Genomic DNA, 111928 nt, shown 5'->3' with positions numbered 1-111928 from the left:
TGGCGCTGGATGCCGCGGGCCTGAAGCGCATCCGCGAGGCGTTCGTCGATTCGACCAAGCGCGCCGCGCGGCTCGGCATCGACGCCATCGAGGTGCACGGCGCGCACGGCTATCTCTTGCATCAATTCCTGTCGCCGATCTCCAACAAGCGCACCGACAACTATGGCGGCAGCCTCGAGAACCGCATGCGCTTTCCGCTTGAAGTGTTCGACGCGGTGCGTGCAGCATTCCCGGCTGATAAGCCCGTCGGCATGCGGGTGTCGTCGACCGATTGGGTCGAAGGCGGCTGGGATCTGGCACAGACCATCGAATTCGCGGACGCGCTGAAGGCGCGCGGCGTCGACTGGATCGATGCCTCCTCCGGCGGCGTCTCGCCGCTGCAGAAGATCCCGCTCGGCCCCGGCTATCAGGTGCAGTTCGCAGATGCCATCAAGCGCGAGACCGGCCTGCCCACCATCGCCGTCGGCCTCATCACCGAAGCCAGGCAGGCCGAGGAGATCGTCGCGTCCGGCAAGGCCGACATGGTCGCGCTCGCTCGCGGCATGCTCTACGACCCGCGCTGGGCCTGGCACGCCGCCGCCGAGCTCGGCGGCGAGGTCGAAGCCCCGCCGCAATATTGGCGCTCGCAGCCCTCGACGCAGAAGGCGCTGTTCGGCAAGACCACATTCGGCGCGCGGTGACAGCGCGTGTAGCGCGATGGCGGGGTCCGCTGTCGTCCCGGATCTCCGCTCGCTTGTCCGGGACGACTGCCGAGTGTGTTGCGCTCGCTGTCACTCCCTCACGCATCCGTAAAACTCCTCGCCTTCCACCCACCGCAAAACTGGCCTAACCTCTCCGCACTCAACGCCTCGCGGAGGCTGGCCATGCGTTTTCGCTTTCGTAAAACCGCCCATGTGTTCGAGCGCGTCGGTCTTGCCATGGCGGGGGCCGCGTGCGGATTGTTCGTTGGCGCCTATGTGGGCTCGGCGATCTCCACCCTCACCACGCAGGGCTTCCTGCTGCTGATGATGCTGCTTGGCGGCATCGGCTTCTATCTCGGCATCGACACGCCGCAGATGCCTTTCGACGATGCGCACAGCCAGATCGACGCCGCCGAGCTCATGAGCGCCGCCGGCACGCTCTGCGCCACGCTCACGGCCTTCGCCTCGGTCGCCGTGATCGTGCTCCGGCTCGATCCGCACATGGCCTGGACCTGGCTCGTCCTCGTCGGCTGGATCGCCGGCGTTGCCATGCAGATCGTCGCCGGCGCCAAGGCCAGGCTGCGGAAATAGCTCGCTCTTGTGAGGCGCCCGCCCGAAGCGGGCATCGCGATGGATGGCCGCGGGGAAAGGCTCTCAAATTCGAGAGCCCGGTCCTTCACGGCAGGACCCGGCCTGCCTCGACTTCCTTGCAGGGCGCCATCTCCCTCCCTGTCAACCCGTCATCCGGTCAGGGCGTCGTCCGAAGCATTGCACGCGAATCGGACTTGAAGAGTTCATCTTTGCTGCCCATCTTGTGGCGCCCGCAGGTAGAAGTGTACCCTGCACCTTCCGCGGCTTTGATGCGAGGACCTGGGGATGAGCGGACCGGACGGAAGCAGGCAGTTGATCCAAAAGCACGATTTCGTTCAGGTCAGCGCAATCGCCGGGCTTCTCGCCGCAGCGTTCGCCCTGTCCGGCTGCGACAAGCCGGCATCACAGGCTGCGGCTCCGGCACCGCCGTCGGTGACGGTCGCCCAGCCGGTCAAGCGCACCGTCACCGATTGGGACGAGTTCACCGGCCGCTTCGAGGCGGTGGAGGAGGTCCAGGTGCGGCCGCGGGTCGGCGGCTTCGTCAACTCGGTCGAATTCCAGGACGGCGCCATCGTGCGTCAGGGTGACCTGCTCTACGTGATCGACCCGCGCCCGTTCGAGGCGGTAGCCACTCAGGCGGAGGGCCAGCTCTCCGACGCGCGCGCCAGGGTGGAGCTCGCCAAGCGCGAGCTCGACCGCGGTCTCAGCCTGGTGCAGACCAGCGCGGTCTCCGAACAGGTCGTGGATCAGCGCCGCCAGGCCCTGCAGGCGGCGCATGCCGCCGAGATGCAGGCCGAAGGCGCGCTGAAGGCTGCCAAGCTCAACATCGAGTTCACGCATGTGGCAGCGCCCTTGACCGGCCGCGTCAGCCGCCATCTCGTCAGCCCCGGCAATCTCGTGCAGGGCAGCGACACCGGCACCTCGACGCTGCTGACCTCGATCGTCGCGCTCGATCCGATCTACATCTATTTCGACATGGATGAGGCGACCTTCATCAAATACAGCAAATTGTGGTTCGAGGGACGGCGGCCAAGCTCGCGCGATACGGCAAACCCGGTGCAAGTGACTCTCGCCGGCGAGACCAAGCCGTCGCACGAGGGCACCGTCAATTTCCTCGACAATCGACTGGATGTCTCGACCGGCACGCTGCGCAGCCGCGCGGTGGTCAAGAACACGGATCTGTCGATCCTGCCCGGCCAGTTCGGCCGCGTCCGCCTGATCGGCAGCGCGCCTTACGAGGCGCTGCTGATTCCGGACGCTGCGATCGCGACCGACCAGTCCCGCAAGATCGTCTTCGTGGTCAAGCCTGACGACACGGTCGAGGCACGCCCCGTGGTGCTCGGCCCGCTCGACGACGGCCTGCGTGTGATCCGTGAGGGCCTGAAGGCCGACGACCGCGTCATCGTCAGCGGCATCCAGCGCGCCCGCGTCGGCGCCAAAGTCGCCCCCCAGACCGCGCAAGCCCCGGCCGGTGGCAAGCCATGAATCTTGGCCGTCTCTCCATCAACCAGCCCATCCTGGCGATGGTGCTGTCGATCGTGCTCCTGATCGTCGGCGCGCTCGCCTACACGACGCTGCCGGTGTCCGAATATCCGCAGGTGGTGCCGCCGACCGTTGTCGTCACCACGCAATATCCCGGCGCCTCCGCGCAGACCGTGTCCGACACGGTCGCAGCTCCGATCGAGCAGGAGATCAACGGCGTCGAGGACATGCTGTATCTCTACAGCCAGGCGACGTCGAACGGCCAGCTCACCATCACCGTCACCTTCAAGCTCGGCACCGACCTCGACAAGGCCCAGGTGCTGGTGCAGAACCGCGTCGCCATCGCGCAGCCGCGCCTGCCCGAGGAAGTGCAGCGCAACGGCGTCACCACGCGCAAGAACTCGCCCGACATCCTGATGGTCGTGTTCATGTTGTCGCCCGACGACACGTTCGACCAGCTGTACATCTCCAACTACGCGCTGCTCCAGGTTCGCGACCAGCTGTTGCGCCTCGACGGCGTCGGCGACATCCAGATCTTCGGTGCGCGCGACTATTCGATGCGGCTGTGGCTCGACCCCGACCGCACCGCCAATCTTGGCCTGACCTCGGCCGAGGTGCTGGCGGCGATCCGCGCCCAGAACGTTCAGATCGCCGGCGGCCAGATCGCGGAGCCGCCGATCACCGACCGCGCCTTTCAGCCGAACCTCACCTTCACCGGGCGATTGAAGGACCAGAAGCAGTTCGAGGACATCCTGATCAAGGCCGGCTCCGACGGCCGGGTCGTGCGATTGCGCGACGTGGCGCGCATCGAGCTCGGTGCCTTGTCCTACAGCACCAACAGCTTCCTGCTGCGAAAATCCGCCGTCGCCATGCTGGTGACGCAGCGGCCGGGCTCGAACGCGCTTGCGACCGCGAAGAACATCTCGGATACCATGACGCGGCTCAAGGAGAGCTTCCCGAGGGGGCTCGACTACAACATCGGCTACAACCCGACCGAGTTCATCGCCCAGTCCGTCCACGAGCTGATCAAGACCATCTACGAGGCCATGCTGCTCGTGGTCATCGTGGTGCTGGTGTTCCTGCAGGGATGGCGGCCGGCGATCATTCCGATCATCGCGATTCCGGTGTCGCTGGTCGGCACCTTCGCGGTGATGGCGGCGCTGGGCTTCTCCATCAACAATCTCACGCTGTTCGGCCTCGTTCTCGCCGTCGGCATCGTGGTCGATGACGCCATCGTCGTGGTCGAGAATGTGGAGCGGCATCTCGAACATGGCCTCAGTCGTCGCGATGCGGCGCTGAAGACGATGGAGGAGGTCGGCGGCGCGCTGGTCTCGATCGCCCTCGTGCTATGCGCGGTGTTCGTGCCGACCGCCTTCCTCGGCGGCATCTCCGGGCAATTCTTCCAGCAATTCGCCGTGACCATTGCGGTCGCGACCGCGATCTCCTGCTTCTGCTCGCTGACGCTGTCGCCCGCGCTGGCCTCGCAGATCCTCACGCCGCACGCAGAGAAGCGGCCGCCGGCCGCCTGGAATGTCATTGCGCGTGGCTGGAACGCGTTCACAGGCGTGTTCAATCGCGTGTTCGATCGGCTGGCGCATGGCTATGCGAGCCTCGCCAACTTCGCCATCAGGCACTCGGTCGTCATGCTCCTGATCTACGTCGTGCTGATCGGCAGCGCCGGCTGGCTGATCGCGACCACGCCGCAGGGCTTCATTCCGGCGCAGGATCGCGGCTATGTCATCATATCGGTGCAATTGCCGGGGGCGGCGTCGCTGGCGCGCACCACCGAGATCGTGCGCGAGATCGAGCGGATCTCGCTGGATACGCCGGGCATCGTCCGCGTCGCCGCCTTCGCCGGATTCTCCGGCGCCACCCGCACGCAGGCCGGCAATGCCGCGGCGCTATTCCCGGTATTCGACGAGCCGGAGGCGCGGCTGAAGAAGGGCCTGTCCGCCACCGCCATCACGGCCGAGCTGCGCAAGCGGCTGTCCGCGATCCAGGGCGCCTTCATCATCGTGATTCCGCCGCCGGCCGTGCCCGGCATCGGCACCGGCGGCGGCTTTGCCATCCGCATCCAGGATCGCCAGGGCCGCGGGCCTGAAATGCTCGCAGCCGCCACCGACGAGCTCGTCGCCGCCGCGCGCAAATCGCCCTCGCTGCTCGCCCCCGCGGTGTTCTCGCCGTTCACGGCCAACACGCCGCAGCTCTTCGTCGACATCGACCGCACCAAGGCACAGAAGCTGGGCGTGCCGATCTCCAACATCAACGACACGATCCAGACCTATTTCGGATCGACCTATGTCAACGACTTCAACCTGTTCGGCCGCACCTACCACGTCACCGCGCAGGCCGACTTCCCGTTCCGAAAGGAGCCGAGCGACCTTGCGCGCCTGCGCACGCGCAATGCGTCCGGCGACATGGTGATGCTCGGCAGCGTGGTCGAGTTCAAGGACGTCTCGGGACCGGACCGCGTCGCGCGCTACAATCTCTATGCGGCGTCCGAGCTCCAGGGCGAGCCGGCGCCGGGCACCAGCTCGACCACCGCGCTCAACGCCATCAAGCAGCTCGCGGACGACACCTTGCCGAGCGGTTTCACCTTCGAATGGACCGACCTGTCCTATCAGCAGGTCACGGGCGGCAATGCCGGTCTCTACGTGTTCCCGATCTGCGTGCTGTTCGTCTATCTCGTGCTCGCCGCGCAATATGGCAGCTGGACGCTGCCGTTCGCGGTGATCCTGATCGTGCCGATGTGCCTGCTCGCCGCCACCATCGGCGTGCGCATCATGGGCCAGGACGTCAACATCCTCACCCAGATCGGCTTCGTCGTGCTGGTGGGACTGGCGGCGAAGAACGCGATCCTGATCGTCGAGTTCGCACGCGACATCGAGAACGAAGGCAAGCCGCGGCTGGAGGCCGTCATCGACGCCTGCCGCCTGCGCTTGCGGCCGATCCTGATGACCTCGTTCGCCTTCATCCTCGGCGTGCTGCCGCTGGTGATCTCGACCGGCTCAGGCTCGGAGATGCGCCAGGCGGTTGGCGTCGCCGTGTTCTTCGGCATGATCGGCGTCACCCTGTTCGGCCTCCTGTTCACGCCGATCTTCTACGTCGTGGTGCGGAACCTGGCGGAAGGGCGGCGCGACAAGAAGCCGGAGGCGGTGGCCTGAGGTCTGTGAGGTTGGGCGCGCAGAGTCCCATACTAACGATCAATATGAAACGGGTGGGCGCACGCGGGGTTCTTCACTACTATCCGCGCGATTTCACAGAAGAATGCTAGGAGTCAAACATATGAAATCAGCACTTTTGGCCGCAGCGGCCTCGGCTCTCTTGATTGCGGTTCCCGCCTCCGCGCAAGGCGTCAAGATCGGCATCCTCAACGACCAGTCCGGCGTCTATGCCGATTACGGCGGCAAATGGTCGGTTGAAGCGGCCAGGATGGCGATCGAGGATTTCGGCGGCGAGGTGCTGGGCCAGAAGATCGAGCTCGTCACTGCCGACCACCAGAACAAGCCTGACCTCGCGAGTTCGATCGCGCGGCGCTGGTACGACGTCGAGAACGTCGACATGATCACGGAGCTGACGACCTCCTCGGTCGCGCTCGCGATCCACGAGCTCTCCAAGGAAAAGAAGAAGATCGACATCGTCGTCGGCGCCGCGACCTCGCGCCTCACTGGCGATGCCTGCCAGCCCTACGGCTTCCACTGGGCCTACGACACCCGCGCGCTCGGCGTCGGCACCGGCGGCGCGCTGACCAAGGCCGGTGGCGACACCTGGTTCTTCCTCACCGCGGACTACGCCTTCGGCTATGCGCTGGAGAAGGACACCAGCGAGATCGTCACCGCCAATGGCGGCAAGGTGCTCGGCTCGGTGCGCGTGCCGCTCAATTCGTCGGACTTCTCCTCCTTCCTGCTGCAGGCGCAGAGCTCGAAGGCGAAGATCGTCGGCCTCGCCAATGCCGGCCTCGACACCACCAACTCGATCAAGCAGGCGTCCGAGTTCGGTATCGTCGCAAGTGGCCAGAAGCTCGCGGGCCTCTTGATGACACTCGCCGAAGTCAACGGCCTCGGTCTGCAGGCCGCGCAAGGCCTGGTGCTGACCGAAGGCTATTACTGGGATCTCAACGACAAGACGCGCAATCTCGGCGAGCGCTTCCTCAAGCGCACCGGCCGGATGCCGAGCATGATCCACGCCGGCACCTATTCGGCGACGCTGAGCTATCTGAAGGCCGTCAAGGCTGCCGGGACCAAGGATCCGGATGCCGTCGCCAAGAAGCTGAAGGAGCTGCCGGTCGACGACGACTTCGCGCAGGGCGGCAAGGTGCTCGAGAACGGCCGCATGGTCCACGACATGTATCTGTTCGAGGTCAAGAAGCCCTCGGAGTCGAAGAAGCCCTGGGACTATTACAAGCTGCTCGCCACCGTCCCCGGCGACAAGGCCTTCTTCACCGCCAAGGAAAGCGGCTGTCCGCTGACGAAGTGACGCTCTCGTGTCCCGGACGCGCCGCAGCTTGAAACGCTGCTGCGCAGAGCCGGGACCCACCCTCTCCGGGCGTGCAGGCCTGACTGGGTCCCGGTTCAGCGGCGCAGCGTTGCACGCTGCACCGCGCCCGGGACACGTGCGCGCTTCACTTCACCAACCGCACCACCACCGCCCCCAGCGCCCCGACCCACAGCGCCATGGCGGCGAGCGCCTGGATCGCAAAGCCGGTGCCGCGCTTGGCCACGGCTTGCGAATAACCGGCGAAATAGACGATCCGGCCGATGATCCAGATCGCGCCGATCCCCGCCGCGATAGCGTCGCTGATATAGATCGCGAACAGCCAAAGGGCTGGCAGGACGATCGGCATCCATTCCAGCGTGTTCATCTGGATGCGGAAGGCCCGTTCGAAATCCGGATGGCCCGTCATCGCAGGCACCTTGACGCCGGTCCTGGTGCGCGAGCGCGAGACGTTGATGGAGGTGAAGAAATAAAACGCGATCGCCAGCAGCGTGACGAGAGCGGTGAAATGGTACATCGCAAATCCCCCAAAGCGTTTTCGAGCGAAGTGGATACCAGTTCGCGTAAAGAAAACGCGTCAAAATGGAATCCAGGCAGATTGCGCTTCAATAGCCGGTCAGCTCGAGATAGCCAACGCCGTCATGCGTGCCGGCAAAGCTGATCGGGCCTTCCCAGTACGAGAAGCCGGTCCCCATCCAGGCGTTCGGATTGAGCGGCTTGCAGAGAATCGAGAACGATCGCGACGGAATCGCGATCTGCCATTCTACCGGCAGCTTGCGTCCCGCGACGTCCGCCGTCGCGTGCGGCGTCATCTGGATGTCGCCGCCTGCGATCATCTGCGTCTCGCCGGCTGCGCTGATCCAATTGCCGAACGGATAGTCTTTGCCGTCCTTCTGCCGCAGCCGGTACAGCATCAGCTTGTCGCCGGATGACAGATGCAGCGACAACCAGTCCCAGCCGGTCTGGTCGGCATCGAGCGGCTGACTGCTCCATTCCCGGTCCATCCAGGCCTGGCCCGAGACGCCGATCGGCTTCTCGTCCATGCTGAGCGTGCCGCGAGCGCGGTAGAACGGCTGGCTGTAATAATAGGACGCCTGACCACGCTCCGACTTGCGGCTGTAGCCGCGATCGCCCTGCAAGACGACCGGACGATCGGCGTCCAGCGTCAGTGTGTAGCTGAAATCGGTGCCGGACGCCTTCAGCGTCAGCGGCGCCAAGATGCGGTCGTCGGTGCGCTCGACGCCCTTCATCTCCCAATCGTCGATCCAGGCGGCAAACGGCTTTGCGGTGACGCCGGCTTGCCCGACGCCACCGCGTGAAAACGTCTCAGAGAAGCGGTGGGTGTCGGCACGCGTCACCGCCGCATGCGCCATCCACACCTGTTGATTGGCCCAGCCTTCGCCTTGCGGGCCCGGCTGTGCCGCCTGTCGGAACAGCGTCCATTGCAGGCCGCAAGGAGCGCCGCGCGCGTCGACGAGGTTTGCCGTGAGATACCACCACTCGATCCGAAACTCCGGATGCGGTCCGTGATCTCCGGGAAAGGTGAACGCCCTTCCCGGCGTTACCTTTGCAAACCCATCGGCGGTCTCGCCGAGCCCGGCATAGCCTTGCGCACTCGCACGACGTGCCAGCGCGAGGGCGGCGATGCCGGCCGCAAAGCCGCGCCGCGATATCTTGTCAGCGCTCATTGGCAAACACCTTGACGAGGTTCGCCGGCTGCATCCGCGCCAGCCGCAGCATCGGCAGCAGCGCCGCCAGCAGCGAGGCGAACAGCGCCACCGCGACCAGCTCCACCAGCTGCAACGTGAAGACGTGGAACGGCAGCCGCCAGCCGAATGCTTTCACGTTCACGATGGCAATCAGGCACCACGCTACAAGAAGACCGAGCGGCACGGCCAGCAGTGCCGTGAACAGCGCCACCGAGAGCGCCTTGGTCAGCTCGATCGCGGCAAGGTGCGGCCGCGTCAGGCCGATCGCCCACAGCGGCGCAAGCTGCGGCAGCCGGGAATTGGCCAGGGTCAGCAAGCTCGTGAGCAAGGCGATGCCGGCGACACCGAGCGTGAAGGCGTTCAGCGCCGAGGTCACCGCGAAGGTGCGGTTGAAGATGCGGATCGATTCCCTCTTCACCGTCGCCTGGTCGGCAACGCTGCGGTCGTCGAGCCCGAACTGCTTCTGCAAGGCCGCGATCAGGCCGGGGATATTTTCTCTCGCGACGATCAGGCCGATCCGGGTCTGGGGCGTCTGCGGAAACTGCCGGATCAGTGCGGCGACGTTGACCGTGAGCTGACCCTTGGGGTTGCCGTAATCGGCATAGATGCCGACGATATCGAGCTCCCAGCTCCCGCCCGGCGCCGGCACCTCGACGACGTCGCCAATCCGCACATTCAGCCGACGGCTCAATTGCTCGCTGATGAAGGCGGCATTGCCCGGCACCAGCCGGGTCCAGGCGCGCGGCGCGGTCCCGAGCAGCGGCCAGCGCTCGCGATAGAGCGCGTGATCGGGCAGGCCGAGCAGCTCGACCGGTTGGCCCTGGATTTGCGCCTCGGCGCGTCCGCCCGAGAGGATCGCCCGAACATCGCTGCGATCCTTCAGCCAGTTCCGGATCGCGACGCCTTGCGCATTGTCGGAGGCGCTGACGTAGACGTCGGCGGCGAGTCGCCCGTTGAGCCAGCCGAGGAAGGTCCGGCTGAAGGTCTCGACCATGGTCGAGACCCCGACATTGACGGCGAGCGCCAGCAGCAGCGCCATCAGCGCCAGCGACAATCCGGAAAGCTGCTGCCGGCTGTCCGCCCAGAACCACAGCGCGAGCGGGCCCCGCGCGAGGCGCTGACCTGCGAGCAGGATGATGTCGAGCAAGGCGGGCAGGATCAGTGCCGCGCCGAACATCAGGGCGGCCAGCACGCCGAAGCCTGCGATCAGCGATTGTCCGTACTGCAGCAGCAGCAGCGCAACGAGGAACACGGCGCAGGCCGCACAGCTCTGCAGGATCAGCCAGCGGCGTTGCCGCTGCTGCCAGGCGCCCGGCTGTGCGGTTGCCAGCACCGGCATCCTGATCGCCTTGATCAGGCTGGTCGCCGCCGCCACGAGCGCGCCTGCAACGCTGATGCCGATGCCGGCCAGCCACCATTCGCCTTGCAAGCTGAGCTGCCCAGGAATCTGCGCGCCATAGAGCCCGCGCAGCGAGGCCGCGACGTCGGGCAGCAGGGCGGCTGCGATGACATAGCCGCAAGCGAGCCCGATCAGCCCTGCGACCAGTGCCAGGGCAACCAGCTCGATCACCAGCACTGTGTTGACCAGCCGCGCCGAGGCGCCACACGCGCGCAAGGTGCGCAGCATCGGCAGCCGCTGCTCGAAGGCAAGGCCCACGGCCGAATTGACGATGAACAGGCCGACGAAGAACGACAGCAGGCCGAAGGCGGTGAGGTTGAGATGAAAGCTGTCGGTGAGACGCTCCAGCTCCGTCTCCGCGTTCGGCTCTATCAGCTGCAACTGCTCGCCGACGACGCTCGCGAGCGGTGCGGGCTTGCCCTTCGGCTTGCCGAGTAGCAGCCGCGAGACCTGATCGGGCTTGCTCAGCAGCCGCTGTGCCACGCCGATATCGACCACGAGCACACCGGGCGCGAGCTGCGGCTGGACGCGCAGCGGCGGCAGCTTTGCGCCGCTGCTGATCGCCGGGGCCGCGCCTTCCGTTACTTCCAAGTCCCTCAGCGTCTCCCGGGCAGCCAATGCCTGGCCGGGCGGAGCAACGAAGCTGCCGAGATCCGCGGCCCCCAGGCGCGGCGCATTGCCGACGTCGACCGGCAGCGTGACCGGCTCGATGCCGAGCAGCCGCACCGAATGCCCGCCCACCTGGACGCGTCCCTCCAGCACCGGCGACACCGGCCAGCCGGCGCGGCGGAGCTTTACGAACAGCTCTTGCGGGAAAGTCGCAGCATTGGGAGCGACCAGCATCGCCGTGCGCACGCCGCCGAACGTCGCCGCGGCGCGGTCATAGGCATTGCGGGCCTGCTGGTTGATGGCCTGCACCCCGCTCCACAGCGCCGTGGCGGCGATCAAGCCGATGAGCAGCGTCGCGAACTGCATCTTGTGGCGCCGCCAATGGCTGAGCAGCACGGCGAGAACCCAGAGCGCGCGCCTCATGAAATGCGCCCCGCATGCAAGGTGAGATGACGGTCGAGCGTGGCGGCCAGATGCAGGCTGTGCGTCACCATCAGGAATCCGCAGCCGGTGCGCGCGACGAGATCGCGCGTCAGCGCCAGCACGTCCTCGGCGGTGGCCTCGTCCAGATTGCCGGTCGGCTCGTCCGCCAGCAGCAGCGAGGGTTTTGTCGCCAGCGCCCGGCCAATCGCGACCCGCTGCTGCTGGCCGCCCGATATTTGCTCTGGATAACGCTTGAGCAGGCTGCTTAAACCGAGCCGCTCGACAAGCTCCTTGCTCCAGGCCGCATCATGCCGTCCGGCGATCCGCGCCTGAAAGGCGAGATTGTCCGCGACGGAAAGGCTCGGGATCAGGTTGAACTGCTGAAAAACCAGGCCGATGCGATCGCGCCGCAAGCTGGCCCGTCCCGCATCCGAGAGCTTGGTGACCTCGGTGTCGCCCAGCCGGATCGAGCCGCCATCGGCGGCGTCGAGCCCGGCAATCAGGTGCAGCAGCGTGCTCTTGCCGCTGCCGGATTCACCGGTCAGCGCAACGCGCTCGCCGGCCTTAAGGTCAAGGTCGACGCCGCGCAGAACGTGGACGGGTTCGCCGGCCGAGGAGAAGGTCTTTGAGAGGTTTCGGATGCTCAGCACGGGCCTGCCACTTTTCTTCCACCTCTCCCATAGGGAGAGGTCGCGCCGAAGGCGCGGGTGAGGGGTTACGGTCTCTCAAGAGGCCCGAGACCCCTCACCCGATTTGCTGCGCAAATCGACCTCTCCCCGGCGGGGAGAGGTGAGGATGCTGCGTAGCACACCTGATGCGGAAATGCCGGGGTTGCGTTGGCCCTGAAGCCGCTGTTAGCTTCCAAGACGGCCAAATCAAAAAGTGCCGAAAAGGACATGCGGGGAGAATGATGAGCGCTCAGGGAACGCCGAACGTGACGGCTGGGACGACTACAACGCCGAGGGGCGCCTGGACCATTACATTTCTCCTCTTTCTCTTCATGGTGGTGAACTTCGCCGACAAGATCGTCGTCGGTCTCGCCGGCGTGCCGATCATGACCGAGATGAAGCTCAGCGCCGAGCAGTTCGGCCTGCTCGGGTCCTCGTTCTTCTTCCTGTTCTCGATCTCGGCCATCGTGGTCGGCTTCATCGTCAACAAGGTGCCGACGCGCTGGGTGTTGTTGACGCTGGCGGTGATCTGGGCGGTGTCGCAGTTCCCGATGGTCGGCACGGTCTCCTTCACCACGCTCTTGATCTGCCGCATCGTGCTGGGCGCCGGCGAAGGGCCGGCCTTCTCGGTCGCCGCGCACGCCATCTACAAATGGTTCCCCGACGAGAAGCGCACGCTGCCGACCGCGATCCTGTCGCAGGGGTCGGCCTTCGGCGTCATCCTGGCGGTACCGGCGCTGAACTGGATCATCGTCAACCATTCCTGGCACTACGCCTTCGGCGCGCTCGGGGTCGTCGGCCTGATCTGGGTCGCAGCCTGGCTCGCGCTCGGCAAGGAAGGCCCGCTGGAGGATACCGAGGTCCTGGCTGCCACGGAGCCGAAGATTCCGTACGTGCAACTGCTGACCTCGCGCACCTTCCTCGGCTGCGTGATCGCGACCTTCGGCGCCTATTGGGCGCTGTCGCTCGGCCTCACCTGGTTCACGCCCTTCATCGTCAAGGGGCTCGGCTTCTCGCAGAGCCAGGCCGGCTTCATCTCGATCCTGCCCTGGGTGTTCGGCGCCACCATCGTCCTGCTCACCGGCTGGATCTCGCAGGTGATGATGGCCCGCGGCTCCACCACGCGCGTCTCGCGCGGCGTGCTCGGCTCGGTGCCGCTCATCATCGGCGGCCTGATCCTCGCCACGATGGCCCATGTCGACGGCGCCGGCCTGCAGATCGCGGCGCTGGTTGTCGGCTCCGGTCTCTGCGGCGCGATCTACGTGGTCTGTCCGCCGATGCTTGGCGAGTTCACTCCGGCCTCGCAGCGCGGCGCGGTGATCGCGATCTACGGCGCGCTCTATACGCTCTCGGGCATCATCGCGCCCAGCGTCATGGGCGCCGTGATCCAGCGCTCCGGCAGCATGCTCGACGGCTATCTGACCGGCTTCGCCATCAACGCGGTGGTCATGATTGGCTCCGGCATCATCGGCCTGCTGCTGCTGTGGCCGAACACGGAGAAGGCCAGGCTGATGCGTGGTGCGGCGGCGCAGGGCGCGGCGCTGAAGGGCGCGGTGTCGCCGACGTAAGGCGGCCTCTTCTTACCCTCTCCTGGAGGGGGAGGGTCGATCGCGCGAAGCGCGAGCGGGGTGGGGTGATCTCTCCACAGGCACACTGTTGGAGGTGGAGAGACCGTCACCCCACCCCGTCTCACATTTCGCTGCGCTCAATGTGAGCCGACCCTCCCCCTCCAGGGGAGGGTAAGTGGCAATGCCGCGCTAGCTTGCCAAACGCGCCGCGGACGACGAACCAGATTGCGGTGTCACCACGTCCGAGGTGATCGTCGCCTCGTAGCCGTCTCCTTGTGGTTATGAGTCCCGACAATTGAATTTGTGTCGATCCTGACGGCTCAATTTGCTTTCGCCGGCCGCCGTTCCGTGAACGGCGACAGCGCCACCGTCGCCAGCATGAAGATCACGGACGCGCCGAACACCCAATGCGGCGCGCTCTGGTCCATGATCCAGCCGAACAGCAGCGGTGAGACGATGCCGCCGAGGTTGAAGCCGGTGGAGACGATGCCGAAGGCGCGCCCCGCGGCACCGGCCGGCGCGGCATTGCGCACCAGCATGTCCCGCGACGGCGCGATCACGCCGGAGAGGAAGCCTGCGGTCGCCATCGTCGCCGTGAGGGCCCAGCCCGGCAGCGTCACCAGCGCGATCAGCAGCACGATGGCCGCATTCGCGGCGAAGCAGGCCGCCGCGACATAGCCGTGACGCTCGGTGCGGTCGGCGAGGAAGCCGCCGGCGAGCACGCCCGCGGCGCTTGCGGCGAGGAACGCGGTCAATGCGACATTGGCGATCGAATAGGACGTGCCGTAGCCGCTCATCAGCGCCACCACGCCGAAATTGTTGATGCCGGCGACCGACAGGCTGAGCAGCATGAACAGCGCGGTCAGCGTGATCAGCGCCGGCGTGATCACCGCCTGCTTCGGCGCGCTTGCGCTGCCCGGCTTCTTCTTGTGCGCGCCGGCCTCGGGGATGCCCATGGTGACCAGCAGCACGGCCACCAGAATGGCGATCGCGCCGGAGGCGATCAGCGCGCCGACGCCGCCCCACACCGTGACCAGCGCGGCCACGATCGCCGGCGTCACCGCGCCGCCGAGATAGCCGGCGAATGTGTGGACCGAGAAGGCGCGGCCCATCCGCGCCTCGTCCATGTGCTCGGCCAGGATCGCGTAATCGGCGGGATGATAGACGCTGTTGGCGAGCCCGAGCAGCACGGCGCAGGCGATCAGCGCGGCGTAGCTGAGGTGCAGGCCGAGCAGGATCAGGGCGCAGCCGCCGAGCGTCAGCCCGATCAGCAGGATTTTGCGCGCGCCAAAATGGTCGACGAGATAGCCGGTCGGCGCCTGCGTCAGGCCGGAGACGACGGCGAGCGTGGTCAGCGAGAAGCCGAGCTCGACATAGCCGACGCCGAGCTTCTCCTTCAGGAACGGAAACAGCATCGGCAGGACCAGCAGATGAAAATGGCTGACCCAATGCGCGATCGAGATCCCGGTCAGCGTGCGCAGCGCGCTGTCCGCCTTGCCTTGCTGCGGTGCGGCGAGAACGTCGACCATTGCAGTTCCGTTTCACTCCCGATGGACGGCAAACTATCGGGGCAGGCGGTTATTTGTCCATGAACGCAGGCGCATGGCAGGTAGTGCGGGCGGGACGCACCGTTCGTGAGGCGAACTCACACCCTCACAACGGCTCGTCGTCCGGGCCATAGCGATCGCGTTTTGGCGTCGCGATGTCGCCGTCTTCGTAATCGTCGTCGTCAATGTCGCGCGGCGGTGGTGGTTTTTTCGCCTTTTCGTCCGCAGTTTTCGGCGGCGCGTTCGGTTTGGCGGTCTTGGCCATGACTATCCCGGGATGGTGATGCTGCATCCGTCTAATCGGAATATATGGCCCCGTCCTGATCTTGCTCAAGCTTGGCGACGAGGTCGTCAGCGCACCACCGGCCCGCCCGCCTTCTTCCAGGCATCGATGCCGCCGGCGATATGCGCGGTGTTGAGGAGCCCCGCCTCCTTTGCAGCCGCAACGGCCATCGCCGAGCGTTCGCCGAAGGCGCAGAAGAACACCACGCGGCGGCCGCTAGCGGCCACGACCTCACGCAGCATGCCGCCTGGCTTGAGGCTCTCCTCGACGGAAGGATAGGGCGTGTGCAGCGCGCCTTCGAGCATGCCGTGCTTCATCCGCTCGTTGGTCTCGCGCAGATCCACCAGCAGGATGTCGGGCCGGCCGAGGCTGCGGATCGCCTCGGTCGCGCTGAGCGCGCGGCCCTCTTTCTCGAGCTCCTCCTGATGCAGGCCGACATGCATGTTGGCGGGCACCGCGACGTCCATCATCTTAGGATTCGGCAGCTTCAGGTTGGCCATCAGCTCGATATATTCGTCGACCGAGCGCACCTGGAGCCGCGGATTGAAGCGTTTCTCCTCGCCGATGGTGGAGACGGTGTCGCCCTTGTAGTCATGCGCCGGAAACACCATGGTCTCGTCCGGCAGCTTCAAGAGGCGGTTGAAGATCGAATCGTATTGCGCGCGCGCCGAGCCGTTCTGGAAATCGGTGCGGCCGGTGCCGCGGATCAGCAGCGTGTCGCCGGTGAAGACGCGGTCGCCCATCAGATAGGAATAGGAATCGTCGGTGTGGCCCGGCGTGTACATCACGTCGAGCGACAGGCCTTCGATCGTCACCTTGTCGCCGTCGGCCACCCGCATGGCGACCACGTCGGCCTTGGTCTGATCGCCCATCACGGTCATGCAATGGGTGCGGTCGCGCAGCTCGCCGAGGCCGGTGACGTGGTCGGCATGCAGATGCGTGTCGACCGCCTTGACCAGCTTGAGGTCGAGCTCGCGCAGCAATTGGCAATAGCGATCGACCTTCTCCAGCACGGGATCGAGGATCAGCGCCTCACCGCCGGCGCGGCTGGCGAGGACGTAGCTGTAGGTGCCCGAAACGCTGTCGAAGAGCTGGCGGAAGATCATGGCAGGACCCGGCTTGGAACTGGCTTCCAAGATTCTACTACAGTACGGGTCAGAAAGAGAAGTAATTCACTGCATGAACAACGAAATTTAGAAGATTCCTATTGCGGCCAATATGATCGCGGACAAGAGCTGCGGCCGCATCATCCCTGCCCTGCAATGCCAGGATTGCCGTCGACGCCTTTCAGCGTGACGCCGGAGCCGAGCCGTTCGGGCATCATCCGGCCCGAGCGCAGATATTTGCCGACGACGTCCCACACCGGCGCGCCCGGCTGGCCGTTGACCGAGGCCCAGCCCGCGACCTTGTAGCGGTGGCTGGCGCTGAGCGACTTGCCGTTGCCGAGCTTCAGCTCCGAGATGCGGCTGCCGATCGCAGCGTCCGGCGTGCAGGTGTAGCTGAGCCCGCCGGCGCGCACCATGTCGCCGCCCTGCTGGTAGTAGGGATCGGCGTTGAAGAGATTGTCGCAGACGTCCTCGAGCAGGTCCTTGATCTCTGCCCCCGTCATCTCCTGAACATAGGTCTCGGGATAGGTGATCGCGGTTTCCGCCAGCAGATCCTCCATGGTCATCGCCTGGCCGGACAGCGCGGTGACGCCCCAGCGGAAGCCCGGCGACAGAGCGATCTCGGCATTGAGCTCGGTGCGCAGCGCGGTGCAGATCAATTCGTCCATGGGCCCGGAGAAATTGCCGCGGCGATAGAGCAGCCGGTCGGGCGTCGCGATCTTTTCCGACCAGTCGGCTACGTGCGGCGCACGGACCCGGCCGATCAGCTCGGCCATCGCCGGATCGGGCCTCAGCAGCTCCGAATAGACCGGCAGCAAACGATACCTGACATCGCTGACCTTGCCGCCGTCGAGCGCGAGATCGAGCACAGCCAGAAATTTCCCGTTGGAGCCGGCATTGGTGACGAGCGTCGTGCCACCTGCGTTCTTCACTGGCATAGGCTGCGGCACGGCATCATGGGTGTGGCCGCCGAGAATGACGTCGATGCCGGTGACCCGGCTCGCGAGCTTGAGGTCCACGTCCATGCCATTGTGCGACAGCAGCACGACGGCATCGACCTTGTCGGTGCCGCGCAAGACGTCGACATGCTTCTGCAGCTCCTCCTCGCGGATGCCGAAGCTCCAGTCCGGTGTGAACCGTTTGGGATGGGCGATCGGCGTGTAGGGAAAGGCCTGGCCGACGATCGCGACGCGGCGCCCGCCGAGCTCCTTGATGATGGAAGGCTTGAACACGCGTCCAATGGCCTTGTCGAAGGCGGGCGCGTCGTTGAACGCGGCCTCCTCGGTCAGGAACACGTTCTGCGCCAGGAACTCGCCCTTGAAGCGCTCGAGATTGTCGCGCAGCGCCTGCTCGCCATAGGTGAATTCCCAATGCCCGGTCATCGCCTCGATGCCGAGCAGATTGGCAACCTCGACCATGTCGCGGCCCTGCATGACGTTGGCAAGCCCGGTGCCCTGCCAGAGATCGCCACCGTCGACGAGAAGTGAGCGCCTCTCGCCGACATCGGCGCGCAGGCGATCGACCAGCGTCTTCAGATGGGCAAAGCCCCCGAGCTTGCCGAAGCGGCCTGCGGACTTTTCGAACTCGAGGCAGGTGAAGGCATAGGCATCGGCGCTGTCGGGCCGAATGCCGAACCGTTCCAGGAAGGCGCGCCCGACCAGATGCGGCGGCCGTCCCGCCATCTCGCCGATGCCGATATTGACGCTGGGCTCGCGGAAATAGACCGGATTGAGCTGCGCATGCGTATCGGTGATGTGCAGGATCCGCGCATTGCCGAACCGTTCGAGGTCGTAGATGCTGGCAGCCTCGGTGCCGCGGGCCAGGCGCGGCAGGGTGAGCGTTGCAGCGGCAAGGCCTGCACGTTTCAGGAAATCGCGGCGGCGGATCGCCATCCAGGAATTCTCCGCGCCTCTCGTATGGACTTCGTTCACCGCGCGGCAGTCTAGCGGATTTCCATCGCCTTCCAGGCTTCTTTTTCGGAACTAGCCTGGAAGATCGACGCCTTCGCCAGTGCTTCGGCCTCCCTGGCCGCGGCCACCGCACGGTCGAAATCGCCGCCGTCGGCAGCCTTCTTCGCGGCCGCCAGCGCAGATAGGGTCACCGTCCACTGGTTGCGCATGCCGGCCGCCTCCTTGGAGGCGGCTTCGGCGGCGGCATAGGCCGCCTTGTAGTCCGCCTCATTCGCCGCGCGCGCGGATGGCGCAAGGCTCAAGGCGAGCAGCATGGCCAAGCCAAGTGACCGCTTCATGGCCGTGCTCCCGGCCCCGAGATCGGCAGGCCGTTGGCGACGTAGGACAGAAAATATTCGACGTCACGATATTCATCCGACTGCGGCTCCAGCGGAACCGCGCGGGTCTGGCTGTTGCAGGTGACGAAGCGGCGGCTGGTCGTGCCCATGCCGCTCCATTCCGAGCGGTAGATCGGCATCGCGTTGAGGATGCCGAGCGCCGGGGCAAGGGTCTCGGCGCGGATGCGTTCGCCCGGGCTCTGCACATGGCAGCTCGCGCAGGAGAAGTTCATCTGGCCGCGGCGGGTGTAGAAATAGCGCTTGCCGTTCTCGTATGCCGCGAGCGCGCGGGGATCATCGGGGATCTTGATGTCCATCGGCTTGCCGCGCGAGGTGTAGGCCATGTAGGCGGTGAGCGAGGCCATCTCGTCCTTGACGTAGGAATAGGGCGCTTCGCCATTGGCCTCGCGGCAGCGGTTGAGCGCGAGCTCCAGCGTGACGACCTTGCCTTCGCCGCTGTCGAAGTACGGATAGTTCTGGCGGATGCCGATGCCGCCGTTCGGGAAGCAGTCGGCGTAGGTCTTGCCGTTCTTGAACGGCGTCGAGAGCATCTCCTTGCCGGCATCGAGCGCGAACTCGTAAGGCGGGAATTCCTCCTTCTCCTGCCATTGCCGCTTCATGTCCTCGTTCATGGAATACGGACCGTTGACGAAATCCTCGTGCTTCACGTTCGGAAATTTCTGGAAGAAGAAGTTCTGGAACGCCTTGGCATCGGCAACGGGGTCCACCTTGTCGGCGGCGGTCACGCGCGGCGCGGCGAGCGCAAACGCGACGAGCGCGGCGCCGAGCGAGCCAAGCAGGAGATGGATGCGGACCTTCATCACGCGATCTTCGCGATGGTCGTGTCCGAGCCACCCTTGTTGTCGGTCCAGGAGATCTTGAGCTCGTCACCCTTCTTGGCCCCCTTGAAGCTGAACTTGACGTAAGGGTCCTTGGAAACGGCGGTGCCCCAATCGGCGACGAACACGTCCTTGCCGTTACATTCGAACTTCAGCTGCCGGATGAAATGCGCCGGGATCAACTCGCCCTTGGAATCCTTGACGAGGCCGGTGTCCATGGGGTGCTGGATCAGCGCCTGCACCTCGGTGATGTCGCCGCTCGATGTTGCGCGCACGCGAATGCTGGATGCCATGTCGAACTGCCTCGCTTAGCCGCCGCAACCGCCGACGGTGACCTTGACCTCCTTGGTCGCGCTGTAGAGCTTGCCGTCGGCCTCCACGATCGCGGTCAATTTGGTGGTCCTGGCCATCTTCAGCCGGTTGGCGACGGCAGGGATCGTGCCATCGGGAATCCTGTAGCTGGCGGCCAGCGCGCTCGGGTTCTCCGCCACGAAGAACGAGATCGAGCTGACCTTCTCCAGCGTCGTCGTCACCGAGATCGGCACGACGCCGCCGTTCTCGGCGATCTCCGGCGCATCCAGCTTGACCTTGTCCGACGGCTCGGCGGTCTTGCCGTAGAGCGCCTTGATCGCGTCCGCCTCGCTCTTCTGCCTGAAGGCCTCTTCCGGATATTTGTCGTTCGCTGCGGCGCGCGCGGGCGCGGCTGCGAATGGCAGATTGCCGAGGCCGAGCAGCGCCACGGAGGCTGCGCCCCGAAGGATCAGGCGCCGCGTCGGATGAGGCCTCCAATGAGGCTTGGGGGTCGTGGTCATCTCAAGTCTCCTGGGGGCCGCCCGCGGTTACAGGGTCTGCAGGAAATCAACGATCGCGTCGATCTCCTGTTCGGTCAAAATCCGGTTCCGGCCGAACGGCGGCATCATGGTTTGCGGATTGCGCTTGGTCTCGTCGAAGATGATCGCGGTCAGTTCGTTGCGATCAGGGTATTTTGACTTGATGTCCTTCAGTTCCGGTCCGATCGTTCCCGGCAGGTCGCCGCCTTTGATGACATGGCAGGTGAGGCAATTGCCCTTGCCGCGGTCGAAAGCGAGCTTCTGGCCCTCCGTCACGGTGGATTGCGCCCCCGCCGGGGCCATGGCCGCGCCGGCGAGGAGGGCCAGGGCAACGAGCAAAGCGGGCTTGCGAGGAAAGGCGGTCAAGGCATCGTTCCGGAACGTTATCTCGATGATCTCATTTGCGGAATTGTTCAAAAGCACAAAGGGCATCGCCTGACAATCAAGACTATGCACGCGGCAAAATGGGGTTAATATCCTCCGCATTGCAACCGACAAGATAGTTCGTTCATTCGGATGGGCGCGGACTAGCAAATTATTCTCGGACGTTTGGCCTTCAGGCCTTGTTTTCTGGATCGCATTTTTGGGGACGTCACTTGGCTGAATATGTCGTCGAATTTGGCAGGGATGGCGGACGGGTCGAGCCGGATGGCCGGCTCGACGCGCCGGCCTTCCATCGCAATCACGAATCGATCTGGGCCGCGCTGGCAAAGCATCTCGCGGATGCGACCGGCAACGTCGTGGAACTCGGCAGTGGAACCGGGCAGCACGTGGTGCATTTCGCCCGCCACACACCCAGCCTGATCTGGTGGCCGAGCGATCTCAACCAGCGCCACCTCAAGAGCATCGAGGCCTGGCGCGTGCATGCGGCCCTGCCGAACATCCGCCCACCCCTGCGCATCGATCTCACCGATCCTGACTGGTGCCCGGAAATGAAGAGCGGGCAGGTGCCGACCAGCCTCGCGGCCGTGTTCTGCGCCAATGTCATTCACATCGCGCCCTGGGCCGTGGCCGAAGGCCTGTTCGCCGGCGCCGGCCGTTATCTGCGCCGCGACGGCAAGCTGTTCCTCTACGGCCCCTTCAAGCGCGACGGCAAGCACACTGCGCTCAGCAACGCGGTGTTCGACACCTCCTTGCGCGAAGGCAACCCCGATTGGGGCGTGCGCGACGTCGTCGACGTCGAGAAGCTGGCGAAGGCGGCGGGCCTCGGTCTCCTCGATACGATCGAGATGCCCGCGAACAATCTGACGCTGGTGTTTGCGCGATAGCTACGCCGGAGGTGCGCTCCCTCTCCCGCTTGCGCTTGCGCGAGAGGTGCACCGCCCGCTGGGCTCGCGTTGGTCAGATCAAGAGGCCGTCACGCCTTCATCCTGCCACCCGATTTTCTCCTTCAAGAACCGATAACCCAGCACCTCGAAACCCGCGCGCTCCTTGTTGTCCTTGCCGTAGCCATGGCCGCCGGCTTCCGGCTCGTAGAACCAGGCCTCATAGCCCATCGCCTGCAGCTTTGCCGCCATCTTGCGGGCATGGCCGGGATGGACGCGGTCATCGCGCCGCGTCGTCGCGATCAGGATCGGCGGATAAGGCTGCCCCGGCTTTGCATTGTGATAGGCGGAGTAGGTCTTCAGCCACTCCCATTCGTCGGGCTTGTCGGGATCGCCATATTCGGCGATCCAGCTCGCGCCCGCGAGCAGCTTTGTGTAGCGGCGCATGTCGATCAGCGGGATGGTGCAGAACAGCGCGCCGAAACGCTCGGGATAGCGCACCAGCATGTTGGTGATGAGGATGCCGCCGTTCGATCCGCCCTGCGCTGCGATGCGTTTTGCGCGCGTCACACCGCGGCGGACGAGATCGGCCGCGACGGCGGCGAAATCGTCGTGAGAGAGCTTCTTGCCGGCAAGCCGTCCGGCATCGTGCCAACGCGTGCCGAACTCGCCGCCGCCGCGCAAATTCGCCTGCACAATCGTGCCGCCGCGCTCCAGCCAGAGCTTGCCAAGCGAGGAATTGTGGTACGGCTTCACCGCGAGACCAAAGCCGCCATAGGCGCTCATATAGACCGGCGCATCGCCGGTCTCGCCAGCGGGGCCGGTCTGCACATAGGGGATACGCTCGCCGTCAATGGAGATCGCCTCGTGCTGCGTCACCACGAGCCCGTCGGCGGTGAACGTCTTCGGCGCCTGCTTCAGCACGATCGGGCTTGCGACGCCGCGCTCGATCAGCAGCAGCGAGGGCGGCGTCAGCGGATCCTGCACATTGGCGAGCAGATCGCCATTGCTCTCGGAGGGATGGCGATCGAGCGTCCAGACATAGACGACGCCGATTCCCGGCAGGCCGGGAAGCATCTCGCGGCTCCAGCCGGCCCCGGAAGGCGTGCAGATCTCGAAGCGTGGGCGCAGTTCGTCGAGGATCGAAAGCACAAGCTTGCCCGCCGCCCAGAACAGGCCCTGCAAGGCGCGCCGCGGCGCGGGCTCGAACAGCACCGCAAAGTCGCGGCTGCCGTTCAGGAACGCCGACAGGGAGATGCCGAGCACGGTGTCTGTGGCGTAGGTCCGACCTCCGGCCGTCCAATCCTTGCGCAGCTTCATCGCGAACCAGTCGCCATGGGCCTGCATCCAGATGCCGGTCGGCAGATCGAGCGTCGTCATCGCGCCCGCCGCATCGCGCAGCCGGATCTCGTGGTTGAAGAAGTCGATCTGGTCGGCGATCCAGACCCGCGGCTCAGATCCGGTGTCGTCGCTCGTGCCATGGATCATCATGTGATCGGCGGATGTCTCGGCGATGACCTCGGCGCGGTCGACCGGCTGGCCGCGTCGCCACAGCCGAACCGTCCGCGCATAGCCCGAGCTCGTCGCCATGTTCTCGCCATGGGCGCTCGACAGCAGCAGCGTGTCGGCATCGAGCCAGTCGACGCCGCCTTTCGCCTCCGGCAGCGTGAAGCCGTCGACGATGAAGCGCTTCGTCTCCATGTCGAATTCCCGCAGCGTCACCGCATCGCTGCCGCCGCGCGACAGGCTCAGAATAACGCGTGAGCTTCCCGGCGTGCTGGCGATCCCGCCGAGCAACCAGTCCTCGTTTTCGTCCCGCGCGAGCTGATCGATGTCCAGCATGATCTCCCATGCCGGACTGGCTTTGCGAAACTCCGCCAGCCTGGTTCGCCGCCACAGGCCGCGCGGGTTGGCGGCGTCCTTCGAGAGATTGTGCAGATCGGAGCCGCGCCGGCTGACATAGGGAATGTTGTCGGGGCGGTCGTAGATCGCGGCTAGGAGATCGCGGTCGCGCTCGAAGATTTTTCCGCCGAAGGCCTGCAGCGTCAGGCTGTTCTGCCGCTCGACGAAATCGAGCGCCTGCGTGCCCTCGATCTCCTCCAGCCACAGCCAGGGATCGTCGTCGGGAGCTTGAAGCGTGGGCCTGTCGTCGACGGACATGAATGTAACTCCCGGAGAAGCGCGGCGGATAGGATTTGATCGAGCGCAAGCCGTCAAGCCCGCGCGCCGCTATCATTCCGGCGATTGCGTCAGGGGCATGGCCTGCGCCCGTTTGCGCCGGTTGCCCGCCCTCATCCACCCCTCCATAGTGCCGCGAATCAACAGGGCCCTTCGGGCGGAAATGCCGATGCTGGACGTGACTGCAGCCAATGAGATCGCCGACGATGCCCGCGTGCGCACCAACGTGGTGCGCCTTGCCGCCGCGCAGGCGCTGACCGGCGCCAACTCGGCGGTGATCTTCGCCACCGGCGCGATCGTCGGTGCCACGCTCGCGCCGGACATGTCGTTCGCGACCGTGCCGATCTCGATGTATGTGGTCGGGCTCGCCGCCGGCACGCTGCCGACCGGCGCGATCTCGCGCCGCTTCGGTCGCCGCGTGGCCTTCGTCATCGGCACGGGCCTCGGTACGCTCACCGGCCTGCTCGGCTCGTTCGCGATCCTGCACGGCTCGTTCGCGCTGTTTTGTCTCGCAACCTTCCTCGGCGGTCTCTACGGCGCGGTGGCGCAATCCTACCGCTTCGCCGCCGCCGACGGCGCCAGTGCGGCTTACCGGCCCAAGGCCGTGTCCTGGGTGATGGCCGGCGGAGTATTCGCCGGCGTGCTCGGTCCGCAGCTCGTGCAATGGACCATGGATGTCTGGCAGCCTTATCTGTTCGCGTTCAGCTTCCTGGTGCAGGCCGCGGTCGCGCTTGTAGCGATGGGCATCGTCGCCGGTGTCGATATGCCGAAGCCCGCGCCGGCCGATCTGCAAGGCGGCCGGCCGCTGCTCACGATCGTGACGCAGCCGCGCTTCATCGCGGCGGCGCTGTGCGGCGTCATCGCCTATCCCATGATGAACCTGGTCATGACCTCGGCGCCGCTCGCGATGAAGCTGTGCGGCCTGTCGGTGTCCGATTCGAATTTCGGCCTGCAATGGCACATTGTCGCGATGTATGGGCCGAGCTTCTTCACGGGCGCGCTGATCGCGCGCTTCGGCGCCCCGAAGATCGTCGCCGCCGGCTTGCTGCTGGAAGCGGGCGCCGCCACCATCGGTCTCTCCGGCCTCACCGCAATGCATTTCTGGGCGACGCTGATCGTGCTCGGCGTCGGCTGGAATTTCTCCTTCATCGGCGCCTCCGCGCTGGTGCTGGAGACGCATCGCCCGCAGGAGCGCAACAAGGTGCAGGCCTTCAACGATTTCCTGGTGTTTGGGATGATGGCGATCGGCTCGTTCTCGTCAGGCCAGCTGCTCGCCAATTACGGCTGGGCCGCGGTGAACCTCGTGGTGTTTCCGCCGGTGGTGCTGGGCCTTGCCGTGCTCTCAATGGTCTCCCGGGCGAGGCGCCGCAAGGCGCGGCTGGAGGCGGCCATGGGCGAGTTCCCCGACGCGGTCTAGTCTGGCAAGAGGCTGTCAGCAGCGTTGATGCTTCGATCCAGATCGAAGTGATTTTCTGAAGAAGGTTATTTAGATGTCGTCTTGGCCGGGCTTGTCCCGGCCAACCACGTTTTTGCGACGTCGGAAGAAGAACGTGGATGCCCGGAACATAGGCGAGCGAAGCGACGCCGTCCTTCAGACGGCTATGTCCGGGCATGACGGCGCAAAACAAACGGCAGATGAAATGCTCGATAATCTTCAGACCCCAACGACCGACGAATCCTCGTTCCGCTACGAAGGCTGGCGCATCGTCGCCGTCTGCTTCCTGCTCGCGACCTTCGGCTGGGGGCTCGGCTTCTACGGGCAGAGCGTCTATGTCGCCGAGCTGCAGCGGGCGCGGGGCTGGCCGACCTCGCTGATCTCCGCAGGCACCACGTTCTTCTATCTTTTCGGCGCGCTGCTGGTCGTCTTCGTCGGCGAAGCCGTGCGGACATACGGTCCGCGGCTCAGCCTGATCGCCGGCACGCTTGCGATGGCGGCGGCCGCGGTCGCGATCGGCGAGGTGCGCGAGCCCTGGCAGCTCTATCTCGCCAATGCCGTGCTCGCCTTCGGCTGGGCCGGCACCAGTCTCGCCATGATCACCAACACGATCAGCCTGTGGTTCGACGAGAAGCGCGGCATGGCGATCAGCCTGGCGCTGAACGGCGCCAGCTTCGGCGGCATCGCCGGCGTGCCGCTGCTGGTGATGTTGATCGGCCATATCGGCTTTGCCGGTGCGATGTATGCCGCCGCCGGCGCCATGCTGGTGCTGCTCGTGCCGGTCATTCTTCTTGTCGTCGGCAGCCCACCTGATCGCCACGGCTGGCACGAGACGGCGAAGACGAAACCGCAATCATCGACGGAGATCCGCGCCTGGGCGCTGCGGGACGCCGGTTTCCTCACCGTCACGATCGCCTTCGCCCTGGTGCTGTTCGCCCAGGTCGGCTTCATCGTGCACCTGATCTCGTTCCTCGATCCCGTGATCGGGCGCGAGCGCGCCGCATTGGCCGTCGCGGTGCTGACCGCGATGGCGGTGGTCGGTCGCGTGCTGTTCTCGCTGGTGATCGACCGCATCAATCAGCGCCTCGCGTCCGCGCTGTCGTTCCTCAGCCAGGCCGCCGCGCTTCTCGTCGTCGTCAACCTGCACAACGATTATGTGCTGATCGCGGCCTGCGCCGTGTTCGGCTTCTCGGTCGGCAACCTCATCACGCTGCCCTCGCTCATCGTGCAGCAGGAGTTCGATTCCGCCGCCTTCGGCGTGTTGATCAGCCTCAACACCGCAATCAACCAGGTGACCTACGCGTTCGGCCCCGGTGTGGTCGGCTTCCTGCGCGATCTCTCCGGCGGCTATACGCTGCCGTTCTATCTCTGCATCGCGCTGGAGGTGATGGCGGCGGCGCTGATCATGGTGCGGGGGAAGCCGCGGGCAAAGCTCTCTGCAGCGGGATGAGGCGCTTGTGGAGCTTTAAAGCGTGATGGCATTAAGTTCGATAGCCTGAGTTTTTGAGGTAGTTGGCGCATTCCTCTGAGGTGAAGGCATCGAGTGCGTGGCCGATTGCGGTGCAGACGGCCTCGACGGTTCGCGCGGCAGCTTTGCGGAGCAGGTGCTTGAGCTTTGCAAAGACCTGTTCGATCGGGTTCAGGTCGGGCGAGTATTTTGGCAGGAAAAAGAGCTTGGCGCCGACCGAACGGATAAGCTGACGAACTGCCTTGCTCCTGTGGCTGCCGAGGTTATCCAAGACGACGATATCGCCGGGTCGAAGGACGGGCAAAAGAACCTTCTCGACATAGGCGCGAAAGCTCGCGCCATCGATCGGCCCCTCGATGAACCATGGCGCATCGATCCGGTCATGGCGCAGGGCCGCCAGGAAGGTCATGGTTTTCCAGCGGCCGTGGGGAACCCTGGCGTGAAGTCTGTGCCCGCGCGGTGCCCATCCGCGCAGCGGAGCCATATCGGTCCTGGTCCAGGTCTCGTCGATGAAGACCAGCCGCTCAGCTTCGACCTGACCTTGATACTTTGCCCACTGAGCTCGCCGCCGCGCCACGTCGGGTCGATCGCGTTCGCCAGCCGCCACGCTTTTTTTTGAAGCTGAGCTTCTCGGCATGCACGAAGTCCCACACCGAGTGGTAATCGACCTTCAGGCCGCGTCCGGCAAGCTCGGCCACGAGCCCCCGTATAGTGAAATCGCCGTCCTTGATCCGACGCGACAGCCAGACTGCATGCTCGCCCGAAATCGCCTTCGGCTTGTAGCCGCCTATCTGACTAGGCTCGACGCTGCCGGTCTCATCGACCCGCTTCATCCAGCCAATGGCGGTGCTGATCGCGACCCCAAACTGCTTGGCGGCCCGATTACGGGACATCCCGCCCTCGATCGCGGCCACGACACGCTTACGAAGATCTAGAGAGTACGGCTTGCCCATCCATGCTGGCCTCCTTCCAGCAAGCATGGTGAATCAGAAACAAACTGATTTGGGAATCCCAAATCGATTCAGACTAAAGCCATCCCGCTTTAGTCCGCCACGATCTTGACGCGGTCGCGCACCTTGACCTGCGCGGTGCGATCGAGGCCGTTCAGCACGCGGAAGCGCTCGGCCGGATGGTCGACCCCGGCCATGCGGTGCGAGAGCGATTCCACGGTGTCGCCGGGCTGCACCGTGATGATCTTGATGCGCAGCGGGCGCGCGGCCTGGATTTCTTCCAGCGTCAGGCGGCGGAACGAGTTGACGGTCTCGCGCGCATTCCGGTCGCTCTCGGTCGATTTCTGCCGTGCCGCGAAGATGAAGCGATAGACGTCGCTGCCGAAGCGCAGCGCATAGACCTTGAACTGCCACTGGTCGCCCTTGGCGGTGGCGGACGCCGCGGGAAAACCGTTGATGCTGATATCCTCGGTCGAGGCCTTCTCGACGCCTTCCATCCAGCCGGAGTTGAGGTAGTCGCCCAGCGATTGCTCGGCCGGCACGCGTACGACGTCGAAGCGCATCGCCTGCGCACCGCCCTCGCGCACGCCAATCACGGCCTGCGCGGTGTTGTCGAGCGTGAAATTGTCCGGAGCCTGGAAGGTGAAGCCGAGCTTCGGATGCAGGAAGCGCCGGCCGCGGACGAAGCCTTCGCTGGGGTCTTCGCCATAGACGAGGTTGTCGATCGCGGCGAGATAGCTTTCGCGATCGCGCTCGGCGCCTTCGGGCGCCGTGTACTGGCGGGCGATGTTCTGCGCGTTCTGGACGCGTTCCGGAGTCGCCGGATGCGAGGAGGTGAAATCCTGCGCCCGTGGATCGAGCAAGCTCTTGCCGGCCTTCAGTTCGGCATTGCGCTCCATCGCGGACAGGAAGCGCGCCGCGCCGTAGGGGTCGAAATGCGCCTTGGCGGAGATGCCGACGCCGATGCCGTCGGCCTCGAACTCCTGCTTGCGCGAGAAGCTCGCCATGGTGAGCTTGGTCTTGGCCAGCGCCAGCGCGGTGAGGTCAGGATCGTTGCTCATGTCGGTGACGACGCGGGTGACGATCGCGGCCTGGCGGGCCTGGTCCTCGCGCATTGCCGCGTGCTTGGACAGCACATGCGCCATCTCGTGGCTGAGCACGGAGGACAATTCGGAGGTGTCGCTGGCGAGCGCAAGCAGGCCGCGCGTGACATAGAGCTGGCCGTTAGGCAGCGCGAAGGCGTTCACCGCGCCGGAATTCAGGATGGTGACCTTGTAGCCCTGGTCGGGCCGGTCGGAGGCCGCGACCAGCCGGTCGACGGTCTTGCTGACGAGCGATTCGAGCTTGGGATCGTCATAGGTCCCGCCATAGCTCGCCAGGATGCGCTCGTGCTCCTTTTCGGTGGCCGGGGTCTGGGCGACGGCGGGCTTCGGCTTCGGCATCGCGACGGCCGCCGGGGTCGCCGCGGTCTGGAACCGGCCCATATCGCCGCAGCCGGCGAGAAGCCCGCCCAGCGCAAGGCAAAGCGCGGCCGGCACAGCCCGCAGGCGGCGGCAATCACCCAGTCCGTGCCGTCCTAGCACCCCATTCACGTCGATTTACCCGTGCCCGGCCGTTAAGGCCTTACCCCAGTAGGCTCGTTTGCGCCCAGCAATTCAACCTGTCCCAAGAGACGAACTTCGATACGCGGCCCTATCGTCCCTTCAACCCAGCCCCGAACACGAATACGTCGATTTTCCAGGGGCTTAAGGGCCATGCCGGCGCTTTCGAACGCCGCTAGCGTGCGCTTTGAAATAGTCACGGCAAAGCCGCGTGTCCAGTTCCGTCCGAAGTTGAGGTAGGTCGTAGCCCCAGCTTGCCGGACTGACAGGACTTTGCCCTCGATCACCGCAAAGCGCCCGATCTCCGCCAAAATATCGTCCGGACTTTCCGCGTTTTTTATGGCCGACGGGTCAGCCCAGCTGCCCATTTTTTGGCGCCGCGCCGCTGCTTCGGACGCCATCAAGGCGGCCGCGCAGTCCTTGTCCACGATCTCGGCGGAGACCACCGCCTCGCCCCGGGCGAGCAGCATGGCCTGCACCGAGGTGTCGCTTTCGCCGATGAAGACCAGCGCGCCCTGGCGGCCGTAACGATCGGGCGTGTCGTCGGCGCTCCGCAGCATCACATCGCGGCCGGCGAGCAGCGAGATCAGAGCCTGCTGCGTGGTCGCGGTCGGCGCGATGCCGGCGAGACGTACTTCGCGCCCGTCATCGAGACGCACGCTGCGCGCATCGACGATGGCAGCGACGCGGCCTTCCCCTTGCGACTCGAACTGGCAGGGGCTCGCGAGCGCCGAGCCACTTGCGACGAGAAGATATGCGACGATGAAGCGAAGCCGTTGCGTCACGTGACCCGGAGAGGTTGCGTTGCGCGGCAACCATACCTCATGCGTAGTGGGGCGCGAAGAAGTTTCGTCGTACTCCGTCATTGCGAGCGCAGCGAAGCAATCCAGACTGCCTCTGCGGAAAGATTCTGGATTGCTTCGCTGCGCCCGCAATGACGGCGGAGATGCATCTTCCGTCCTCTCGGCATTCCGCTTTGCGGAAAGCGCGCATTGATCATTCATCTGCATCGCACCTGCGCTTGCTGCGCTCTTGCGCATGCGGCATGATTGCGGCAACAGCGAATAGCCAAGAGCAATAACTCAAGAGCAATAACCAAGCCGCCATCAGAGCACGGCGCGATAAGGGAGGTCGTTTTCGATGAAGACTATGTTGTCCGGCATTTTTGCCGCCGCGTTTGCCCTCACCGCGAGCGCCGCACAGGCCCAGGACAAGCCGCCGCTGAAGATCGGCGGCATTCTCGACATGTCGAGCCTTTATGCGGATATCACCGGCCCCGGCAGCGAGACTGCGGCGAAGATGGCGGTGGAGGATTTCGGCGGCGAGGTGCTGGGACGCAAGATCCAGGTGCTGGCGGCCGACCATCTCAACAAGGCCGATCTCTCCGCCAACATCGCCCGCGACATGCTCGACAACCAGGGCGTCGAGATGATCTACGACGTCGCGGCCTCCGCGACCGCGCTCGCCGCCGGCGAGATCGCGAAAGCGCGCAACAAGATCGTCATGTTCAACGGGCCAGGCTCGATCCGTCTCACCAACGAGGCCTGCGGTCCCTACACCATCCACTACGTGTTCGACACCTATGGCCAGGCCAATGTGACCGGTCTTGCGGCGGTGAAGTCGGGTCTCGACAGCTGGTTCTTCCTCACCGCCGACTACGCCTTCGGCCAGGATCTGGAGAAGGACACCAGCGCCGTCGTGACCAAGACCGGCGGCAAGGTGCTCGGTGCCGTCCGCCATCCGCTCAACACCTCGGATTTCTCGTCCTTCCTGCTTCAGGCGCAGGCCTCCAAGGCCAAGGTGATCGGGCTCGCCAATGCCGGCGGCGACACCATCAACGCCATCAAGCAGGCGGCGGAATTCGGTATCACCAAGGGCGGCCAGAAGGTCTCGCCGCTGCTGGCGTTCGTCACTGATATCGACTCGATCGGGCTCGAGACCGCGCAGGGGCTGCTGCTCGCGGAAGCGTTCTACTGGGATCTCAACGACGACACGCGTGCATTCTCCAAGCGCTTCATGGAGCGTACCAAACGCGTGCCGACCTCGGCGCAGGCCGGCGTCTATTCCTCCGTCACGCATTATCTGAAAGCCGTGAAGGCGGCCGGCACGACCGACGCCGCAGCGGTGATCAAGGTGATGAAGGAGACGCCGATCAACGACTTCTTCGCCAAGAACGGCAAGATCCGCGAGGACGGCCGCATGATCCACGACATGTACCTGTTCGAGGTGAAGAAGCCGTCGGAGTCCAAGGGCCGCTGGGACGATTACAAGCTGCTCGCCACCGTTCCCGGCAACGAGGCGTTCCAGTCGCTGGAGCAGTCGCGCTGCCCGCTGGTGAAGAAATAGGCCTCGTCATTGCGAGCGAAGCGAAGCAATCCAGAGATGTTTCCGCAGAGGCAGTCTGGATTGCTTCGTCGCAAGGGCTCCTCGCAATGACGGTGGCGTGAGTGCGCGATCAAACAACACCAGGGAGACGCCCCATGAACGACATGGTCCTGCAAAAGCTCGAAGGCGGGCTGCTCACCATCACCATGAACCGCCCGGAGCGGAAGAACGCGCTCAATCCCGAGATGGTCGCCGGGCTGATCGAGGCGGCACGGCGAGCGGCCGACGATCCCGAGGTGCGGGCGGTGCTGTTCAAGGGCGCCGGCGGCTCGTTCTGCGTCGGCGGCGACGTCAAGTCGATGGCGGCCGGGCGCGCGCCGCTGCCGTTCGAGCAGAAGCTCGCAAATCTGCGCCGCGGCATGGAGGTCTCGCGCATCCTGCATCAGATGCCGAAGCCCGTCGTGGCGCAGCTCGATGGCGCGGCGGCCGGCGCCGGCCTGTCGATGGCGCTGTCCTGCGACCTGCGCATCGCCTCCGAATCCTGCAAGATCACCACCGCTTTTGCCAAGGTCGGCTTCTCCGGTGATTACGGCGGCACCTATTTTCTGACCCAGCTGCTCGGCAGCGCGCGGGCACGCGAGCTCTACCTGATGTCGCCGGTGCTCACCGCGAAGGAGGCGCACGCCATCGGCATGGTGACCAAGGTCGTGCCCGATGCCGAGATCGACGCCGCCGCGCACGAGCTCGCATTGTCGCTGGCACAGGGGCCGTCGATCGCGCTCGGCTTCATCAAGCGCAACATCAACAATGCCGAGCACCTGGCGCTGGAGGATTGCTTCGACGGCGAGGCGATCCACCACACCCGCTGCGGCGACACCGAGGACCACAAGGAGGCCGCAAAAGCCTTCGTCGAGAAGCGCAAGCCGGCCTTCAAGGGCGCATGACCATGGCGCCCTATGTCCGGCTGCGTCAGATCTGCCTGGTCGCCCCGCAGCTCGAGCCCGTCATCACGGATATCGGCCGGATCATGGGCCTCGCCGTCTGCTATCGCGATGGCAATGTCGCCAAATACGGCCTGGAGAACGCGCTGCTCCCGGTCGACACGATCCTGCTGGAGGTGGTCGCGCCGTTCAAGGACGGCACCACGGCCGGCCGCTTCATCGAGAAGACCGGCGGCCGCGGCGGCTACATGGCGATCTTCTGCTGCGACGATCCGGACGAGCGCGGCCGCAACGCCAATGCGCTCGGCGTGCGCACCGCCAACGTCATCGACCACGCGCCCTATCACGGCGTGCAGCTCCATCCCCGCGATTGCCGCGCCGCCTTCATCGAGTTCAACCACACCGACGGCAGCGACGATATCCTCGGGGCCTATCCTCCGGCCGGACCGGACTGGCAAAAGTTCATCCGCAAGGATGTGACCGAGGCACTGACCGCGGTGGAGATGCAGAGCCCGGATCCGACCGAGCTTGCGGAGCATTGGGGCAGGATCATCGGCGTTGCGCCTGAAGGCACCGAACTGAAGCTGCCGAACGCGACTTTTCGCTTCGTGAAGGGCGCCAGCGAGATCATGAGCGCGCTGGAGTTTCGGGTGGCTGACGTGGCGCAGGTGCTGCATACCGCCAAAGCGAAGGGGCTTGCGGTTGCGGGCAACGAGTTTTTACTCGGCGGAGTGACGTTCCGGGTGATTTGAGCGACCCATGCGATAGGGTGGGCAAAGCGAAGCGTGCCCACCAATTCCACCACACAAATGAAGCGATGGCGCGGCGCTCGCGCGCCGTTGCCCACCTACGGCATCGCGACGCTCACCTTCCCCTAAAATTCGCCACCCGGCGCTCTTCCGTGGCTTTCACGCCTTCCTTGAAATCCTCCGTCGCGCGCAGGCGCGTCTGCTCGGCGAGCTCGTGATTGGTTGCGGCCATGACGCGGTCTGCGAGACCGTTGCGCATCGTGGCGCGGGTGGAGAGCAGGCCGAGCGGGGAGCATTCGGCGATCTCGCCGGCGAGCTTCATCGCGGCCGCCTTGACCTGGTCCTGCGGCACCAGCTCGTTGGCGAGGCCCCATTTGTAGGCTTCCTCGCCGGTGACGCGGCGGCTGGTGTAGAACATCAGCTCGGCGTTGTTCGTGCCGATCAGCTCGGGCAGCGTCACAGTCAGGCCGAAGCCGGGGTGGAAGCCGAGCTTTGTAAAGTTCGCGGAGAAGCGCGCCTCGGGGCAGGTGACGCGGAAATCGGCCGACACGGCAAGCCCGAGTCCGCCACCGATGGCTGCGCCCTGCACGGCGGCGACGATCGGCTTCTTGGCGCGGAAGATGCGCACGGCCTGGATGTAGAGATGGTTGATCGGGCCGAGACTGTCGGCCGGATCGCCCTTCCTCTCGGCCTCGCGCGCTTCCTGGGCCTGCCGCGCAGGATCGCCGAAATTGGCGCCGGCGCAGAACGCCTTGCCTTGCGCCGAGAGCACGGAGGCACGGATCTCGATGTCGCGGTCGAACTCGTCGAGCGCATCCGCGATCTGGTTGATCAGCGAGATGTCGAAGAAGTTGAGCGGCGGGCGGCGGATCTCGATGGTGCCGACATGCCCGACCTTCTCGACGCCGATATCTTTATACGTGCTCATGTCTAGTCTCCAATATCTCGGTAGCGAGGAACCACCTCTCCCATAGGGAGAGGTCGGCGCGTAGCGCCGGGTGAGGGGCTGCGGTCCCACGACGCAGCGTAACCCCTCACCCGATTTGCTGGCGCAAATCGACCTCTCCCTACGGGAGAGGTGGACGGAGTACGCGGCCGGCGTCTCGGGCTCATCTAGCGCAGGCCCAATCCGCGGGCGATGATGCCGCGCAGCACCTCGGTGGTGCCGCCCTGGATGGTGAGTTTCGGCGCGGTCTTGATCGCGAAGTCGAGCTGCCGCTCCAATGTCTCGCGGTTGGTCGCGGTCTCCTCGACGAAGGCGGCGAGATCGCGCACGCGATGCGGCAGCTGCTGCTCCCAGACCGTGCCGATGTCCTTGACGATGGAGGCCTCGACCACCGGCTCCTTGCCGGCCTCGAGCATGCCGGCCACCGAGACCGACATGCGCCGCATGGTATGGAGCTGGGCGACCAGGCGGCCGATGCCCTCGGCGCTGCGCGTGTCGGGATTTGGGCCGACCGCGCGGACCAGCTCGGTCAGCACGTAATAGGTCTCGAGGAAACGCTCGGGGCCCGAGCGCTCATAGGCGAGCTCGCTCGTCGCCTGCTTCCAGGCGCCGTCGACCTCGCCGAGCACGTGATCGTCCGGAATGAAATGATCGGTGAAGACGACCTCGTTGAACTCGTACTGGCCCGTGATCTGGCCGATCGGATTCACCTTGATGCCCGGCTGCTTCATCTTGACCAGGAACTGGGTCAGGCCGTGGCGGCGGTTCTCCTTGGTCGGCGGCGAGGTCCGGAAGATCGCGATCATGTAGTCGGCGATATGCGCCGACGAGGTCCAGATCTTGGTGCCGTTGATGAGATATCCGCCGTCGGTCCTGGTCGCGCGCGTCTTCGCCGCGAACAGGTCGGAGCCGGAGTTCGGCTCGCTCATGCCGATGGCAAAGCAAATCTCGCCGCGGCAGATCCGCGGCAGGATCTCCATTTTGATGTGCTCGGGCGCATACTTCAAAAGCACCGGCCCGCTCTGGCGGTCGGCGACGAAGAAGCGCCGCGTCGGCGCGTTGGCGACGCGCATCTCCTCGGTCACGACGTAGCGCTCGAGGAAGGAGCGCTCCTGGCCGCCATACTTTTTCGGCCAGGTCATGCCGAGCCAGCCCTTGGCACCGACCCGGCGGGAGAATTCCGGCGCGTCGGTGTCCTCGCGGTTGGGCTGGTGCGGATCGAAGGTGCCGGCGGCGATCTCCTCGGCGAGGAAGGCGCGCACTTCCTTGCGCAGCTGCTCGCACTTCTCGGGCAGGCGGATGGGATCGAAACGGAGGGCAGCGGTCATTGTTGTCTCTCCCCGATCAGCGCGATGCCACGAGCGGCCACAATTCGTCGGCGCCGCGGTTTGCGACGAGCTTGCCGAGCTCGACGGCCCAGTAGCTTTCCGAGCCGAAATCGTCGCGCCAGGCCAGCGCGCGCAGCGAATAGCGGTGCAGGATGTGCTCCATGGTGAAGCCGATTGCGCCATGGACTTGATGCGCGATGCCGCCGCCTTTCTCGGCAGCTTCCGCGCAGCGGATCTTTGCGGAGGCGGCTTCGAGATAGATCTCGTCGTTGAACGACTTTGCATTGGCGATGGCGTCGGCAGCGGAGGTCGCGGCCGCAAGCGCCGCGGCGGATTCGCCGGCGAGGCGGGCGAGATTGTGCTGCACCGCCTGGAATTTCGCGATCTTCTTCTCGAAGGCGACGCGCTCGTTGGAATAGCGCACGGAAATGTCGAGCATCGATTCCAGCGCGCCGGCGATCTGCAGGCTGCGTGCGACGCCGCCCATCAGCATCAGGTGGGTCTGCTCGAAGCCCTTCGGTGCGGGCTTGATGGCGATGGGCTGGACCTTGTCGAGCGTGACGGTGTCGCTGTGGTCGTAGCCGACATTGAGCCCGGCCTCGACCCGGGCCTTGCCCGTGTCGATCAGCGCAATGGAAATACCGTCCTTGCCGTGCGCGAGCACCGCGAAATGCTTCGCCATCTTGGCGAAGGGCACGCCGCGGGCGCGGCCGGAGAGTGCGCCGTCGGCATCCAGGCCGATGCGGTCCTTTGGCGTGGCCGGCAGCATCGTCATTTCGCCCTCGGGCGAAGCGATCTTCGCCTGCGCCAGCAGCCATCCCGCCAGCATGGTTTCGGCCAGCGGCACCGCAACCGCGAAACGGCCGGCGGCGTTCAGCAGCGCAAACCCGTCGGCGAGGCTCGCGCCCGAGCCGCCGAGATCATCAGCCACCCAGGACAGCGGCAGGCCGGCTTCGCTCAGCGCCTGCCATAGCGGCGCCTGCCACGCATTCGTCTTGTCGTTGTTGATGGTCTGCGGATCGGCGAGATCGGCGAAGATTTTCTCCGCGGTCTCGACGACGATATTGTCACTCTCCGCCACAGCGTTCCCCGTGTTTTGCCATTGGCGCGTCCGGTCTGATCGGCCAGTGCGCAGTCTCTTCTTGCGCCCGATGATCGGAAAAAGCCATGGCCCTGACAAGCGTTGATCGCAGGTCCATCTGCGGCGCCGGCATGGGGGCGAGGCTCCAGGAAATGCTAATTCCGCTTAGCGGAGTTTGCTTGATTTGCAGGGCGCGACAAACTCGCTAAACAGGACGCCACACCAGATACAGGGGAAGGAAATCCGGATGGCAAAAGACGGTTTGTGCGCAATCGTGACGGGGTCCGCATCCGGGCTGGGAGCTGCGACTGCCGAAATTCTCGCCCGCACCGGGGCGCGGCTCGTGATCAACTATTCGTCGAGCCAGAAGGAAGCCGAGGCGACGGCCGAGACCTGCCGCAAGGCTGGCGCTGCGGAGGTATTGGTCGCACAGGGCGACGTCTCCAGGGATGAGGATTGCCGCAAGATCGTCGCAGCAGCGAGCGGCTGGGGCCGGCTCGACATCCTCGTCAACAATGCCGGCACCACCAAGCATGTGGCTCACGCCGATCTCGACGGTCTGTCGGCGGAAGATTTCCAGCGGGTCTACGGCGTCAACACCATCGGCCCGTTCCAGATGGTGCGCGCGGCGCGCAACCTGCTCGAGGCCGGTGCGAAGGCTTCGGGCCGGCCCTCCGCGGTCGTGAACGTGTCGTCGGTCGCCGGCATCAGCGGCGTCGGCTCGTCGATCGCCTATGCCGCGAGCAAGGGCGCGCTCAACACCATGACGCTGTCGCTGTCGCGCGCGCTGGCGCCGCTGATCCGCGTCAACACCGTGTGTCCGGGCTATATCGACACGCCCTGGTTCACCAAGGGCCGCGGCGAGGCACAGGCCAAGCAGGTGCGTGACAGCGTGGTGGCGAAGGTGCCGCTGAAGGTCGCATCATCCGCGGAGGACATCGCCCAGCTCGTCTGCTTCCTGGCGCTGCCGGCCTCCAGCAACATGACCGGCGAGGTCGTGCGCATGGATGCGGGGATGCATTTGGTGACGTGAGCTCGTCATTGCGAGCGGAGCGAAGCAATCCAGAAATCCTTCCGCGGAAATAGTCTGGATTGCTTCGTCGCAAGGGCTCCTCGCAATGACCTCGAGGAGGCGGTTTGCCTCACTCGTTGTCGGCGTCTCGGCGCTCTACCCCTTGATCACGCCACTCGACACCAGCCGGTGCCAGATGAACAGCACCACCACCGCGCCGATCGTCGCCGTGATGAAGCCGGCCCCCTGGTCCGGGCTGTAATGGCCGATGGCCTGGCCGACGAAGGTCGCCAGGAAGGCGCCGGCGATGCCGAGGATGGTGGTGAGGATGAAGCCGCTCGGATTGTTCGGCCCCGGCGCCAGCCAGCGCGCGATGAGGCCGGCAATGAAGCCGACGACGATGATCCACAACAGGCCGCCCATGCTCATGACTTTGCTCCCCTTCCCTGAGACTGCCGTCAGATCCGGCCCGAGAGCTCGTTCTCGGTCGGCAGCCGTCCATCCGGCGTCAGATGGTCGACCACCTGCGGCAGATACTGGCTGAGGCCGGACAGCAGCTCCTCGCGCGACAGGCCGCTCTGGGCGGAGAGGCTCTCGATCTGGTCGGCACCGAGTGCGCTGGCGAGATCGCCCGGCGCGATCGGCTTGTTCTCGCCCTTGCCGACCCAGGATTTCGCGGCGTCGCCGTGGCCGCCCTGCTGCAACTGGTTGAGGAGATCGCCGAGCCCGCCGCTCAGCACGGTGCCGGCCGCGCCGCCGGCGAGCAGGCCGCCGAGACCACCCTTGAGAATGTCGCCGAGTCCGCCGCCCGCGCCGGCATTCACCGGCGGGGGGGCCGGTGTCGGCGACGGTTGCGGCGCCGTCCCGGACTGGCTTGCGGTCATGTGCTTGAACGCCTTCCAGGCGAGCAGGCCGAGCAGCGCCATGGTCATGGGCGACATGCCGCCGGAGGATTTCTCTGAGCTCGGTGCGCTGGGGCCGCGCGGGCCGTTCTGCATGCCGTTGAGGACGTCGAGTAGACCCATGGTGCTCTCCTTTGGCGTTCTCGTTGGCGAGCGCTCGCCGCTGACTGCCCCCGGGCTGAAAGCATATGGGGCAGTCATGACCGTTACAAGTCGGATGCGCCGCGATTGGTTGACGGCCACACCTCTGCTATCGAAGGCCGGTCATTCAGGGAGCAAGCCCAGTGGTTGCGGATCGATCGATCGTGGTGGCTGGCGCCGGCGCCATCGGCTGTTTCGTCGGCGGCAGGCTGGCCGCTGCCGGCCGGCGCGTCGCGCTGTTGGTCCGACCGCGGGTGAAGACCGAGATCGAGCGGTTCGGCCTGCTTCTGACCGATTTCGACGGCTCCGAGACGAAGCTCGGTGCCGGGCAGCTTGCGCTGTCGGAAGACCCTTCGATCTTGCACAGCGCCGGCATCGTGCTGGTCACGGTGAAGAGCGCCGATACTGCCGCCGTCGCCGACCAGATCGCGCAGCATGCGCCCGAGGATGCCGTCATCGTCTCGCTTCAGAACGGCATCGGCAATGTCGCGGTGCTGCGCGAGCGGCTCGGCGGCCGCTCCGTGCTCGCCGGCATGGTGCCGTTCAACGTGATCGCGATGGGCGATGGCCGTTTCCACCGCTCGACCTCCGGTGACATCCATGTCGGAGAGAATCCGGAAAACACGGCGGCGGCGCTTTCGGTCTCCGGCCTTACGGTTCGCGCGAGCCGTGACATCACCGGCGTGCAATGGGGCAAGCTGATCATCAACCTCAACAACGCGCTGAGCGCGTTGTCCGACATGCCGCTCGCCGCGCAACTGGCGAACCGCGACTGGCGAAGATTGTTCGCCGACCAGATGGCGGAAGGGCTGGCCGCACTGAAGGCCGCCGGCATCGTTCCGGTGTCGTCGACGCCGATCCCGATGAGGTGGTCTCCGACCCTGCTGCGGCTGCCCGATGCGATCTTCCGCGCGATCCTCGGGCGGACCATGAAGATCGATCCGGAGGCGCGCTCCTCGATGTGGCAGGATCTGAAGCAGGGCCGCAAGACCGAGATCGACTATCTGCAAGGAGCGGTCATTGCGCTCGCCGAGCAGAATCATGTCGCCGTGCCGCTGATGCGCCGCATTGTTGCGCTGATCAAGGAAGCCGAGGCGGCCGGCAACGGTCCGCTCCGGATGACGCCGCAGCAGATTCGGGGGGACGCGTGAGTGCACTGGAGACCACGATGAAGCACCGACTTGTGATCGGGCTCGCATTGGCCGCGCTCTGCAGTTCGGCGACGCTCGCCTATGCAAGGCCGCCGACGGTGATGAACTCACCCGGTTACGACAGGCGATTGCAGGAGAGCCGATCTCAGTTGGGCAGTTCGCCGATAGTCACCGAGCCAGCGCCGGCACCGGTGGCGAAACCGAAGCAGGGCAAGAAGAAGCGCACGAACTGAGGCGCGCTTGTCCGGGACGACAGCGGAGTGTTTGGCTGCCGCTTCAGCCCTTCTTCGCGGGCTTGCTCGGCGCCGGATTGAACAGCTTCTTCAGGTCGTTCAGGCTTTCCGACAGACGCGGCCATTCGCAGGAGAACGAGCCCTTGGCGCAGGGGGCGGCCTTCGACTTTGCGCCTGCGGCTTGCTGCACCTTCGGGCGCTCGACCGGGACCGGCACGCGCTCCACTTCGGTCCGCAGCGCGACCTGCTGCAGCTGCTGCACCTGTAGCTCTTGCTGCTCGCGCTGCTGCCGCGCGGTGGCTTGAGCCGCTTCGTTGCTGCGGCGTTGCCTGGCAAGATAGGCCGTATAGGCTTCGTCGATCTTCTTCTGCTCCTCCGGCGTCGGGTTGGGACCGGCGATGTCGAAGGTGCGATCCTGGAGGAAATCGTAATAGGAATATCCGCCGCCCGGCTTGCGGCGGCCGGCGAACTTGGCGTTGCAATCGGCAAGGGCCGCCGTCTTCTCCGCCTTGGTTGCGGCTTTCTCGGCGGCGTCGGCACATTCCTCGAAATCGACGGGTGCGCGTTTCCACCATTGCGCCTCGGCATGCCCCGGCGCCAGCAGGAAAAATCCTGCTGCGAGAACGAGAAGCAGCGCCGCGCGACGCGATGTGACTACGGCCGACATTCTAAGAGAGCATTCCTTGCAACACGCAACCCAAACTGAGTCGAGCCGGATTTTTGCCTCTTTATCGCCGGCTTGTCACCCATGGAACCCGGGAAAAACAGGGCTGGGATGCTGACATTTTGTGCTTGACGTGGCGCGGGAGTCACAGCGCCGCGCCTGCAGGCTGTTACACTCGTGCTGCGAGCGCCTGCGGGCGATGCCAAGAAGGCGAGATGGCGGCCTTCCGGATCGGGCTTTCGAGCGGACACATGCTGAATGAGACAAACACGGAAGGACTGACATGACGATCACCATCGCAGCAAGCAGCGTGCCGAAGCCGCCGGCTGATATCATTGAAGGTTTCAGGGACGCGCCGACCTCGGTGATCTCGGACAACCTCGCCCGGCTGCCCGGCGCAGTCGGGCTGAGGCCGTATCATCGCGGCGGCAAGCTGGTGGGAACGGCGTTCACCGTGCGCACCCGGCCGGGCGACAATCTTGCGATCCACCGCGCGCTCGATCTGGTCGGGCCCGGCGACGTCATCGTGGTTGATGGCGGCGGCGACGAGACGCGCGCGCTGATCGGCGAGATCATGAAGAACATCGCGCAATGGCGCAAAGCCGAAGGCTATGTGATCGATGGCGCGATCCGCGACGTCGCGGCCTTCGCGGCCGACGACTTTCCCTGCTACGCCCGCGCGGTGATCCATCGCGGGCCCTACAAGAACGGTCCGGGCGAGATCAACGTGCCGGTGACGATCGGCGGCAGCGTGATCGCACCCGGCGATATCGTGGTCGGGGACGAGGACGGCGTGGTGTCGTTTCCCGCTGCCGGCGCGGCCGCGCTGCTGGAAGCCGTGCGCGTCCAGGTCGCGCGCGAGGAGGAGACGCTGAAGGCGATCCGCGAGGGCCGTTACCAGGGCGCTTACGGCAAGGCCTGATCTGGCGGCTATAAGTCAAGGCAGCGGCCGAGCTGATCGCAAGTCGAATCGGCCATTGCCATTTTCGAAAGTGAATTTGCGACCTTTGCTGCTGAGGTCACTTTAGATGTTGAGGAACTGCGCGATCGTCCTGCCTAGCTTCCTGCTTCTGTGGGTCTCTGGGAACAACGACGTCGGATCGTGGGAGATGCGCGAGGTCACTAGCGATCAGCCCAAGTCGGCGACGGTGACTGTCGCTCTGGCGGGTGCAGAACGGCGGATGACGGAAGAGACTTACGCAAAGGCAAACGGGCTATCGCAAGGCGAGGTCGGAAAGCGCTTCGCGGCAAGTGGGGTCTTGCGATGCCCTGGCGGCGCCAGTAGCGCTCAAGTCACCGGGGCGCGCGATGTGATCACGACGGTGGCTCACGCGTTTCGGGATGCTTGCAAACGGCATACGTCACCCGACAAGTGCATATTCGAGTACTATTTGGGAGCAGAGAAGCGGATCATTCCCTTGTCGGCGACCCTGTGGATGGGCACTTGCGATGATGCTGCACCGAGACAGGGCAGCGTCGATTGGGCCGTCGCAAAACTCAGGTTTCCCGCAGACGTGACGCCGTACGAAGTCTACGAGCAGTCTGAAACTCTGGTGGAGCTGGAGCGAGTTCTGGCGGTTGTCGGTTATGATATCGAGGCCACGGGAAAGACGGACAAGGATGGGCCATTCAACAAGACGATCCAGGAGTGCCAAATCCGCGACGTGAGGGACTGGCAGACATTTGAAACCAACTGCGAGTTCGAGTTCGGGGCGTCAGGGAGCGCCCTCTTTCGTCAGTGGGGCCGTCGAATGACCATGCTTGGCGTCGTTTTCGGAGACCATCACGATCAGGAGTATTGTCCACGAGGCGGCTGCGAGTTCAAGAGCCGGAAATGGTCGAGCTTGTTTGTAACCTTGAGGGGCGAGTTCAAGGACCGCCTCTTGGCCGCCGTGCGTCAGTCTGCAGCGAGATAAAAAAGCAGAAGGGGAGAATGACGTGAGCCAGAAGGACGAATTCCACAACATCGACAATCCCGACGATGGCCTGTTCCGCGAGCTCGCCGCCGGCGTGACCACGCGCATCTTCTCGGGCGAGCAGGCGATGCTGTCGGTGGTGACGCTGGCGCCGCACGCGCAGGGCACGCTGCATCATCATCCCGAGGAGCAATGGGGCGTGCTGCTCGACGGCTCCGCCATCCGCGTCCAGGGCGACGAGGAAATCGCGGTGAAGAAGGGCGATTTCTGGCGCACGCCGGGCAACGTGCCGCACACCATGCGCGCCGGCCCCGATGGGGCCCGGGTGCTGGACATCTTCAGTCCGCCTCGGCCAGAATACAGAAAAGCAGGGTCAGGCTTCGGCACGACCTAAAGCGCCTTGCGCTTTTAGCCTATTTTCTTGAGCATGATCTATTCGGAAAACCGCTGCACACTTTTCCGGATCATGCGCGAGCGCCGCAGAGCCAAAAAGCCGGGCGCAACAACAAAGGGAGGGGACGATGACGATCACACGACGGGCGCTGCTGGCTGCGCCGGCTATTCTCGCATTGACGCCGGCCAGGGCGCAGGCCGGCAAGATCACGCTGGTGGTGCCGTTCCCGCCGGGCGGCTCGACCGACGCCATGGCGCGGCTGCTGCAGGCGAACCTGCAGACCAAGCTTGGTCGCATCGTGGTGGTCGAGAACAAATCGGGCGCGGCCGGTGCGCTCGGCGCGGCGCAGGTCGCCAAGAGCGCGGCCGACGGATCGACCTTCCTCGTCACCTTCGATTCCCACGCGGTGATCCCGTCGATCCTCGACAAGCCGCCGGTCGACGTCGAGCGCGAGCTGATGCCGGTGCTGTTGATCGGCACCGCGCCTTACGTGATCGCGGCCGGCGCCGGACGCCCCTATAAGAGCTTTGCCGACGTGGTCGCCGCCTGCAAGGCAACCCCCGGTGCGGTGAAGTACGCCTCGGTCGGCATCGGCACGCTCGGCCATCTCGCAATGACCGTGCTCGGCAGCAGGGCCGGCGTCGAGATCATGCATGTGCCCTATCGCGGCGGCGGCCCGGCCATGAACGACGTGCTCGGCGGCCATGTCGACCTCATCGCGGGATCGGCGGCGCTGGTCGCCGCCCAGCTCGGCACCAACATGCTGCGACCGATCCTGCAGCTCGGCCGCGAGCGGCTGCCGGCCCTGCCTGATACGCAGACCGCGATCGAGGCCGGCTTTCAGGATTTCGAGACGCTGGCCTGGTGGGGCATCTTCGCGCCCACGGGCACGCCCGCCGACGTTGTTGCCGCCATGGCGACGGCCTCCAAGGAGATCCTGAGCGAGCCCGCGACCGCCGCCCAGCTCAAGGACACCCAGCACATGACGCTGCTGCTCCAGGACGGTGCCGCCTTCAAGACCTTCTTCGACAAGCAGGTCGCCACTTGGGGCAAGGTCGTGAAGGACAACAATATCAGAGCCTAGCTGATCGCCAGCCGATGGCGGCCTTGATCGAGGCGAGGGCTTCCGATTCGGCGCTCCCTTTGATATGTAGACCCCAGGCAACCCGCCTCGCCGGCGGGTTCCGCGGTCCCGTAGCTCAGCCGGATAGAGCGGCGGTTTCCTAAACCGTAGGTCGCATGTTCGAGTCATGCCGGGATCGCCATTTTGTCATGGGCCATAGCTGTCATTTGACAGGTCCTTCGGCGCAAGAATTGCTAGAAGCGAAAGACTTCCTTCCCGGCCTCGCCGACATATCGGCTGCGCCTCACTTCCCTGTCCGGAGACCATGATGCCTTTCGACCTGATCCTGCGCGGGGGGCGGGTGATCGACCCGTCCCAGAAGCTCGATGCCGTGACCGATGTCGCCTTTGCCGGCGGCAAGGTCGCCGCGATCGGCAGCGCCCTCAAGGGGGATCCGGGCACCGAGGTGCGCGACGTCTCGCAGTTCATCGTGTCGCCGGGGCTGATCGATCTGCACACCCATGTTTATTGGGGCGGCACCTCGCTCGGCATCGATGCCGAGGAGTTCTGCCGCCTCTCCGGCGTCACCACGGCGGTCGATACCGGCAGCGCCGGACCCGGCAATTTCGCCGGCTTCCGCAAGCATGTGATCGAGCCGAGCCAGGTCCGCATCCTCGCTTATCTGCACGTCTCGCATGCCGGCATCTTCGGCTTCTCGCATCGGATCATGGTCGGCGAGAGCGAGGAGCTGCGCTTGATGAATCCGGTCGAGGCGGCCGAGGTGGCTGATGCCAACCGCGATCTCATCGTCGGCATCAAGGTGCGCGTCGGCCTGCATTCCTCGGGCACCTCGGGCGCGGTGCCACTCGACATCGCCCTCGAGGTCGCGAACCAGGTCGGCATGCCGCTGATGGCCCATATCGACCATCCGCCGCCGAGCTATGAGGACGTGCTGGCGCGGCTGCGTCCCGGCGACGTGCTGACACATGCGTTCCGCCCATTCCCCAACACGCCGGCGACCGCGCAAGGCACCGTGAAGAAGGCGGTGCTGGAGGCGCGCGAGCGCGGCGTGCTGTTCGATATCGGCCATGGCAAGGGCTCGTTCGCGTTCAAGACCGCGCGCGCCATGCTCGCCAACGGCTTCTATCCCGACACCATCTCCTCCGACATCCATCAGCTCTGCATCGACGGCCCGGCCTACGACCAGGTCACGACCATGTCGAAATTCCTGTGCATGGGCATGGAGCTGCCGGATGTGATCGCGGCATCGACGGTGAACGCAGCGATGGCGCTGCGACGTCCCGAGCTCGGCAGCCTCAAGCCCGGCAGCGTCGGCGACGCCACCCTGATTTCGGTGAAGCAGGGCCAGTTCGACTACGAAGACGTCGTCGGCGAGCACCTGATCGGCGACCGCAAGATCGCGTCCGAAGGCGTCGTGATCGGCGGCCGCTGGTGGCATCCGAATTGACGATCGCTAGCCCTGCTCGCGATAGAATTGCAGCAGCCGCGCGCCCGCCGGCGACAGCCAGTCGGGCGCGCCCATGATGTAGCCTTCGACGCGGCTGCTCGTTCCGACCAGATAGGTGATGGGCATGCCGACGAGCGGGAACATCGCGGCCGATCCTTCGGCCGCGGCGCCGTAGCTGTCGGCATAGCAGGCGAGGTTCTGCACGGCGAGGCCGCCGAGAAATGCACGGATCTTGCGCAGGTCTTTGGTGTCCGTGCAGATGGCGATGATGTCGAGCCTATCAGCCCGCGAGGCGGCAAGGCTTGCGAGCATCGGCAGATCGAGCTTGCAGGCAGCGCACCAGGTCGCCCAGAAGTTCACCAGTGTGATGCGGCCCGGCTTTGCTGTCACCATTGCATCCCGGCTGTGCAAATCCTGAAGCCTGAGCTCGGGCATCACCGCGCGCGGCCGCACCAGCGTGAACTGGCTGCGGCCGGCCTCGAGCACCGGCGGCCAGCCGTCCTGCGCGCGGGCCACGCGCGGAACGGCAAGAGAGGCTGCCGCGGCCATCAGCATCGATCGCCGCGACAGCGCAACGCCTTCGTGCGTCGCTTTACGCATGGATATAGGCAAAACCTTTCAGTTGCAGATCGACGACGCGTCCGATCCCGAACGGGACGAGGCTCGCGCCTGCGATCAGTGGAATCGTGATCTGCTCCTTGGCTTCGGCGATCACCTTTGACGAGGCGCACATGCTGTAGCTGAGATTGGGCAGCGACTGTCGCAGCGTCGCGAGCGGCTCGACCAGCGGGGTCCTGTCGGCGCGGAAGACGTCGATGCCCTTGCCGTTGGCGACCACCTCGATCAGCAGCCTCGCGCCCCTGTCGGCAAAATGCCTGGAGAGGTTGGCCGAGTAGCTGATCGCGTGCCCCATGACATAAGGCTCGTTGCTGTCGATCAGGATGACGACACCGTCGGCGAGGCGATCCTCCCTGGCCGCCGCTGCGCCGCCGGCCGTGAGGATCGCCGTGCCTGCGAGCAGGCCCCTGCGGGACCATGCGTTGGCGGGGATCATGGTGACGGCGCTCCTGCCGGTCAGAACTGGCGCGGCGCGATCGGGGCCTTGTTGTTGCGCCCCCACAGCACGAACAGGCTCAGCGCCAGCAGGACGACATTGAGCGGCGTCACCGCGGCCTCGCCGCGCGAGAGGTGGAAGACGAGCGCAATCACCTGCAGCACCGAGCAGCCGAGCGCGGCGAGCACCGTCAGGCGTGGTAGGATCCGCGTCAGGGCCGGCAGCAGGATGCCAATGCCGCCGGCGAGATCGACCAGCGCGATGGAGCGGACGAAGGTCTCGGAATACTGCCGGCCCAGGGCATCATCGCCGCCAGTTGGGGAATCGGCGTCGTCAGCTTGACGAACCCTGCCGAGATGAAGACGAAGGCGAGGGCGACCTGCGCAGCCCAGAGGCCGATGCGAAGGGCGCGGCCGGGGGCGGGGGTCTCGAAGGTGCTGGCGGACATCGGGGTTCTCCAAACGGTGAGGGTTGCCACCATTTGATAGTTTCTCCCGTTTTGATCATTATATGTTCCGGGAGCAGTTCCTTTCCCGGATGTTGATGATCTCATGGATACGCTGGTCAGCATGCGGGTGTTTTGCCTGGTCGCGGAGCTGAAGAGCTTTGCGACCGCGGCTCAGCGCCTGCGCATTTCGCCCGCCATGGCAAGCAAGCATGTGATGCAGCTCGAGCAGCGGCTGGGCACGCGGCTGCTCAACCGGACCAGCCGGCGCGTCAGCCTGAGCGAGAGCGGCACGCTCTATTTCGAGCAGGCGCGGCAGATGCTGGATTCGCTCGACGAGGTCGAAGCGGCCGTCAGCAAGGCGACCGTCGTGCCGCGCGGCACCCTGCGGCTGACCGCGCCGGTGTGGATGGCGAATGCGATCTTCGCGGGCGTGCTGGCGGACTATCAGGCCCGTTATCCGGAGGTGGGCCTGGACGTCGATCTCAGTGGCCGGATGGTCAACCTTGTCGAGGAGGGATTCGATCTCGCACTTCGTGCGACGGCCGCGCCGGACGAAGCGTTGATCGCGCGTCCCATCACCAGGGTCCCGTTCTTGTTGGTTGCAGCCCCCGTATTCCTCCAACGCGCCGGACACCCGACGACGTTCGCTGATCTCGCCGGCCAGGCGTTGCTGCACTACGCGCTCTATCCAGGCGAGAGCTTCTCCCTCGACAGGAACGGCACGGTCGACACCGTGAAGCTCAACCCGGTCCTGCGCAGCGGCAACGAGACACTGCTGCACATGGCCGCGTTGGAGGGCATGGGCTTCGCCTTCCTGCCGAAATGGCTAACGGCTGACGACATCGCCGCCGGCCGGCTCGTTCACGTTCTGCCCGACGACGTCTTCTTTGAGGGGCGGCTGTTCGCGGTCTATCCGAGCCGCAAATACCTTTCCGCGAAGGTGCGGACCTTCATCGACTTCGTCGCCGGTGACAAGCGGATGAGGTAGTGCCGAGGGCACCACGAGATCACGGCGTGGCGGCCGTCAGTCGCGTCCCGCCTCCATGATCGCCCTGGCGAGCCGCACGGGGTCGGAGAAGCACAGCTCGTGGCTTCCCGGCACCTGCACCAGGCGGAACAGGCCGAGCTTCTCCGACAGACGCGGATGCCAGCCATAGCTGTGCGGCAGCGCGGTGTCCTCGGTGCAGTTGATGTAGGATTTGGCCAGCTGCATCTCGGCCGGGTTGGCCTTGAGCGCGATCTTGTCGGTGAAGGTCGCAAGCGGATGCGGATTGAGGACGTCGTAGGCCTTCTGCGCCGTCTCCAGGTCGGCATCGTTGATGAAGGCCTCGCGCCAGATCGGGAAAGGCAAGACCACCGAGCCGTCGCCGCGCTCGGCCGCGATGGCGTCGAACAGCCCGATATAGTGCGGCGGCACCATGTCGTTGAGGCATTCGCCGTTGTTGGGCACGAAGGCATTCCAATAGACCAGGCGGCGGATGCGCTCGGCTGCGAGGTCGGCGACCCCCGTGATGACCATGCCGCCATAGGAATGGCCGAGCAGGATCACATCCTTCAGGTCATTCTCGGCAAGGTAGTCGGCGATCGACTGGATCGCTGCCTTCAGCCCGGTCGTCTTGGCATCGCCCGGACGGTTGCCCTTGATGGTGGGGGTATGGACCTGATGGCCGGCTGCGCGGATCGGCGCGGCGACCGGCTCGAGCTCGGCACCTGTGTGCCAGGCGCCATGGACGAGAACGAAGGTCGACATGTTGTGGCTCCTCCCGAGGCTGTGGTTAGATTGGCGCAGCGTCGCCGCGCGGCAAGAGTGGACCGGCGACGGAATTGTTGCTTGGCTGGGAGTGAACCGGATTGGTCTCGGAGTGAACCGATGCAACAGATCGAGCGCCCCGTTCCGTCACGCCATTCGGCCTGGAATACGGTGGGCGTGCGGCCCCACGAGCAATTCGCCTATTATCGCGAGGCGATCTGCCAGGCTTTCATGAACCTGACGCCGGAGCCGGCGGCCGCAAGCGGCTTTCCCGCCAGCGTCGAGCACGTCCGTCTCGGCGATGCCGCGATCAATCGCGTCAGCTTCCCCGAACATGTGGTGCGCCGTTCTGCGGCCGATATTGCGGGGTCCGACCGCAGCTGCTTCTACCTCAATTTGAAGCTGGCCGGCCGCTGCCGTATCCAGCAGGACGGTCGCGAGATCAGCCTGTCACCCGGACAGGTCGGCATCTTCGACAGCGATCGGCAGTTCGCGCTCATGCACGATCGCGGCCCGCAATTGCGCGTCGCCTCGTTCTGGGTGCCGGCAGAGGACTTGCGTGAACGGCTGCCGGCTTCGTTCGACGTCGTACCGACGCGTCTCTCGGACGATCCGCTCATTGGCCATCTCATCGTCGAGACCGCGCGCACGCTCAGCGACGGCGCGCTGCGGATGAGCGAGGACGAAGGCGTGCGGCTGTTTCGGGCGCTGATCGAATTGGTTGCGGTGAGCCTGTCGCGAGGCAGCCGCGTGCACGCCGCTGAAGCCGAGAGTCTCGCCGATGCAACGACGCTGGCGGTGAAGCGTGCCATTCACCGGCGGCTTCGCCAGCCGGGTCTTGCGGTCGCGGACGTCGCCGACGCCGTCGGCATCAGCGACCGCTACGTGCACAAGCTGCTGGCGCGATCGGGCTCAGGCTTCACCGACTACGTCATCGACCACCGCCTCGACGGCGCGGCCAGGGATCTCAGGAATCCCGCGATGGCGGAGCGCGCGATCGGCGCCATCGCGTTCGATTGGGGCTTCTCGGACCTCTCCCACTTCACCCGCCGCTTCAAGCAACGCTTCGGCTGCCGGCCGCGCGACTGGCGGGGGCGGTGATCTCCAGCGACCTGATCTATAAGGATCTGGCGATCAACAGCTTCATGATCTCGTTGGTGCCGCCATAGATCTTCTGGATGCGGGAATCGATGAAGATGCGCGAGATCGGATATTCCTGCATGTAGCCGTAGCCGCCGAACAGCTGCAGGCATTCGTCGGCGGTCTCGACCTGCTTCTCCGAGCACCAATATTTCGCCATCGAGGCCGTGACGGTGTCGAGGTCCTTTGCGACCAGCCGCTCGATGCACCAATCGACGAAGACGCGCGCGATCATCGCCTCGGTCTTGCGCTCGGCGAGCGTGAAGGCGGTGTTCTGGAAATCCATCAGCGGCTTGCCGAACGCTTTCCGCTCCTTGGTGTAGTCGGTGGTGAGCTTGACCGCGCGCTCCATCGAGGCGACGGCACCGACCGCGAGCGCAAGCCGCTCCTGCGGCAATTGCTGCATCAGCTGCACAAAGCCCTGGCCTTCCTCCTTGCCGAGCAGGTTTTCCGGCGGCACGGTCACATTGTCGAAGAACAGCTCCGAGGTGTCGGAGGCGTGCAGGCCGATCTTGTCGAGGTTGCGCCCGCGCTTGTAGCCGTCCGCGCCCGCGGTCTCGACCACGATCAGCGAAATGCCTTTCGCGCCCGCTTCGCCGGTGCGCGCGACCACGATGACGAGATCGGCGGCCTGGCCGTTGGTGATGAACGTCTTCTGGCCGTTGATGACGTAGGAATTGCCCTGCTTCTTCGCCGTGGTCTTGACGGCCTGCAGGTCCGAGCCGGTCCCGGGCTCGGTCATGGCGATGGCACCGACCATCTCGCCGGAGGCCATCTTCGGCAGCCAGCGTTTCTTCTGCTCCTCCGAGCCGTAATTGAGGATGTAATGTGCGACGATGGCGCTGTGCACGGAGACGCCGGTGGTCAGCTCCGGCACCGTGCTTTCGAGGTCGTCCAGCACCGCCGCGTCATAGGCGAAGGTCGCGCCCAGCCCGCCATACTCTTCCGGCACGCTCGCCAGCAGCGCGCCCATCTCGCCGAGCCCGCGCCAGGCGAAGCGGTCGACCATCTTCTGCTCGCGCCATTTGTCGGCGTGCGGCGCCAGGTCCTTGGCGAGATATTTGCGGAACTGGTCGCGGAAGACGTCGAGCTCTTCGGTCATCCAGGAGGAGCGGTAGGACATGATTACCTCGGTTGATGCGGCGTTCCGGCTTGGGTAGGCCAGCCCGCCGCGGCAATTATTGTGTTTTCAGGCTGCGCCGGTGACGCTACCAAGGCGGCCGCAACGGCGTCTATCGGGGTGTCTGATTGTGACGACCAAAACCCAGGAGCTCAAGCTCGACATCGAGCGCATCGGCACTGTCTCGGCGATCCTGACGCAGCCGACCCATGCGCGCGCCTGCTACGTCCTGGCGCACGGCGCCGGCGCGGACATGCGGCATTCCTTCATGGAGAAGGTCGCGGCAGGTCTCGCTGAGCGTGGCATCGCGACGTTCCGCTTCAATTTCCCCTACATGGAGAAGAAGCTGGGACGCCCTGACCCGCCCGCCATCGCGCATGCGAGCGTCCGCGCAGCGGTCGCGGAGGCGGCGCGGCTCTGCCCCGGGCTGAAGCTCGTCGCCGGTGGAAAATCGTTCGGCGGCCGCATGACCTCGCAGGCGCAGTCGAAGTCGCCGCTCCCCGATGTCAAAGGGCTCGCATTTCTCGGCTTTCCCCTCCATGCCGCCAAGAAGCCGTCGAGCGAGCGGGCCGAGCACCTCGCTGCAATCGCGATTCCCCTGCTGTTCCTGCAAGGCACGCGCGACGAGCTTGCCGATCTGGGCTACCTCAAGCCGGTCATCGCGCAGCTCGGAGCGAAGGCGACGCTGCATGAGGTCGCAGGCGGAGATCACTCGTTTGCGGTGCTGAAGAAGTCCGGCCGGACCAATGACGAGGCGCTCACAGAGGTGCTGCACGCGCTCGCAGCCTGGATCGACAAGCTCTCCTGAAGCTCACGCCGCATAGAGCCCCTTGTCGCGCGCCTTCTGAATCGCCAGTGCGGCGATCAGGTCGAGCGTTGGTGTCGACAGGCCGGCGGTGCGCGCGAAGGCCTGGGGCGCCTTCACCAGCACGTCGATCTCCATGGCGCGGCCGAGCTCGTAATCCTGCAGCAGCGAGGGCTTGTGGTTGGGGGCAGGGCCGCTGCGGCTGACGCGCTTGACCTCGGGAATGAAGTATTGGGCGATCTCGTTGGCCTCGTTCAGCATGCGCGGAATCACCTCCGTGAAGGCGGGGTCGTCACGGACGCCGCGCGCGGTCTGGCCGGTAAGCAGGCACAGCACCGACAGCGACATGTTGGTCAGCAGCTTTGACCAGATCGCCTCGCGGATCTCGGCCACCGGCGGCGATTCCAGCCGCGCGTCGTTGAAGACACCGCGCAGCCTGGTGATGCGCTCGCAATTGCGGTCGTCGCACTCGCCGATCAGGAGGCGGTTGCGGTCCGGCGTGAGGTTCTGCACCACGCCGGGCGCGATCACCTCGTTGGAGGAGAAGATCACGCCGCCGATGATCCGCTCCTTCGGAATGCAGGCGCGCAGGCGCCCGCCGGGATCGAGGAATGAAATGTCGGGCGGCGCCGGGTGCCGCGGCGGCAGGCCGATACCGTACCACCAGGGAATGCCGTTCTGCGCAAACACGATCGCGGTGTCGTCCTGCAGCAGCGGCTTGATGCTGGAAACAAGCCCCTGAAGCGCGGTCGCCTTCAAGGTCGAGATCACGATGTCCTGCGGGCCGAGTTGGGCCGGATCGCCTGACGCGTTCACTTTGGCGCCAACCTCGGAATCGCCGACGCGCAGCTTGAGGCCATTGGCGCGGGCCGCCTCCAGATGCGCCCCCCGCATCACGCAACTGACCTCGTGGCCGGCGCGCGCCAGCCGTACCGCAATGTGGCTGCCGACGGCGCCCGCGCCGAAAATGCAGATGCGCATATTGATATCCCGTATCGATCCCGTGGTGTCGCCCGCGGTCAGCATGACACAAGCCGCCATGCGATGGACGCGGCTGCCCTACGCCGGAAAGATATGGATCAGGGCACGCGCTCTCGGCCATAGTGCGCGGCAAACAACCGGAGGACCGCCGATGAGTACCAGCCCCGTCCTGTGGAGCCTCGATGAACGCGGGATTGCGACCGTCACGTTGAACCGGCCGGAGGTCAACAATGCCTATGACGGCGCGCTGATCTCAGGCGTGCTCGCGGCCATGGACGACCTCGGCAGCAAGCCAAATCTGCGCGTCGTCGTGCTCCGGGGCAACGGCAAGCATTTCCAGGCCGGCGCCGACCTCAAATGGATCAACGGCGTGCGGCCGCAATCGCGCGAGGCGAACGAGGCGGCCTCGCGGGCGACGTTCGAAGCCGTGCAGCGGCTCAACACGTTGCCGATCCCGACCGTCGCGCTGGTGCAGGGCGGCTGCTTCGGCGGTGGTACCGGCGTCATCGCGGCCTGCGATGTCGTGATTGCCGCCGACAATGCCCTGTTCTCGATCACCGAGGTGCGCTGGGGCCTGACTGCGGCGATCATCATCCCGCAGCTCTGCGACGCCATTGGTGTACGGCAAGTCCGACGTTATGCGCTCACCGGCGAACGCTTCGGCGCCGAGGACGCCCGCCGCATCGGCCTCGTCCACGAGGTGGTGCCGCTCGCCGATCTCGAGGCCGCAGGCGCCAAGGTGGTCGAGCAGCTGCTCGCCAACGGACCGGAGGCGATGGCCGAGACCAAGAAGCTCGCGCTGGAAAGCTCGTTCGGCGGCATGGCGGTGGACGATGCCGCGTATACGCGGCTCGTGGAGCTGCACTCGCTCAAGCGCCAGAGCGTGGAGGCGGCCGAGGGGCTTGCGTCGTTCGCCGAGAAGCGCGGGGCGAACTGGGGCGGTGGCAAAGGTTAGGCGTCAGCAGCCGCGGCAGATGTTGTTGATGCTGCGGTAGACCGCATCGTCCTCCTGCCGCAGCTGGCGCAGCGTTTCGAGCGTCGTGCTCTCAGTCGCCGGCGCCGCAGGCTTGCGCTTCGCCACCAGCTCTTCCTCCTGCCGCTTGTAGCAGGCCTCGCGATCAGGCTTGGCCTGGATGAAGCGGCAGTTTTGCTCCAGGGCCGCGGCGGGCGCGGCCGAGAGCGCGAGGGTAATAAGAGCGGCGAAGCAGTATCTGACGATGATCGAATTCATGGCCGCACTTGTCTCAGGTTCACCGGTGGCGAGCAACCGCGATCTTGCGGGCATGAGGACCGCCGGCTAATGCGAGATCCAGTTCGAATCAGGTTTCGGGAAGGAACGCGCCATGCGAGCCATGACGATCGATGAACCGGCGCGCAAAGTGCCGCTCTACGGCGAGTATGAAGTCGTCGTGCTCGGCGGCGGCCCCGCCGGCATCGTGGCTGCAGCCGCCGCGGCACGCGGGGGGCGGACAACGCTGCTGATCGAGCGCTACGGCTTTCTCGGCGGCATGGGGACGGCCGCCGGCGTCACCAATTTCTGTGGCCTGCACGGCAACGTCCATGGCGAGCACCGGCGGCTGGTGCAGGGGCTCGCCTCGGAGCTGCTGGCGCGGATCGATCGCTTGAACGGCCTCAACGCGCCGCATCTGATCCTCGGCAAGGTCTTTGCCCAGGCCTATGACACCGCCGCCTACAAGATCGCGGCCGACCAGCTGCTCGCCAGCCACAAGGTGAATATCCTGTTCCACGCGCTCGGTGCCGGCGTCGTCATGGCAGATAGAGGCCGCATCGACGCGATGCTGGTCGAGACCAAGGCCGGCCGGCAGGCCGTGCGCGCGGAGATCTTCGTCGACTGCTCCGGCGACGGCGATCTTGCCGTGTGGGCCGGCGCGCCGTTCGAGATCGGCGACGAGCACGGCCATCCGCTCTATCCCTCGATGATGCTGCGTCTCAACGGCATCGATCCCGCCAAGGCCGGCGAGGCCTGGCGCACCATTCCGCAATTGATGGAGAAGGCCTCCGCGGCCGGCACCCACACGTTCCCGCGCAAGAGCGCCATTGTACGGCCGCAGAAATCCGGCATCGAATGGCGGGTGAACTTCACCCAATTGGCGCGCGAGGACGGCCATGCCATCAACGGCATCGAGCCCGACGATCTCACCCGCGGCGAGATCGAGGGCCGCAAGCAGGCGCTCGCCGCGTACGAGTTTTTGCGCAGCGCGGTGCCGGGCTTCGAAAAGTCCTACATCGTCGACCTGCCGCCGCAGCTCGGCATCCGCGAGACCCGCCGCATCAAGGGCGGCTACCAGCTCAGCGGTGAGGACGTACTCGGCTGTGCCTCGTTCGCCGATTCCATCGGCGTCAACGGCTGGCCGATCGAGGCCCATGTGCCCGGCGACGTCGTCTTCACCTTTCCGCCGATCCCGGAATCGCGCGGCTATAACGAGCTGCCTTACCGGATGCTGGTCCCTGAAGGCCTCGACAATCTCCTGGTCGCCGGCCGCTGTGCCTCGATGACCCACGAGGGCCAGTCGGCCGCGCGGGTCTCCGGGGCCTGCTTCGCAATGGGTGAGGCCGCCGGTTCCGCCGCCGCGCTGGCGCTGTCCGGAAACCTGTTACCACGCGAAATCCCCATTGAAAAATTGCAGGAAACGTTGAAACAACAGGGCGCCTTCATCGGAGGGGACCAGGCGGTGCCCGAAGGCCTGTAACGCACTGCAAGACAAAGCGGAGGAAACGGGATGATCGGGATTGCGCGGCTCGCGATAGCGGGCCTGATGGCGATCATGGCCATGGGGACGGCGCGGGCCGAGGATGCGCTGAAGGCCAGGATCGGCGTGCTCCGCCTGTCCTCGTCGGCGCCGGTCTTCATCGCGCTGGACAAGGGCTATTTCCGCGAGGCCGGCCTGGAGGTCGAGCTGAAGTTCTTCGACGCGGCGCAGCCGATTGCGGTCGCCACCACCTCGGGCGACGTCGATTTCGGCGTCACCGCCTTTACTGCCGGGCTCTACAATCTCGCCGGCAAGGGCACCCTGAAGGTGATCGGCGGCATGAGCCGCGAGAAGCCCGGCTATCCCCTGATCGGCTATTTCGCCAGCAACAACGCTTATACCGCCGGGTTGAAGACGCCGAAGGACCTCGCCGGCAAGCGCGTGGCGATGACGCAGGTCGGCTCGAGCTTCCACTATTCGCTCGGCCTGCTCGCCGATAAATACGGCTTCAAGCTCGCGGACGTGAAGATCGTGCCGCTGCAATCGCTGTCGAATGCCGCCGCTGCGCTCAAGGGCGAGACCGTCGATGCCGCCTTGCTCCCGATCTCGACCGCGCGAAAGCTGATGGACGAGGGTGGCGCGAAATTCCTTGGCTGGGTCGGCGATGAGACGCCGTGGCAGCTGGGGGCGGTGTTCGCATCGCCGAAGACGCTGGCCAACAAGGCGCTGGTGACGAAATTCCTCGGCGTGCTCGCGAAAGCCGACCGCGAATATCACGACGTCATTCTCGCCGCCATGAAGGACGGTGTCGCCCCGATCAACGAGCAGACAAAACCGCTGCTGGAGATCATCGCCAAGTACACCAACCTGCCGGTCGAGCAGGTGGTCGGCAACTGCGCCTATATCGATCCCGACGGCAAGCTCGACGTGAAGAACGTCGACAACCAGATCAAATGGCTGCAGGAGCAGGGCTTCGTCGACAAGGGCTTTGATGCGGATGCGATCATCGCCAAGGACTTCGTGAAGGCGGATTGATGTTGAAGATGCAGTCTCTCGCCGCAGGCGATGTGCCACCCTCCCCTGGAGGGGGAGGGTCGATCGCACCGGCGATGTGTAGCATCGTCCGGAGCGAGCGGGGTGGGGTGAGCCACGGCGGCAGCCTCTCCGTCGTTTGCTCCGACCACTCGCGGAGAGTTCGAGAGCGGGCATCATCAGCGCTGTCGCGGATAAACTGTCACCCCACCCCGGTTCGCATTTCGCTTCGCTCCATGCAAACCGACCCTCCCCCTCCAGGGGAGGGTGAAGAACCCGGGCTCATCACGTGGACCTGATCGCCAGCCACATCACCCATCGCTTCGGCGATCTCGCCGTGCTCGACGACGTCTCGTTCACCGTCAGCGCTGGCGAAGTGGTGGCGATCGTGGGGCCCTCCGGCTGCGGCAAGAGCACGCTGTTGTCGATCCTCGGCGGACTTTTGCAGCCGACCTCCGGGGCGCCGGAGCTCCGCGGCGCGCCGCCCGCGGACAGTCTCAATCCGCTGACCTTCGTGTTCCAGGACTTTGCGCTGCTGCCCTGGGCCACGGTCGAGGAGAACGTCGAGTTCCCGCTGCTGCACACCCAGCTCTCGGCCGCGCAGCGCCGCGCGCTGGTCGAGGATGCCCTGCGCCGCACCGGCCTCGCCGATTTTCGCCAGACCTACCCCAAGCAGCTCTCCGGCGGCATGCGCCAGCGCGTCGGCATCTCGCGCGCGCTCGCGGTGAAGCCGGCGATCCTCTTGATGGACGAACCGCTGTCGGCGCTGGATTCGCAGACCCGCGAGCTGCTGCTGGAGGATTTCATCCGCCTGCTCGCAGACGGCGGCATGGGCGCGGTCTACGTCACCCACAATCTCGAAGAGGCCGCGCGGCTCGCCGACCGCATCGTGGTGCTGTCGCGCCGGCCCGGCCGCATCCGCGAGGTCGTGACCGTGCCGATGACGCGCGCGGCCCGCGGCGAAGCGGCGGCGCGCGAAAAGCTGCTGGCGCTGCAGAATCAGATCTGGTCACTGATCCGCAACGAGGCGATCGACGCCGAGCGCGAGGTCCAGCATGCTTGATCGCGCGGCAACGGACACGGCCAAGAACGAAGCGACGCGGCCCGTTCGCTTCCGCGGCGCCGGCTTCGAGCCTGCCTCGAGCCGGTATGGCGGCTGGATCGCGCTCGCTTTGGTCATCGCCATCTGGCAGGCCGCCGGCAGCGCCGGCCTCGTCAATGCGCTGTTTCTGCCGACCCCTTCCGCAATTGTCCGCGCGATCTATCAGCTCGCCGTTTCCGGCGCACTCTGGCAGCATGTTTCGGCTTCGCTGCTGCGGATCGGCGTCGGCTGGCTGCTGGGAACGGCGGCCGGCATCGCCGTCGGCTTCGCCATCGGCCTGTCGCGGCTCGCGCGCAGCGTCGGCATCACCTTCATCTCGGCGCTGTTTCCGATTCCGAAGATCGCGCTGCTGCCGCTGCTCATTCTATGGCTCGGCATCGGTGAAGAGCCGAAGATCGCGACCATTGCGTTAGGGGTGTTCTTCTCGACCGCGATCTCGGTCTATAGTGGCGTCGATGCGGTGCCGCGCAACCTGATCCGCATGGCGCAGAGCTTCAACGTTCCCTTCGCCACCATCGTGCGCAAGGTGATCTGGCCGGGCGCGCTGCCGGCGATCCTCGCCGGCTTCCGCATCACCGCCTCCGTCGCGCTGCTGCTGGTGGTCAGCGCCGAGATGATCGGCGCCCAATACGGCATCGGCGCCTTCGTGCTGCAGGCCGGCAATCTGATGCAGACCGATCAACTGCTCGCGGGCGTCGTGATCCTGTCGGTGTTTGGGCTGGCGGTGGGCAAGGTGATCGGCTGGCTGGAGATGCGGCTGTTGCACTGGCGGTGAGGCATACTCCCGTCATTGCGAGGAGCTCTTGCGACGAAGCAATCCAGACTGTCGCCGCGGAAAGACTCTGGATTGCTTCGCTGCGCTCGCAATGACGATGTGGTTGGCAGTGAGACCGTCACGCGTTCCCGCGACCTTCCCTGAACAGATCCAGCTTCTGCTGCACCGGCCGGTCCGAGAAGCTGAACAGCACGGCGTCCTCCTCCGCCTCGTGCGTCACCCAGTGCCAGCTCGGCACCACGAACAGATCGCGCGGGCCCCATTCGAACATCGTATCGCCGATGCGGCTGCGGCCCCTGCCCTCGATCGGGCAGAACACCGTTGCGTCCGTCGAACGATAGCGCGCGGTGCTAAAACCCTTCGGCAGCAATTGGATGAAGGTGCCGATGGTCGGCATCGCGAAATCGCCGGTCTCGGGGTTGCTGAACTTCAGCTTGAGGCCGTGGCAGGCGTCCCATTCCTGGCTCGCCCTCGCTTTCTCCAGCGCCTCGCGGGTGTAGGCATAGGGATAGCTGAAGATCGGTGAAGTCTTCGAGCTCCGCTTGACGTCGACGGGCAAGAGGTTGTGGCCATAGCGGGCAAAGCTGTCGCCCGCGGGTTTTGTAATTTTCTGCTGGTCCTCTTTCGCGCCTTCCGCGAAGGAGCAGTCGAAGAACTGCACCAGCGGGATGTCGAGGCCGTCGAGCCAGAACATCGGCTGGTCTGTCTCGTTGGAATGATCGTGCCAGGTCATCGACGGCGTGATGATGAAATCGCCAGGCTCCATCGCGGTGCGCTCGCCGTCCACCGCGGTGTGAGCGCCCTTGCCCTCGAGCACGAAGCGGAGCGCAGACTGACTGTGGCGGTGCGCCGGCGCGACGTCGCCGGGCACCACCATCTGTACGCCGGCATAGAGCGAGGTCGTGATCTTGGATTGGCCGCGCAGGCCCGGGTTCTCCAGCACCAGCACGCGACGTTCGGCTTCCTTGGCCGTGATCAGCTTGCCGGCCTCCGTCATGTAGTCGCGGATAACGTCGAACTTCCAGAGGTGGGGCCGGCAGGCGCTTTTCGGCTCCGGCGTGATCAGGTCGCTCATAACCGTCCACAGCGCGGTGAGATTCTCGCCGTCGATCTTCCTGTAGAACGCCTCGCGTTCCGGCGTCTTGGTCACGGCTTCCATGGTTGCTGCTCCCGATCGTTTTGTTGATTGACAGTATACTGAGGATCTAGGTAGCGTCAATGTTGGCAGTGGTAGTTGTCGTCGTTCCGGAGCGATGCGATAGCATCGCATCCGAAAATCTCGAGATTCCGGGTTCTCGCTGCGCGAGCCCCGGAATGACGGCGAAGAATAAAAGGGAGGCCCTCCATGAAGCTGCACGGCTATTTCCGCTCCAGCGCCGCTTATCGCGTGCGGATCGCGCTGAACCTCAAGGGGCTCGGCGCCGAGCATCTGCCGCACCATTTGCGCAAGGGCGAGCAATGCGCTCCCAGCTATCTCGCCATCAATCCGCAAGGGTTGGTGCCGGCGCTGGAGGACGATGCGGGTGGCGTGCTGACGCAATCGGTGGCCATCATCGAATGGCTCGACGAGACCCATCCCAATCCGGCGCTGCTGCCGACGGATCCGCTGCGCCGCGCCAAGGTGCGCGCTTTCGCGCTGGCGATCGCCTGCGACACCCATCCGGTGCAGAACCTGAAGGTGCTGGCTCGCCTGCGCGAGCTCGGCCTGCCCGAGGAGAAGGTCCAGGATTGGGCCGCCTGGGTCAACCGCGAGGGCCTGTCGGCCTGCGAGACGCTGATCAAGAGCGAGCCGGGCCCGTTCTGCTTCGGCGATGCACCGACGCTGGCCGATCTCTGCCTCGTGCCGCAGCTCGGCAATGCGCGCCGCTTCGGCGTCGATGTCTCCGCCTATCCGCGCCTGCTCCAGGCCGAGGCCGCCGCCAAGGCACTGCCGGCCTTTGCCGATGCCGCACCGGAGAAGCAGCCCGATGCCGAGTAAGCCGTCCCCTCCGATCACGATCGACGCGGTCTATGCCGCGCCGGGCTATCTGTTCCGGCGCATGCAGCAGATCGCTGTCTCGATCTTCATGGAGGAGTGCAAGGCATTCGACCTCACGCCGGTGCAATATGCCGCGCTGGTCGCAATCCACACCCATCCCGGCATCGACGCGACGCGGCTGTCGGCGGTGATCGCCTTCGACCGCTCCACGCTTGGCAGCGTGATCGAACGGCTCCAGGCCAAGGCCTATATCGAGCGCAGGCCGGCCCCCGAGGACAAGCGGATCAAGCTGCTCTACCTGACCAGGTCGGGCGCTGCGACCCTGCGCGAGATCATCCCCGCCGTCGAGCGCGCGCAGGGGCGGATGCTCGAGCCGCTCAAGCCGGCCGACCGCAAGGCGCTGATGGGTCTGCTGGCGCAGCTGGTCGATCTCAACAACGAGGCCTCACGCGTGCCGCTGCGCGCGGAGGACGCGCTGGAGCATCTGGGCAAGGCGGGGTGAGGGGAGCGGCCAGCCCAGGGCGCGATCTCGTAGGGTGGGCAAAGGCGCGCTTGCGCCGTGCCCACGATATCTCTCGCAATGGGCAATGGTGGGCACGCTTCGCTTTGCCCACCCTACGATTGCGGTGAGTGTGGCGACGCGCCGCCTCACATCCTCAGCAGCGCCTGCCGATCGATCTTCCCCGTCCCCGTCTTCGGCAGCTCGTCGATGAAGATCACCTCGCGCGGATATTTGTACGGCAGCAGCCGGCCCTTGACGTAATCCTGCAGCCTGCGCGTCGCCTCATTCTGGTTCACCGCGCGATTGTTCATCACCACCACCGCCTTCAGTGTCATGCGACGGTCCGGCAGCTCGGCGGCGAACACCGCGCATTCGCGGATATCGGGGTGGTCGGCGAGGCACAGCTCGACCTCGAGCGGATAGACCCACTGGCCGGAAATCTTGATGAGATCGTCGGCGCGGCCGCGGAAGAAGTGGAAGCCGTCGGCATCGCGCACGAAGCGGTCACCGGTGTAGATCCAGCCGCCTTCGCGGATGGTCTCGGCGGACTTGTCCGGCCGGTTCCAGTACAGCGGCGTGTTGGAATCGCCGCGCACCCACAGAATCCCTTCCTCGCCGTTGGCGACGTCGTTTCCGTCCTTGTCGCGCAGCGCGACCTCGTAGCCGGGGACGCGCAGGCCCGCCGCGCCCAGCTTCTTCCGCTCTGGCCGGTTGGAGAGGTAGATGTGCAGCACCTCGGTCGAGCCGAGGCCTTCGACGATCTCGAGCCCCGTGAGCGTCTTCCAGCCGTTGAAGACCTCGGCCGAAAGCACCTCGGCGGCGGAGAGCGCCATGCGCAGCGACGAGAAATCCGTCTTGTCCGCGCCTTCCGCCTTGGTCAGCGCGGTGTACAGCGTCGGCAGGCCGAAAAAGACCGTCGGCTTGTATTGCTCGATCGCCGCGAAGATCGAGGCGGGCTTGGGCTGGCCCGGCAACAGCAGTGTCGCAGCGCCCGCCGAGAACGGGAAGGTGACGGAATTGCCGAAGCCGTAGGCGAAGAAGATCTTCGGCACCGAGAAGCAGACGTCGTCGGGCGTCAGCTTCAGCACGTTGCGAGCAAAGGCGGCATCGCTGTAGGCCATGTCGTGCTGCAGGTGCACGATGCCCTTGGGCCGTCCGGTCGAGCCGGAGGAGTACATCCAGAACGCCATCTCGTCGCGCTGCGTCGGCGCTTCCGCAAGCTCGGCCGGAAATTGCGCGAGCCAGCTCGCCGCCGCGAGCGCCCGTGGCGCCGCGTGCTCGCCGACAGCGCCGTTGGCGACGATCAGCGTATGCAGCTTGGTTGCCTTGCAAGCCTCCGCATCGAAGCGCGCCGCGAACTCGGCATCGGCCACCGCGACGCTCGCGCCGGAATCGGCGAGATAGAATAGCAACAGGTCCGGCGGCGTCAGGGTGTTGATCAGCAGCGGCACGAAGCCGGCGCGCACCGCGCCGAAGAAGGCGGCGGGATAGGCCGGCGTGTCGTCGAGAAACAGCAGCACGCGATCGCCGCGCGCAAGGCCAAGCGAGGCGAGACCGTTGCCCCAGCGGCAGGCTTCTGCGCAGAGCTCAGCGTAGGTGCGCGTACCAACCGGACCGATCAGCGCGAGCCTGTCGCCGCGGCCCTTGCCGAGATTGTCGAACAGCACGCGGCTGGCGTTGTAGATGTCCGGAACGGCGAAGCCGATCTCGCGTGCCCCTGCGCTGTCGGCAGGCACTTGGTCGCGGACGTCGTTGCTCATGCCGTGGCCTCGTCGCTTGCATCTCCGCCATTGTCTTTGCCGTTCTTGGCGGCCTCGTACCGTGCCATGAAGGCCGGCGACATGTGGCGCAGGCGCGCATCGTCGATGCGGCCGGAGCGGGTGATATAGCTGTAGGCGAAATCCAACAGGTCGAGCTGCATGTGCTGGGCGAAATGCTCGTACCAGAACGCACTGGTGCGCGCGGCGTTGACGAGCTTCTGCACGATGGGCTTGCGCGCGGCCTGATAGCGATGCAGGGCGGTGGCGAGATGCGCGTCCGATTCCAGCGCCTTGACGAGGGCGATGGCATCCTCGATCGCGAGCCGCGTGCCCGAGCCGATCGAGAAATGCGCCGAATGCAGGGCGTCGCCGAGCAGCACCATGTTCTTGAACGACCAGTGCTCGTTCCAGACCCAGGGGAAATTGCGCCAGACCGATTTGTTGGAGACGAGGCAATGGCCGCCGAGCGTGTCGGCGAACACCTCCTCGCAGACGCCCTTGGACTGCTCGACGTCCTTGTAGGCGAAACCATAGGCCTGCCAGGTGGCGTGGTCGCATTCGACCAGGAAGGTGCTCATGGTCGGCGAATAGCGGTAGTGATGGGCGTTGAAGGCGCCGCGCTCGGTCTTCACGAAGGTCTGCGACAGCGTGTCGAAGCGTTTCGAGGTGCCGTACCAGACGAATTTGTTGGATGAGTAGGACAGCGAGGTGCCGAAATCGCCCTCATAGGTGCGGCGCACCAGGGAGTTCAGGCCGTCGGCGGCGACGATCAGATCGTGGCCGTTGAGCTGGTCGATCGCCTGGATCTGCGTGTCGAAGCGTGGCGTGACGCCGACGTCGAACGCGCGTTGCTGCAGGAACTTGAGGAGTTCCAGCCGGCCGATCGATGAGAAGCCGACGCCGTCGATGGCGACGCTGTCGCCGGCGAGGTTCAGCGTGATGTTCTCCCAGCTCTCCATGTGCGGGGCGATCGCATCGACCGTCTCGGGGTCGTCGGTGCGCAGGAACTCCAGCGCCTGGTCGGAGAACACGACGCCAAAGCCCCAGGTTGCGTCGGCCGGGTTCTGTTCGAACAGGTCGACCTGATCCTCGGGGTGACGCTTCTTCCAGAGATAGGCGAAGTAGAGCCCACCGGGCCCCCCGCCAATCACGGCGATCCGCAACGTCTGCCTCCCTAATTGACAGTATACTTACTATCTAGGGGTAGACTAATGTGCTCCGGCGTCCGGCGCCAGCGGAATTATCGCAAGCGCGTGGCACGCCGAAGCCCGTCTTCCGGACGCGCGTTTCGCGGATCCGAAACCGTCAGGCACGAATCATAGCCAAACCGGGGTGGATTGGCCACCGGGGCGTCAGACGCAGCGTTTCACATAGCCCCCATTGACCGGAACCTGGTGCAGCGGACCAAAGCCGCGGACGATCATCCGCTTCGTCTTACCTCGCGGCGAAAGGCGCGAGCACGTCCTTGCAGGCCGGCGACAGCGATGCTGCCCGGTTGGAAATGCATTGGATGATCCGGCCGCCGCCGGGCGCCACGCCGGCGCAGAGGGTGCGGATGTCGGCGCCGCAGGCCGACCGCACGATGAACAGCTCTTCGCGCGGGAGCAATGGCCGCAGCACGATGACGGCCGGTGCGGCGGCAGGCGCTGCCTCTGCGGCCGGTGCAGCACCGGACGCAGGCGGGGCCGCTCCGACACCGAAGGCGGCGTTCACCGCTTTGGCGCAGCCCGCCGACACCTTTGCCTTGTTCTTCTCCAGGCATTCGACCGCGGGCGCGCCGCCGGGCGGCACGCTGGCGCAGACCTTGGGATAGTCGCCGCGGCAGGCGCTCTTGATCGCGGACACCTGGGCGGGGCTCGGCTGCTTTGCGGCCGCTGCCTTCGGTGCGGCTGCCGCTGCCGGTTTGGCAGCCGGCTCGGCGGCGGGCGCCGCTTCCGTTTTTGCCGGCTCGGATTTGGCAGGCTCGGATTTGGCGGGCGCCGCTTCGGTTTTCGGCGCGGCGGCCGGCTCGACCGCGCGAACCGCAGCCTGGCACGCCGACGACAGGCTCGACATGTTCTTGGCGAGGCATTGAACCGCCTCCACGCCGCCGGGCGTCACGCTCGAGCAATGCGCCATGAAGTCCGAGCGGCATGCGGACCGGATGGCGCTCTTCTGCGCCTCGGTCTGCGCGAACGCTCCTGTTGCGGTTGCGAAGAGTGCCATGGCCAGCAACGCGGTGCGCGTCGATGCATGTTTCAACGTGTTGAACATTTGAATGAATTCCTGCCCGATCGGGAACGCCGACAATTCTGAAAAGATATGCAAGCGCAATCGTCGCGAGGGTCAGCTCGCGAGCGGCATCTTTGGCCGCTTTCGCCTCTGCCGCAAGTCAATTATGCCACCGCAATTGGGGCGCGCGGATTACGTCGTCAGCTTCACCATGCGCTTGCCGCGGTTCTCGCCCGCAAGCAATCCGATCAGCGCTTTCGGCGTGCTCTCGAGCCCGTCGAGAATGTCCTCCTGCACCTTGAGCTTGCCGGATTTCACCCAGGCCTGGAGATCGGCGAGCGCACGCGCGCTGTCCTTCATGTAGTCCATCACGATGAAGCCCTGCATGGTCAGCCGCTTCACCACGATCAGACCGGGCACGCCGCGCGGGCCATGTGCCGCAGGCGCGCCGTCATATTGCGAGATCGCGCCACAGCAGGCGATGCGGCCGTAATTGTTCATCTGGGGCAGGCAGGCTTCGAGAATGTCGCCGCCGACATTGTCGAAATAGACGTCGATACCTTGCGGCGCCGCTGCGCGCAGTGCCTTGAACAATGCGCCGTCCTTGTAGTCCACGGCGGCATCGAAGCCGAGCTCCGAGGTCAGCCAGTTGCACTTCTCAGTGCCGCCGGCGATGCCGACGACGCGGCATCCTCTGATCTTGGCGATCTGCCCGACGATCGAGCCGACCGAGCCTGCGGCCGCCGAGACCACCACGGTCTCCCCTTCTTTGGGCTTGCCGATCTCCAGCAGGCCGAAATAGGCGGTGAGGCCGGCGACGCCGAACACGCTGAGCAGATGCGTCATCGGCTCGAGCTTCGGCATTTTGGTCAGATGCTTCGCCGGCACGGCGGCAAATTCCTGCCAGCCGGTGTCGCCGAACACGATATCGCCGGGCGCAAGCCCCGCTGCCTTCGAGCTGACGACCTCGGCGATGGCGCCGCCGGCCATGACGCTGTTGGCTTCGACGGCGGAACGATAGGTCGCGCCGTGCATCCAGGCGCGGTTGGCCGCGTCGAGCGAGATGTAGCGCACGCGCAGCAGGGCCTCGCCGTCTTTCGGTTCCGGCATCGCGCCCTCGATCATCTTGAAGTGCTCGGGGCCGAGCTTGCCGCTGGGCTTTTCCACCAGCAGAATCTGGCGATTGATGTTGCCGCTCATGGCGTTTCCCTCTTCATTTGTTTGACGATTATTGATGCAGCCGCCGCGAAGAAAACGTGCAGGGCGCATGTGTCGTGCGCCGCATGAAGGCTAGATCGCCGCATTCCATTTCACAACGGGAACATCCTGAAAACGCGAGCACACGCAAAGCGTGTTGCGTCGCTCGGTTATCTGCGACATCATGAAGCGCCGGACTATGTAGGGGTAAGCGATGTCCAACAGGTTCACGCAATACATTCTGGCCGCGATGGTGCTGGGCATCGTCATGGGCTCGGCGATCTACAACTTCCTGCCGGACACGCGTGCCGACTGGGCCTCCTCCATCAACCTGATCGCAATGATGTTCCTGCGCCTGATCAAGATGATCATCGCGCCCCTGGTGTTCGCGACCCTGGTCGGTGGCATCGCTCATATGGGCTCGGGCTCCAAGCTCGGCCGCATCTTCGCCAAGACCATGGGCTGGTTCGTCAGCGCGTCCTTCGTTTCGCTGCTGCTCGGTCTGATCATGGTCAACCTGCTGCAGCCGGGCGCCAACTTCCCCGGCACGCTGCCGGCGGCCGGCCAATCGACCGGCCTGCCGGTCTCGGCCTTCTCGATCGAGAAATTCCTCACCCATCTGATTCCGACCTCCATCGCCGATGCGATGGCCCAGAACGAGATCCTGCAGATCGTGATCTTCGCCGTGTTCTTCTCGGTGGCGATGGGCGCGATGCCGGAGCGGTCCAAGTCGATCCTGGCGCTGATCGACGACGTCGGCCACATCATGCTGAAGGTGACGGGCTACGTCATGCTGTTCGCCCCGCTGGCGGTGTGGGCCGCGATCACCGCGACGGTGGCGAAGAACGGTCTCGCCGTGCTGTGGAAGCTCATCGTTTTCATGGGTGGCTTCTATCTCTCGCTGGCGATCCTGTGGACCATCCTGGTCATCGTCGGCTTCATCGTGATCGGGTCGCGGTACGGCCATCTCTTGAAGCTGGTCCGCGAGCCGCTGATGATCGCGTTCTCGACCGCGAGTTCGGAAGCGGCCTATCCGAAGACGCTGGAGGCGCTCAACCGCTTCGGCGCCTCGTCGCGAATCTCGAGCTTCGTGCTGCCGCTCGGTTATTCCTTCAATCTCGACGGCACGATGATGTACTGCACTTTCGCGGCCGTCTTCATCGCGCAGAGCTATCATATCGACATGCCGCTCGGCACCCAGCTCGCGATGCTGGCGACGCTGATGATCACCTCCAAGGGCGTCGCCGGCGTGCCGCGCGCCTCCCTCGTCGTGATCGCCTCGACGCTGGCGCAGTTCAACATTCCCGAGGCCGGCCTCCTGATGATCATGGGCATCGACACCTTCCTCGACATGGGCCGTAGCGCCACCAACGTGATCGGCAATACGCTTGCGACCTCGGTCGTGGCCAAATGGGAAGGCGAGCTCGGCCCCGAGCACGAGCTTGGCCCCGGCGATGTCGTGCCCGACGACATGGTCCCGGGCGAGGTGCCCGCGATGGCCGGCCATGGGTAGGAGCGAGCCATGGACCGGATCTTGGCGAGGCCGCTGACCTCAGGCGTCCTCTTGCTCGCTGCATCGTTGCTCGCGACCTCCTTGTTCGCGAGGTCGGCGCACGCCCAGACCGCCAGCGAAGGGCTCAGCCCGACGCTGTCGGCCATCAAGTCAGCCCACGCCGTGCGGCTCGGCTATCGCGAGAGTTCACCGCCGTTCTCGTTCCTCGACCAGTCGGGACGACCGATCGGCTACAGCCTCGAACTGTGCGCAGCCATCGTCGAGGAGATCGGCGTCGAGGTCGACGATCCCAATCTCAGGATCGACTACGTCAAGGTCACCCCGGACGACCGCATCGACGCCGTGCTCCAGAACAAGATCGATCTGGAATGCGGCTCGACCACGGCCAATGCCGAGCGCGGCAAGCGCGTCGCCTTCTCGCCGCTGATGTTCGTCGCCGGCACCAAGCTGATGGTGCCGAGGGCCTCGACCGTCGCTGCGGTCACCGATCTCAAGGGCAAGACCGTGGTGGTGACCAAGGGCACCACCAACGAGCAGGCGATGCATGTTGCCGACAAGAAGTTCTCGCTCGGCCTCAACATCGTCACCTCCCCGGACCACGAGCAATCGTACCAGATGCTCGCCGACGGCAAGGCCGATGCGTTCGCGACCGACGACATCCTGCTGTTCGGCCTGATCGCGCGCCACAAGGCGCAGGACAGGTTCCGCGTCACCGGCGACTATCTGTCCTACGATCCCTACGGCATCATGTTCAGGAAGGGCGAGCCGCAGCTCGCGGCCGTGGTCGAGCGCGCCTTCCGCAAGCTCGGCTCCAACCGCGACCTCGTCCCGCTCTACAAAAAATGGTTCACCGCTAGGCTCCCCACAGGCGAGCGGCTGAACGTGCCGATCTCGCTACAGCTGGAGGAAGCCTTCAAGGCGATGGACGATTCGGCAAGCGCGAATAATTAACGGCGGGTCTTTCTTACCCTCCAGGGGAGGGCAATCGCGTTCGAATCTTGCAGAGGTCGTCATGCCCGGGCTTGTCCCGGGCATCCACGTTCTTTGTGCTGCGCGGAAAGGCGTGGATGGCCGGGACAAGCCCGGCCATGACGCTGTGGAGACAGCCGGTGCCCATCGCTACATCTCATACGCGATAGCCTTGCCCTCCAGGGGAGGGTGGCACCTGCGCCGTGGCTGCTATTCTTTGCCGCTATCCCCAAACACCCGATCCAGCGCCGCGTCATAGGTCGCCTGCACCAGCTCCGGATGCAGCTTGGCCAGCGTCTCCATCATCACGCCGGAATTGATCTCGAGCACCTTCCACTCGCCGTCCACGCGAACAACGTCGATAGACGCAAAGACGATGCCGATGGCATGCGCGGCATCGATCGCGAGCTTTGCGCAGGCCGCGCGGACTTCGCCGTCCTCCAGCAGCACCGGCTTTGCGCCGGCATCGAGATTGTGTCGCCAATCCGGGCCGCGCTGCTTGCTGTAAGCGATGAGCGGCGCATCATCGAGCAGCACCACGCGGACCTCCTCCTCGATTGCGACATAGGGCGAGATCACGAGCCCCGTGCTCATCGAGAAGACCTCGCCGGCCGCGCGGTCGAGCTCCGGCTCCGTCGTGACCTTGAACACCGATCGCCCCGATGTCCCTTCGTTCGGCTTCACCACCACGCCCTGCGGATTTTGGGCGAGCAGCGCCAGCATTCTCGGGTGCCAATCGGTGCCGGCGACGTGCGCGCCCAGCTTCGGGTTGAGGAAGAGATGATGGGCAATGCAGGGCACGTCCGCGAGCGCCAGAGCCTCGGCAGTGGCCGATTTGTCGTTGGCGAGGCGATGCGCGATGGCGCTGTTGAGGCCGATGTCGTAGCCGAAGGCGAAGCGGCGCATATCGTCGCGGCGCATCGCGATCAGCCAGCCGCCGGCGCGGACATCGACCGCGATGCCCCGCTCGGCGCAATAGCGCCTGATCGCCTGAACGAAGATCCGCTCGCCGCTCGTCATGGTGTGTCGTCTCTGTCGCCAAAAGCCGCAGAAATGCGGATATCGGCGCCAAGCCCGGTGAAAATCAGAGCTATTCTTAATGAAATTCTTGCGAGCGAACCGGAAATTAAGTGCTGCAATGAAGGCCGGGAGGGAAAAGAAATTATCCTCCGCGCGCGCCAGGCAGCAGATTCCTTAATGATGTGACCAGTTCTGCCGCAAATGCCGGTTTGACCGGCATCAATTGCATCCGAAACGAGGTTGATTATTGGTCTCAATGGCGTAGATCACACACGCGAAATCCTCCGCCATGGCAAATGGTGACCGCCCGGTTTCAGGGCCGGGCAGCGCTTTTGCCCTAAAACCGCAGTTATTCGGAATATCGAGAATCATGAGCGCGTTTTACCGAGAGAAGGTTCTTTCCGTCCACCACTGGACCGACACGCTGTTCAGCTTCCGCGCCACCCGCGACACCGGCTTCCGGTTCCAGAACGGCCAGTTCGCCATGATCGGCCTCGAGGTCGACGGCCGGCCGCTGCTGCGCGCCTACAGCATGGCGAGCGCCAACCACGAGGAAGAGCTCGAGTTCTTCTCGATCAAGGTGCAGGACGGCCCGCTGACCTCGCGCCTGCAGAAGATCAAGGAAGGCGACACCATCCTGGTCGGCCGCAAGGCGACTGGCACGCTGATCACCGACAATCTGCTTCCCGGCAAGCGGCTGATGCTGCTGTCGACCGGCACCGGCCTTGCGCCGTTCGCCAGCTTGATCAAGGACCCCGAGGTCTACGACCAGTTCGAAACGATCGTGCTGGTGCATGGCTGCCGCCAGGTCTCCGAGCTCGCCTATGGCGAAAAGCTGGTCGCGACCTTGCGCGAGGATGAGCTGTTCGGCGAGCTGCTCGCGGACAAGCTGGTCTATTATCCGACCGTGACTCGCGAGCCGTTCCGGAACCGCGGCCGCATCACCGATCTCATCAACTCCGAGCAGATCTTCAACGACATCGGGCAAGGCCCGCTCGACATCGCAACCGACCGCATCATGATGTGCGGCAGCCCGGCGATGCTCGAAGAGCTGAAGGCGATGTTCGAGGGCCGCGACTTCGTCGAAGGAAGCGGCAACAAGCCCGGCCATTTCGTGATCGAGAAGGCCTTCGTCGAGCGCTAAGCGCTTCTCGTGCCCCGGACGCCGTCAGCGCGTTTACGCGCGTCTTCGACGCGCTATGGCAGCGCCCCTTTGGCGATGCGCTGCAGAGCCGGGGCCCATCTCACCATATCGTAAGCTGTTGTAGTCTGGGTCCCGGTCTGCGCTTGCGCTTGCCCGGGACACAGCTCGCCTGCGCTGCAAGCTGCTCAATTCGGCGGTCTCTGCTGCACCGCAACACCCGTCCATCCGGCGGATTGATTTGCCTCGGTCGAATTCGCTAGCCTGAAACAAGGGCCGCGTCATATCCGTATGACAGGCACGGGCGTATCGTGACGCCTTCTGCTGGCGAGAGGATCGAAAACGTGGCCGACGACAACAAGATGCAAGTATCCTCCCACCACTCATCCCCGAAACGTCTGCCGCTGGCGGAGGAGGGGATCATGCAAACCCTGCTGCTGCCCTTCTCGCCGCGCTTCATCGTGTTGACGATCTGCGCGATCGTCACCGCGCTCCTGATCGGTATCGGCCTCGCCGATCGCAAGATCTTCGACATCCTGCTGATTCCAATCCTGATCTTCGGCGCGCTGACGCTGCTCGGGGTGCGCGATCTCTTGCAGCAGAGCCACGCGGTGCTGCGCAACTATCCGATCTCCGCGCATATCCGCTTCCTGCTCGAAGAGATCCGCCCGGAGATGCGCCAATATTTCTTCGAGAGCGAGAAGGACGGCATGCCGTTCTCGCGCGACACCCGCGCAGTGGTCTATCAACGCGCCAAGATGGAGCTCGACAAGCGCCCGTTCGGCACCCAGGAGGACGTCTATCGCGAGGGCTACGAGTGGATGCATCACTCGGTCTCGCCGAAGGCGCACGCCACGGAGAAATTCCGTGTGGTGATCGGTGGGCCGGATTGCGCAAAGCCCTATTCGGCTTCGGTGTTCAACATCTCGGCGATGAGCTTTGGCGCGCTCAGCCCCAACGCCGTGCGCGCGCTGAATGCCGGCGCCAGGAAGGGCGGCTTCGCCCATGACACCGGCGAGGGCGGCGTCAGCCCCTATCACCGCGAGATGGGCGGCGACATCATCTGGGAGATCGGCTCCGGCTATTTCGGCTGCCGCCATCTCGACGGCAGCTTCGATCCCGAAGCGTTCGCGCGCGTCGCCGGCGAGGACCAGATCAAGATGGTCGAGCTCAAGATCAGCCAGGGTGCCAAGCCCGGCCATGGCGGCGTGCTGCCGGCGGCCAAGGTCTCCGAGGAGATCTCGAAAATTCGCGGCGTCGCGATGGGCGAGGACTGCATCTCTCCGGCCTCGCACCGCGCCTTCTCCACGCCAATTGGCATGATGCAGTTCATCGCGGAGATGCGCCGTCTCTCCGGCGGCAAGCCGGCCGGCTTCAAGCTGTGCATCGGCCATCCCTGGGAGTTCCTGGCGATCTGCAAGGCGATGATCGAGACCGGGATCTATCCGGATTTCATCGTCGTCGACGGCAATGAGGGCGGCACCGGCGCGGCGCCGCTGGAGTTCATGGACCATCTCGGCATGCCGATGCGCGAGGGCGTCAATTTCGTCCACAACGCGCTCGTCGGCATCAATGCGCGCGACCGCATCAAGATCGGCGCGTCCGGCAAGATCGCGACCGCCTTCGACATGGCACGCGCCATGGCGATCGGCGCCAACTGGTGCAATTCGGCGCGCGGCTTCATGTTCTCGCTCGGCTGCATCCAGTCGCTGAGCTGCCACACCGACCGCTGCCCGACCGGGGTGGCGACGCAGGATCCGACGCGGGCGCGCGCGCTCTACGTGCCGCTCAAGATCGACCGCGTGGCCAATTATCACCATGCGACGCTGCATTCGCTGACCGAATTGATCGCCGCGGCCGGGCTCGAACATCCGCAGCAGCTGCGGCCAATCCATTTCAGCCAGCGGACGTCGACGACCCAGGTGAAGTCCTTCGCACAGCTCTATCCGGCGCTGCGTGCGGGCGAGCTGCTCGAAGGCACGGAAGACCCGCGCTTCCGCGACGCCTGGCAGATGGCGCGCGCCGAGACATTCCAGCCGGCGCTGTGAGATGCCGCCCGCTTCTGTCGTAGGCCAGGGGCATCAAATTGCCGGGAGCGGAGGGTTGGTTTAACATCTGGTTCAACTTTGGGTCTAGATTCGCCCCATGGACGAGCGACGCGACAAAGCCCGACATCGCGTGCTGAAAGCCGGAACGATCGAGTTCGGCGGCGGCGGGATCGACTGCACTGTCCGCAACCTCTCCGATACCGGCGCCGCACTCGACGTCACCAGTCCCGTCGGCATTCCCGATCATTTCACCCTGTTCGTCCAGGCCGACGGCATGCATCGGACCTGCACGGTGGTCTGGCGCAAGGAAAAGCGGATCGGGGTGAGGTTCGGGTGAGCGGAGGCTCGTCCTCGCGCACATTTCACCCCGTCTCGACCTCGGTCAACCGGCTCGCCAAAATCTTGTCGATCCTTCGCCCGTCGAGATCGACCACCTCGATGTGCCAGCCGCCGAAATCGAAGGCGTCGCCGACATTGGGCAGCTTGCTGAATTGTTGCAGCACGAGCCCTGCGACCGTGTTGTAACGATGTGGCGGCAGCTCGATGCCGAGCAGATCGCCGAACTCGTCGACCGGCATCCAGCCGGAGACCAGCAGCGAATCGTCCTCGCGCCTGATGAAGGCCGGCTCGGGCGGTCCCTCCTCGGAATGAAACGCGCCGACGATCGAGTAGAGGATGTCGGCGGCCGTCACCATGCCTTCGAAGGCGCCGTATTCGTCATAGACGAGCCCGACGTGAACCGGCGCCGCTTTCAGGATGGTCAGCACGTCGCGCGCATCTGCCGACACCGGGATTCCGGGCGCCTCGCGCACGAGCGCGCGCAGATCCGGGTTGCGTTCGTTCATATAGGCGACCAGCAGGTCCTTGGCCTGGAGCACGCCGATCGGCTTGTCGCGGTCGCCGTCGGAGACCGGAAAGCGCGAATGCGGGCTCTTGGCGATGATCTCCTGGATGGCGGCGGGATCGTCGTTCAGGTCGATCTCGTCGACCTCGGTGCGCGGCGTCATGACCGCGCCGACCGGCCGGTCGCCGAGCCGCATCACGCCGGCGATCATCTCCTTCTCGCCGGGCTCGAGCACGCCCGCGCTCTCGGCTTCGCTGACGAGGTGATGGATCTCGTCCTCCGAAACCTTCTCCTCGGCCTTGCCGCCGCGGCCGAGCAGCGTGAGGATCAGCTTGCCGGAGACGTCGAGCAGAAAGACGAGCGGCAGCGATATTTTCGCGAGCACGTGCATCGCCGGCGCGACCCGCACCGCGATGCTCTCGGGGTCGCGCAGTGCCACCTGCTTCGGCACCAGTTCGCCGACGATCAAGGTGGCGTAGGTGATGAGCGTGACCACGATGCCGACGCCGACGATGTCGGCGATGCCGGGGGACAGACCGAGCTCGAGCAGCCATTGCGTCAGCCGCTGCCCGAGCGTGGCGCCCGAAAACGCGCCGGAGAGCACGCCGACCAGCGTTATGCCGATCTGCACCGTGGACAGGAACTTGCCGGGATCGGCCGCCAGCGTCAGCGCCCGCTCGGCGCCGTGCACGCCCTTGGCCGCGAGCAGCGACAGTCGCGCCGGACGCGACGAGACCACGGCCAGCTCGGACATGGATAGCAGGCCGTTGATGACGATCAGGACGACGACGATGACGAGTTCGAGCGAGAGCATTGGCGTTCCGGAGGTAAGCAAGTGTGGCCGGGGTGCCGGCGCAAGCCACTGATATAGGTATTCGGTGCGGAAGTGCCGGCGATTCTGCTCATTCGCCGCCGAAAGGGAACCGTGCGCGACGGCGTTCCCGAGGTGTCTGCGGCGACCTGACACCCCGCGGAACTACGGATCGTTGCTTAACGGGCCCTTAGTGCCCGCCGGCTAGTTTTCGCCATTGCAGAAATACATTCGGGGACCTGAGGATGCGGATCGGAAAGCTTTTCGCGCTGTCGATGCTGACGGTGACGGTATTTGCAGTCGTTCTCGGCGCCGAAGTGCTGATACCTCAGACGCGCATCTTCACGAACCGCTCCGACGCGATCAAGACGGTGGAGGCTTTTGGTGCGACGCTGCTGGCCAACCAGCACGTCGCCAGCCTTCGCGCTCCCTATATCGGACCGATCTTCCAGGACGGCGCCGCAACGCCGGCGCAGCTCGATGCTGCGACAAAGGCCACGAAAACCGCCGAGGCGGGCTTCGAGGCCGCAAGGCGCGCCGTCATGGTGCTGGATGACGGCGGCGCGATTGCCGAGAATCTCGATCGCGCGGCGCGGCGGCTGAAGGAAATCACCACCGCGGCCGACCGCGCGATGAGCGTTCCGCTGGCGGCGCGCGACGGCGCTGCGACCAAGGGCTTCCTGCCCGGCGTTGCCGAGGTCATCGGCCACATCGAGCCGGTCATGAACAAGCTCGAGGCGAAGGTCATCAATGCCGATTCCTCGCTCGCCGCGCTGCTGAGTTTGGCGCGAACGGCGCAGGATTTGCGCGTTTCGGCCGGCAGCCGCGCCGCCACGCTGTCGCCGGCGCTGTCCGCGCGCCGTCCGCTCACCGCGGCCGAACTGTCGCTGATGGACCGCATGCAGGGACGCGTAGAGGCCGATCGCGAGCGCATCGAGGCCGGTCTCGAACAGCTCGGAAATCCCGCCCGCATCGCCAACGCGCTGAAGGCGGCAACGGAATCATATTTCGGAAAAGCAGCAGATGCCGTGGACAAGGAGCTTCCTGCAGCCCGGGCTGACGGCAAGTACGGTGCCACCGCCGACGAGCTGGCGAAGGTCATCGTGCCGGCCATCCAGATGTTCTACGGCGTGCGTGACGCTGCGCTGGCGGAAGCCGCCGAGCGAGCCACGGCCGCGCGCGACGGTGCGCTGGCGATGCTCGCGCTGGCCGGTGTCGCCGTGCTGGCCCTGCTCGGCACGCTCGGTGGCGTGACCATCATGCTGCGCAGGCGCGTGGTGACGCCGCTCGGCCGGATCGCCGACGTGATCGGCGCGCTCGCCGCCGGGCAGCACGAGGTCGAGATTCCCGCGACGGGCCGCAGCGACGAGATCGGCCAGGTCGCCGGCTCGCTCCAGCATTTCAAGGATTCGCTGCTCGCCAAGAAGTCCGCCGACGAGGCGGCCGCGATCGAAGCGGAAGCGAAGCTGAAGCGCAGCCAGCGCATGGATCAGATCGCGCGCGAGTTCGAAGCCATGATCGGCGATGTCATCAACACCGTCTCGGCGGCATCCTCGGAGCTGGAAGCCTCCGCGGGAACGCTGACGAGCACGGCCGCGCAATCGGAAACGGTCACGGCGACAGTCGCGGCCGCCTCCGAGCAGGCCTCCACCAATGTGCAGACCGTTGCCGCCGCGGCCGAGGAGATGGCCTCGTCGGTCGACGAGATCGGCCGTCAGGTCCAGGATTCCGCGCGCATCGCCGGCGAGGCCGTGCAACAGGCTGGGCGGACCAACGAGCATGTCGGCGAGCTCGCCAGGGCTGCGGGGCGAATCGGCGACGTCGTCGAGCTCATCAGCCAGATCGCGGGCCAGACCAATCTTCTGGCGCTCAACGCCACCATCGAGGCGGCGCGCGCCGGCGAGGCCGGTCGCGGCTTTGCCGTCGTCGCGTCCGAGGTCAAGGCGCTGGCCGAGCAGACCGCCAAGGCCACTGGCGAGATCAGCCAGCAGATCTCGGGCATCCAGACGGCGACGGAGGACTCCGTCGGCGCCATCAAGTCGATCGGCGATACCATCTCCCGCATGTCCGAGATCGCGTCCGCAATCGCCGCGGCGGTCGAGGAGCAGGGCGCAGCGACGCGGGAGATTTCCCGCAACGTGCAGCAGGCCGCGCGCGGCACCCAGCAGGTCTCCGCCAGCATCGTCGACGTGCAGCGCGGGGCGAGCCAGACCGGATCCGCCTCCTCCAACGTGCTCGCGTCGGCGAGGTCGCTCTCGGGCGAAAGCAGCCGGCTCAAGACCGAGGTCGGAAAATTCCTCGACGCGATCCGCGCGGCGTAGAAATTCGCCGTCGTATGGATCGAAGCGAGCCAGGCACTCGAGCACCTCTCCCCTCCGGGGTGTTCAGACCGGGGAGAGGGACAAGAAAGCTCAATCCAGCTTCGCGTCCATCCCGCGTTTCACCGCCGGGCGCGCCATCAGGGCCTCGTACCAGCGCTTGACGTTGGGGAAGTCGGCCAGATCAACCTTGTGGCGAGGATGGCGCCAGGCCCAGCCCAGGATGGCAAAATCGGCGACCGAGAGCTCGCCGGCGACGAAGTCGCGCCCCTCCAGCCGGCGATCGAGCACGCCGTACAGCCGGCGCGTCTCGGCCATGAAGCGCTTCAGGCCGTAGGCCCGGTCCTGCTCGCTCTCGAGCGCGATGAAATGGTGCACCTGGCCGGGCATCGGGCCGAACCCGCCCATCTGCCACATCAGCCATTCGTAGACCGGGATGCGCTGGATCAGCGCTTTCGGCAGGAATTTTCCGGTCTTTTCGCCGAGATAGAGCAGGATCGCACCGGATTCGAAGATGCTGACGGGCTTGCCGTCGGGCCCCTCGGGATCGACGATCGCGGGGATCTTGTTGTTGGGCGAGAGCTTGAGGAACTCGCCCGCCATCTGCTCGCCCTTGGTGATGTTCACCGGGATCACCTTGTAGGGCAGCCCCATCTCCTCCAGCGCGACCGAAATCTTGCGGCCGTTCGGCGTGTTCCAGGTGTAGAGCTCGATGGTCATTCCGTGTCCTTCCCAACAGGCGTGCCCCCTGAACTACTCCAGAAGGTTGCGCCCTCACAACCGGCGGGCCGGGATGGCCGATCCCTGTTGACGGGAGACGCCCCCTCTGGAATGTCGCGTCCGTCGCGGATAAATTCCGCCCCCACCAAAAACGCTGTTCGAGGGACCGCCGTGTCGAAATCCGCCTCCCGCGCCCGCCTGTTCGAAATCATCCGCCGGCGCTCATTCGGCCGCGGCGAGGTGACGCTCGCGTCGGGCCGCAAGAGCGATTTCTACTTCAACCTCAAGCCGACCATGCTCGACCCCGAGGGCGCGACGCTGCTCGCCGAGCTGACTTACGAGGCGCTCAAGGACGACCAGCTCGATTTCATCGGCGGGCTCGAAATGGGCGCGGTGCCGCTCGCCGGCGCGCTGGCGCAGATCTCCTGGATCAAGGGCCATCCGATCGCGGCCTTCTTCGTGCGCAAGAAGCCGAAGGAGCACGGTGCGAAGCTCGCGATCGAGGGCCTGCCCAAGGGCGAGACGCTGGCCGGCAAGCGCGTCGTCATCGTCGAGGACGTCACCACCACCGGCGGCTCGGCGATGAAGGCGGTGGAATCGGTGCGCGAGGCCGGGGCCAATGTCGTGCTGGTGCTGACCATGGTCGATCGCGAAGAGGGAGCCACCGACACGTTCGCTGCGGCTGGCCTGCCGTTCCGCTCGCTGTACAAGGCGTCGGAATTCCTGAAGGGGTGATGCGGCGAAACATCCTTCGCTGTCACGCCTCGGTGTGCCCCGGAAGCAACCATCCGTCCAAAGCTGCGCCTGGCCCTAAAGAGGCCACCGCCACGTCTTGAAACCGCCTCCGCTCAACTGCTCATTTACCATCCCGCTTTATGGTGAATCGTGCGCTGAGACCTCCCGGTCCCAGCCGGTTCAGTAGCGTCGGGTGGAGTAAGCATTGCGTACAGTCATCTCCCATGCGCGCCGGCGGCGTCGCGCGGTGCTTGTGGCCGCCATGCTGGCAGCTCCGCTGCTCGCAACGCCTGCCCCGGTTTCGGCTGAAGGCCTGTTCGACTTCCTCTTCGGCGGAATGCAGCAGCAGCGGCCGCAGCGCGAGGTGCCGCAGGCGAACCCCTACGTCGATCCTTTCGGCAGCCAGCAGAATGGCGCCACGCCGCAATATGTGCCGCCGACCCGCTCGGCGGCGGCCGGCGGCTCGGGCCCGGCATTCTGTGTGCGCAGCTGCGACGGAAAATACTTTCCGCTGATGCGCGGCCTCGTCTCGCCCGCGCAGATGTGTCAGGCATTCTGCCCTGCCACGGCAACCAAGGTCTATTTCGGCTCTTCGATCGAAGGCGCCTATTCGCAGACCGGCGAGCGCTACGCCGACAGCGAGAACGCGTTCGCCTATCGCAAGGCGCTGCGCGCCGATTGCACCTGCAACGGCCGCGAACCGGTCGGTCTTGCCCCGGTCGATCTTGCGCTGGATTCCTCGCTGAAGGCGGGCGACGTGATCGCCACCACCGACGGCCTCGTGGCCTATACCGGCGTCCGCGTTGGCAACGACCAGGCTGCGGATTTCACCCCGGTGGCCTCCTATCCCGGTCTCACCGCGCAGGTCCGCGCACGGCTTGGCGAGATGAAGGTCGCGCCGGTGCGGGCCGAGACGGTGTCGGCAGATGCCCCCGCCGCGGCCGAGATCGTGCGCGAGCCGCTGCCGGATGTGTCGGTGCCGAAGACGGCCGCGAAGCCGGCGAAGCGGGCGGGGTTGGATTGATCGAGCACGCCTGAAGCCAATGACGGAGGATGGACACTACCTCCCGATGATCACCCCGATCACGTTCGGCGCGGACAGATATTTCTCCTCGATCGCCGCGCGCGCAGCGGCGCGGTTTTCCGGCGTCAGGAGACCGCGCTTCTCGGCCAGGATCATCCAGCAGAAACCCCACCAATCCGTCAGCATGCCCGCCTCGCCGACGAGGTCATAACCCTGCTCGGCCGCGAAGATCCGCGCATGCGCTTCGTCCAGCGTGTCGAGAAACAGATGATCCTCGGGCGAGAACAGATCGTCGCTGAAATCGTCGATGGTGTAGCCCCAGATCGACTGGCACACCGCGTTGAACTCGCGGTCGAATTGGTCATCGTCGACCCTTTGGCGCCGCGCCGCCTGATGCAGCCGTGACAGCGAGCGCGCGAAATCGGCGATCCGGGTGAGGGCAAACTGGTCGAAGGCAATGGTGGACATGTAGTCCTCGCAAAGTCGGACAGACGCTAGATATTGTATCGGCGATGCGCCGAATCACAATGATATATCAAAGACTTGCTAAATTGTTCTTAATTTGTTCTTGGGTGCAAAGAACACCTCAATGGCAGCGCGACGCCGCAATGGCATGGACGCGACGATCGCCGAGGAGATGGGCGACAAAGCCGTTCTGCGGAAAGATCCTGGCGAAGGCAGCGTCGCGGATGCTGAGGCCGCCGGCATAGGCGCCGAACGCAGGCATGACGGCGCGCAACCCGTCGCTGGCGAAGCAGCGGCGCTCCATGAAACGGCCGCGCGCCGAGACGCGCGCCTTCGGATGCAGATGGCCGGCGATCTCGCCGCGTGCGCCGGTCGGCTCGTGACGGAAGGTGATCGGGCCGATCGCGACTTCGTCCGCGATGGTGCCGCCGAGATCGCGCGGCAGCTTGGGATCATGATTGCCCGAAATCCAGATCCAGTCGCGGCCGGTCTGGAGTGCGGCGACGGCATTGCGATCGTCCGTCGACAGGCGCTCATGCGCGCTGCGATCGTGAAAACTGTCGCCGAGCGCGATGACGATTCGCGGGTCATGGCGGGAGATGGCAGCAGCGAGCCGGCCAAGCGTCGCGATGGTATCGTAAGGCGGCAGCAGCACGCCGCGCGTGGCGAAGCTCGACCCTTTCTCCAGATGCAGGTCGGAGACGACGAGCAGGCGCTGCTCCTCCCAGAACAGCGCGCCGGAGAGATCGGCCGCGAAGGTCACATCGGTGATCGTGACCCTGGAAACGCGCATGTCCTCGACATCTCCCGAAATCAGCGCGCCTGCCGTCACGTCTTACCAGCTTCTGTCCATCGCCTCTTTGACGAGCTCGTCGGCGGCTTCGGCCAACAGCTCGTCTGCAGCTTCGCCATAAACTGACTCGCGGCCGATTTCCAGCATCACGGGCACGGCGAGCGGGGAGACGCGGTCGAGTTCCCGGTGCGTGATGCGGCCCTGGATGCGCATCAGCATGTCGCCGAGGCGGCGCAAATCGAGCAGGCCGGTGGCGGCATCGGCGCGCGCGGCGCGGAGCAGGACGTGATCGGCCTGGTGCTTGCGCAGCACGTCGTAGACGAGATCGGTCGAGAACAGCACCTGGCGGCGGCTCTTCTCTTCGCCGGTGTGCCGGCGCGCGATCAGGCCGGAGATGATCGCGCAGTTGCGGAAGGTGCGCTTCATCAGCGCGGACTCGGCGAGCCAGGCTTCGAGATCATCGCCCAGCATGTCGGGGTCGAACAGCGCGTTGAGGTCGATCCGGCCCTGACGGATCATGAAGGAGAGATCGCCGAGCCCCCAGATCGCCACCGCATATTCATTGGCAACGAAGCCGAGCGGCCGCGCGCGGGCGCGCTCCAGCCGCCGCGTCAGCAGCATGCCGAGGGTCTGATGCGCGAGGCGGCCCTCGAAGGGGTAACAGACCAGATAATGCTTGTTGGCGCGCGGAAAGCTCTCGACCAGGAGCTCGCGAACCGCCGGCACGCTGCTGACGTCCTTCTGCAGCGACAGCCAGTCGCGCACCTGCTCCGGCAAGCCGCCCCAGGCGCGGCCATCGTCGAGCAGCCGGCGCACGCGCTCGGCGAGATAGGTCGAGAGCGGAAACTTGCCGCCCATGTAGGACGGCACCTTGGGGTCCTTGTCATGCGCGCGCGAGACATAGACCTGGTCCTCGACAAGGGTCTCGTAACGCACCACTTCGCCGGAGAACACGAAGGTGTCGCCGGGCGAGAGGCCCTCGATGAACGCCTCCTCGATCTCGCCGAGCAGCCGGCCGCCGCGCGCGATCACGCCGGTTGAGCCCGCACCGCCGCCACGCGAGCGCACCAGCCGCACCTTCAGCATGTCGTCCTCGACGATGGTGCCGACATTCATACGGTAGCTCTGCCGCACTTTGGGATTGGCGACGCGCCAGCGTCCTTCCTTGTCCTGCTTGATGCGGGCGAAGCGCTCATAGGTCTTCAGCGCGTAACCGCCGGAGGCGACGAAATCGACGACATCATCGAAATCCTGCCGCGACAGGCTTGCATAGGGCGCGGCGGTGCGGACCTCGTCAAAGAGCTCGTCACTGAAGAACGGCTCGCCGCAGGCGCAGCCGAGCACATGCTGGGCCAGCACGTCGAGGGCGCCCGTGCGCAAGGGCGGCGTGTCCTGCGCGTTCTCGGCGATGGCATCGATGGCAACGCTGCACTCCAGCACCTCGAAACGGTTGGCCGGCACCAGCACCGCGCGCGAGGCCTCGTCGAGGCGGTGATTGGCGCGGCCGATCCGCTGCATCAGGCGCGAGGAGCCCTTGGGCGCGCCGATGTTGACGACGAGATCGACGTCACCCCAGTCGACGCCGAGGTCGAGCGAGGAGGTGCAGACCACCCCGCGCAGCCGGCCCGCCGACATGGCGTCCTCGACCTTGCGGCGCTGCGCGACGTCGAGCGAGCCGTGATGCAGCGCGATCGCGAGGCCATCGTCGTTCATGCTCCAGAGATTCTGGAACAGCATCTCGGCCTGGCTGCGGGTGTTGACGAAGACCAGCGTGGTCTTGTTCGCCTTGATCAGCTCGTAGATCTCGGGGAGCGCGTGACGCGCGCTGTGGCCGGCCCAAGGCAGCCGCTCGCGCGTGTCGAGCATCTCGACCACGGGCGGCGCCGCGCCGCCGGCGACGACGATGTCGGCTGCTCGCTCCTTGCCGTCGGGCTGCGGCACAAGGAAGCGCGCGAGCTGCTCCGGCTCGGCCACGGTTGCCGACAGGCCGATCGCGCGCATCTGCGGGGCGAGGCGCCACAATCGTGCGAGCCCGAGCGAGAGCAAATCGCCGCGCTTGGACGTGACCAGCGCGTGCAGCTCGTCGAGCACGACGCGCTCCAGGGAGGAAAACAGAAACGGTGCGTCGTCGGAGGAGAGCAGCAGCGCGAGCTGCTCGGGCGTCGTCAGCAGCACATCCGGCGGATAGCGCCGCTGCCGCTGACGGCGCGAGACCGGCGTATCGCCGGTGCGAGTCTCGACCTTGATGGGCAGGCCCATCTCGGCGATGGGACGCTCGAGGTTGCGCGCGATGTCGACGGCGAGCGCCTTGAGCGGCGAGATGTAGAGGGTGTGCAGGCCACCGCTACGCTGCAGGCTGCGGCCGGTGGAGACGAGGCTCTTCTTCGCGCCTGCGTCTCGCGTCACCGGCTGCGCCGACAGCTCCACCAGCGTCGGCAGAAATCCGGCCAGCGTCTTGCCGGCGCCGGTCGGCGCGATCAAGAGGGCCGAGCGGTCCTCGCGCGCCTTCTCCAGCAGTGCCAATTGATGCGCGCGCGGCGACCAGCCGCGGGCCGCGAACCAGGCCTGGAAGCGATCCGGCAGCAGCGCGGCCGGCTCGGCCGATGTTGGGAGGATACGGGGCGGCACGGCATGACAGGTAAGCCGTAGGGATGGCTTCGTCGAGGGGGCGCCCTCCCGCCTGCACGAGGAGGGCGATCGCGTAGGGATTTATGCGCTTCGAGCGCGCGCCTCGCCCTTCGAGACGACCGCTTTGCGGTCTCCTCAGGGTGAGGCTAAGCAAGCACCGCCTCCGTTGAAACTGCTGCCGCGCATTCCGCCCTCATCCTGAGGGCCCGCCAAGGGCGGGCGTCTCGAAGGATGGCCGCCGCGGAGGTCCCTGTCACACGACGAGGGCCCGAGCTCTTACGCTCCGGCCGGCACCTGATCTAGAAATCCCGTCACGCTTCTGATCCGGCCGTCCTTCAGCACGGCGAAATCCGTGCCCTTGATCGGGCTGTCGGCGCCGTCAGGTCCAAGTCCCCACGAGAAGCGGACGTGGTCGCCGTAGCCATTGGGCTCGCCGATCAGCTTGAATTTGAAATCGGGAAAGCGCTGCTGCACACCCGATATCAACGCCTCGATGCCGTCCTGGCCGTCGCCCTTCATCACGGGATCGACATAGCTCGCATCATTCGTCCAGCCTTCGCTCAGCAACTCGCGGCGGCGGCCGGCGGTGCGCTCGTTCCAGAGCTCGATGTAGCGGCGGGCGATGGTGACGGGGTCGGTCATGGTTCTCTCCTTCGATGGCGCCGTGTTGTCCGGCTGACCGTGACTATCGAAGGTTCACGCGCGTTGATCGATTACCTCGGAGGTCATCAACGCGCGTGAAGCTCTCGCAAAGACTATTTCGCCGCCGTCACCATGATCTCGACGGTGTATTGCGGGGCCGCCAGCTTGGCTTCGACGGTGGCGCGGGCCGGGGTGTTGCCGGGCGAGACCCAGGCGTCCCACACTGCGTTCATCTCTGCGAAGGTCTTCATATCGGTGATGTAGATCGTGGCCGAGAGCAGCTTCGACTTGTCGGTGCCGGCCTTGGCGAGGTGGCCGTCGATGGTTGCCAGGATGTCCTGGGTCTGCTTCGTCACGCTTTCGCCGGCCGCCTTGTTGGCGACGACACCGGCGAGATAGACGGTGTTGCCGTGCACGACGACCTGGCTCATGCGCGGGCCGGTTTCAAAACGCTGAATGCTCATCTCGGATCTCCTGACTGGAATGGCGGCCCTGTCTAACCCAGCGGCTTGCGGTGTGCCACCCCTGGCACGCATGCATTGCCTGCCACGCATGCACCGTTCACGGAAACCGACTGAAGAACGTCCAGATCGTTTCGGCGCCGTCGATGTCGCCGTTCTGCAATCCGAGCAGGCTTCTGGCGACCTTCGGGAAGCGGGCATCCGGAGCGAAGCCTGGCATGCGGTGGCCGCCATGGTTGATGCGATAGAGCACGACGTCGTGCCCGGCCGGACAGCGCGAGCTGATCCGTGTCACTGTCGACTGGTCCGCCGGCGCCGCGTCGGGCATGTCGGTGATCCCGGCGTCGTCGGTCTCGCAGCCGTTGAGCCTGCGCCAGAACGCCAGCGTCTCGTCCGTCGACCAGAAACCCTCTGCGGCAAAATAGCTCGATCCGCGTCCGCCCTCGTAAGGGACCAGCGGATCGGCGGTCCCGTTCATGAGCAGCATCGGCAGCGGCCGTGACGGATGACAGGTGACGGCGGCTTCATCGCTGAGATTCATGATCACACTCGCAGCTGCCGCAAACAGATCGGCACGCGCGCAGGCCATGGTCATCGCCATGGCACCGCCATTGGAGATCCCGGCGACGTAGACGCGCTTCGGATCGGCCGTGCCGTCGGCCACCAGCTTCTCAACGAGCTTTGCGATGAAGGCGACGTCATCGGTCCCCGCCGGTGGTCCGCGCAGGGCGGGCCCCGCCTTCGTGCGCGCGTCCGCCCATGCGTTGTTGAGCCCGTCCGGAAACACCACGGCGAGGCCCTCGCGCCTGGCAACCTGCGGCCAGGCCGTCCGCGCAACCATGTCGGCGCCGCGCTGGGTCTTGCCATGCAGCACGATCACCAGCGGTGCGGGCCGCTTGGCCGGCAGTTGCGCGGTGTAGGAGCGCTTCACCCCGTTGACGTCGATCGTCTCGGCGGACGCAGCTGGCGCCGCCGCCAACGCAGCGAGCAGCGTTACGGTGCCCATCCACCGCCGCATGGTCTAGCCCACCGCCTTGGCGGCGGCACGGCCCGCATTGCGGCCCGAGAACAGGCAGCCGCCCAGGAAAGTCCCCTCCAGCGAGCGATAGCCATGCACGCCGCCGCCGCCAAAGCCGGCGGCTTCGCCGACGGCGTAGAGACCGGGAATGACACGGCCCTCTTCGCCGAACACGCGGGAGTCGAGATCGGTCTCGAAGCCGCCCAGCGTCTTGCGGGTGAGGATGTTGAGCTTCACGGCGATCAGCGGCCCATGGGCGGGATCGAGGATGCGGTGCGGGGAAGCGGTGCGGATCAGCTTGTCGCCGAGATAGCGGCGCGCATTGTGGATGTTCATCACCTGCGCGTCCTTGACATAGGGATTGGCGATCTCGCGGTCGCGCGCCTCGATCTGCATCTTGATGTGCTCGAGCTTGAGAAGATCGCTGCCGGCGAGCTTGTTCATTGCCGCAACGAGTTCATCGAGCTTGTCGCGGACAATGAAGTCGACACCATGGCTCTTGAACGACTCCACCGGCGCCGGCGCCCCCTTGTTGGTGGCGCGGCGAAGCGTCATGCGCCAGCTCTTGCCGGTCAGGTCCGGGTTCTGCTCCGAGCCCGACAGCGCAAACTCCTTCTTGATGATGCTTTGGGTCAGGATGAACCAGGAATAATCGTAGCCGGTCGACATGATGTATTTGAGCTGTCCGAGCGTGTCGGAGCCCGGGAACAGCGGCGCCGGCAGCCGCGTGCCTGTTGCGTCGAACCACATCGAGGAGGGACCAGGCAGGATGCGGATGCCATGGCGCGGCCAGATCGGGTTCCAGTTCTGGATGCCCTCGACGTAATGCCACATGCGGTCGCGGTTGATCAGCCGCGCGCCGGCCTTTTCCGTGATGCCGATCATACGGCCGTCGACATGCTCGGGCACGCCGGAGATCATGAATTTCGGGGGATCACCGAGCCGCTTCGGCCAGTTCTGCCGCACCAGCTCGTGGTTGCCGCCGATGCCGCCGGAGGCGACGATCACGGCCTGCGCCTTCAGTGCGAAGTCGCCGACCACGTTGCGCGAGGAGCTCTTGCCGCGCTCTGCATTGTCGGGCGCAAGAACGACGCCGTTGACGCCATCCACCGTGCCATTGGTGATGGAGAGCGCATCGACGCGATGACGGAATTTGAAGATCAGCCGGCCGGTCTTCATCGCCTCGCGTGCGCGGCGCTCGAACGGCTCGACGATGCCCGGGCCGGTGCCCCAGGTAACGTGGAAGCGCGGCACCGAATTGCCGTGCCCCATCGCGTCATAGCCGCCGCGCTCGGCCCAGCCGACCACGGGAAAGATGCGATGGCCCATCGCGCGCAGCCAGCCGCGCTTCTCGCCGGCTGCGAAGGCCACGTAGGCCTCGGCCCATTGGCGCGGCCAGAAATCCTCGTCGCGGTCGAATCCGGCCGTGCCGAGCCAGTCCTGCATGGCAAGCTCGTAGGAGTCCTTGATGCCGAGCCGGCGCTGCTCCGGCGAATCGACCAGGAACAATCCGCCGAACGACCAGAACGCCTGGCCGCCCAGCGACTGCTCGCCTTCCTGGTCGACGACGATCACGCGCTTGCCCGCATCGGCGATCTCGGTGGCGGCAACGAGGCCCGACAGTCCCGCACCCACGACGATGACGTCCGATTCTTCAACCATGCGTTCCCCCTCCAAGTTCTTCTCCCCTCCAAGGGTTCCCCCCTGTAATTGCCCGGATTGAAGCCAGCGGTTGCAACTGAGATCAAGGGTATGGCGCGCAAGACCTCGTTAACTTGTTCCACTTTGGGATGGGAGACCGGCTGGGTGCAGCGCGGACGCAACACTGGATTTGAATTTGTTTTGGGCCAGCAGGCCTGCCTAGACAAAACCTTGGTTACGACCGACGCTAGCCGTGCATCACCACCTGACACGCAGATTCGAATTCGACTGGGGCGGGGGACAATGAAGTTTCTGACGGGGTTGCTTGCGGCGGTTCTCCTGATCGCGGGCATGGGGGCTTCTCACGCGGTGGTTCGGATCGCGGATGACCGCGGCGGCCGGATTGGAACCTACGTCGACAAGTACCAGGACCTCAGGCAATCCGGCGAGACGGTCATCATCGACGGCCTCTGCGCCTCGGCTTGCACCATCGTCCTCGGTGCCATCCCGCACGACCGGATCTGCGTGACCTCGCATGCGACGCTCGGCTTCCACGCCGCCTGGGATTTCGGTGCCAACGGCCGCGCCATCACCAACCCCGAAGCGACCCAGATGCTCTATGCGATGTATCCCTCGCAGATCAGGCGCTGGATCGGCCAGCGGGGCGGCCTGACCCCGCGGATGCTCTTCTTGAGGGGCAAGCAGCTCGAGGCCATGTACAAGCCCTGCTACCTGGACGCGCAGGCCTCGACGACCAGGCCGTCGCGCCGGTCGCTTCCGCAGGCGGAGCAACTCGAATCGGCGCGGGGCCAGCTCCTTCGCTGACGTCAGCGGCCTGACGGCGTCCTGTGGCACCGGCGGGGGCGCCTTGCCCCGCTGGCGGTGCCTTGCCCGCAGCCGGCGCAAAGCCTATCTGAAAGCCAGGGAACCGGGGCCTTCGTCCCCGATCGTTGTCATGGCTCAACCGCTGCACCCAACACATCAGCTATCGGACAATTCGCCCACTGCCGGGCGGATGGCATCCGTGCTGCTGTGGGCTGGCGCGACAATCGGCGGTCTCGCCGTGATCGGCGCGCTGGCGCTCTGGTTCCACTATGGCAGCCAGGTGTTCTTCGAAATGATCAGGACCGGCTTCGCCGCCTGCTTCTGACCTGCGACAGGAAGTTTTCCGCCCATGAGCTCCGCCACCCGCCCGCTGGTGATCGCGACCGCCTTCGCCGCAAGCCTCGTCGTCGGGCTCCTGATCATGTTCTGGGCCATGGGCGAGGTCGGCAAGGTCGCACAGCCGGCCGCGATCGGCGGCCCGTTCCAGCTGACCGACCAGAACGGCAAGGCCGTCACCGACAAGAGCCTGAAGGGCAAGCCGACCCTGATCTTCTTCGGCTACACCCATTGCCCCGACGTCTGCCCGACCTCGCTGTTCGAGATCTCGGAAGTGCTGCGCGCGCTGGGCAGGGACGCGGACAAGGTCAACGCCATCTTCATCTCGGTCGATCCCGAGCGCGACACGCCGGCGACGATGAAGGATTACCTGTCGAGCTTCGATCCGCACCTGCAGGGCCTGTCCGGCGACCCCGCCGAGACCGCCAAGGTCATCACCTCCTACCGGGTCTATGCCAAGAAGGTCCCGACCAAGGACGGCGACTACACCATGGACCACACCGCGCTGATCTACCTGATGGACCGCGACGGCCGCTTCGTCTCGCCGTTCAATCTGAAGCGGACGCCGGAAGAGGCGGCGGTTGATTTGAAGCGCTATCTCTGAGCTTCACCCTGGCCGCAATCGGCGCTCGCGTTCCCGGCGGGATGGTCTATAAGGCCCTCCGATCCCGACGAAATTCATTCCTTCGGCCGATGGCTTCCTCGCAACAGGCGAAATCGTTCAAATCTGTCCGTGGCTTGCTGGCAGTGCTAGCGGCCGGCCTTTGCCTGCTCGGCGGCCTCACCGAGGCGAGCGCGCAAGCCCCCGCCAAGCGGCCGCCGGCAGCACCTCAAACCGGCCCCCAAACCACCCCCCAAACCACCCCCCAAACCACCCCCCAAACCACCCCCCAAGCCGCGCCTCAAGCCGCCCCGCAGGCGGTGCCCGGGTTCTGGGACCCGCGCCGGCGGCCGGAGCGGCCGGACCTGTCGCGCCTGACCGTGATCCGTTTCCTGACCGAGACCGACTATCCGCCGTTCAACTTTACCGGCGCCGACGGCAATCCGGCCGGCTTCAACGTCGATCTTGCCCGCGCGCTGTGCGAGGAGATCAAGGTCACCTGCACGGTGCAGATGCGGCGTTTCGAGACGTTGGTGGATGCACTCACCTCCAACCGGGGCGATGCCATCATCGCCTCCATGGCGGTGAGCCCGCAATTGCGCGCCCGCGTCGACTTCACCGATCCCTATTACCGCGTGCCGGCGCGCTTCGTCTCGCGCAAGGATGCGGTGATGCCGGAGATCCGCCCCGAATATCTCGAAGGCAAGAAGGTCGGCGTCATCGCCGGCTCCGCGCATGAGGCGTACCTGAAGGCGATGTTCACCGATGCCGAGCTGCGTGCCTATTCCAATGACGATGCGATGCGGGCAGCCCTGCGCAAAGGCGAGGTCGACTTCATCTTCGGCGACGCCATCTCGCTGGCGTTCTGGATCAACGGCACGGATTCGGCCGATTGCTGCGCCTTCTCAGGCGGTCCCTTCGTCGAGAGTCGCTTCTTCGGCGAGGGCATCGGCATCGCCGTGCGCAAGGGCAACGACGTGCTGCGCCAGGCCCTGAACTGGGCGATGTTCCGGATCTGGGAAAAAGGCCGCTACACCGACCTCTGGCTGCGGTATTTCTCGGTCAGTCCGTTCTGACCTTTCGCCTCGCCCCGCCTGCGGCGGGGGACGCGCTTGTCACGCCCATTCACCACGCCAAAGATTCCAGGTCCCGCCCGCAAACGAATTCCGCTATTGAGGGACGCGGCAATCGTTCCGTCCTTTTCCCGCGAGCATTCCGCGTTCGTCGATCCGTTTGTGCGTGGGTCAATGCAACTTTACCTCCCGATCGCCGATCTCCCGGTCAACGTCTTCCTGGTGCTCGCCATGGGCGCGGCGGTCGGCTTCGTATCCGGCATGTTCGGCATCGGCGGCGGCTTCCTGATGACGCCGCTCCTGATCTTCATCGGCATCACGCCGGCGGTCGCGGTGGCCTCCGTGGCGAGCCACATCGCGGCCTCCTCCTTTTCCGGCGCGCTCTCCTATTGGCGGCGGCGCGCGATCGATCCGGCGCTGGCGAGCGTCTTGCTATGCGGGGGCGTGACCGGCACGACGCTCGGCGTCTGGACCTTCACCCAGCTGCGCGCACTCGGCCAGCTCGACCTCATGATCGCGCTCTCCTACGTCGTGCTGCTCACCACGGTCGGCAGCCTGATGTTCTCGGAAGGGTTGCGCGCCTTGATGCGGACCCGACGCGGCGCGCTGCCGCCGCGCCGCACACACAACTGGATCCACGGCCTGCCGCTGAAGATGCGGTTCAAGCGTTCGAAGATCTATCTCTCCGTCATTCCCGTGGTGATCGTCGGCATCATGATCGGCTTCATCGGCGCCATCATGGGTATAGGCGGCGGCTTCATCCTGGTGCCGATCATGATCTATCTCCTGAGGGTGCCGACCTCGACGGTGATCGGGACCTCGATGGTGCTCACCCTCGTCACCATGCTGTTCGCGACCATGCTGCACGCGGCGACCAATCACCTGGTCGACGCCGTGCTGGCGCTGATCCTGATGGTCGGCGGCGTCACCGGCGCGCAGTTCGGCGCCCGCGCCGGCCAAAAGATCCGCGGCGAGCAGCTGCGGCTGCTGCTGGGCCTGCTCATCCTCTCGGTCGGAATCCGCTTCGCCATCGAGCTGGTGATCCAGCCCTCCGATCTCTTCACCATACGCGAGCTCGGAGTGAGCGGATGAGGCGCACGCTTCTCGCCATCGTCCTCGTCCTGCTGCTCGGCGGCGCTGCGCGGGCCGAGCGGCTGATCGTGTCGGTCTCGAACCACCGCGTCACGGTGACGCCGAACTATTCCGGCGAGGAGCTGGTGCTGTTCGGCTCGGTCGAGAAGGATGCGGCGACGCCGGCAGACCGCACGGACTACGATCTCGTCGTCACCGTGATGGGCCCGCGCGCCGACATGGTGACGCGGCGGAAAGAGCGCACCTTCAGCATCTGGATCAACACCGACTACCGGCAGTTCCTGCAGGTGCCGAGCTATCTCGCGCTGTTCGCCAACCGCCCGTTCGACGCCATCACCTCGCCCGAGATCGCGCGGCGGCAGCAGATCGGGCTCAACAACGTGCTGCTGACGCAGCGGGTCAGTGGCGACTTTGCCGACGTGGTGCCGAACGATGCCTTCCGCTCGGCGTTCATTCGCCTGCGGACCCAGCGCGGGCTCTATCGCGAAGACGCAAGCGCGGTGACGTTCCTGACGCCGACGCTGTTCCGCACCGGCATTCCGCTGCCCGCGGAGGTGCCGATCGGGACCTACGAGGTCGAGATCAAGCTGTTCGCCAACGGTGCGTTCATCGGCAAGACCGAGACCGCGTTCGAGATCGTCAAGGTCGGCTTCGAGCAGTTCGTCGCCACCACCGCCCGGCAGAACGGCCTGCTCTACGGCCTCGCCACGGTGGCGATGGCGCTGATGACGGGATGGATGGCCTCGATCGTGTTCAGGAAGGACTAGCCGCGTACTCCGTCATTGCGAGCGCAGCGAAGCAATCCAGAGTCCCTCCGCGGAAAGATTCTGGATTGCTTCGCTGCGCTCGCAATGACGATGTTGCGATGGCGCGCCTCCACATCGCCTACACCTTCGCCTTCGCAGCCCGCGTCACCAGGTAGATGCCGAGCGCGACCGGAATGATGCCGAGCAGGTCGCGCGCCTCGATGTGCTCGCCGAGAACGAGGAACGCGAACAATATGCCGAGCGGCGGCATCAGGAAGTGATAGGCGCTGGCGGCGGTGGCGCCGCACACCTTCAGGAGATGAAACCAGAGCCAGGAGGCGAGGATCGAGCCGCCGAGCACGAGAAAGGCGAAGGCGCCGATCAGGCCCGGCGTAAAGTCGATCGCGTGGACATCGGCGAAGGTGAACGCGATCGGCGCGAGCACGATGCCCGCGGCGAGGTTCTGCACGCCATTGCCGATCCACAACGAGCCCTTGGGCGCGAGCAGCTTGAACAGGATGGTGCCGGTGACGATGGAGGCGAGCGAGGCCAGCGTGAAGCCGATGCCGTGCAGCGAATCGGTGCCGACCGACAGGCGGTGCCAGACGATTGCGGTCACGCCGATGGTGCCGAGCATGAGGCCGCTCGCCTTGCGCCAGGTCATGCCTTCGCCGAGCAGCAGCGCGGCAATGCCCGCGGTGAACACCGGATTGGCGGAGACGATCAGGCCACCGAGACCGGCCGAGACCGATTGCAGGCCGGTGTAGCCGAGCCCGAGATAGAGCGCGTTGTTGGCGATGCCGAGCACCGCGAAGATCGCGACATCGCGCCACGACAATGACCAGGCTTCACCGCGGATCAAAGTGGCACCCAGGATCAGGATGCCCGCGAGCGAGAAGCGCGCGGCGAGCAGGATCAGCGGCGGGCAATGGGTGACCCCGATCTTGCCGGCGACGAAGGCGTAGCTCCAGAGCAGGCAGAACAAGCCGATGGCGAGCGGCAACGTGTTGAAGCGGCTGCGGGGCACGGCAAGCGAGGGGGCGAGCGACATGAGGGCTTTCTCCTGAGCCCTCGATCTAGGGACGCCGCTTGTCATTTGGAAATTAAATGATTAACTGCCGATGAGTGGATTTTCGAATGGAGAGGGGCCGTGCTCGATCTCGAGTTGCTGCGCAGCTTCGTCTCGGTGGTCGAGGCCGGCGGCTTCACCCGCGCCGGCGCGCGCGTCCATCGCACGCAATCGACCGTGAGCCAGCAGATCAAGCGGCTGGAGGAGGATGTCGGCCAGGTGCTGCTGTACCGCGACGGCAAGGACGTGCGCCCGACCGAGGCCGGCGAGCGGTTGTTGTCCTATGCGCGGCGGCTGCTCTCGCTCGCGGAAGAAGCGCGCGACGTGCTGCGGCAGCCGGGCGGCGAAGGTGCGATCCGGCTTGGCATCCCCGAGGACTTTGCGGCCTACCGCTTGGCAAGACTGCTGGGCGCGTTCTCGCGCTCGCATCCGGGGTTGCGGCTCGACGTGCGCGCCGACCAGAGCAAGCATCTCGCCCGCGATCTCGAACGCGGCGAACTCGACCTTGCGCTCTACAAACGCGAGGCCGGGGCGAAGGACGCGATCGCGGTGTGGCCGGAGCGGGTGCACTGGGTGACCAGCAAGAGCCATCCGGTCGATGTCGACGTCCCCTCGGTGCCGCTGATCGGCTTTCCGCTCGGCTGCGTCTATCGCGCCGGCGCCATCCACGCGCTGGAAAGCGCGGGCCGCGCCTGGCACACCGCCTACACCTCATCGAGCCTCGCCGGCATCCAGGCCGCAGTCGCCGCCGGCATGGGCTTGAGCATCCTGTCGGAGATGGCGATCCAGTCCGATCACCGCGTGCTGACGGCAAAGGACGGCTTTGCACCGATCAACAAGACCGAGGTGGCGCTGATGGCGGCGCCGGATGCGAGCCCGGCAACGCTGCGGCTCGCGGATCGTCTCGCGGAGTTTTGCGATGCGGTGCAGAGCAAGGCGGCTTGAAGGTGCTCACTTGGCCGCGGACATCAGCTTGTCACCGCACGCGCTTGCGTAGAACTTGCCGCCACATTGGCGCTTGATCGCAGCGCAGCGGGCCGCGGGCGACGCATTCTGCGGCACCGCGAAGCCGCAACTGAGGCCGTCGGCGCTGCGACCGGGTTTGCCGGTGGCAAACGCCGCGCTGGTGGCGCTGATGCAGACGACGAGCAGGGCCGCAGCGGCGATTTCGATCAGCAGTCTCACGGTCCTCTCCTCCACACTGATGGCTGAATCTTTCGTAATCTAGCACCGAATCTGGGTTTCTCCGTGCTCCTCCGGGTTCCCAACTCGGCCCGTTCCTTGCATAATTTTGCGCCAGCGCAGTGCACGGCCGCCGGGCGACAGTTCCGGTGCAAGGGCAGGACGCGTAGATTGGTGTGAGAGTTTCGACCTAGGAAGTGACGGCCTTGCAGGATTCATCGTTCCAGCCCAATTTTCCGGCCCCCGGGCAGCCCATCGACGAACTCGCGCTGGCCGAGATCAAGGGCGCCATCCTGGCAAAGCTGCGCCTTGCCATCGGCAAGGACGCTGGCATGGCGACCAGGCACGATTGGTATCAGGCCGCGGCGCTCACGCTGCGCGACCGCATCGTGCATCGCTGGCTCATGGCCGAGAAGCACAGCTACGACGCAGGCCGCAAGCGCGTCTATTATCTGTCGCTCGAATTCTTGATCGGCCGCCTCTTCACCGACGCGCTCAACAACATGGGCCTGCTGCAGATCTTCGAGGTCGCGCTCGGCGATCTCGGGGTCTCGCTGCCGGAGCTGCGCAAATGCGAGCCGGATGCGGCGCTCGGCAATGGCGGCCTCGGCCGGCTCGCCGCTTGCTTCATGGAGAGCATGGCGACGCTGGCGATCCCCGCGATCGGCTACGGCATCCGCTACGATTTCGGCTTGTTCCGCCAGATCATCAATCAGGGCTGGCAGCAGGAATATCCCGACGAATGGCTGAGCTTCGGCAATCCCTGGGAATTGCAGCGGCCCGAGGTGATCTACGACGTCAATTTCGGCGGCGGCGTCGAGCATGTCGACGACAAGGGCCGCGACCGCGCGATCTGGCATCCTGCCGAGACGGTGCAGGCGATCGCCTATGACACGCCGATCGTCGGCTGGCGTGGCCAACACGTCAACGCGCTGCGGCTGTGGTCGGCGCGCTCGCCCGATCCGCTCAAGTTGGATGCCTTCAACAAGGGCGATTATGTCAGCGCCAGCGCCGAGCAGGCCCGCGCGGAGGCGATCTGCAAGTTCCTCTATCCGAACGACGAAAGTCCGGCGGGCCGCGAGCTGCGGCTGCGCCAGGAATATTTCTTCGTTTCCGCCTCGCTCCAGGACCTGGTGAAGCGGCATCTGTCGTCCGATGGGCAATTGCGCAGCCTCGCGGGCAAGGTCGCGGTGCAGCTCAACGACACCCATCCGAGCCTTGCCGTCACGGAGTTGATGCGCATCCTCGTCGACCTCCACAATTTCCGCTGGGACGAGGCCTGGAAGATCACGGTCGCCACGCTCTCCTACACCAACCACACGCTGCTGCCGGAGGCGCTGGAGACCTGGCCGGTCGAGCTGTTCGAGCGCCTGTTGCCGCGGCATCTCGAGATCATCTACCGCATTAATGTGCAGCATCTGGCGCTCGCTGAGGCCCGCTGCCCCGGCGATATCGATTTCCGCGCCTCGGTCTCGCTGATCGACGAGAAGAGCGGCCGCCGCGTGCGCATGGGCCAGCTCGCCTTCGTCGGCTCGCACCGCATCAACGGCGTCTCGGCGATGCATTCGGACCTGATGCGCGAGACCGTGTTCCACGACCTCAACCATCTCTATCCCGGCCGCATCACCAACAAGACCAACGGCATCACCTTCCGCCGCTGGCTGATGCTGGCGAACCCGAAGCTGACCGATTTGTTGCGCGAGACCTGCGGCGATGCCGTGCTCGACGATCCGACCCAGCTCTCGCTGATCGAGGCGCGCGCCAGCGACGTCGAGTTCCAGAAGAAATTCCGCAGCGTCAAGCACCACAACAAGGCCCAGCTCGCCCGCCTGATCGGCGAACGGCTCGGCATCAGGGTCGACCCGGGCGCATTGTTCGACGTGCAGATCAAGCGCATCCACGAGTACAAGCGCCAGCTGCTCAACGTCATCGAGACGGTCGCGCTGTACCAGACGATCAAGGACGAGCCCAACGGCAATTGGGTGCCGCGGGTGAAGATCTTCGCCGGCAAGGCGGCGGCGAGCTATCGCTACGCCAAGCTGATCATCAAGCTGATCAACGACGTCGCCGAGATCGTCAACAACGATCCGGCGATCGGCGGCAAGCTCAAGGTCGTGTTCCTGCCCGACTACAATGTCAGCCTCGCCGAGGTGATCATTCCCGCCGCCGACCTGTCCGAGCAGATCTCCACCGCCGGCATGGAGGCCTCCGGCACCGGCAACATGAAACTGGCGCTGAACGGCGCCATCACCATCGGCACGCTGGACGGCGCCAATATCGAGATCCGCGACCATGTCGGCGCGGAGAACATCGCGATCTTCGGCATGGAGGCCGGAGACGTGATGATCCGCCGCAAGCAGGGGCTGGATGCCTCCGACGTGATCCGCAGGTCGCCGAAGCTTCAGCGCGCCATCAACGCGATCGGCGCCGGCGAGTTCTCGCCCGGCGATCCCGGCCGCTTCGAATCCATCGCGCATGCGCTGCGTTATCTCGACCATTACATGGTCAGCGCCGATTTCGATTCCTATTACGAGGCGCAGCGCGCGGTTGATGCGCGCTGGCAGGTGGCGCCGGCCTGGACGCGCGCCTCCATCCTCAATGTCGCGCGCATGGCCTGGTTCTCCTCGGACCGCACCATCCGCGAATATGCCGAGGAGATCTGGAACGTGCCGGTCAACCCGACGACGCCGCTGCTGCCGAACCTGCGCGACGCCGCGGGCTGATTTTTCCGCAGCGTGGAAGCGGCGTTACCTGCGAGGTTATTGCATCTCGGCAAGCGGATGATGATATGATCATCATCATCCCCAGGCGGGGTCGGTGAACCGATGCCGCCACCTCACCACCGTCATTGCGAGCGCAGCGAAGCAATCCAGACTGTCACTGCGGAACGATCTGGATTGCTTCGTCGCAAGAGCTCCTCGCAATGACGGCTGTGGAGGAATCGAGGACCAACAATGCACGCCAAGCTCCCGCACCCGTTCGACGAGGCCACGCGCGTCACTGCCGGTGACAGCAGCTGGCAGGGACACACCAGCGACGATTACTGGGCCTTTGTCGGACCGTTCGGCGGCGCCACCGCCGCGACCATCCTGCGGGCGCTGATCGAGCATCCGCAAGCCGCCGGCGATCCGCTCGCGCTCACCGTCAATTACTGCGCGCCGATCGCCAAGGGGCCGTTCGATCTCGACGTGCGGCTGGTCAAGGCCAACCGGTCCAGCCAGCACTGGAGCGTCGAGCTCAGCCAGGGCGGCGGCGAGGTCGCAACGCTCGCCACTGCCGTGTTCGCCGAGCGGCGACCGTCCTGGGAGCACCGGGTGGCGCAGTACCCGGATGCGAAGCCGTTCGAGCAGACGCTGCCATTCCCGAAGATCTCGGCATCCTGGGCCAACCAGTACGAATTCCGCTTCGTCGAGGGCGAGATGCGGATGGGCCCGCCGCAGGCCGAGCTCGCCAGCACCTATTCGAAGATCTGGATCAGCGACCGCGCGCCGCGCAAGCTCGACATGCTGTCGCTGATGTCGATGTCGGACGCCTTCTTCGGCCGCATCTTCCACGCCCGCCGCGAGCTGGTGCCGTTCGGCACGGTGTCGCTGACGACCTATTTCCACACCGATGCCGAGGAGCTCGCGGCTGAAGATATCACGCGCGTGCTCGCGACGGCCGATTCGAAGATCATGCACAAGAGCTACGCCGACCAGAACGCCGAGCTGTGGTCGCCGAACGGCCGGCTGCTCGCGACCACGACGCAGATCGCGTATTTCAAGGCGTGAGCTGCTTCCCCGTCATTGCGAGGAGCGTAGCGACGAAGCAATCCAGAAACCCTCCGCAGAGGCGGTCTGGATTGCTTCGCTGCGCTCGCAATGACGAGTGGAGAGATCGTGCGACAAACAAAAAGGGCGGCCTCGCGGCCGCCCTCTCGTATCTCAGATGCTGCAATCTTACTCCGCCGCCAGCTTCACATCCGGAGCTGCCGCGCGCACTTCGGCGTCGACCTGGGCTTCGAACTTGGCAAAATTCTTCTGGAACATGCCGACCAGCGCGCGGGCGGTCTTGTCGAACTCGTCCTTGTCCTTCCAGGTGTTGACCGGGTTGAGGATCTCGCTGGGCACGCCCGGCAGCGCGGTCGGGACCGCGAAGCCGAAATACTTGTCGGTGCGGAATTCGACGTTGCGAAGCGAGCCGTCGAGCGCGGCGGTGAGCAGGGCGCGGGTCACCTTGATCGGCATGCGCGAGCCGACGCCGTACTTGCCGCCGGTCCATCCCGTGTTGACCAGCCAGCAATCGACATTGTGCTGGGCGATGAGGTCGCGAAGCATGTTGCCGTAGACCGAGGGATCGAGCGGCAGGAAGGGCGAGCCGAAGCAGGTCGAGAATTCCGGTTGCGGCTCGTTGCCGAGGCCGCGCTCGGTGCCGGCGACCTTGGCGGTGTAGCCGGACAGGAAGTGATACATCGCCTGCGCCGGCGAGAGCTTGGCGATCGGCGGCAGCACGCCGAAGGCGTCGGCAGCCAGCATCACCACGTTCTTCGGCTGCGGCGCACGGCCGGTGCGCGAAGCGTTCGGGATGAAGTCGAGCGGGTAGGCCGAACGCGTGTTCTCGGTCTTGGAGCCGTCGTCGAAATCGACCGCGCGCGTGTCCTCGTCGAGCACGCAGTTCTCGAGCACCGCGCCGAAGCGGGTCGAGGCCGCATAGATCTCGGGCTCGGCTTCCTTCGACAGCTTGATGCACTTGGCATAGCAGCCGCCTTCGAAATTGAAGACGCCGTTCGGGCCCCAGCCGTGCTCGTCGTCGCCGATCAGCGTGCGGTTGGGGTCGGCCGACAGCGTCGTCTTGCCGGTGCCCGACAGGCCGAAGAAGATCGCGGTGTCGCCCTTGGCGCCGACATTGGCCGAGCAATGCATCGGCATCACGCCGCGCTCGGGCAGGTAATAGTTCAGCGTGGTGAAGACCGATTTCTTCATCTCGCCGGCATAATAAGACCCGCCGATCAGGACGATCTTGCGGGCGAAATCGATCGCGACGACGTTCTCCGAGCGGCAGCCATGGCGTTTGGGATCGGCGCGGAAGCTCGGCATGTCGATGATGGTGAGCTCCGGCACGAAGGTCGACAGCTCGATCGCCTCGGGGCGGATCAGCAGCGTGCGGATGAACAGCGAGTGCCAGGCAAGCTCGGTGAAGACGCGCGTCTTGATCCGGTAGGCCGGGTCTGCGCCGCCATAGAGGTCCTGCGCGAACAGCTTCTTGCCTTCGGCGTGCTTGAGGAAATCCTGATAGAGCGTCTCGAACTGCTCCGCGGTGATCGACTGGTTGCCGGCCCACCACATCTTCTTGTCGGTGGTGGCGTCGCGCACCGTGAACTTGTCCTTCGGGCTGCGCCCGGTGAACTCGCCGGTGTCGGCGCAGAGTGCGCCATCGGCGGACAGCACCGCCTCGCCCGCTGCCAGCGAATATTGATAGAGTTGCGGCGCACCGAGGTTCCAGTGAACCTGCTTGAGATTCCTTAAGCCGAATTTGTCGGCGCCGAAGGCACCGTTGCGCACGCCCGTCTCTTGCACGAAAAAATCCTCCTAGAACCCGCGACATCAAGCGCGGCCAAGTTTGGCGCCGTCGCGGTCACCGTGATGATCGGGCCATTCGGCCTCGGCTGAACGACCTAATACTGATGAACGCTGGCGTTGCCAAGCTGATCCCGCAGGATTTGGCTTATTCAAAGACCGCGCCAAACGTCGCGCATGTCAGCTCTGAATGGCCGCATCAAGAAAGTGCGGATGATCGCGCAACCAAATGCGCGTTTGCGCGTTACGTCAGGTTATTGCGATGCACAATCGCCGACGACCTATCTTGCCTCACCCTCGCCGATCAGCGCGAACGGCCCCCACATCGCAGGATAAGCGTTACGTGGCGACGAGGCGTCATCGAGATAGGTTAACATCGCGCGGCGCAAGGCTTCGGCACGACCGAGGTTCGGTTCGTTCTTGAGCAGCTCGAACGTCGATGTGGTCAAGCGGGTCGCAGCCTCCGAATCCACCGCCCAATGCGAGACCAGGAGCGCGCGGGCGCCTGCGTAGAAGAACGAGCGCGCCAATCCCGACAACGCTTCGGCGCCGGGCTTGTCGCCAGCGATGGTGTTGCAGGCGGACAGCACAACCCAATCGGCATTGAGCTTGAGCTGGGCCACTTCGCTCGCGGTGAGAAGACCATCGTCGAGCTCCGTCGGCTGATCGGGGATGGAGAGTGCGAGCGACGGCTCCCCCAATCCCTTGACGTCGCCGGCAACGAGGCCGTGGGTGGCAAAGTAGATGATGCCGTATTGGGCAAGCGCTGCACGCTTGAGCGTCGTTTCGCTGGCGTCGCGGCCGAGATGGATATCGGCCTCGGCAGCGCCGACGTCCCTCGCCACCGCGTTCAATTCATCGGCCGTATCGGGCAGTTGCGGCAGGGCCTGCGCCAAGCGCGCACGATCCACGCCTGCGCCGCGCCAGAAGTCGGCATAGGCGATCGTCGCGATGCTGCGTGCGGCGACCTTGCCGCTCGCGGCGCGCCGGTCGGCAGGTCCTTCGGCTGCAGGGTTGAACACGGGATCGCCGAAACCGGTCATCGGCTTGATGCTATGATCCCTGCGGGCGAAAGCGCGCAGCGATTTCAGGCTGATCACCGACGGCAGCACCGAAACAGCCTGGCGCCGCAGCAGCCAGGCCGCACTGCGATAGCCCTCGAGCCGGTCCGGGATCGCAGTCTGCGGCTTCTCCGTGACCAAGAGATGAAACGGCAATGCGGTCAGCGCCGCCGACGGCACGACCAGCAAGTTGCGCTTGTCCTTCGTCAGCGCCTCGACCGGGCCGAGCAGCGCGACATAGAGCTCGTTGGCGAGGGCGAGGTCGAACAATCCCGATTTGCCGGATGCATCGCGCGCCTTGCCGACATCGAGCCCCCTGCGGAAGGCGGTGACCTTCTGTGCGACCGCGTCCGCTCCGAGCGGAATCTCCTTCCAGTCGACGCTCTCGCGCGTGATCGCGACGACATAGCTCCGCCTGTCGACGACGGAATAGATTACCATCGCCTCGTCGGACGCCAGCAGCGGCTGGATGTCCTTCACGGTCAGCGGCAGCGGGTTGGAGAGCGAGGAATAGTCGGGAAACTCGACGGCGAGCGTCTTCTGCAATCCGTTGCGCGCGCTCGCGATCGCCGCGATCCGCGCGCGGCTGCGCTGCTCGGCTGCGACGTCACGCTGGGCCGGCGGCTTCGACACCGCAGCGATGATTGCCTTGTCGAGCGCTTCGGACTCGGCCGCGAGATCCTGATCCTTGCGGACGAGCTCGGCGAGCCGGTCGCTGCCGGCGGCGAGCCGCACCGCGAGCTTGTTCACGGCGGAGGCGGCAGAGGATTGCGTGCCGCGCTGGATCGCACCGAGCGCATCGTCGAGCGCCTTTTCGCTCGCCAGCAGCGATTGCTCCCGTGCCGCGAACAGGATCGGCAGCACGACATGGAGCTGTGCACGGTTGGCCGCGAGCGTCTTCTGCGCGAGCGGCAAGGCGTCCGCCGTCCGCCCGGTCGCCTGCAGGAAACCGGCGAGATTGCTCGTCGAGGTCGCGACATCAGGGTGATCGGGCCCGAGCGCACGCTCGCGGATCGCCAGCGCGCGACGATACAGCGGCTCGGCATCGGCAGAACGCTGCTGGTGCTGATAGAGTCCGGCGAGATTGTTGAGCGAGCGCGCGACGTCTGGATGTTCCGGCCCCAGCACCTTTTCGCGGATCGCGAGCGAGCGCTTGATCGGCGCTTCGGCATCGGCATCGTGATCGAGGTCGCGCTCGACCTGTCCGATGTTGTTCAAAACCGTGGCGACCGCGGGATGCTCGGGTCCGGCGGCTTTCTGATAGATCGCGAGCGCACGCCGGAACAGCGGCTCGGCTTCGGCCGGACGCTGCTGCTTGGCGTAGAGCGTGGCAATATTGTTGAGGGATTGACCGACGTCGGGATGCTCGCGCGGCAGCGCCTTCTCGCGCACGGCAAGTGCACGCTTGAACAGCGGCTCGGCCTCGGCGAAGCGACCCTGCCGCTGATACAGCGCGGCAAGATTGGTCAGCTCGGCCGCAACCAGGGCGTTGTCGGAGCCGAGCGATTTTTCCATCAGTGCGATCGCGCGCTTGTAGAGCGGCTCAGCCAGATCGTCCCGCCCCTGACCGGCATGGACCTGGCCGAGATTGTTCAACGCGGCCGAAAGATCGCGGCCGTTGTCCTTCTCCAGGTTGGCGACCATCGCCTGCGCGAACGGCAGCGCTTCCGAATATTTTCCGGCACCGATGAGCGCGTTCAGCCGCGCGCTCTCCGCGGCGAGACCTTTCTGCGCAAAAGCTGGCGCGGCCAGCAAGGTGGTGATGGCGAGCGCCAGACCCGCCGTCCATGCCAAACGTTGACGCGTCATGACCCTCTCGCTGCAAGCCTGAAAACCATTACGGTCATGGGTCGCGGTGATCGGTAGCGGCGTTCAAGCGATTGCGCCCCGGTCCACCTTCGTGCGCGCTTCGCCAGCGAGGCGGACCAGCATCTTGCGCAAGCCCGTGCCGTCCGTCACCCGCTCCGGGAAGTCCAGCCGCAGCGCGGCCTGGCCGTCCTGCATGTCGAGGCCTTCAGGGTCACAGCCGGTGCAGCGCCAGTCGCCCGCGGCGGCCCCGAGCAGCTTCGTTGCGTAGAGATTCAGGGCCTCGCGATGGTCGGCGTTCATGTGCTCGACGGCGCTCGCCTCCGCCGCCAAGAGATCCTCGGCGCCGGTGAGGTCGGTCAGGAACTGCTCGGGCTTGAGGTCGACGATCCGGCCGAAGCCGGCGACCAGATGGGTTCCCGTGGGCCGGACCCGGAAGAAGGAGAAATCCTTAAAGGAAACAAAGCCCTCTGCGGAGGGATAGGCACTGAGATACCGTCGCTGGAGCAGATCCTTGTCGGAATCGGCCTCCTCGGCCCGGCCGGACAGCATGATCCGGGCGCCTTCCAGGGGATCGCCGGCCACGCGCTCGTCCAGCATCAGCGAGACCCGGCTGTCAGCGAGGATGTTCTTGGTATGCACGGCGAGGCCCGAGATCAGCAGGATCGGCGAGCCGTCGGGATGGCTGGCGAGATTGACCAGGGAACAATAGGGATCGCCGCTGCCGGCCATCAGGGTGGCCAGAGCCCCTTGCCGGGACCGCCTCAGCAGCGATTTGGCGAGCTTGGCGGGGTCGAAATCGGGGGGCGGTTGCATCGGCTTTCTCGGCTCAGGTGGTTGCATGGAGGGCCTTTTTTCGGGTAAACGAGGGCCCGGTTATGGGTCGAGATACGGCGAATCTGCCGTGTTTCGTGGAACTTGGTCACACTTCAGCCCAGCTTGCATTGCTCGGTGACAAGGTTCGAACGCCACTTCGGCACCCATGTATGCGGCGCATCACTGATTGCTCGCCGTTTCAAGCCACGACCCAAACGGAAAGCAGAAAGCAGAGAGGCTCATGCCCACAATCGCTTTGGTCGACGACGACCGCAACATTCTCACATCCGTCTCGATCGCGCTGGAAGCCGAAGGCTACCGTATCATGACCTACACCGACGGCGCCTCCGCGCTCGACGGTTTCCGCACCACCCAGCCCGATCTCGCCATCCTCGACATCAAGATGCCGCGCATGGACGGCATGGAGACGCTGCGCCGTCTGAGGCAAAAGTCCGACCTGCCGGTGATCTTCCTCACCTCCAAGGACGAGGAGATCGACGAGTTGTTCGGCCTCAAGATGGGCGCCGACGACTTCATCCGCAAACCGTTCTCGCAGCGTCTGCTGGTCGAGCGCGTCAAGGCGGTGCTGCGCCGCTCGGCGCCGAAGGACCCGACCGTCGTGCCGAAGGAGAACGATGCCAAGGCGCTCGACCGCGGCCTGCTGCGCATGGACCCCGAGCGCCATACCTGCACCTGGAAGAACGAGCCGGTGACGCTCACCGTGACCGAATTCCTGATCCTGCAGGCGCTCGCGACCCGGCCCGGCGTGGTGAAGAGCCGCAACGCGCTGATGGACGCCGCCTACGACGACCAGGTCTATGTCGATGACCGCACCATCGACAGCCACATCAAGCGGCTGCGCAAGAAGTTCAAGGTGGTCGACAACGAGTTCGAGATGATCGAGACGCTCTACGGCGTCGGCTACCGTTTCAAGGAAGCCTGAGGCGCATCCTCCGACGCGATCGAGGGCATCTCCGGTTCTCGTTCCATCGCAACGAGGATCGCTCTAGGATGCGGGGACCTTCGCACGGGCCGTCCTAACGCGGGCGTAAGCATTGCTTGACCGAACGCAGCCTGACCCTAACCAGAGCGCCGGGGATCTCGCATCCGACGGCGTTCAGGAGCACGTTGCCGACGACAAGCCGCAAGGCTTCCGGCCGCTGAACTGGCTGAAACGCGCCGGGCAGTTCTTCTTCGCGCTGTCCTTCTCGAGCCTGACCCGCCGCATCGTCTCGCTCAACCTCGCCGGCCTCGTCGCGCTGGTGGCGAGCATCCTGTACCTGTCGCAATTCCGCGCCGGCCTGATCGACGCGCGCGCCCAGAGCCTCCTGGTCCAGGCCGAGATCATCGCCGGCGCGATCGCGGCCTCTGCCACCGTGCAGACCAACGCCATCACCATCGATCCCGACCGGCTGCTCGACCTCAAGCCGGGCGAGACCTATGGCGGCTCGGACGAGTATTCGCCGCTGGACTTCCCGATCAATCCGGAGCGCGTCGCGCCGGTGCTGCGCACCCTGATCTCGCCGACCAAGACGCGCGCCCGCATCTACGATCCGAACGGCAGCCTGCTGCTCGACAGCCGCAACCTCGAAAACGTGCTCCGCTTTCCGCTGCCGCCGCCGGCCGAGCAACCCGGCATCATCGAGCGCGGCAAGGTCGCGGTGCGCACCTGGCTGAACCGCGGCGACCTGCCGCTCTATCGCGAGCTCGGGCCCGAGAACGGCAATGGCTATGCCGAGGTGGGTGACGCCCTGCAGGGCCAGAAGCGCTCGATGGTTCGGGTCAATGCCCGCGGCGAGGTGATCGTCTCGGTCGCGGTCCCCGTGCTGCGCTCGCGCGCGATCCACGGCGCCTTGATGCTGTCGACGCAGGGCGACGACATCGACCAGATGGTCACCGCCGAGCGCCTCGCCATCCTGAAGGTCGGCGGCGTCGCCGCCGCCGTCATGATCATGCTGTCGCTGTTGCTGGCGAGCACGATCGCCGGCCCGGTGCGCCGGCTCGCCGACAGCGCCGAGCGCGTCCGCCGCCGCATCAAGGCCCGCATCGAGATCCCCGATTTCACCCGCCGCCGCGACGAGATCGGCCACCTCTCCGGCGCGCTGCGCGACATGACCAGCGCGCTCTACAGCCGCATCGAGGCGATCGAGATGTTCGCCGCCGACGTCGCCCATGAATTGAAGAACCCGCTGACCTCGCTGCGCTCGGCGGTCGAGACGCTGCCGCTGGCGCGCAACGAGACCAGCCGGGCGCGCCTGCTCGAGGTGATCGAGCACGACGTCAAGCGGCTCGACCGGCTGATCTCGGACATCTCCGACGCCAGCCGCCTCGATGCCGAACTGCAGCGCCAGGACGCGATCCCGGTCGATTTGCGCCGCCTGCTGACCACGCTGGTGTCCGTCGCAAACGAAACCAAGCTCGGCCACGACGTCGCGGTCGAGACGCGCTTCGAGGGCCGCGGCTCGACCGACACCTTCGCCGTGAGCGGCCACGATTCCCGGCTCGGACAGGTCGTCTCCAACCTGCTCTCCAACGCGCAATCCTTCTCCGAACCCGGCAGCAAGGTGCGCCTCACCTGCCGGCGCGTCCGCTCCGAGATCGAGATCGTGGTCGACGACGACGGCCCCGGCATTCGCGACGACGCGCTGGAGCGCATCTTCGAGCGCTTCTACACCGACCGTCCGCATCAGGGCTTTGGCCAGAACTCCGGTCTCGGCCTGTCGATCTCGAAGCAGATCGTCGACGCCCATGGCGGGCGGATCTGGGCGGAGAACCGTCCCGGCCCGCCGGATGCCGACGGTTCTCCGACGATTGCCGGCGCGCGCTTCGTGGTGAGGCTGCCGGCGCTATGAACGAAGGCGGGACCAGCGTACACGCCTCCGCCGTCAAGGTCGGGACTCTCGCCGTGCTGATCCGCGGGCCCTCCGGGTCCGGCAAGTCGCGGCTTGCCTTCGATCTGATCATGGCCGGACGCTCGGGCGTCGTGGACAGGGCCGTACTGGTCGGTGATGACCGTGTCCATCTGGCGACACTCGGCCATGAAATTGAGGTCCGCCCCGCGCCTCGCCTGGCGGGCCTGATCGAGATCCGGGGCCTTGGAATCCGCCGCTGCGACTTCGTGGAGCATGCGACCGTCGGTCTCGTGGTCGATCTGGCCGCCGCGGACGCAGAGCGCCTGCCGCCGGCCGAAGCCCTGAAAACCAGCCTTTTCGGTGTCGAAATACCGCGAATTCCCGTTGCCCGCGACTATTCGCCCCTTCCTCTGGTTGTTGCGGCCTTGACCACTACCAAGAGTTCATCTTCCGTTAACCCTTCAGGCGATTGTTTGAAGGGAAATGGTAACCATATGAACCCCACTATCGCGACCGAATAGACCGGCGCAGCTCCCCTCATCCATCCGTATAGATTCAGGGAGATACGCAACATCCCCTCTTGCGCGGGGGCTCTGGATGGTCAAAGTGGCGCGTTCGTGCGGTGCACCAAAAGCGCCCGCGAGGAGTTTTCCGATGATTGGTCTAGTACTTGTGACCCACGGGCGCCTTGCCGACGAATTCAAGGCGGCGCTTGAGCATGTCATGGGTCCACAAAAGCAAATCGAAGCGATCACGATCGGCGCCGAGGATGATTCCGATCTCTGCCGAAGCGACATCATCGAGGCGGTCAACCGCGTCGATTCCGGCGACGGCGTTGCCATCCTCACCGACATGTTCGGCGGCACGCCCTCGAACCTCGCAATATCCTGCATGAGCCGGCCCAAGGTCGAGGTGCTCGCGGGCATCAACCTGCCCATGCTGGTGAAGCTCGCCAAGGTGCGGGAGGAGCGACCGCTGCCCGACGCGATCGCGATGGCGCAGGAAGCCGGCCGCAAATACGTCACCATCGCCAGCCGCGTCCTCGCCGGCAAATGAGCGAGGAGGCGCCACAAGCCGGGACGGGCGTGCCCGCGGGCGCGATCTCCAAGGATCTCCTGATCATCAACAAGCGCGGCCTGCATGCGCGCGCCTCGGCGAAATTCGTCCAGGCGGTCGAGCGCTTCGACGCGCAGGTGTGGGTGACGCGCGGCGGCGAGACCGTCGGCGGCACCTCGATCATGGGCCTGATGATGCTCGCTGCGGGTCCCGGCACGACGATCACGGTGGCGGCGGCAGGGACCGACGCCGAGGCGGCGCTCGCGGCGATCACGGAGCTCGTCGAGAGCAAGTTCAACGAGGAAGGGGTTTAACTGTCGTCATTCCGGGATGGTGCGTTAGCACCAGACTCGGAATCTCGAGATTCCGGGTTCGATGCTGCGCATCGCCCCGGAATGACCTTCGGTCACTTCCCCGGCGGCACGATGTAGACGTTCCAGTTCATCGACGGGCCGGCCTTGCCGTTGGTGAAGCGGCGCATGCTCATCACCATCCGCTCGGCGTTCGGCGCAACCTCGGATACCCATTTCTCGAATGCAGGCAGGCGGCCGTCGGTCGGATCGAATACGCCGATGAAGCCGTAAGTCTTGATGTCCTCGAGTGAGGTCAGCCCGGAATTCCAGGGCTCGAGCGGCAAGAACGCGGCGGGGTGATCCGGGCTGTAGAACACCATCGGCTGGATCGACTCCATGGTGCCGGCAACGACCGCCCAGCGCGAGGCAAAGCGCATGTGCCATTCCTGAGTCAGCTTGCGCGCCAGCTCCGAGCGCGCGCCATAGGTCGCGGTGTTGCCGACATTGGCAGCCATCTCGCGCGCGGCGATGAGGGGCGAGGCCGCCAGCGTCGCGGCGCTGAGCACGAGCCAGATCGCTGCGATGTTGAACAGCGCGGCACTCTGCACGCGCAGCGTCGGGATCGCGACCAGCGCGAGCGGGACCAGGAAGAACAGCGAGATGCCCCAATCGGTCTTCATGTAGATGCTGAACACCAGCGCGCCGAGCGGCGGGCCGAAGGCGACGATGGACTGGATGATCCAGACGTTCAGCGCCTGCGAGACATTGACGCCTGCATTGGCGCCGCGCGCCCAGGCGCGCGTGACGATGCGCAAGGGCGCGCGCAGCAGCAATTTCACCCAGGGCGGCACCAGCGCCATGGCCAGCGCCGCGAGCGCCACCGGCACGGCGAGCAGCGCGAAATTGTGCAGCACATAGCCCGCGACGAGCTGATGCACCTGGCTCTTGTCCTGCAGGCTGTAGGTGTCGCCGGCATAGGTCAGCGGCACGAAATGCGCATCCGCCAGCCAGACGAGGTGCGGGACCATCGCCGCCACCATCGTGGCAATCGCGACCCATGGCGCCGGCGACGACAGGAAGCGCAACCGCTCGGGATGGATCAGCGCGGCAAGGCCGATCGCGCCGATCATGGTCAGCACCCAATATTTGGTCATCAGCGCCAGCGCGCCGGCGAGACCAAGCAGGATTCCGGATTGCCAGGTCCGCTTCTCGAACGCGTTGAGATAAGCGAGCACCAGGAGCGGCAGCGTGACGAGCTGGAGCAGGTCCGGGTTGTACTTGAAGCCCTTGAAATTGAAGATCGGGTAGAGCGCGATCATCACCACGGCCAGGAACGCGCGGCGCGCATCCACCACGCGCAAGGCGGTCAGCCAGCAGAGCACCATGCCGGCGCTCACCGTTGCCATCGCCAGCGCATAGGTCGCCCAGTCCGCCGCCGGGAACGCCGTGAACCAGAGGCCGGCCACCCAGCCCGACAGCGGGGGATGCTTGCCATAGCCCCAGAGGAATTTCTGACCCCAGCCCCAGGCTTCTGCGACGTCCATGTGAACGTCCTGCGCCGCCTTCAGATTGATCAGGATGAAGGTCCACAGCACCGCGTGCAGGAGGGCGAATTGGATCACCTGCCACAGGCGCGCCTCGGGGCGCACCGCGCAGGCAACCAGGAAGGCCCGGAAGCGGTTGTAACTCAAGCGGCCCTTTGCCCGCCTTCTGGAGGAGGGAAGAGAGGTTGTCGACATCGGCTTGGACATGGGCCGTGCGTAGCGCGTTTTGGCCCCTCATGGAATCAGCTTGGCGTGAACAAAGGCCCTGAAAATACAGCAATATGGTTGCCGCACGGGGATGTGAGTGGTATCCCGCGCCCATGACGACCGTCCCCATTTCCAACATCCGCAATTTCTCCATCGTCGCCCATATCGACCATGGAAAATCGACGCTGGCCGACCGCCTGATCCAGATGACCGGCGGCCTCTCCGACCGCGAGATGGCGGGCAAGGAGCAGGTGCTCGATTCCATGGACATCGAGCGCGAGCGCGGCATCACCATCAAGGCGCAGACGGTGCGCCTCGCCTACCGCGCCAAGGACGGCAAGGATTACATCTTCAACCTGATGGACACGCCCGGCCATGTCGACTTCGCCTACGAGGTCTCGCGGTCGCTGGCGGCGTGCGAAGGTTCCCTGCTCGTGGTCGACGCCAGCCAGGGCGTCGAGGCGCAGACGCTCGCCAACGTCTACCAGGCGCTCGACAACAATCACGAGATCGTTCCGGTCCTGAACAAGGTCGACCTGCCCGCCGCCGAGCCCGACAAGGTCAAGCAGCAGATCGAGGACGTCATCGGCATCGACGCCTCCGATGCGGTGATGATCTCGGCCAAGACCGGCCTCGGCGTGCCCGATGTGCTGGAGGCCATCGTCACCCGGCTGCCGCCGCCGAAGGGCGATCGCGACGCGACCTTGAAGGCGCTCTTGGTCGACAGCTGGTACGACGTCTATCTCGGCGTCGTCGTGCTGGTGCGTATCGTCGACGGCACGATGAAGAAGGGCCAGCGCGTGCGCATGATGGGCACCGGCGCCGCCTACGATGTCGAGCGTGTCGGCTTCTTCACGCCGAAAATGCAGCAGGTCGACGAGCTCGGCCCCGGCGAGATCGGCTTCATCACCGCCGCGATCAAGGAAGTCGCCGACACCCGCGTCGGCGACACCATCACCGACGACCGGAAGCCTGTTACCGAGATGCTGCCGGGTTTCAAGCCGGCGATCCCCGTCGTGTTCTGCGGCCTGTTCCCGGTCGACGCCGACGACTTCGAGACGCTGCGCGCGGCGATGGGCAAGCTGCGCCTCAACGACGCCAGCTTCTCCTTCGAGATGGAGACGTCGGCTGCGCTCGGCTTCGGCTTCCGTTGCGGCTTCCTCGGCCTGTTGCATCTCGAGATCATCCAGGAGCGGCTGTCGCGCGAGTTCGATCTCAATCTGATCGCGACCGCGCCGAGCGTCATCTACAAGATGAAGCTCACCGACGGCACCGAGCTCGAGATCCACAATCCCGTCGACATGCCCGACGTCGTCAAGATCGAGGAGATCCAGGAGCCCTGGATCGAGGCGACGATTATGACGCCCGACGAATATCTCGGCAGCGTCCTGAAGCTGTGCCAGGACCGCCGCGGCGCGCAGAAGGAGCTCACCTATGTCGGCTCCCGCGCGATGGTGAAATACGACCTGCCGCTCAACGAGGTGGTGTTCGACTTTTACGACCGCCTCAAGTCGGTCTCCAAGGGCTACGCCTCGTTCGACTATCACCTCACCGACTACAAGCCGGCCGATCTCGTCAAGATGCAGATCCTGGTCAATGCCGAGCCGGTCGATGCGCTCTCGATGCTGGTCCACCGCACCCGCGCCGAAGGGCGCGGCCGCGCCATGGTCGAGAAGATGAAGGAGCTGATCCCGCCGCACATGTTCCAGATCCCGATCCAGGCGGCGATCGGCGGCAAGGTGATCGCGCGCGAGACGGTGCGCGCGCTGCGCAAGGACGTCACCGCAAAGTGCTACGGCGGCGACATCACCCGCAAGCGCAAGCTTCTGGAGAAGCAGAAGGAAGGCAAGAAGAAGATGCGGCAGTTCGGCAAGGTCGACATCCCGCAGGAAGCCTTCATTGCCGCGCTGAAGGTGGACAGCTGAGGCGACGCTCGGGCCGGCGCGGTCGCGAGGCCGGCAAACAAAACTGCGAAAACAACCCCATGCACAGTAGCCGCCCCTTGGCGGCATTACGCTTTTTCGATTTACCGAAATCCGTTTGACCCGTCGGGCAAAACAGGGGTATGGTGGCATCATCGCAGCGGGCCGGATGAGCCAGCACGATCGTCCATCTGATTCTTTCAAGGATCGATCATTCATGCACGGAGTTATTTCATGGTCCGTGCAAATATCACCCGTCGCAAGATACCTGGCAGCCTCGGCGCTGCAGCAGGCCAGCCCGTAGGATGGGTAGAGCTCTTGCGAAACCCATCGCCCTGGGGGGGGACGGATTATCTCCTGCTTCTCGTCAGACTCAGATCGGCGGAATGAGTTTGATGGGTTTCGCTTCGCTCTACCCATCCCACGAGCTGCAATAGCGTTCCCGGCGCGTATGACGGAGCCTGCTCGTGACATCGCGTCCTCGGGCATTGGGCAAGTGGTTGTTGGCTGGGGTCGGCGCTCGCGCTATTGTGGTCGAGCCTCAATCACAGGAGGTGTCATGCAGCGACGCGAATTTCTCGCACTGATCGGTGTTGCGACGGCCTGGTCACCGCTTGCTCGCGCGCAACAGCCGAAGAAAGTCCCCCATATCGGCTTCCTGACCACCGGCTCGGTCGAGCAAACCCGCACGTCGATGGCTGCCTTTCATCAGGGACTGCGCGAACGCGGTTATATCGACGGAGAGAATATCGTCGTCGAGTTTCGCGCAGCCGATTCAAAGGTCGAACAACTCCCGGCCCTGGCGAGTG

104 protein-coding genes, 1 tRNA gene and 1 pseudogene (2 of these 106 running past the window's edge) are annotated in these 111928 nt (G+C 65.4%); 55 read left to right on the top strand and 51 right to left on the bottom strand.

The window, feature by feature from the left end; all coding sequences use genetic code 11:
* From BDOA9_RS03930 to BDOA9_RS03910, 5 genes are all read left to right on the top strand, one after another.
* Positions 1 to 680, top strand: partial view of an NADH:flavin oxidoreductase/NADH oxidase gene (locus tag BDOA9_RS03930; protein ID WP_025032648.1) — the 3' portion only. The gene continues 433 nt to the left of window position 1, outside the view; only the last 680 of its 1113 coding nucleotides appear in the window; the start codon falls outside the window, past its left edge; the stop codon is at positions 678 to 680.
* Between the two features lie 183 nt (positions 681 to 863).
* Positions 864 to 1271, top strand: a complete 408-nt coding sequence (locus BDOA9_RS03925) for a hypothetical protein (RefSeq protein WP_025032647.1) — start codon at positions 864 to 866, stop codon at positions 1269 to 1271.
* Between the two features lie 285 nt (positions 1272 to 1556).
* Positions 1557 to 2756 carry an efflux RND transporter periplasmic adaptor subunit gene (locus BDOA9_RS03920; protein ID WP_025032646.1) on the top strand — a complete coding sequence of 400 codons (1200 nt, stop codon included), beginning with the start codon at positions 1557 to 1559 and terminating at the stop codon, positions 2754 to 2756.
* Positions 2753 to 5917: an efflux RND transporter permease subunit gene (locus BDOA9_RS03915; RefSeq protein WP_025032645.1), complete on the top strand. Its 3165-nt coding sequence runs from the start codon at positions 2753 to 2755 to the stop codon at positions 5915 to 5917. Before BDOA9_RS03920 ends, BDOA9_RS03915 begins: the two co-directional genes overlap by 4 nt.
* A 121-nt stretch (positions 5918 to 6038) precedes the next feature.
* Positions 6039 to 7229 (top strand): ABC transporter substrate-binding protein, encoded by a 1191-nt coding sequence (locus BDOA9_RS03910; protein ID WP_025032644.1) that lies wholly within the window; start codon positions 6039 to 6041, stop codon positions 7227 to 7229.
* 145 nt (positions 7230 to 7374) lie between these two features.
* Here BDOA9_RS03910 and BDOA9_RS03905 read toward each other — a convergent pair whose 3' ends face one another.
* The 4 genes from BDOA9_RS03905 to BDOA9_RS03890 all read right to left on the bottom strand — a co-directional run bounded on the left by BDOA9_RS03905 (position 7375) and on the right by BDOA9_RS03890 (position 12037).
* Entirely contained in the window at positions 7375 to 7764 is a 390-nt protein-coding gene (locus BDOA9_RS03905; RefSeq protein ID WP_025032643.1) for an MAPEG family protein, read from the bottom strand.
* An 88-nt stretch (positions 7765 to 7852) separates the two neighbouring features.
* Positions 7853 to 8935 carry a lipocalin-like domain-containing protein gene (locus tag BDOA9_RS03900; protein ID WP_025032642.1) on the bottom strand — a complete coding sequence of 361 codons (1083 nt, stop codon included), beginning with the start codon at positions 8933 to 8935 and terminating at the stop codon, positions 7853 to 7855.
* Complete coding sequence (locus tag BDOA9_RS03895; protein WP_025032641.1) at positions 8925 to 11387, bottom strand: FtsX-like permease family protein; 2463 nt, start codon at positions 11385 to 11387, stop codon at positions 8925 to 8927. Before BDOA9_RS03895 ends, BDOA9_RS03900 begins: the two co-directional genes overlap by 11 nt.
* Positions 11384 to 12037: an ABC transporter ATP-binding protein gene (locus BDOA9_RS03890; protein ID WP_025032640.1), complete on the bottom strand. Its 654-nt coding sequence runs from the start codon at positions 12035 to 12037 to the stop codon at positions 11384 to 11386. The genes BDOA9_RS03895 and BDOA9_RS03890 overlap by 4 nt, the downstream gene beginning before the upstream one ends.
* A 260-nt stretch (positions 12038 to 12297) precedes the next feature.
* On the opposite strand from BDOA9_RS03890, the gene BDOA9_RS03885 reads away from it, so the two are divergent.
* Positions 12298 to 13623 (top strand): MFS transporter, encoded by a 1326-nt coding sequence (locus BDOA9_RS03885; protein ID WP_025032639.1) that lies wholly within the window; start codon positions 12298 to 12300, stop codon positions 13621 to 13623.
* A gap of 320 nt (positions 13624 to 13943) precedes the next feature.
* Here BDOA9_RS03885 and BDOA9_RS03880 read toward each other — a convergent pair whose 3' ends face one another.
* The 9 genes from BDOA9_RS03880 to soxX all read right to left on the bottom strand — a co-directional run bounded on the left by BDOA9_RS03880 (position 13944) and on the right by soxX (position 20881).
* Entirely contained in the window at positions 13944 to 15152 is a 1209-nt protein-coding gene (locus BDOA9_RS03880) for an MFS transporter (RefSeq protein WP_025032638.1), read from the bottom strand.
* A 124-nt stretch (positions 15153 to 15276) separates the two neighbouring features.
* On the bottom strand, positions 15277 to 15435 hold the full coding sequence (locus tag BDOA9_RS37665) for a hypothetical protein (protein ID WP_042335466.1): 159 nt from the start codon (positions 15433 to 15435) through the stop codon (positions 15277 to 15279).
* 86 nt (positions 15436 to 15521) lie between these two features.
* Positions 15522 to 16559 (bottom strand): MBL fold metallo-hydrolase, encoded by a 1038-nt coding sequence (locus tag BDOA9_RS03870; RefSeq protein WP_025032637.1) that lies wholly within the window; start codon positions 16557 to 16559, stop codon positions 15522 to 15524.
* A gap of 140 nt (positions 16560 to 16699) precedes the next feature.
* On the bottom strand, positions 16700 to 18451 hold the full coding sequence (gene soxB / locus BDOA9_RS03865; RefSeq protein ID WP_025032636.1) for a thiosulfohydrolase SoxB: 1752 nt from the start codon (positions 18449 to 18451) through the stop codon (positions 16700 to 16702).
* Between the two features lie 50 nt (positions 18452 to 18501).
* Positions 18502 to 18807 carry a hypothetical protein gene (locus BDOA9_RS03860; RefSeq protein ID WP_025032635.1) on the bottom strand — a complete coding sequence of 102 codons (306 nt, stop codon included), beginning with the start codon at positions 18805 to 18807 and terminating at the stop codon, positions 18502 to 18504.
* The gene (gene soxA / locus BDOA9_RS03855) at positions 18804 to 19667 is read right to left on the bottom strand and encodes a sulfur oxidation c-type cytochrome SoxA (protein ID WP_025032634.1); all 864 of its coding nucleotides are present in this window, start codon (positions 19665 to 19667) and stop codon (positions 18804 to 18806) included. The genes BDOA9_RS03860 and soxA overlap by 4 nt, the downstream gene beginning before the upstream one ends.
* The gene (soxZ, locus tag BDOA9_RS03850; protein ID WP_025032633.1) at positions 19667 to 19978 is read right to left on the bottom strand and encodes a thiosulfate oxidation carrier complex protein SoxZ; all 312 of its coding nucleotides are present in this window, start codon (positions 19976 to 19978) and stop codon (positions 19667 to 19669) included. The genes soxA and soxZ overlap by 1 nt, the downstream gene beginning before the upstream one ends.
* 15 nt (positions 19979 to 19993) lie before the next feature.
* The gene (soxY, locus tag BDOA9_RS03845; RefSeq protein WP_025032632.1) at positions 19994 to 20497 is read right to left on the bottom strand and encodes a thiosulfate oxidation carrier protein SoxY; all 504 of its coding nucleotides are present in this window, start codon (positions 20495 to 20497) and stop codon (positions 19994 to 19996) included.
* Between the two features lie 27 nt (positions 20498 to 20524).
* Positions 20525 to 20881 (bottom strand): sulfur oxidation c-type cytochrome SoxX, encoded by a 357-nt coding sequence (soxX, locus tag BDOA9_RS03840; RefSeq protein ID WP_025032631.1) that lies wholly within the window; start codon positions 20879 to 20881, stop codon positions 20525 to 20527.
* A 230-nt stretch (positions 20882 to 21111) separates the two neighbouring features.
* Here soxX and BDOA9_RS03835 point away from each other — a divergent pair, with 230 nt between their 5' ends.
* Positions 21112 to 21783, top strand: a complete 672-nt coding sequence (locus BDOA9_RS03835) for a DUF938 domain-containing protein (RefSeq protein WP_025032630.1) — start codon at positions 21112 to 21114, stop codon at positions 21781 to 21783.
* Positions 21784 to 21861: 78 nt separating this feature from the next.
* On the opposite strand, the gene BDOA9_RS03830 is transcribed toward BDOA9_RS03835, so the two are convergent.
* Positions 21862 to 23940, bottom strand: coding sequence for a prolyl oligopeptidase family serine peptidase (locus tag BDOA9_RS03830; protein ID WP_025032629.1), 2079 nt, complete (start codon positions 23938 to 23940; stop codon positions 21862 to 21864).
* Positions 23941 to 24127: 187 nt separating this feature from the next.
* Between BDOA9_RS03830 and BDOA9_RS03825 the strand changes: the two genes are divergently transcribed.
* Both BDOA9_RS03825 and BDOA9_RS03820 read left to right on the top strand, forming a co-directional pair.
* Positions 24128 to 25375 (top strand): MFS transporter, encoded by a 1248-nt coding sequence (locus BDOA9_RS03825; protein WP_025032628.1) that lies wholly within the window; start codon positions 24128 to 24130, stop codon positions 25373 to 25375.
* Positions 25376 to 25598: 223 nt separating this feature from the next.
* On the top strand, positions 25599 to 26843 hold the full coding sequence (locus tag BDOA9_RS03820) for an MFS transporter (protein WP_025032627.1): 1245 nt from the start codon (positions 25599 to 25601) through the stop codon (positions 26841 to 26843).
* Positions 26844 to 26874: 31 nt separating this feature from the next.
* Here the strand turns inward: BDOA9_RS03820 and BDOA9_RS03815 are convergent.
* The 3 genes from BDOA9_RS03815 to BDOA9_RS03800 form a co-directional block, all read right to left on the bottom strand.
* Positions 26875 to 27814, bottom strand: a protein-coding gene (locus BDOA9_RS03815; protein WP_445291806.1) for an IS630 family transposase whose coding sequence is annotated in 2 segments (ribosomal slippage) — positions 26875 to 27477 and positions 27479 to 27814 — 939 coding nt in all. Because the reading frame shifts where the segments join, the coding sequence is not laid out codon by codon here.
* Between the two features lie 89 nt (positions 27815 to 27903).
* Positions 27904 to 29295 (bottom strand): M48 family metalloprotease, encoded by a 1392-nt coding sequence (locus tag BDOA9_RS03805; protein ID WP_025032626.1) that lies wholly within the window; start codon positions 29293 to 29295, stop codon positions 27904 to 27906.
* Positions 29296 to 29426: 131 nt separating this feature from the next.
* Positions 29427 to 30278: a thermonuclease family protein gene (locus tag BDOA9_RS03800; protein WP_025032625.1), complete on the bottom strand. Its 852-nt coding sequence runs from the start codon at positions 30276 to 30278 to the stop codon at positions 29427 to 29429.
* Between the two features lie 274 nt (positions 30279 to 30552).
* Between BDOA9_RS03800 and BDOA9_RS03795 the strand changes: the two genes are divergently transcribed.
* The 3 genes from BDOA9_RS03795 to BDOA9_RS03785 all read left to right on the top strand — a co-directional run bounded on the left by BDOA9_RS03795 (position 30553) and on the right by BDOA9_RS03785 (position 33430).
* Positions 30553 to 31758, top strand: a complete 1206-nt coding sequence (locus tag BDOA9_RS03795; RefSeq protein WP_025032624.1) for an ABC transporter substrate-binding protein — start codon at positions 30553 to 30555, stop codon at positions 31756 to 31758.
* A gap of 134 nt (positions 31759 to 31892) precedes the next feature.
* Positions 31893 to 32681, top strand: coding sequence for an enoyl-CoA hydratase (locus BDOA9_RS03790; RefSeq protein WP_025032623.1), 789 nt, complete (start codon positions 31893 to 31895; stop codon positions 32679 to 32681).
* Between the two features lie 2 nt (positions 32682 to 32683).
* Positions 32684 to 33430, top strand: coding sequence for a hypothetical protein (locus BDOA9_RS03785; protein ID WP_025032622.1), 747 nt, complete (start codon positions 32684 to 32686; stop codon positions 33428 to 33430).
* A gap of 112 nt (positions 33431 to 33542) precedes the next feature.
* Here BDOA9_RS03785 and BDOA9_RS03780 read toward each other — a convergent pair whose 3' ends face one another.
* The 3 genes from BDOA9_RS03780 to BDOA9_RS03770 all read right to left on the bottom strand — a co-directional run bounded on the left by BDOA9_RS03780 (position 33543) and on the right by BDOA9_RS03770 (position 36782).
* A complete protein-coding gene (locus tag BDOA9_RS03780; protein WP_025032621.1) occupies positions 33543 to 34355 on the bottom strand; it encodes an enoyl-CoA hydratase/isomerase family protein in 813 nt (270 codons plus the stop codon).
* Between the two features lie 185 nt (positions 34356 to 34540).
* Positions 34541 to 35701, bottom strand: a complete 1161-nt coding sequence (locus tag BDOA9_RS03775) for an acyl-CoA dehydrogenase family protein (protein WP_025032620.1) — start codon at positions 35699 to 35701, stop codon at positions 34541 to 34543.
* A gap of 16 nt (positions 35702 to 35717) precedes the next feature.
* Entirely contained in the window at positions 35718 to 36782 is a 1065-nt protein-coding gene (locus BDOA9_RS03770) for an acyl-CoA dehydrogenase family protein (protein WP_025032619.1), read from the bottom strand.
* 247 nt (positions 36783 to 37029) lie between these two features.
* Here BDOA9_RS03770 and BDOA9_RS03765 point away from each other — a divergent pair, with 247 nt between their 5' ends.
* On the top strand, positions 37030 to 37815 hold the full coding sequence (locus BDOA9_RS03765; RefSeq protein WP_025032618.1) for an SDR family NAD(P)-dependent oxidoreductase: 786 nt from the start codon (positions 37030 to 37032) through the stop codon (positions 37813 to 37815).
* Between the two features lie 135 nt (positions 37816 to 37950).
* On the opposite strand, the gene BDOA9_RS03760 is transcribed toward BDOA9_RS03765, so the two are convergent.
* On the bottom strand, positions 37951 to 38223 hold the full coding sequence (locus BDOA9_RS03760; protein WP_082847783.1) for a GlsB/YeaQ/YmgE family stress response membrane protein: 273 nt from the start codon (positions 38221 to 38223) through the stop codon (positions 37951 to 37953).
* A gap of 29 nt (positions 38224 to 38252) precedes the next feature.
* The gene (locus tag BDOA9_RS03755) at positions 38253 to 38819 is read right to left on the bottom strand and encodes a YidB family protein (protein ID WP_025032616.1); all 567 of its coding nucleotides are present in this window, start codon (positions 38817 to 38819) and stop codon (positions 38253 to 38255) included.
* A gap of 161 nt (positions 38820 to 38980) precedes the next feature.
* On the opposite strand from BDOA9_RS03755, the gene BDOA9_RS03750 reads away from it, so the two are divergent.
* Positions 38981 to 39988 carry a 2-dehydropantoate 2-reductase gene (locus tag BDOA9_RS03750; protein WP_025032615.1) on the top strand — a complete coding sequence of 336 codons (1008 nt, stop codon included), beginning with the start codon at positions 38981 to 38983 and terminating at the stop codon, positions 39986 to 39988.
* 17 nt (positions 39989 to 40005) lie between these two features.
* Entirely contained in the window at positions 40006 to 40221 is a 216-nt protein-coding gene (locus BDOA9_RS36635) for a hypothetical protein (RefSeq protein WP_042335688.1), read from the top strand.
* Positions 40222 to 40264: 43 nt separating this feature from the next.
* Here BDOA9_RS36635 and BDOA9_RS03745 read toward each other — a convergent pair whose 3' ends face one another.
* Positions 40265 to 40888 (bottom strand): hypothetical protein, encoded by a 624-nt coding sequence (locus BDOA9_RS03745; protein ID WP_025032614.1) that lies wholly within the window; start codon positions 40886 to 40888, stop codon positions 40265 to 40267.
* 280 nt (positions 40889 to 41168) lie between these two features.
* On the opposite strand from BDOA9_RS03745, the gene BDOA9_RS03740 reads away from it, so the two are divergent.
* From BDOA9_RS03740 to BDOA9_RS03715, 6 genes are all read left to right on the top strand, one after another.
* A complete protein-coding gene (locus BDOA9_RS03740; RefSeq protein WP_025032613.1) occupies positions 41169 to 41807 on the top strand; it encodes an RraA family protein in 639 nt (212 codons plus the stop codon).
* Positions 41808 to 41994: 187 nt separating this feature from the next.
* Complete coding sequence (locus BDOA9_RS03735) at positions 41995 to 42801, top strand: hypothetical protein (RefSeq protein ID WP_152033110.1); 807 nt, start codon at positions 41995 to 41997, stop codon at positions 42799 to 42801.
* A gap of 22 nt (positions 42802 to 42823) precedes the next feature.
* Positions 42824 to 43195: a dimethylsulfonioproprionate lyase family protein gene (locus BDOA9_RS03730; protein ID WP_025032611.1), complete on the top strand. Its 372-nt coding sequence runs from the start codon at positions 42824 to 42826 to the stop codon at positions 43193 to 43195.
* Positions 43196 to 43322: 127 nt separating this feature from the next.
* Positions 43323 to 44279: a tripartite tricarboxylate transporter substrate-binding protein gene (locus BDOA9_RS03725; RefSeq protein ID WP_025032610.1), complete on the top strand. Its 957-nt coding sequence runs from the start codon at positions 43323 to 43325 to the stop codon at positions 44277 to 44279.
* A gap of 104 nt (positions 44280 to 44383) precedes the next feature.
* A tRNA-Arg gene (locus BDOA9_RS03720) sits at positions 44384 to 44460 on the top strand.
* Positions 44461 to 44586: 126 nt separating this feature from the next.
* A complete protein-coding gene (locus tag BDOA9_RS03715; RefSeq protein ID WP_025032609.1) occupies positions 44587 to 45726 on the top strand; it encodes an amidohydrolase/deacetylase family metallohydrolase in 1140 nt (379 codons plus the stop codon).
* Positions 45727 to 45732: 6 nt separating this feature from the next.
* On the opposite strand, the gene BDOA9_RS03710 is transcribed toward BDOA9_RS03715, so the two are convergent.
* The 3 genes and pseudogenes from BDOA9_RS03710 to BDOA9_RS03700 form a co-directional block, all read right to left on the bottom strand.
* The gene (locus BDOA9_RS03710; RefSeq protein ID WP_025032608.1) at positions 45733 to 46326 is read right to left on the bottom strand and encodes a TlpA family protein disulfide reductase; all 594 of its coding nucleotides are present in this window, start codon (positions 46324 to 46326) and stop codon (positions 45733 to 45735) included.
* Positions 46319 to 46780, bottom strand: a complete 462-nt coding sequence (locus BDOA9_RS03705; RefSeq protein WP_025032607.1) for a DsrE family protein — start codon at positions 46778 to 46780, stop codon at positions 46319 to 46321. The genes BDOA9_RS03710 and BDOA9_RS03705 overlap by 8 nt, the downstream gene beginning before the upstream one ends.
* Positions 46781 to 46800: 20 nt before the next feature.
* Positions 46801 to 47228: pseudogene (locus BDOA9_RS03700) on the bottom strand (DoxX family protein).
* Positions 47229 to 47331: 103 nt separating this feature from the next.
* Between BDOA9_RS03700 and BDOA9_RS03695 the strand changes: the two are divergent.
* The gene (locus BDOA9_RS03695) at positions 47332 to 48216 is read left to right on the top strand and encodes a LysR family transcriptional regulator (RefSeq protein WP_025032606.1); all 885 of its coding nucleotides are present in this window, start codon (positions 47332 to 47334) and stop codon (positions 48214 to 48216) included.
* A 36-nt stretch (positions 48217 to 48252) separates the two neighbouring features.
* On the opposite strand, the gene BDOA9_RS03690 is transcribed toward BDOA9_RS03695, so the two are convergent.
* A complete protein-coding gene (locus BDOA9_RS03690; protein ID WP_025032605.1) occupies positions 48253 to 48978 on the bottom strand; it encodes an alpha/beta hydrolase in 726 nt (241 codons plus the stop codon).
* Between the two features lie 120 nt (positions 48979 to 49098).
* Here BDOA9_RS03690 and BDOA9_RS03685 point away from each other — a divergent pair, with 120 nt between their 5' ends.
* Entirely contained in the window at positions 49099 to 50079 is a 981-nt protein-coding gene (locus BDOA9_RS03685) for a helix-turn-helix domain-containing protein (protein WP_025032604.1), read from the top strand.
* Positions 50080 to 50095: 16 nt separating this feature from the next.
* Here BDOA9_RS03685 and BDOA9_RS03680 read toward each other — a convergent pair whose 3' ends face one another.
* Entirely contained in the window at positions 50096 to 51241 is a 1146-nt protein-coding gene (locus BDOA9_RS03680) for an acyl-CoA dehydrogenase family protein (RefSeq protein WP_025032603.1), read from the bottom strand.
* A 127-nt stretch (positions 51242 to 51368) separates the two neighbouring features.
* On the opposite strand from BDOA9_RS03680, the gene BDOA9_RS03675 reads away from it, so the two are divergent.
* Positions 51369 to 52046 carry an alpha/beta hydrolase family protein gene (locus tag BDOA9_RS03675; protein WP_025032602.1) on the top strand — a complete coding sequence of 226 codons (678 nt, stop codon included), beginning with the start codon at positions 51369 to 51371 and terminating at the stop codon, positions 52044 to 52046.
* A gap of 3 nt (positions 52047 to 52049) precedes the next feature.
* Here BDOA9_RS03675 and BDOA9_RS03670 read toward each other — a convergent pair whose 3' ends face one another.
* On the bottom strand, positions 52050 to 53024 hold the full coding sequence (locus tag BDOA9_RS03670; RefSeq protein ID WP_025032601.1) for a ketopantoate reductase family protein: 975 nt from the start codon (positions 53022 to 53024) through the stop codon (positions 52050 to 52052).
* Between the two features lie 151 nt (positions 53025 to 53175).
* Between BDOA9_RS03670 and BDOA9_RS03665 the strand changes: the two genes are divergently transcribed.
* On the top strand, positions 53176 to 53979 hold the full coding sequence (locus BDOA9_RS03665; protein ID WP_025032600.1) for an enoyl-CoA hydratase-related protein: 804 nt from the start codon (positions 53176 to 53178) through the stop codon (positions 53977 to 53979).
* A gap of 3 nt (positions 53980 to 53982) precedes the next feature.
* Here the strand turns inward: BDOA9_RS03665 and BDOA9_RS03660 are convergent, their stop codons facing one another.
* On the bottom strand, positions 53983 to 54255 hold the full coding sequence (locus BDOA9_RS03660; RefSeq protein WP_025032599.1) for a hypothetical protein: 273 nt from the start codon (positions 54253 to 54255) through the stop codon (positions 53983 to 53985).
* A gap of 112 nt (positions 54256 to 54367) precedes the next feature.
* Between BDOA9_RS03660 and BDOA9_RS03655 the strand changes: the two genes are divergently transcribed.
* The 4 genes from BDOA9_RS03655 to BDOA9_RS03640 all read left to right on the top strand — a co-directional run bounded on the left by BDOA9_RS03655 (position 54368) and on the right by BDOA9_RS03640 (position 58644).
* Positions 54368 to 55735 carry an FAD-dependent oxidoreductase gene (locus BDOA9_RS03655; protein ID WP_025032598.1) on the top strand — a complete coding sequence of 456 codons (1368 nt, stop codon included), beginning with the start codon at positions 54368 to 54370 and terminating at the stop codon, positions 55733 to 55735.
* Between the two features lie 30 nt (positions 55736 to 55765).
* Positions 55766 to 56770, top strand: coding sequence for an ABC transporter substrate-binding protein (locus BDOA9_RS03650; RefSeq protein WP_025032597.1), 1005 nt, complete (start codon positions 55766 to 55768; stop codon positions 56768 to 56770).
* 286 nt (positions 56771 to 57056) lie between these two features.
* Positions 57057 to 57830 (top strand): ABC transporter ATP-binding protein, encoded by a 774-nt coding sequence (locus BDOA9_RS03645; RefSeq protein ID WP_025032596.1) that lies wholly within the window; start codon positions 57057 to 57059, stop codon positions 57828 to 57830.
* Positions 57823 to 58644, top strand: coding sequence for an ABC transporter permease (locus BDOA9_RS03640; protein ID WP_025032595.1), 822 nt, complete (start codon positions 57823 to 57825; stop codon positions 58642 to 58644). The genes BDOA9_RS03645 and BDOA9_RS03640 overlap by 8 nt, the downstream gene beginning before the upstream one ends.
* 118 nt (positions 58645 to 58762) lie before the next feature.
* On the opposite strand, the gene gtdA is transcribed toward BDOA9_RS03640, so the two are convergent.
* A complete protein-coding gene (gene gtdA / locus BDOA9_RS03635) occupies positions 58763 to 59803 on the bottom strand; it encodes a gentisate 1,2-dioxygenase (protein WP_025032594.1) in 1041 nt (346 codons plus the stop codon).
* Positions 59804 to 59989: 186 nt separating this feature from the next.
* Between gtdA and maiA the strand changes: the two genes are divergently transcribed.
* A complete protein-coding gene (maiA, locus tag BDOA9_RS03630) occupies positions 59990 to 60622 on the top strand; it encodes a maleylacetoacetate isomerase (RefSeq protein ID WP_025032593.1) in 633 nt (210 codons plus the stop codon).
* Entirely contained in the window at positions 60612 to 61124 is a 513-nt protein-coding gene (locus BDOA9_RS03625; protein ID WP_025032592.1) for a MarR family winged helix-turn-helix transcriptional regulator, read from the top strand. The genes maiA and BDOA9_RS03625 overlap by 11 nt, the downstream gene beginning before the upstream one ends.
* Positions 61125 to 61270: 146 nt before the next feature.
* On the opposite strand, the gene BDOA9_RS03620 is transcribed toward BDOA9_RS03625, so the two are convergent.
* From BDOA9_RS03620 to BDOA9_RS03605, 4 genes are all read right to left on the bottom strand, one after another.
* Positions 61271 to 62884: a benzoate-CoA ligase family protein gene (locus BDOA9_RS03620; RefSeq protein ID WP_025032591.1), complete on the bottom strand. Its 1614-nt coding sequence runs from the start codon at positions 62882 to 62884 to the stop codon at positions 61271 to 61273.
* Positions 62881 to 64047, bottom strand: coding sequence for an FAD-dependent monooxygenase (locus tag BDOA9_RS03615; protein WP_025032590.1), 1167 nt, complete (start codon positions 64045 to 64047; stop codon positions 62881 to 62883). The genes BDOA9_RS03620 and BDOA9_RS03615 overlap by 4 nt, the downstream gene beginning before the upstream one ends.
* A gap of 271 nt (positions 64048 to 64318) precedes the next feature.
* Positions 64319 to 65137, bottom strand: a complete 819-nt coding sequence (locus tag BDOA9_RS03610; protein WP_025032589.1) for a cysteine rich repeat-containing protein — start codon at positions 65135 to 65137, stop codon at positions 64319 to 64321.
* Between the two features lie 150 nt (positions 65138 to 65287).
* Positions 65288 to 66295, bottom strand: coding sequence for an NADP-dependent oxidoreductase (locus BDOA9_RS03605; RefSeq protein ID WP_025032588.1), 1008 nt, complete (start codon positions 66293 to 66295; stop codon positions 65288 to 65290).
* Positions 66296 to 66506: 211 nt separating this feature from the next.
* Between BDOA9_RS03605 and BDOA9_RS03600 the strand changes: the two genes are divergently transcribed.
* Together BDOA9_RS03600 and BDOA9_RS03595 are read left to right on the top strand one after the other, a co-directional pair.
* Positions 66507 to 67805, top strand: a complete 1299-nt coding sequence (locus BDOA9_RS03600) for a dicarboxylate/amino acid:cation symporter (protein WP_025032587.1) — start codon at positions 66507 to 66509, stop codon at positions 67803 to 67805.
* Positions 67806 to 67814: 9 nt separating this feature from the next.
* Positions 67815 to 68756 carry an amino acid ABC transporter substrate-binding protein gene (locus BDOA9_RS03595; protein WP_025032586.1) on the top strand — a complete coding sequence of 314 codons (942 nt, stop codon included), beginning with the start codon at positions 67815 to 67817 and terminating at the stop codon, positions 68754 to 68756.
* A gap of 228 nt (positions 68757 to 68984) precedes the next feature.
* On the opposite strand, the gene BDOA9_RS03590 is transcribed toward BDOA9_RS03595, so the two are convergent.
* Positions 68985 to 69794: an ATP-grasp domain-containing protein gene (locus tag BDOA9_RS03590; protein ID WP_025032585.1), complete on the bottom strand. Its 810-nt coding sequence runs from the start codon at positions 69792 to 69794 to the stop codon at positions 68985 to 68987.
* 370 nt (positions 69795 to 70164) lie between these two features.
* On the opposite strand from BDOA9_RS03590, the gene BDOA9_RS03585 reads away from it, so the two are divergent.
* The 3 genes from BDOA9_RS03585 to BDOA9_RS03575 all read left to right on the top strand — a co-directional run bounded on the left by BDOA9_RS03585 (position 70165) and on the right by BDOA9_RS03575 (position 73320).
* Entirely contained in the window at positions 70165 to 70938 is a 774-nt protein-coding gene (locus tag BDOA9_RS03585; RefSeq protein WP_025032584.1) for a ferredoxin--NADP reductase, read from the top strand.
* Positions 70939 to 71357: 419 nt separating this feature from the next.
* Complete coding sequence (locus BDOA9_RS03580) at positions 71358 to 72983, top strand: FMN-binding glutamate synthase family protein (RefSeq protein WP_025032583.1); 1626 nt, start codon at positions 71358 to 71360, stop codon at positions 72981 to 72983.
* Positions 72984 to 73080: 97 nt separating this feature from the next.
* The gene (locus BDOA9_RS03575) at positions 73081 to 73320 is read left to right on the top strand and encodes a PilZ domain-containing protein (protein ID WP_025032582.1); all 240 of its coding nucleotides are present in this window, start codon (positions 73081 to 73083) and stop codon (positions 73318 to 73320) included.
* 25 nt (positions 73321 to 73345) lie between these two features.
* On the opposite strand, the gene BDOA9_RS03570 is transcribed toward BDOA9_RS03575, so the two are convergent.
* Complete coding sequence (locus BDOA9_RS03570) at positions 73346 to 74641, bottom strand: hemolysin family protein (RefSeq protein WP_025032581.1); 1296 nt, start codon at positions 74639 to 74641, stop codon at positions 73346 to 73348.
* Positions 74642 to 74883: 242 nt separating this feature from the next.
* On the opposite strand from BDOA9_RS03570, the gene BDOA9_RS03565 reads away from it, so the two are divergent.
* The gene (locus BDOA9_RS03565; RefSeq protein ID WP_025032580.1) at positions 74884 to 76959 is read left to right on the top strand and encodes a methyl-accepting chemotaxis protein; all 2076 of its coding nucleotides are present in this window, start codon (positions 74884 to 74886) and stop codon (positions 76957 to 76959) included.
* 90 nt (positions 76960 to 77049) lie between these two features.
* On the opposite strand, the gene BDOA9_RS03560 is transcribed toward BDOA9_RS03565, so the two are convergent.
* A complete protein-coding gene (locus BDOA9_RS03560) occupies positions 77050 to 77676 on the bottom strand; it encodes a glutathione S-transferase family protein (RefSeq protein WP_025032579.1) in 627 nt (208 codons plus the stop codon).
* A 171-nt stretch (positions 77677 to 77847) separates the two neighbouring features.
* Here BDOA9_RS03560 and pyrE point away from each other — a divergent pair, with 171 nt between their 5' ends.
* Together pyrE and BDOA9_RS03550 are read left to right on the top strand one after the other, a co-directional pair.
* Positions 77848 to 78411, top strand: coding sequence for an orotate phosphoribosyltransferase (gene pyrE, locus BDOA9_RS03555; RefSeq protein ID WP_025032578.1), 564 nt, complete (start codon positions 77848 to 77850; stop codon positions 78409 to 78411).
* Positions 78412 to 78673: 262 nt separating this feature from the next.
* Positions 78674 to 79435 (top strand): DUF2865 domain-containing protein, encoded by a 762-nt coding sequence (locus tag BDOA9_RS03550; protein ID WP_042335686.1) that lies wholly within the window; start codon positions 78674 to 78676, stop codon positions 79433 to 79435.
* A gap of 36 nt (positions 79436 to 79471) precedes the next feature.
* Here the strand turns inward: BDOA9_RS03550 and BDOA9_RS03545 are convergent, their stop codons facing one another.
* The 7 genes from BDOA9_RS03545 to BDOA9_RS03515 all read right to left on the bottom strand — a co-directional run bounded on the left by BDOA9_RS03545 (position 79472) and on the right by BDOA9_RS03515 (position 87104).
* Positions 79472 to 79903: a hypothetical protein gene (locus BDOA9_RS03545; protein ID WP_025032576.1), complete on the bottom strand. Its 432-nt coding sequence runs from the start codon at positions 79901 to 79903 to the stop codon at positions 79472 to 79474.
* A gap of 118 nt (positions 79904 to 80021) precedes the next feature.
* On the bottom strand, positions 80022 to 80693 hold the full coding sequence (gene pdeM / locus BDOA9_RS03540; RefSeq protein ID WP_042335684.1) for a ligase-associated DNA damage response endonuclease PdeM: 672 nt from the start codon (positions 80691 to 80693) through the stop codon (positions 80022 to 80024).
* A gap of 42 nt (positions 80694 to 80735) precedes the next feature.
* Positions 80736 to 83321: a ligase-associated DNA damage response DEXH box helicase gene (locus BDOA9_RS03535; RefSeq protein WP_025032574.1), complete on the bottom strand. Its 2586-nt coding sequence runs from the start codon at positions 83319 to 83321 to the stop codon at positions 80736 to 80738.
* A gap of 276 nt (positions 83322 to 83597) precedes the next feature.
* Positions 83598 to 83963, bottom strand: a complete 366-nt coding sequence (locus BDOA9_RS03530; protein WP_025032573.1) for a nuclear transport factor 2 family protein — start codon at positions 83961 to 83963, stop codon at positions 83598 to 83600.
* A gap of 113 nt (positions 83964 to 84076) precedes the next feature.
* The gene (locus BDOA9_RS03525; protein ID WP_025032572.1) at positions 84077 to 84427 is read right to left on the bottom strand and encodes a RidA family protein; all 351 of its coding nucleotides are present in this window, start codon (positions 84425 to 84427) and stop codon (positions 84077 to 84079) included.
* Positions 84428 to 84524: 97 nt separating this feature from the next.
* Positions 84525 to 85442 carry an alpha/beta hydrolase family esterase gene (locus BDOA9_RS03520; RefSeq protein WP_025032571.1) on the bottom strand — a complete coding sequence of 306 codons (918 nt, stop codon included), beginning with the start codon at positions 85440 to 85442 and terminating at the stop codon, positions 84525 to 84527.
* Positions 85443 to 85445: 3 nt separating this feature from the next.
* Positions 85446 to 87104, bottom strand: a complete 1659-nt coding sequence (locus tag BDOA9_RS03515; RefSeq protein WP_025032570.1) for an FAD-binding dehydrogenase — start codon at positions 87102 to 87104, stop codon at positions 85446 to 85448.
* A 282-nt stretch (positions 87105 to 87386) separates the two neighbouring features.
* Between BDOA9_RS03515 and BDOA9_RS03510 the strand changes: the two genes are divergently transcribed.
* The 6 genes from BDOA9_RS03510 (at position 87387) to BDOA9_RS03485 (ending at position 91777) form a co-directional block, all read left to right on the top strand.
* Entirely contained in the window at positions 87387 to 87908 is a 522-nt protein-coding gene (locus tag BDOA9_RS03510) for a hypothetical protein (RefSeq protein ID WP_025032569.1), read from the top strand.
* 199 nt (positions 87909 to 88107) lie between these two features.
* On the top strand, positions 88108 to 88233 hold the full coding sequence (locus BDOA9_RS40105) for a hypothetical protein (RefSeq protein WP_271505625.1): 126 nt from the start codon (positions 88108 to 88110) through the stop codon (positions 88231 to 88233).
* A gap of 24 nt (positions 88234 to 88257) precedes the next feature.
* Positions 88258 to 88848 carry an SCO family protein gene (locus BDOA9_RS03500; protein WP_025032567.1) on the top strand — a complete coding sequence of 197 codons (591 nt, stop codon included), beginning with the start codon at positions 88258 to 88260 and terminating at the stop codon, positions 88846 to 88848.
* Positions 88849 to 88937: 89 nt separating this feature from the next.
* Positions 88938 to 89921, top strand: a complete 984-nt coding sequence (locus BDOA9_RS03495; RefSeq protein WP_025032566.1) for a transporter substrate-binding domain-containing protein — start codon at positions 88938 to 88940, stop codon at positions 89919 to 89921.
* 171 nt (positions 89922 to 90092) lie between these two features.
* Positions 90093 to 91010, top strand: a complete 918-nt coding sequence (locus BDOA9_RS03490) for a sulfite exporter TauE/SafE family protein (protein ID WP_025032565.1) — start codon at positions 90093 to 90095, stop codon at positions 91008 to 91010.
* Positions 91007 to 91777: a TIGR02186 family protein gene (locus BDOA9_RS03485; protein ID WP_025032564.1), complete on the top strand. Its 771-nt coding sequence runs from the start codon at positions 91007 to 91009 to the stop codon at positions 91775 to 91777. The genes BDOA9_RS03490 and BDOA9_RS03485 overlap by 4 nt, the downstream gene beginning before the upstream one ends.
* 118 nt (positions 91778 to 91895) lie before the next feature.
* Here BDOA9_RS03485 and BDOA9_RS03480 read toward each other — a convergent pair whose 3' ends face one another.
* The gene (locus tag BDOA9_RS03480) at positions 91896 to 92807 is read right to left on the bottom strand and encodes a DMT family transporter (RefSeq protein ID WP_025032563.1); all 912 of its coding nucleotides are present in this window, start codon (positions 92805 to 92807) and stop codon (positions 91896 to 91898) included.
* 99 nt (positions 92808 to 92906) lie between these two features.
* Here BDOA9_RS03480 and BDOA9_RS03475 point away from each other — a divergent pair, with 99 nt between their 5' ends.
* Positions 92907 to 93770, top strand: a complete 864-nt coding sequence (locus BDOA9_RS03475; protein WP_025032562.1) for a LysR family transcriptional regulator — start codon at positions 92907 to 92909, stop codon at positions 93768 to 93770.
* A gap of 6 nt (positions 93771 to 93776) precedes the next feature.
* Here the strand turns inward: BDOA9_RS03475 and BDOA9_RS03470 are convergent, their stop codons facing one another.
* A complete protein-coding gene (locus BDOA9_RS03470) occupies positions 93777 to 94010 on the bottom strand; it encodes a hypothetical protein (RefSeq protein ID WP_025032561.1) in 234 nt (77 codons plus the stop codon).
* A 203-nt stretch (positions 94011 to 94213) separates the two neighbouring features.
* Between BDOA9_RS03470 and BDOA9_RS03465 the strand changes: the two genes are divergently transcribed.
* Together BDOA9_RS03465 and BDOA9_RS03460 are read left to right on the top strand one after the other, a co-directional pair.
* Entirely contained in the window at positions 94214 to 96730 is a 2517-nt protein-coding gene (locus BDOA9_RS03465; protein WP_025032560.1) for a glycogen/starch/alpha-glucan phosphorylase, read from the top strand.
* A gap of 231 nt (positions 96731 to 96961) precedes the next feature.
* Positions 96962 to 97777 (top strand): acyl-CoA thioesterase, encoded by an 816-nt coding sequence (locus BDOA9_RS03460; RefSeq protein ID WP_025032559.1) that lies wholly within the window; start codon positions 96962 to 96964, stop codon positions 97775 to 97777.
* A 168-nt stretch (positions 97778 to 97945) separates the two neighbouring features.
* On the opposite strand, the gene BDOA9_RS03455 is transcribed toward BDOA9_RS03460, so the two are convergent.
* The 3 genes from BDOA9_RS03455 to BDOA9_RS03445 form a co-directional block, all read right to left on the bottom strand.
* Positions 97946 to 99562: a phosphoenolpyruvate carboxykinase gene (locus tag BDOA9_RS03455; RefSeq protein WP_025032558.1), complete on the bottom strand. Its 1617-nt coding sequence runs from the start codon at positions 99560 to 99562 to the stop codon at positions 97946 to 97948.
* A 281-nt stretch (positions 99563 to 99843) separates the two neighbouring features.
* Entirely contained in the window at positions 99844 to 102432 is a 2589-nt protein-coding gene (locus BDOA9_RS03450; protein ID WP_025032557.1) for a CHAT domain-containing protein, read from the bottom strand.
* A 63-nt stretch (positions 102433 to 102495) separates the two neighbouring features.
* On the bottom strand, positions 102496 to 103245 hold the full coding sequence (locus tag BDOA9_RS03445) for a HugZ family pyridoxamine 5'-phosphate oxidase (RefSeq protein ID WP_025032556.1): 750 nt from the start codon (positions 103243 to 103245) through the stop codon (positions 102496 to 102498).
* A 241-nt stretch (positions 103246 to 103486) separates the two neighbouring features.
* Here BDOA9_RS03445 and BDOA9_RS03440 point away from each other — a divergent pair, with 241 nt between their 5' ends.
* The 5 genes from BDOA9_RS03440 (at position 103487) to BDOA9_RS03420 (ending at position 107467) form a co-directional block, all read left to right on the top strand.
* A complete protein-coding gene (locus tag BDOA9_RS03440; protein WP_025032555.1) occupies positions 103487 to 104188 on the top strand; it encodes a response regulator transcription factor in 702 nt (233 codons plus the stop codon).
* A 112-nt stretch (positions 104189 to 104300) separates the two neighbouring features.
* Positions 104301 to 106097: a sensor histidine kinase gene (locus BDOA9_RS03435; RefSeq protein WP_025032554.1), complete on the top strand. Its 1797-nt coding sequence runs from the start codon at positions 104301 to 104303 to the stop codon at positions 106095 to 106097.
* A complete protein-coding gene (locus BDOA9_RS03430; RefSeq protein WP_025032553.1) occupies positions 106094 to 106618 on the top strand; it encodes an HPr kinase/phosphorylase in 525 nt (174 codons plus the stop codon). Before BDOA9_RS03435 ends, BDOA9_RS03430 begins: the two co-directional genes overlap by 4 nt.
* Before the next feature lie 133 nt (positions 106619 to 106751).
* Positions 106752 to 107153, top strand: a complete 402-nt coding sequence (locus tag BDOA9_RS03425; protein WP_007597752.1) for a PTS sugar transporter subunit IIA — start codon at positions 106752 to 106754, stop codon at positions 107151 to 107153.
* A complete protein-coding gene (locus tag BDOA9_RS03420; protein ID WP_025032552.1) occupies positions 107150 to 107467 on the top strand; it encodes an HPr family phosphocarrier protein in 318 nt (105 codons plus the stop codon). Before BDOA9_RS03425 ends, BDOA9_RS03420 begins: the two co-directional genes overlap by 4 nt.
* A 92-nt stretch (positions 107468 to 107559) precedes the next feature.
* Here the strand turns inward: BDOA9_RS03420 and BDOA9_RS03415 are convergent, their stop codons facing one another.
* Positions 107560 to 109185: a glycosyltransferase family 39 protein gene (locus BDOA9_RS03415; RefSeq protein ID WP_025032551.1), complete on the bottom strand. Its 1626-nt coding sequence runs from the start codon at positions 109183 to 109185 to the stop codon at positions 107560 to 107562.
* A 125-nt stretch (positions 109186 to 109310) separates the two neighbouring features.
* Here BDOA9_RS03415 and lepA point away from each other — a divergent pair, with 125 nt between their 5' ends.
* Positions 109311 to 111122 (top strand): translation elongation factor 4, encoded by a 1812-nt coding sequence (gene lepA, locus BDOA9_RS03410; protein ID WP_025032550.1) that lies wholly within the window; start codon positions 109311 to 109313, stop codon positions 111120 to 111122.
* A 556-nt stretch (positions 111123 to 111678) separates the two neighbouring features.
* A protein-coding gene (locus tag BDOA9_RS03405; RefSeq protein ID WP_025032549.1) for an ABC transporter substrate-binding protein crosses the window boundary here: on the top strand, positions 111679 to 111928 show its 5' portion. The gene runs 740 nt beyond the window's last position; only the first 250 of its 990 coding nucleotides appear in the window; it begins with the start codon at positions 111679 to 111681; its stop codon lies beyond the right edge, outside the window.

Origin of the sequence: Bradyrhizobium sp. DOA9 (genome assembly GCF_000617845.2) — a bacterium.
Classification (GTDB): Bacteria; Pseudomonadota; Alphaproteobacteria; order Rhizobiales; family Xanthobacteraceae; genus Bradyrhizobium.
Note: the sequence above shows the minus strand (reverse complement) of the source record. Positions and strands in the feature narration are given on the sequence as shown.

What these genes read in the sequence shown, in the direction of transcription:
- BDOA9_RS03925 (WP_025032647.1), top strand. Translation starts at nt 864, where the DNA reads ATGCGTTTTCGCTTTCGTAAAACCGCCCATGTGTTCGAGCGCGTCGGT.
- BDOA9_RS03920 (WP_025032646.1), top strand. Translation starts at nt 1,557, where the DNA reads ATGAGCGGACCGGACGGAAGCAGGCAGTTGATCCAAAAGCACGATTTC.
- BDOA9_RS03915 (WP_025032645.1), top strand. Translation starts at nt 2,753, where the DNA reads ATGAATCTTGGCCGTCTCTCCATCAACCAGCCCATCCTGGCGATGGTG.
- BDOA9_RS03910 (WP_025032644.1), top strand. Translation starts at nt 6,039, where the DNA reads ATGAAATCAGCACTTTTGGCCGCAGCGGCCTCGGCTCTCTTGATTGCG.
- BDOA9_RS03905 (WP_025032643.1), bottom strand. Translation starts at nt 7,764, where the DNA reads ATGTACCATTTCACCGCTCTCGTCACGCTGCTGGCGATCGCGTTTTAT.
- BDOA9_RS03900 (WP_025032642.1), bottom strand. Translation starts at nt 8,935, where the DNA reads ATGAGCGCTGACAAGATATCGCGGCGCGGCTTTGCGGCCGGCATCGCC.
- BDOA9_RS03895 (WP_025032641.1), bottom strand. Translation starts at nt 11,387, where the DNA reads ATGAGGCGCGCGCTCTGGGTTCTCGCCGTGCTGCTCAGCCATTGGCGG.
- BDOA9_RS03885 (WP_025032639.1), top strand. Translation starts at nt 12,298, where the DNA reads ATGAGCGCTCAGGGAACGCCGAACGTGACGGCTGGGACGACTACAACG.
- BDOA9_RS03880 (WP_025032638.1), bottom strand. Translation starts at nt 15,152, where the DNA reads ATGGTCGACGTTCTCGCCGCACCGCAGCAAGGCAAGGCGGACAGCGCG.
- BDOA9_RS37665 (WP_042335466.1), bottom strand. Translation starts at nt 15,435, where the DNA reads ATGGCCAAGACCGCCAAACCGAACGCGCCGCCGAAAACTGCGGACGAA.
- BDOA9_RS03870 (WP_025032637.1), bottom strand. Translation starts at nt 16,559, where the DNA reads ATGATCTTCCGCCAGCTCTTCGACAGCGTTTCGGGCACCTACAGCTAC.
- soxB (WP_025032636.1), bottom strand. Translation starts at nt 18,451, where the DNA reads ATGGCGATCCGCCGCCGCGATTTCCTGAAACGTGCAGGCCTTGCCGCT.
- BDOA9_RS03860 (WP_025032635.1), bottom strand. Translation starts at nt 18,807, where the DNA reads ATGAAGCGGTCACTTGGCTTGGCCATGCTGCTCGCCTTGAGCCTTGCG.
- soxA (WP_025032634.1), bottom strand. Translation starts at nt 19,667, where the DNA reads ATGAAGGTCCGCATCCATCTCCTGCTTGGCTCGCTCGGCGCCGCGCTC.
- soxZ (WP_025032633.1), bottom strand. Translation starts at nt 19,978, where the DNA reads ATGGCATCCAGCATTCGCGTGCGCGCAACATCGAGCGGCGACATCACC.
- soxY (WP_025032632.1), bottom strand. Translation starts at nt 20,497, where the DNA reads ATGACCACGACCCCCAAGCCTCATTGGAGGCCTCATCCGACGCGGCGC.
- BDOA9_RS03830 (WP_025032629.1), bottom strand. Translation starts at nt 23,940, where the DNA reads ATGTCCGTCGACGACAGGCCCACGCTTCAAGCTCCCGACGACGATCCC.
- BDOA9_RS03825 (WP_025032628.1), top strand. Translation starts at nt 24,128, where the DNA reads ATGCTGGACGTGACTGCAGCCAATGAGATCGCCGACGATGCCCGCGTG.
- BDOA9_RS03820 (WP_025032627.1), top strand. Translation starts at nt 25,599, where the DNA reads ATGCTCGATAATCTTCAGACCCCAACGACCGACGAATCCTCGTTCCGC.
- BDOA9_RS03805 (WP_025032626.1), bottom strand. Translation starts at nt 29,295, where the DNA reads ATGGGCCGGTTCCAGACCGCGGCGACCCCGGCGGCCGTCGCGATGCCG.
- BDOA9_RS03800 (WP_025032625.1), bottom strand. Translation starts at nt 30,278, where the DNA reads ATGACGGAGTACGACGAAACTTCTTCGCGCCCCACTACGCATGAGGTA.
- BDOA9_RS03795 (WP_025032624.1), top strand. Translation starts at nt 30,553, where the DNA reads ATGAAGACTATGTTGTCCGGCATTTTTGCCGCCGCGTTTGCCCTCACC.
- BDOA9_RS03790 (WP_025032623.1), top strand. Translation starts at nt 31,893, where the DNA reads ATGAACGACATGGTCCTGCAAAAGCTCGAAGGCGGGCTGCTCACCATC.
- BDOA9_RS03785 (WP_025032622.1), top strand. Translation starts at nt 32,684, where the DNA reads ATGGCGCCCTATGTCCGGCTGCGTCAGATCTGCCTGGTCGCCCCGCAG.
- BDOA9_RS03780 (WP_025032621.1), bottom strand. Translation starts at nt 34,355, where the DNA reads ATGAGCACGTATAAAGATATCGGCGTCGAGAAGGTCGGGCATGTCGGC.
- BDOA9_RS03775 (WP_025032620.1), bottom strand. Translation starts at nt 35,701, where the DNA reads ATGACCGCTGCCCTCCGTTTCGATCCCATCCGCCTGCCCGAGAAGTGC.
- BDOA9_RS03765 (WP_025032618.1), top strand. Translation starts at nt 37,030, where the DNA reads ATGGCAAAAGACGGTTTGTGCGCAATCGTGACGGGGTCCGCATCCGGG.
- BDOA9_RS03760 (WP_082847783.1), bottom strand. Translation starts at nt 38,223, where the DNA reads ATGAGCATGGGCGGCCTGTTGTGGATCATCGTCGTCGGCTTCATTGCC.
- BDOA9_RS03755 (WP_025032616.1), bottom strand. Translation starts at nt 38,819, where the DNA reads ATGGGTCTACTCGACGTCCTCAACGGCATGCAGAACGGCCCGCGCGGC.
- BDOA9_RS36635 (WP_042335688.1), top strand. Translation starts at nt 40,006, where the DNA reads ATGAAGCACCGACTTGTGATCGGGCTCGCATTGGCCGCGCTCTGCAGT.
- BDOA9_RS03745 (WP_025032614.1), bottom strand. Translation starts at nt 40,888, where the DNA reads ATGTCGGCCGTAGTCACATCGCGTCGCGCGGCGCTGCTTCTCGTTCTC.
- BDOA9_RS03740 (WP_025032613.1), top strand. Translation starts at nt 41,169, where the DNA reads ATGACGATCACCATCGCAGCAAGCAGCGTGCCGAAGCCGCCGGCTGAT.
- BDOA9_RS03735 (WP_152033110.1), top strand. Translation starts at nt 41,995, where the DNA reads ATGCGCGAGGTCACTAGCGATCAGCCCAAGTCGGCGACGGTGACTGTC.
- BDOA9_RS03725 (WP_025032610.1), top strand. Translation starts at nt 43,323, where the DNA reads ATGACGATCACACGACGGGCGCTGCTGGCTGCGCCGGCTATTCTCGCA.
- BDOA9_RS03715 (WP_025032609.1), top strand. Translation starts at nt 44,587, where the DNA reads ATGCCTTTCGACCTGATCCTGCGCGGGGGGCGGGTGATCGACCCGTCC.
- BDOA9_RS03710 (WP_025032608.1), bottom strand. Translation starts at nt 46,326, where the DNA reads ATGCGTAAAGCGACGCACGAAGGCGTTGCGCTGTCGCGGCGATCGATG.
- BDOA9_RS03705 (WP_025032607.1), bottom strand. Translation starts at nt 46,780, where the DNA reads ATGATCCCCGCCAACGCATGGTCCCGCAGGGGCCTGCTCGCAGGCACG.
- BDOA9_RS03695 (WP_025032606.1), top strand. Translation starts at nt 47,332, where the DNA reads ATGGATACGCTGGTCAGCATGCGGGTGTTTTGCCTGGTCGCGGAGCTG.
- BDOA9_RS03690 (WP_025032605.1), bottom strand. Translation starts at nt 48,978, where the DNA reads ATGTCGACCTTCGTTCTCGTCCATGGCGCCTGGCACACAGGTGCCGAG.
- BDOA9_RS03685 (WP_025032604.1), top strand. Translation starts at nt 49,099, where the DNA reads ATGCAACAGATCGAGCGCCCCGTTCCGTCACGCCATTCGGCCTGGAAT.
- BDOA9_RS03680 (WP_025032603.1), bottom strand. Translation starts at nt 51,241, where the DNA reads ATGTCCTACCGCTCCTCCTGGATGACCGAAGAGCTCGACGTCTTCCGC.
- BDOA9_RS03670 (WP_025032601.1), bottom strand. Translation starts at nt 53,024, where the DNA reads ATGCGCATCTGCATTTTCGGCGCGGGCGCCGTCGGCAGCCACATTGCG.
- BDOA9_RS03665 (WP_025032600.1), top strand. Translation starts at nt 53,176, where the DNA reads ATGAGTACCAGCCCCGTCCTGTGGAGCCTCGATGAACGCGGGATTGCG.
- BDOA9_RS03660 (WP_025032599.1), bottom strand. Translation starts at nt 54,255, where the DNA reads ATGAATTCGATCATCGTCAGATACTGCTTCGCCGCTCTTATTACCCTC.
- BDOA9_RS03655 (WP_025032598.1), top strand. Translation starts at nt 54,368, where the DNA reads ATGCGAGCCATGACGATCGATGAACCGGCGCGCAAAGTGCCGCTCTAC.
- BDOA9_RS03650 (WP_025032597.1), top strand. Translation starts at nt 55,766, where the DNA reads ATGATCGGGATTGCGCGGCTCGCGATAGCGGGCCTGATGGCGATCATG.
- BDOA9_RS03640 (WP_025032595.1), top strand. Translation starts at nt 57,823, where the DNA reads ATGCTTGATCGCGCGGCAACGGACACGGCCAAGAACGAAGCGACGCGG.
- gtdA (WP_025032594.1), bottom strand. Translation starts at nt 59,803, where the DNA reads ATGGAAGCCGTGACCAAGACGCCGGAACGCGAGGCGTTCTACAGGAAG.
- maiA (WP_025032593.1), top strand. Translation starts at nt 59,990, where the DNA reads ATGAAGCTGCACGGCTATTTCCGCTCCAGCGCCGCTTATCGCGTGCGG.
- BDOA9_RS03625 (WP_025032592.1), top strand. Translation starts at nt 60,612, where the DNA reads ATGCCGAGTAAGCCGTCCCCTCCGATCACGATCGACGCGGTCTATGCC.
- BDOA9_RS03620 (WP_025032591.1), bottom strand. Translation starts at nt 62,884, where the DNA reads ATGAGCAACGACGTCCGCGACCAAGTGCCTGCCGACAGCGCAGGGGCA.
- BDOA9_RS03610 (WP_025032589.1), bottom strand. Translation starts at nt 65,137, where the DNA reads ATGTTCAACACGTTGAAACATGCATCGACGCGCACCGCGTTGCTGGCC.
- BDOA9_RS03605 (WP_025032588.1), bottom strand. Translation starts at nt 66,295, where the DNA reads ATGAGCGGCAACATCAATCGCCAGATTCTGCTGGTGGAAAAGCCCAGC.
- BDOA9_RS03600 (WP_025032587.1), top strand. Translation starts at nt 66,507, where the DNA reads ATGTCCAACAGGTTCACGCAATACATTCTGGCCGCGATGGTGCTGGGC.
- BDOA9_RS03595 (WP_025032586.1), top strand. Translation starts at nt 67,815, where the DNA reads ATGGACCGGATCTTGGCGAGGCCGCTGACCTCAGGCGTCCTCTTGCTC.
- BDOA9_RS03590 (WP_025032585.1), bottom strand. Translation starts at nt 69,794, where the DNA reads ATGACGAGCGGCGAGCGGATCTTCGTTCAGGCGATCAGGCGCTATTGC.
- BDOA9_RS03585 (WP_025032584.1), top strand. Translation starts at nt 70,165, where the DNA reads ATGAGCGCGTTTTACCGAGAGAAGGTTCTTTCCGTCCACCACTGGACC.
- BDOA9_RS03580 (WP_025032583.1), top strand. Translation starts at nt 71,358, where the DNA reads ATGCAAACCCTGCTGCTGCCCTTCTCGCCGCGCTTCATCGTGTTGACG.
- BDOA9_RS03575 (WP_025032582.1), top strand. Translation starts at nt 73,081, where the DNA reads ATGGACGAGCGACGCGACAAAGCCCGACATCGCGTGCTGAAAGCCGGA.
- BDOA9_RS03570 (WP_025032581.1), bottom strand. Translation starts at nt 74,641, where the DNA reads ATGCTCTCGCTCGAACTCGTCATCGTCGTCGTCCTGATCGTCATCAAC.
- BDOA9_RS03565 (WP_025032580.1), top strand. Translation starts at nt 74,884, where the DNA reads ATGCGGATCGGAAAGCTTTTCGCGCTGTCGATGCTGACGGTGACGGTA.
- BDOA9_RS03560 (WP_025032579.1), bottom strand. Translation starts at nt 77,676, where the DNA reads ATGACCATCGAGCTCTACACCTGGAACACGCCGAACGGCCGCAAGATT.
- BDOA9_RS03550 (WP_042335686.1), top strand. Translation starts at nt 78,674, where the DNA reads ATGCTGGCAGCTCCGCTGCTCGCAACGCCTGCCCCGGTTTCGGCTGAA.
- BDOA9_RS03545 (WP_025032576.1), bottom strand. Translation starts at nt 79,903, where the DNA reads ATGTCCACCATTGCCTTCGACCAGTTTGCCCTCACCCGGATCGCCGAT.
- pdeM (WP_042335684.1), bottom strand. Translation starts at nt 80,693, where the DNA reads ATGCGCGTTTCCAGGGTCACGATCACCGATGTGACCTTCGCGGCCGAT.
- BDOA9_RS03530 (WP_025032573.1), bottom strand. Translation starts at nt 83,963, where the DNA reads ATGACCGACCCCGTCACCATCGCCCGCCGCTACATCGAGCTCTGGAAC.
- BDOA9_RS03525 (WP_025032572.1), bottom strand. Translation starts at nt 84,427, where the DNA reads ATGAGCATTCAGCGTTTTGAAACCGGCCCGCGCATGAGCCAGGTCGTC.
- BDOA9_RS03520 (WP_025032571.1), bottom strand. Translation starts at nt 85,442, where the DNA reads ATGCGGCGGTGGATGGGCACCGTAACGCTGCTCGCTGCGTTGGCGGCG.
- BDOA9_RS03515 (WP_025032570.1), bottom strand. Translation starts at nt 87,104, where the DNA reads ATGGTTGAAGAATCGGACGTCATCGTCGTGGGTGCGGGACTGTCGGGC.
- BDOA9_RS03510 (WP_025032569.1), top strand. Translation starts at nt 87,387, where the DNA reads ATGAAGTTTCTGACGGGGTTGCTTGCGGCGGTTCTCCTGATCGCGGGC.
- BDOA9_RS03500 (WP_025032567.1), top strand. Translation starts at nt 88,258, where the DNA reads ATGAGCTCCGCCACCCGCCCGCTGGTGATCGCGACCGCCTTCGCCGCA.
- BDOA9_RS03495 (WP_025032566.1), top strand. Translation starts at nt 88,938, where the DNA reads ATGGCTTCCTCGCAACAGGCGAAATCGTTCAAATCTGTCCGTGGCTTG.
- BDOA9_RS03490 (WP_025032565.1), top strand. Translation starts at nt 90,093, where the DNA reads ATGCAACTTTACCTCCCGATCGCCGATCTCCCGGTCAACGTCTTCCTG.
- BDOA9_RS03485 (WP_025032564.1), top strand. Translation starts at nt 91,007, where the DNA reads ATGAGGCGCACGCTTCTCGCCATCGTCCTCGTCCTGCTGCTCGGCGGC.
- BDOA9_RS03480 (WP_025032563.1), bottom strand. Translation starts at nt 92,807, where the DNA reads ATGTCGCTCGCCCCCTCGCTTGCCGTGCCCCGCAGCCGCTTCAACACG.
- BDOA9_RS03460 (WP_025032559.1), top strand. Translation starts at nt 96,962, where the DNA reads ATGCACGCCAAGCTCCCGCACCCGTTCGACGAGGCCACGCGCGTCACT.
- BDOA9_RS03450 (WP_025032557.1), bottom strand. Translation starts at nt 102,432, where the DNA reads ATGACGCGTCAACGTTTGGCATGGACGGCGGGTCTGGCGCTCGCCATC.
- BDOA9_RS03445 (WP_025032556.1), bottom strand. Translation starts at nt 103,245, where the DNA reads ATGCAACCGCCCCCCGATTTCGACCCCGCCAAGCTCGCCAAATCGCTG.
- BDOA9_RS03440 (WP_025032555.1), top strand. Translation starts at nt 103,487, where the DNA reads ATGCCCACAATCGCTTTGGTCGACGACGACCGCAACATTCTCACATCC.
- BDOA9_RS03430 (WP_025032553.1), top strand. Translation starts at nt 106,094, where the DNA reads ATGAACGAAGGCGGGACCAGCGTACACGCCTCCGCCGTCAAGGTCGGG.
- BDOA9_RS03425 (WP_007597752.1), top strand. Translation starts at nt 106,752, where the DNA reads ATGATTGGTCTAGTACTTGTGACCCACGGGCGCCTTGCCGACGAATTC.
- BDOA9_RS03420 (WP_025032552.1), top strand. Translation starts at nt 107,150, where the DNA reads ATGAGCGAGGAGGCGCCACAAGCCGGGACGGGCGTGCCCGCGGGCGCG.
- BDOA9_RS03415 (WP_025032551.1), bottom strand. Translation starts at nt 109,185, where the DNA reads ATGTCGACAACCTCTCTTCCCTCCTCCAGAAGGCGGGCAAAGGGCCGC.
- lepA (WP_025032550.1), top strand. Translation starts at nt 109,311, where the DNA reads ATGACGACCGTCCCCATTTCCAACATCCGCAATTTCTCCATCGTCGCC.